Source organism: Pseudoalteromonas sp. P1-30 (assembly GCF_001400005.1).
Taxonomy (GTDB): Bacteria; Pseudomonadota; Gammaproteobacteria; order Enterobacterales; family Alteromonadaceae; genus Pseudoalteromonas; species Pseudoalteromonas atlantica.
Map to the genome: position 1 here is coordinate 749,730 of NZ_LKBC01000002.1, position 115,343 is coordinate 865,072.

Consider the following 115,343-nt stretch of genomic DNA (forward strand, 5'->3'; position numbering starts at 1 on the left):
TAAAAAGTTAGCTAAAAACCGCACGCTGTTTACAGTATTTCATAACTTTGCATTATTTGTGGTTTTGCTTGTTACGCTACCTATTTTATTAAACCTAACTACGAGCCAAAGCTTAGCAATTGCGCTTGTAACCTCAGTGCTTATTACTTTACCTAGCTTAACAAACTTAATGCCTGATGCGCGCTGGTGGCGTTTTCCTATTTTAGTTTTAATCTTATGTGTAATAAGCGCTGGGGTTTGGCAGCTTCGCAGTTATGTTCCGCCAGCAGCCCTGCGTTTAACCGATATTACCTTGGCACACAAAGTAGATGTTGAGCATAAAAAACCGCTAGGTAGCATTGATACTCTTGATTTATATACACTTCATCATGAAGGGTTATACACATGGACCGCAGTAAAAGCGCCAAGAGGCCTAAACGAAAAAATATTTCATGTATGGATACACAATAAAAAAGAGGTCGACAGAATTACGCTCAATATTAATGGCGGGCGAAAACAAGGCTACAGAGCATGGACTCATAAAGTAAATTTTCCGCATGATGCTAAAGGTAAGTGGCAAGTAAAAGTGGTAACTGAGTCTGGGCAATTAATAGGGCTTACGAAATTTATTGTTACACCTTAACGCTATAAATTCGCTGATAATCAACTATAGATTTGATACGCTGTTTTTACATTACTTAATGGATGAGTGTTATGAGCATTGCTTTAGATATTGTTATGTGGCTAATGATAGAAACCATTTTAGGGTTTATTTTGTACTCTACCGGCTGTGCAATTTTAAACGTATTCACCTTTGGTAAGTTTAAAGCTGACATTAAAGATTATATGAGCTTTAAGGCAAATAAAGCTAAAAACGTTTACCTAATATGTTTAGTTGGTTTTAGCTTTTACGCAGCGTTAATTGGTTTTGTTGCTTACCTAAGCCAATAACTTAGGTTTATAACTATATGAAGTTTAATAATCTATTGGTTATAGCGGGGGTTTTAAGTTTTATAGCGTCACTTTTACATATTACCTGTATTTTTGGCGGCCCTGATTGGTATCGCTTTTTTGGTGCTGGTGAGCACATGGCGCAGTTGGCTAAGCAGGGAAGTACGTATCCTACCTTTGTTACTTTAATTATATCAGCCATACTTGCTATATGGGGCATGTATGCGCTCTCTGGCGCGGGTGTTATTTTAAAGCTGCCTTTTTTAAAAACGGCTTTGGTATTAATAACAGGTGTTTATTTACTAAGGGGGATAGCAGGGTTAATCGCTCCTTTTGTAACAACCAGTCAGTTAATTCATCACAACTCCATTGTATTTTGGATTGTAAGCTCAATTGTATGCAGTATTTATGGGCTGTTTTATTTATTAGGTACACTTAAACTTTTCCGAACACATACCTCATTAACCTTATAAATTAAACACAGCGAGCGCTAAAAATAGATTTTTCACAGCTCAGGTTAATCAAGTTATTTACTATGTAAGGAGCAACATGAGTCACGATCACAGCCATCATATTAGTCACTATAATCGCGCGTTTGCTATAGGCGTTTTACTCAATCTTATATTTGTCGTGATAGAAGCCGGGTACGGTTTTTTTGCCAACTCCCTCGCGCTTTTAGCCGACGCAGGACATAACCTAAGCGACGTGGTTAGTTTATTACTTGCGTGGGGGGCAAATGTTTTGGCAAGTAAAGCAGCTACCGACAAGCGCACCTTTGGCTATAAAAAATCAACGGTGTTAGCGTCTTTAATGAGCTCTGTTTTACTTATGGCTGCCCTTGCTAGCATAGCTTGGCATGCCATAGAGCGTTTTGAAAATCCCCAGCCGGTTACAGGCATGACGGTTATAGTGGTTTCGCTTATAGGTGTGGTAATTAACACATTAACTGCGTTGTTGTTTGTGCAGGGGCAAAAGCACGATTTAAATATTAGAGGTGCTTTTTTACATATGGCGGCCGATGCTGCGGTGTCTTTAGGTGTGGTAATTGCCGGCATTGTTATTTTATTTAAAAACTGGCAGTGGGTAGACCCTGTTGTAAGTTTGAGTATTGTCGTGATTGTGTTTATTGGCACATGGGGATTATTTAAAGACTCGCTCAATTACGCCACAGACGCCGTACCCAAAAATATTAGTATAGAAAAACTAAAGCAGTATTTTTTAAGTATTGAGCATGTAACAGGTGTGCATGGGCTACGTGTATGGCCACTAAGTACCACAGAGTCTGCGCTTATTGTTCACTTAGTAACTGACAACAACGCATTAAATAACGACTTTTTAATTGAAGTACAGCACCATTTACATGACCACTTTGACATTGAACACGCCACCATTCAAGTTGAAAGCAGCCAAGGCAGCGCAGGTTGTATGTTTAACCATGGGCATGCTCATGGTTAAACGTTAATTGGTTTTAAAAAATTAACCCTGATAGCTTGTAACAACTTAACGAAAAAATGAGTAGTAGCACGGGTAATATAACCACATTTAAAAGTGTTGAGTTGGTGTATTTTCCCATGACTGATTTTTGATTCACTAACCACACCAAGTACGCGGTAATGATGGGCAGTAGTAATCCATTTGCAGCTTGTGCAAATATAATTACTGCAACAGGGTCAAGCCCCAGTGAGGCCACAAATGCACCAAAAGCTAAAATAGTAATGGCGACTGTTTTAAAACGGGTGTTACTCATTTCGCTTGACCAACCAAGCATGCCACATACCGCATACGCGCCTGCTAATGGGGCGGTTATTGCGCTGGTTAATCCTGCGGCAAATAAGCCAATAGCAAAAAAGTAATGCGCTGCTTCGCCAAGTAATGGCTCAAGTTGCACGGCCATATTTGCTGCACTAATTTTACCGGCATCGGTGCCATAAAAGGCAACAGACGCGGTTGATAAAATGGCAAGGGTGATCACCCCACCGAGCGTAATTGATAAACCTGTATCTAAGTTAGTTTGTTTAATAACAGTGTCTTTATCACTTTTAGAATGATCTTGCGCTGCCAAAACACCAGAGTGCAAAAATAAGTTATACGGTACAATGGTTGTGCCAATGAGGGCCAATACCGTTGTAATTGAGCCACTTGGCATTGTAGGTATAAACCCAGCGAGGACTTTAGCCATTGGTGGCGCAGCCATAATTAGGGTAGATATAAATACCAGGCTCATAAGGATCACCAGCAGTATTAATGCATTTTCTACCACTTTGTGCTTACCACTGTATAAAAGAATAGCGCTACATACAGCAATTAACGGCGTCCATATTTGTGCACTTACCCCTGGGAAAATACCAACTAGCCCCATACTTGCACCACTGAGGTTTCCGGCTTCATATGCAGCGCTACCTACACCAATAGCACTTATTACTAAAAAACTAGCAAGCGCTTTAAGATAAGGGGTTTTAATGTGTGCACGTAACGCTTGTGCTAAATCTTGCCCTGTTGCTACTCCTAATCGAGCAGCCATAGACTGCAACAAAATAGTGGCAATAACCGAAAAAAGTAATGTCCAAATTAATGCAAACCCAAAGTTTGCACCGGCAACACTTGCCGTTGTGATTGTTCCGGGGCCAATAAATGCGGCTGTTACAAGTAATCCTGGGCCAAATCGCATACTGTTACCTTAATATTTGCTTTTAAATTTAGAACAACGTTTTATTATGTTGAACCTAGATTGCTGCCACTTTACGTGCCATGCAGCGAGAGCCCCACCTTGGCTAATTAACCTTACACTCTGGGTAATTATTTTAATATGATTATCAAAAAGCCGCGTAGGATACCAACTTATATATAGATTTAAAGAGCCAAACGCTTACCTGCTTGTTAATTGCACAATATGCGCGAGTTATATTTATAAATCAGCCATGTGCGTTGCTGGTTTCTCATTTTTATCCTACCTTGTAGATTGTAAAATGAGCAAGTTACTTAGTTTTTTAATGATGTGAGCCATTTTTTAAATAAATTGTTTAAAAAGGCATCTTTTTATTGCTGAGCTTCGTTAAATAGCACTACTATGCGCAACTTTTTGGTTTTGGACCTTTTAATGAATACTAATTTAAAAATCTTTCACTTGATCTGTATTATGTCGCTGGCTTTAGGTCCGAGTAAAAGCGCTGCGAATGAATTGCTACACGAGCTTGAGGTAGGTGTAGGCGGGAATATAAAAAGCGTTGCACACCCTGACCACGCAAATGAAAAATTAAATATTCATATTCATCCTTTATGGGAAAGCCATTATGTGACAGAAGGGCGCGATAACTTGCCCGGTAGCGCTTTAGTCTCTATTGCGGGCGAAATAAATTACAATGACTTTACGTTTATCCCTTGGTTAGCAACAGACACTGATAATGACTACGATGAGCTAAATTTAAATGCGATTTATTCGACTGAGCTTGCAGAGCACCTAACTTTGTATGCAGGTTACAACCATATAAAAGCACGCGAGGAAGGAGTAAATTCCCATGATAATGAGCTTAGCCTAGATATAAGCTATGCATATGATTGGGATATACATGCAATGGCGAGTATTTACCACTCGTTATCGCTCAGCGGCTCTTTTATAGAGCTGGCAATTACAAAAGAGTATGCATTTAGTGATTTAATGCGATTGGAGCTGCAAACTGCGGCGGGTTTTAATAGTGGTTATGTAAGTGATGGCCACAATGGCCTTAATAACGTAAAACTTGCTGCTAATTTATCTTATCAACTATTAAATAATGTCATGCTATCTGGCTATGCCAGTTACAGCGTTGCAATAAACAAAGATGCTGCACACTATAGCGGTGATGAGCATTTACGCTCCTTATTTTGGGCAGGACTTGGTGTTAGTTATCAATTTAATTAAGTGGAGATTAGGCGTTAGCATTAAAGCGTAAGTGATGGGTGCCACCCTTATTAATTTTTGTTTAGAGTGCTAAAAATTGTGCAAACAAATAAAAGTCTCGCATTTTTAATATGTTTTAGGTTTAAGGTATAGTGGGTACAACACTCAATTAAGGAGGCTTTTATGAAATTTTTAGTTTTTTTAGGCACCGTTCGAGATAGCACACCCCCTAAGCCAGCACGATTAGGAGAGCGAGTAGCTGAGTCATGCCTCAAATGTTTAAACCAGCGCTACAGCGAGCACGAGTTTGAGCTTATAGACGCGCTCGACTTTCCTTCAGAGGATGTATTTAAACCTCATTTTGCCTATGCAAAAAGCCAAGCTCCAGCACATTTAACAGCCTTAGCAGATAAAATTACCCAAGCCGATGGCTATATAATGGTAAGCCCAGAGTACAATCATAGTATGAGCCCGGCATTAGCTGATTTGCTAAACCATTTTGGCAGTTCTTTGTTCTCGTATAAGCCAAGCGCTATTGTCACCTATTCGGCAGGGCAATGGGGAGGGTTACGTGCCGCAATTAGTTTACGTACCTTTTTATCAGAACTTGGGTGTTTGCCAGTCTCTGCAATGGTTCATGTACCAAAGGCACAAGAGGTGCTAAATAGCGACGGTTCAATGCAAGAGGGCGAAGAAGAAAAATCGTGGTTTAATTATTATTCGCGTACTTTTAGCCAACTGATGTGGTGGGCACAGGCGAGCAGCCAACATAGTAAAAACGTAGATCCCCACGCTATGTTAAAAAGTTTTAAAACAGCGCCATCTCAGCGAAATGCACCTTAAAAAATGTATTAAGGTGCGCTTTTATATGCGCACTGTTTTTATATACAGTGTTTTGCTCGGTTAAAACAATAAGCTAATTGATAAGCGGGCTGTGCGAGGCTCAATAGGATGAAAGTGATTGTCTTCTACACCTTGTGCAGGCTCGCCCGGTAAGCGCGAAGCGTAGTAGTAATCTATATCGTGATCGGTACTATCAAATAAATTGAGTAGTTCAAAATCGACTTTCCAGTGAGTTTGTTTATAGCTAATAGCACTATTTACAACCGTTAATGGTTCAGAGCGAATATCACCCGAGTCAGAAAGCATCCGTTTACCAATATGGCGCACTCTAAACGATGATTGCCACAATTGCGTTATATGCCAATTTAAACCTGCACTTGCTACAACAGGTACTGCACCTTCTATGTAGTTGTTGTTAGAGTTTATATCTAATCGTGAATGAGTAAACGAGGCTTCCATGTCTAGGCTAAAGCGTTCATTAATCCAATAATACGCACTTAGCTCTAGACCATAACGTTTTGATGCATCACTGGGCTCTGTATTACCCGCATCACCTACAAATAAAAGCTCTGAGTCGAGTGTAAGCCACCATAAAGCGGCGGATAAATTAACGTTTTGATCATCGGCAAAACGCAGGCCTAGTTCAGCACCTTCACTTTTTACCAGTAAATCTACTTTTTCGGCATTTTGTTGGCTAACAGGGTCAATATTAATGGTAGTGCCGCGGGCATCGTTTGAATGAAACGACTGCCCCCAGTTTGCATAAGCGACTAACAAATCAGTAAGTTTATAATTTAAACTGCCTTTAAAGCTTACTAAGTCATCGTTTGCTTTGCCCGAATTTACCCGTGTAATACTGCTAACATCGGTATCAAAATAGTCGTACCGCACGCCTGCAGTGGCCTCTAATTTAGGTGTGAAAAGTATTTTTGTTTGCCAATAACTCGAATAGCTTGTTTGTTTTATGGCATCTTGTCTTATTGTATTGAGTCTCTCTCGCGCTTTAGTGTTATAAAGTCCTACCTTGTCTATATCGTCATGGCGAACCTCAAGCCCAGCAGTGTGCTGCATATTTAAACCAGCAGTAAGGGAGTCAAATTGATAACTTAGCTCACCACCATAAATAGTGCGGCTATCTTGTTGGTTAAACTGATCGCCATTTATAGGGTCGTTTAAAAAATAGCTAAAGTTAGAAAAGAGCGTTAAATCGTAATTTATGGCATAAAGACTGGTTTGTATATGCTTGCCTTGCCAAGCACTTGATAGGCTATAGCGACTCGAACTCCCCCCAAGGGTGGTATCAAGCGACCCTAATGGTGACGTTATATTTTGTGACACTGCGCGCTGTGGAATTTGATCGGCTGATTGCCATGTGTTGTCGTAGGCCATTGCTGTAATAGATAAATCTCCATTTAAAGCTTTGCCAACATAACGAAGTAGGGCATTTTTTTTATTTACGTTTTCGTTTATATCATCCCATGGGCCATCGTAGCCTTGCCACTCAGCTGCTGCTATTAACTTGGCATTAGATACATCAACCGCACTAAGCACAACTGCACGTTTATAGTTATCTTCACCAATGCTTAGCTCTATTTGCTTGTGCTTTAAGTTATTAGCTAAATTAAATTGCGCACTCCCCGCACTTGAAAAGTCGCCTTGTGTAGCGCTGTATGATCCTTTTTGGTAATTTATAGTTGAAATAGCTTCTGGAATAATAAAATTAAGATCGGTATAACCTTGCCCGTGTCCATGGCTTCGCATATTTATGGGCATGCCCTCAATGCTGGTGGCAAAGTCGGTGCCATGATCTAAATTAAAGCCTCTAATAAAGTATTGATTAGCCTTACCCGAGCCACTGTGTTGTGTAACCGCCATACCTGGAATAAGCTCTAACATTTCGGCGCCTCTGAGCATTGGGCGCTGCTGTATTTCTCCTTGACCAATGATACCGCTTGAGGCACTGATAGACTCGCCAATTAAACCATCTCTATGCCCATAAACAGTAAGGGTCTCTATATTAGCGAAGCTGCTAATGCTATATAACGTGCTCAGTGTAAGTAAGGCTAATCTATTCATCGCTAAAATCCCTATGTATTTACTATCTAAAATAAGCAGATAGTATAAATACGGCTTAGCTAATCGATTGGATGCAACATTTGTTAGCAAGGTGTAATACTGCATGTTTAGCACTAAGCTAGTTAGCTTTTTAGGTATGAGTAAAAACTAACTGGTGAGTATTGTAATCTGGCTATATAACACTAATAATCATGTGGCTAACTCACTATTTAACCTATAAAACAAAGAGCCTGTATTGAAAGCCAAAGAAATTCGCAATTTTTATATTAACGAAGAGCAATCTGTTTATTTGCTGTCACATAGAGATGCCAAAAAACACCGTCAATGGCTTAATATTTGTATTAAACAACTGAGTGCGCTTGGGTATAAAAATGTAGAGATGATTGGGTCAGGCGCGTTTGGGTTTGTGTTTGCTGGCAATGACGAAAACGCCTTACCTTGGGTGTTTAAGTTCTCGCGTATAACGCTTGCCCAAAGCGTGCGCGACCGCCTAGAAGACGAAGCGTATATGCTCTCGCAAATTAATAACCCGCTAGTGCCCACTTTTTATGCTTTTGAGCGTATAAAAAAGCAAGGTATTTTAATGATGGCCCGCGCCATTGGAGAAGACCTTGAAAAAGTATCGCTAAAAAAAGGGCGTTTTAGTGCCGCCCATATTATGCAATTAGCGGTGCGGCTGCGTAATGTATTAACAGACCTGCGTAATCATAAAAATGGTTTAACCCCTCAACCTATAGTGCATGGCGATATTAAACCTTCTAACTTAGTATGGGATGAGCAAAGCGATGCGCTGTCTTTAGTTGATTGGGGAAGCTCTGTTTACGCACAGGTTGATAGTAAGGGTGAGCCTATAGCCAGTAATTTTATGGATTTAATGTCGGGAGATTTAAGCACTACTAATGCCAGAATGGGCGATGTGTATTTTATAGGTGATGCGCAAATGTCGGGTGAGCAGTCATCGCCACGATTTGATGAACAAGGCGTGGCTTCTACTTTATATGCACTTGCCTCCGCTCAGTCGTGTCGTTTTGGCGCGCAAGCCATTCCTGCAAGCTCGCTTGGCTTACCCAAAGAACTTGCCAATGTAATTGATGGCATGCTGTCTAAAAATAAAACCATACGCGATGGCGCAGGCGATTACTTTATGCGTAACATTACCAAAATGGCTCAGGCGTATTTACCTGAGCTTAAAAAAGCGGAGCCTCGTCCTGCTATCCCGTATTGGTTTGGCAAAGGTGATAAGCCAGACACCGTAGTATATAGCTCGCGCAAACAGTTTTTACGACAAGCCGATCATAATCAGCAACTGCTTGATGTTAACGATGCTCAATTAGACCGCTACTATAAAGAGTTTTTGTTTGATACCGGCGATACCGAAAAAGCCTTTTTGGCCTCTATTAGCCGCCTAGCTAAATACCCAGTAGTGGGTGGATTGAGTTTTCATTGGAAAGATGAGTCGTTGTTTGTTGAGTCATCGCTTATTATGCATGATGAAAGTTTAAAAACAGCCTTTACCGATGCCATTAATAATACCGTAATGCTTGCTCAAGCGATAAGTCAAAAAGGTTTATTTAAGTGTTGTTTATTTGATGCGCGTAAAACTATTCAATTAGAGCGAGATGGAACCGGGGCGTTTAAGTTTGATAACCTCCCTGAGCTGGATTATGAAGTTGTCAGTATGAAGGCAAACGAAATTGCACGTCCACATTCTTACTTTGAAGATGGTAAAGATCCTGATGAGCAGCTGCAACTTCCTAAAAAAGTGATTAGATGCGTGTTTGAGCTAAATCAAATTCATCATACTGGCTGTATTATATTTGAAGCCCTGCCAGATAGAATGAAAATACACCATTACTATCGCTTACTCGATGAAAGCAAAGAAGTAGAGTTTAAACGGTTACTTAATAAATTAATGCAGTATGCAGTTAACATTACTGATGTGGGGGTTGCAGGATTTATGAAGCTTCCTTATAAAAACACCCGCGAATTTTCGCTTTGCGAAAAACAACCAGAGAATTTTTTTCCTAAAAATCCAAAATTATTAGCGCAGTAAAAATAAAAAAGGGCAGCTTAATATTAAGTCTGCCCTTGGCTACTTAATTGTTAGTTTAAAACACTGTGCTAAAAGGCGTACGCGGTGTTAAAGCAAACTGATGTGTCATTTTTTGCTGTTTGTTAGTAGCGGTAATGTGGTACTTATTTAAATCAGTATTTTGACTAAATAACCTAACGTTTAATTTTAGCTGTGCGCTTATATCAGGCACTGTATATCGGCCCGTAATCGTTATGTACTCAATGTTATTAGTATCAGTATGCGACACTTCAGGGTTTAGTAATAAGCCCTCTAAAGAAAACTTATAATGATGATCGTTTAAATAAACCCCTCGCATTATGGTTTTGCTGATTTGCTTTTTATGGGCGTTAAATTCATCCATAGATACTTTTTTATTTAAATCATCATCAAGGTTATTAAATGCAGAAATAGGCAGCGAGAGCACAATAAAGGCATGGTTATCAATCACGTTTAATGTTCCGTGTTGAGCCACCATTAAATGTGCATAAACAACCGGTGCTATAACAATGTTGGCCACTAAAATAAGCGCAACCAGTGCTTTTTTATGTAATTTCATCATGCTCACTTTGCCTATAAGTAAATTTATAGCTCGCCTTTAACACAGCGTTGAAAAAACGGATAAGTATCGGTTGCATAGTAATGGTATATGCCTTGTGGAAATTCAGGGGTCACCCCAAAGCGCCCGTTACACTCATCTAAATCGCCAGAGCCAGCTACATACTCCCAATCTTGTGCAAAAGTTCCCAGTGGATAAATATCGGTAGAAGGGCGGTTATCGCTCACAGTACTAATATGTTGGTAGCTACCTGTCATCACTTTAAGTGACGAACTTGCATCATCCGCGGTGCTATAGCCATAGCGCGCATAAATAGGAAACCCATCAGCCGCCCATGCAATTAGAGTCATTGTTGAGCTGTTGCCGCCTCTAAGGGAGATAAATCCCTCAGGCATGCCATGATAATGATATGTGCCATCGGGCTGTACGTGAGCGTTGTTATCGTCAGTACCAAAACTAAAGGTATCTTGGCTTAGTGCTTCAATACTCCAGTTGCCGCTATTATCGCCAAGCGAGCAATTATTGCCAGAGTCATCACAACTGCCGCCGGTACCGGCATCAATTTTAACGCCATTTAATACTATGCCTAACACGCCTCGAGGGCCGCCCATTAAGGTTGCGGTATCGCTTTGTATAGGCGTTAACGTAAAGCTCTCACTCACTGTTTGCTCAGAAATGGTGTTTGGATTATCGGGGTTAGGAAACGTGCCCACATCATGATCGGGAATGCCATTAGCAACTACATCGCGTGTTGTACCTGTGCATGCCCAATCAGCAGAGCTGGTGGTTTGCACTGATGTTGAGTCGTTGTATTCATTGTAACTGTATTCACATAGCACTTGCTCGGTTGAGCTGGTGCCACTTGTTGCTGTTGTACTGTCACTGCTTGAACTTGTACTTTCATCAGTGGCAGTTGTTAGGTTTTGCTCATCACTGCCACATGCAACAAGAGAAGAAATTGCTGCGCTTAATAACGAAATTTTTAATAGTTTAACTTTATTACAGAGAGTGTGATTCATCATACACAGCCAATTAAGTACTAATTGACGCTATTTTTGATCTTAAATGTGCAAGCAATGTGCAAAAATAAATCAACATTGAGTATGTTTGTTAATCAGGTGATTTTACTTAAGCTGCATGTATTATAAAATCAGTGCATTAACAGCCTAAAGTAAAGAATGGTGTAATGGCAAAATCAAAACCTGAGGTGTCGATTCAAAGTTGTGGGATTTATTCTACATGGGATAGCAAAAGTAAAGCATTGCCACAAATTGAGCAGTTTACAACCAATGTAATTGCCAAGCTTGATGTTGAATTTGGTTTAATAATTAATATTAAAAAAGCAAAAGGCGAAAAACTTCACTTTTGCATTTATCACCCCGATATACCAGACAGTAATGGCGAAATAATGCCGCCCTTTGAAGGCGTTGAATACATTAAAGAGAACGACTGGCAGTTTTATTTAGGTGATACGCTTTGGGAGCCTATTGAAAATAAATTAGGTGATTGGCGAATGACACTCACCCTAAATAATAAAATTATTGCCGATAAAACATTTAACGTAGCACTTGAAGAGCAAGGCTCTGTTAATGATTTTTGGCGTAAACGAGGTTACTAAGCCCTAAAATTGCAGAGCTAAAAAAAGCCAATATACATTGGCTTTAAAAATATAACTTAACCTGAACTCTGGTTAAGAGATAGACCAACATAATTTATCATGATGATCTTTAAGCTTAATTCTCTAGCCAGCGGTTTTCGGTGAAAACAAGGCGAATTTACGCGTCAATAGCTAGCCTATTGCAAGTAAATTCAACGCTGTTAGCGCTGAAAATAGCTGCTAGAGATAGATTTATTATCCAGAGTTGAGGTTAACTTAGTTACCCCACGGGTTAGTTGCATTTGAGCGTTGTTTTCGTGCCCTAGCGCGTTGTTTAGTGGCCTTTTTTTCCATAATTCGCTTTGCATCACTAAAGCTTAATTCGCACGGCTCCCCCGGTTTATGATCAGCAGGAATGACTCTATCTCGTGGCGGTAATTCGTATTGCACATCGTCGGGTTTAGGTAAGTTTTTAAGACGGTATAAGTAAAAGTTATCTACCTTTTCTTGTGCCCATTGTGTTTTACGTAAAAACTTAACCGCCGATTTTACATCTGGGTTGTTTTTAAAACAGTTTAATTGCAAATAAGCGTGTAGTAGCTCCCACCCATATTGCTCAACCAGTTCTTCAACCACTTGCTCTAATTTTACGCCTTGCAGTGGGTTATTACTGTAAAGATCTTGGTTGCTCATAGGTGTTGCCTCATTAATAAAAATACAAATGCCATTATAAATTTAATAACGAGGCTTTAATAGATAAAATTGCTTAACTTTGGCAATTAACAACTACGCGGCCGCGAATTTTACCTTCCATAAGTTGCTCGGCATTTTCGATAACTTGTTCAAGTGTAATTTCGGTTGAAATTTTATCAAGGTAATCGGCTTTAACTAAGCTTGCTAGTCTGTCCCATGCTTCTACTCTGTCTTTTTTAGGGCGCATAACGCTGTCTATACCAATTAAAGATACACCACGTAAAATAAAGGGCGCTACAGAGGCGGGTAAATCCATGCCTTGGGCTAAACCACACGCAGTAACCACACCACCGTATTTAAGCGAAGCGCAAATATTAGCAAGTGTGTGGCTGCCTACCGAATCTATAGCACCCGCAAAGCGCTCTTTTTGAAGTGGCTTACCTGGGTTTGAAAGCTCATCGCGGCTAATAATTTGTGACGCACCTAGCTCTTTTAAGTAATCGCTTTGCTCCATTCTTCCTGTTGCAGCGGTTACGTTATAGCCCAGCTGATTTAATAAATAAATGGCAAAGCTGCCAACACCGCCGTTTGCACCGGTCACTAATATTTCGCCATCACTTGGAGTGATGCCTTGTTTTTCAAGGGCAATAACACTCAGCATTGCTGTGTAGCCCGCGGTGCCAATTTGCATTGCTTGTTTTGGCGAAAGCGTTGCAGGGAGGGGGATTAACCAATCACTATTAAGCGATGCCTTTTGTGCAAGACCACCCCAGTGTTTTTCGCCCACACCAAAGCCATTTAGAATTACATTATCGCCAACAGTAAATTCATCCGTACTTGTTTCACTTACTGTGCCCACTAAATCGATGCCTGGCACCATAGGAAAACTACGCACAACAGGGCCTTTACCAGTTATGGCTAGCCCATCTTTGTAATTGAGCGTGCTGTAAAGTACATCAAGTTGCACGTTTTGCTCTGGTAGGTCACTTTGTTGCACTTCACTAAGCGCCGCAGCGTAGTTTTCGTCTTTTGTAATTACAATAGCTTTAACTGAGTTACTCATAACATATCCTTTTAGACCGATCGGTTTTTAATGGCTAAATAAAATGCGCATTAGGTAAGTAATGCGCGTAAAAACATTTCTGTATACAACGTAAGGGGTTTACTTGATTGGGTAAGTTTAGCTCGCATAACGGCGCCTTCCCAGCCAATCCAAAAATATTCACTCATAAGCTGCGTATCAACAGTTTTAGCAATCGTGCCTTGTTGCTGTGCTTCATTTAAACACAGCTCAACTTGCTGCTGCCATGCTACGTAGCTTTGTAGTAGGCGGATTTTAAATTCATCACTTAAATGATTTAGCTCTTGATTTAAATTGCCGACCAAACAACCGCGTTTGTACTGGTATTTTTGCATGCCCATAATGGCGCTTTGCGTAAAGTGAATTAAGCGCTCCAGGGGCGGTGTATTGCTATCGGTTAAATATTTTTTGAGCTTAGTGATAAAGTAGTCATCGTAGGCATTTACTAACGCAATACCAAACGCTTCTTTACTTTTAAAGTAATGATAAAACGAGCCTTTAGGCACGCCGGCTTTTTTTAAAATGGTATCAAGGCCAGTTGCGCTAAAACCAAATTCAGTTAAGGTTTCTAGGCCAACCCTAATAAGGTGCGCTTTGGTATCGGCGTTTTCACGAGGTATTTTAGGGGGTCTTCCGCGCCGTGCAGGTGCTTGAGCAGTATTCATTATAAGTAACCCCTAATAGCCTTTTTAAAGTTAACCCATATTAGACCGATCGACTTTAATTAATCAAGCATAAATACCAATTGTTTAAAAATAAATCGTTAAAGCTGTTTTTTAAACTAAAGGGCAAATTGCAATAAAATCGTCATGATTACATTTTTGTTTGGAACTTAGCCAAAAAAGGTGTGTCGGATAAATAGGTCGTGTTGATTTTTGCTGGTTAAATTTGCAGTGGTGTTTGGCATTTAGACAAGGCGGTAAAGCACCATAAATACCAACTATATGCTTCCCATTAGCTGCTTTCATTAAGCAGTTATTTAATCGCTTTAATGGAGATATTTAAATCAGCAAAGTAGAACACGCCTTAGCACATAAGTGCATTTAAGCGGTTAGATAGCCGTATTGTAAATTAAAGAAGCAGTAAGAAATTAAGTGGTACGACCACTGTGTTTTTATTAATGTTAAATTTTTTTGCATCAGCATGTTAGTTAATGTCAAACAAATTAATTAATTTTGCTATTTGAATTTAACATTTTTATTAACTATTCATTAAATGTAGATTTCACTAATGCTACAAAATTTATAATTAAAAAAGGTGAGGATATTACCGATGAAGAGACAAAAAAGAGATCGTTTAGAAAGAGCTCATTCTCAAGGTTTTAAAGCAGGTTTAGCTGGGCGCTCAAAAGAGCTATGCCCTTATCAGCAAATCGATCCTAAGTCTGAATGGTTAGGCGGTTGGCGTGAAGCAATTGAAAACCGAAACATGTATAAAACCTAATTCATCAAATAAGAATTAACGTAAAAAGGCCTCCAACTGGAGGCCTTTTTGCATACATTCATTACTAATTTTAGAATGCGCTTGTGTCTTGAAATAAGCCCACTTTTAAATCTTTTGCTTCGTAAATTACGCGGCCATCTACTTCAACTGTGCCATCAGCCATACCCATAAATAATTTACGTTTAATTACACGTTTCATATCAAGGCGGTATGTTACTTTTTTAGCGGTAGGTAAAATTTGACCGGTAAATTTTACTTCACCCACACCTAAAGCACGGCCTAAACCAGGGCCACCAGACCAGCCTAAGAAAAAGCCAACGAGTTGCCACATAGCATCTAGCCCTAAACAACCTGGCATAACTGGGTCGCCTTTAAAATGGCAATCGAAAAACCATAGGCTTGGGTCAATATCAAGCTCAGCTACAATTTGGCCTTTACCGTGCTCGCCGCCATCAGCAGTGATTGAAGTAATACGGTCCATCATTAACATGTTGTCGCTTGGTAAACGGCAGTTACCTTCACCAAACATTTCACCTTGACCACATAGGATCAAATCTTCTTTTGTATAGCTATTTTTAGGTTCCATAACACTTATCTTCGCTTAGAAATTGCCAAGTACTTTAGCGTACACTTGTACGCTAAACAACTCGGAGCAGTTGAAAAAAACACTTTTTTGCGTGATTTATCGCCAATCAGTAGTGGCGATTGCTTTTTGCATTATAAAACCGCGCAATTACAATCAGAAATCATTATAATTACCCCTGACTTATAACCAGTTTAAAGGAAGTTTATGATCCTTTTTGTTAACTCACTAACAGTGATTGATTTTTCTTACTTATGTAACAAACGCGGCGCCGTTGGCGAGAGCTGGATTGTTGACTTAACGTTGCATGGCAAGCTAAATGAAGAGTCTATGGTGTTAGACTTTGGCTTAGTTAAAAAGCAAATTAAAGGCATAATTGACGACTGTTTAGACCACAAACTAGCAATTGCTAAAGGTTTAAATGGCACAGTACAAGAATTTGATTCGCACAAAACGCTCGATTGCACATTTGGTGATAACCACCATTTAGCAATGAGCGCACCACATCAAGCTTATTGCATGATAGATGCACCAGAAATTAGCGTTGAATCAGTGACTGAATTTTTAATCGACACTATTTTACCAAAACTGCCAGGAAACATTGAAAAAATTGAGTTGTCGCTTAAACCAGAGCACAGCCAAAGTTTTTATTACCATTACAGCCATGGCCTTAAAAAGCACGATGGTAACTGTCAGCGTATTATTCATGGCCATCGCTCGCAAATTGGTATTAGTTTGGATGGTATGTCTATGCCACGCTTACAAAAGCAATGGGCAGAAAAATGGCAAGATATTTACTTAGCCACGCGTGAAGACCAAATCGCTGCAAGCGAATTAAAACACATAAGCGCTAAAAACGATGATGTGTGTTTTGCTTACACCGCTGCACAAGGTTACTTTGAAATGGCGATAAGCGAGTCACGCTGTGACATTTTACCTGTTGATACAACGGTAGAATGTATTGCTCAACACCTTGCTGAGCAGGTTAAGGCAGAATACCCAGACAAAGACGTAAAAATTACCGCTTATGAAGGCGTAGGAAAGGGATCGATTAGTTATGCTTAAAACTCTTTTAGCAACAGCGCTTGTAACCACAACTAGCTTTAGTGCATTAGCGCTTGAGCTAAAAGGGCACCTAACGCAGGGCGGCTTAGTGACAGGCAAGCTTGAAAATGTAAAGTCTGTATCGCTAGATGGTAAAACATTAAAGTTATCAGACTCTGGCAATTTTGTGTTTGGCTTTGGTCGCGACGCGAAAGCAAAACACGCCCTTACGTGGGTAGATAATAACGGTAAAACACACACGCAAGATTTAATGATCACTAAACGCGATTATAAAATTGATAAAATTACCGGTGTGGCTAAAAAGTATGTGTCGCCCCCTAAAGAAGTAAGCGCACGTATTAGCCGTGAGGCGCAAGCAATACGTAAAGCGCGCGCAGTTAACTCTGATTTACAGTACTTTTTAGACCCGGTATTAAAGCCTGCACAAGGACGTATATCGGGTGTTTATGGTAGCCAACGTTATTTTAACGGCGAACCGCGACGCCCACATTTTGGTTTAGATATTGCCAATAAAACCGGCTCGCCTGTTTATGCTCCGATTAGTGGCACCGTGGTGTTTGCCGACCCCGATTTATACTACTCGGGCGGTACGCTTATTATTGACCACGGCCATGGCGTTACCTCTACATATATTCATTTAAGCAAATTAGATGTAAAAGTAGGCGATACAATAAGCCAAGGCGACAAAGTTGCCGAAATAGGTGCGACTGGGCGTGTAACAGGCCCACACCTTGATTGGCGTTTTAACTGGGAAGGCGAGCGCCTAGACCCAGCATTATTGATGCAAGATAAGCTTGCTAATAAAAAGTAGATACTATGACAGACATTAACCGCGATGCAATTATTGCAAAGCGTATTGAAGACTCAACGACCTCGGTTACTAAAACGGTGTTTCCTGGGCGCACTAATCATCACAACACATTATTTGGTGGCGATGCGTTAGCATGGATGGACGAGGTTGCTTTTATTGCCGCCACTCGTTTTTGCCGAAAGCCGTTAGTGACTATTTCATCTGATAGAGTTGATTTTAAAGAGGCTATTCCAGCGGGGACTTTTGCTGAGCTAATTGCTAAAGTTGTGCATGTGGGCAATACATCACTTAAAGTGGATGTGGATATTTGTTTAGAAACCATGCATAAAGATGATAAGCACTCGGCGATTTCAGGCAGCTTTACCTTTGTAGCCGTAGATGATGACCACAGACCGACACCGGTTGTGTGCGATAAAATGATTTACGGTTTTGAATAAATAAATATTAAGGCAAGCAGCCTTTAAATAAGCATCTTTATTAGGTGCTTATTTAATTACAGGAAAAGAACACATCATACTAGTTAATTGTAAAAGCAATCTTAGCAGCTATAAAAATATATAGATTAAGTCAGCAAATAGGGAGGTATAAAAAAGGCATGAAATACATGCCTTAAAAATAATGAATTATACACACTATAAGTGCAGAGGTGCTAAAGCACCATAGCCGCAATCCAACCAAATATAAGTAATGGAATATTAAAATGTATAAAGGTGGGGATCACCGAATCTCGTATATGGTCATGTTGACCATCGGCATTTAAACCCGAGGTTGGTCCAAGTGTAGAGTCAGAGGCTGGAGAGCCCGCATCACCTAATGCACCCGCAGTACCCACTAAAGCCGCAGTTGCCATAACCGAGAAACCTAAATCTAAACATAAAGGCACAAATAAGGTAGCTATAATTGGCACTGTAGAAAACGAACTACCAATACCCATTGTTATCAATAATCCCACCAATAAAATAGAGGCCGCAGCGAGAGGCTTATTGCCATCAAATAACGCCGCGCCACTGTGAACTAAACTTGCTACATCACCGGTTGCTTTCATTACTGAGGCAAATCCTTGAGCCGAAATCATAATAAAGCCAATCATCGCCATCATGGCGACGCCTTTACTAAATACGTCGCCGTTTTCTTCCCACTTAACAACACCAAATACACTAAATATCATTACGCCAACAAGGCCGCCTAATATCATAGAGCCACTTAGGTTTTGTGCAACCAATGATGAAAGCACAGCAAACAAACCCACGATCATCACTTTTTTTGGCTTCTCAATGTCGCTAGCTTTGCTTTGTGTTGTTAACGGTTGCGCTTGGTAGTCACGGCGCTTTGCGTAACTTATAAACACCGCGATAATTAACCCAACCAACATACCGCAGGCAGGAATAATCATTGCCATAGGCACTTGTGTGTTAACTATGTCTAGGCCGTTATCAACTAAGTTTTTATGCAAAATAGAGTATAAGTAAATGCCACCAAATCCATAAGGCAATACCATGTAAGAGGTAGCTAAACCAAACGTTAATATACAGGCAATGGCGCGGCGGTCTAAACGTAGTTGATTAAACACAACCAGCAAAGGGGGGATTAAAATAGGTATAAAGGCTATGTGCACAGGCACTAAATTTTGAGAAGAAATAGCGCAGCCTAATATAATTAATAAAATAAAATAGCTTAAAAAGGTTTCGCTGCCTGCACCTTGTGCATTCACTTTGTTTAATAGCTTTTCGGCGAGGATACGGGTTAATCCCGATTTTGAAATAGCCACTGCAAAGGCACCTAACATTGCGTAACTTAGTGCAATTTCAGCGCCGGCCGACAAACCAGAATTAAATGCATCAACACTTTCTTTTATTCCTAAACCCGCTGTTAAACCAGCTACAAGTGCACTAATTATCATAGCTACAATGACATTTACACGTGCTAAGGAGAGCCCAAGCATTAAAATAACGCCTATAACAACCGCATTCATAGTTTTCTCTATTTTGAAGATTTAATTAATTTTATCAGATCTTTAGCCTGATTTTTACGTTCTTTAGTAAAAGGTTTTTTAGCGTAGCGCACTTGATTAAATAAATAGCTAAATTCGCTTAAAGGTTCCGCAGTATCAGGGCTTTGCTCAGCAAAGTATATTAACTGCTGATTAGGTGAATAGTGACTAGGCGCCGCTATGTCGTTTTTATCTGCCCAGTGCTTAATTGCCTCAAATTCTGAAACTAACGGCGGGCGTTTACTTTTATTGCGTGGCCAATTTAAATAAATAAAGTAAGCAGCAAAGCTAAAAGCAAGTCCTAAAATAACCGCTAAAGGTACCAGCCAAAGATGTTTACTACCAAAAAGTGATTTTAAAAAGTTGCTTTGCTTTTCTTCGTCAAAGCCAAGTACCCAGCTGGTCCATTGGTAATCAAGGGTTTCTAGTTTGAGCCTTAACCAATTAACGGCTGCAAAGTTACTTAAACTCACTAAGCCAAAATCGAGATTACTTTTAAATTCATCATTGAGTTCTTCGTTTTGTGAAAGTGAACCATTTAAACGCTCGGGGGCGACCACTGCAGTGGCATCAAAAATTTGCCACTGATTATTAATATACACTTCAACCCAAGCGTGGGCATCGTATTGGCGAACCGATAAATAATTATTTGTTTGGTTTTTTTCGCCACCTAAATAACCGCTGGCCAAGCGCGCGGGAATACCGGCGCTTCTAAAAATATACGCTGCTGCACTGGCGTAATGGCCGCAAAAGCCGCGTTTTTTATCAAATAAAAATTGATCAATAGTGCTGTCACCGGTCATAGGCTCGGGGGTTAACGTGTAACTAAATTCTTGTTTAGCAAAGTAGCTAAGCAATGCATTATAAAAGTCACTTTGCGAGGTTGTTGATTGTTTAAGTTCGGCAGCAAGCTTGGCTGCTTGTTGGTTTGTTTGGTTATTTAAACGTGTGTAATAAGCGGTTTGCCAATCTGAAAGTTGCTCTGTACTCAGTGCTGCACTTGATACCTGATACTGCAAGCTTTTAGCTTGATATTGTTTTTTTCGAAGTAAACCTAGCGCATTACTTTCAACATTTTTATTGTTACTGGTTGCGTAACCAAGCCCATATAACCATTTTTGATTCGCAGGCTCGGCAATAATAGTGTAGGTATTTTGTACTGCAATTTGTTTATTGGGATCAGCACTTTGATTATTATATTTTAATAAATCAGATGTTTTCCACGCTTTACCATCAAAGGTATCGTGTACAAGTGCTCGCCAATAATAAGGTGAGGCGGGCGTGTCGTTATCAAAACGCGCTCTAAAAACCAGTTCATCAGAATTAGACAGCTTTGCAATATCAAACGGATCTACCTGTTCAGAGAGCCCTGTTTTAGCAAGCTTTGGCCCAGGTAACTGCCAAAAAGCGGGCATTTTAGGTAAAAACAACAGCAAAAATATTGCTAAAGGCAAAGCAATAAATAACAGCTTAGCACTTTGTTTAGAGGCTAATTTTAAACTATGAGAAGATTCAATTAAGCTCAATACAGCAAAGTTGAGTAAAAATAGGGCGCTCATGGTTAAGGTGGTTATTATGCTTTGGTTAAACAAATACGCCGATGAAATAGAAAAAAACGTGAGTGTGACAATAATATGGTAATGTTTTTTTGTTTTAGCCTGCAGTAATTTAAAAATACTAGAGAGCAATAACATAGCAACAAACAATATGACTGTATCGCCTATACCTATGGTGTAAATCATTAATATTAAAGCTAATCCAGCCAAAATATTTGCAAGCCACGCGTTAGGTTTAGGGTTGTTAGTCAGTGTTAAGTACACGTTCCAAAGACATAAAAGCGATAAAACCCCAATAAACAGTATGGGCATATGCGATAAATAAAACGCAAATAAGCAGGCGTATATAAAGCTCATTGCTAAATTAATTGCCCGGTAATTTAATAGCTCAGCCATTAGCTGCTCCGCCGTATTCGCTCAGAAGTGCTAAACACTGTGATTTATCGTGCGTGTCGTTAGTTGTTTTGTAACTTGCTGAGGGCAAAATTAGTGTAAACGGTGTGTTGTTTTCGCATGCATTACACACTAAAAAGCAAAGCTGACTCAAGCGATGCTCGGTGTTACCCGTTAGCAGGTTAAAATCAAAAACAATATCGGACTTTTTATAATCTATAAATTCTTTTACTAGCAACTGCTGCGATTTAGCATAATGTTTCCATGAAATTCGCTGCAATCCCATTTCTGGTAAATGCGTTATTAGCTCATCAAACTCTTCGCTGCCGGGCTCTTTAATACTGCCTGTTTGCGTTGTGTGTTCAAATGTACTGTTGTAAGTGTCGTTTAATACATGCTCTGGCGCAGGGTAAACGTAAACAGAGTCATTAGGTTGTATATAACTCCACACGCTTACCAGCCCAAATGGGTAATTACTGTGTATTTTAAATCGTTCAAGTGTATATTTACCGCGGGCATTATAGGGTAGGTTAATAATTAAAGCGCTGTCTTTGGGCGTAACTTGCGTTAAGTGCTTTGCATATTCTGGGTCACTCGAGTAGCTAAGCGATACTGATTGCGTAAGTGTAGGGGCTTTTAAAATAAATTTAACCGAGCCTTTATTTGGTGAGAAGCTGGCAAAACTTTTTATATATTCAACTTTTAGCCCTTTCGCGTTTGTATAACCAAGCAGTACGGCAATAATCATCACCACAAACATTAAATAAGCCATCACCAAAATTAAGTTATTTTGATAATTAATGCCCATAACAAAATTTAAAATAGCCACAATAATAAAGTAAAAGCCGAGCTGCGAGGGCACTACATAAATATTATTATGAGCCAGCGTAATGGATTGCTTTGAATGCTTGTTTTTAAGTAGTTTATTAAGTAAACGCTTTTTTAATGCGCCAAATATACCGACCTTTTCGGCTTTTTTTTTAAATAACACGTTAAACTGGCACTGCAACGGTTTTTAAAATTTCATTTACTTGTGCTTCTCCCGACTCGTTATGCAGTCCTAAGCGGTGTTGGCACACACTTGCAAATACTGCTTGTACATCGTCAGGGGTTACAAACTCGCGCCCTTCAATAAATGCCCACGACTTAGCCGCTTTGGCAAGCGCCATACTTGCCCGAGGAGAGAGCGAGCCTGCAAATGCTGCGCTTTGACGGGTATGCGTTACTAATTCAATAATGTAATCGATTACAGGGCTACTTATCACAATTTGGTTAATTAAGATTTGAATTTGTTGTAGCTGCTTAGCGTCTATTCTTTGAGGTAATTGGCTGTAGTCTCGCGGTTTAATGTTTAAAATAAGTTGTTTTTCAGCCTCTTTAGGAGGAAAGCCTAAACTTATACGCATTAAAAATCGATCTAACTGCGATTCTGGAAGTGGGTAAGTACCCGACTGATAAAGCGGGTTTTGCGTGGCAATTACAAAAAAAGGATTTGGTAATGTGTACTTAGTACCATCTACTGTAACTTGCTGCTCTTCCATTGCCTCAAGCAATGCACTTTGCGTTTTAGGGCCCGCGCGGTTTATTTCATCTGCTAATACAACTTGGCTAAAAATCGGCCCTTTATGAAATGTAAACGTGTGCTCATTAGCGTTAAATACATTGGTTCCTAAAATATCGGCAGGTAAAAGATCGCTTGTAAATTGTATACGCTGATACGACAGCCCAAGCACAGCAGCAAGTGCATGTGAGAGTGTAGTTTTGCCCATACCGGGTAAATCTTCTATCAGTAAATGTCCTTCACTGAATAAGCAGGTGAGTGCTAGTTTTATTTGTTGTTTTTTTCCAAAAATAACACTCGATAAATCGTCGATAATTGCCGTAACAGTGCTTTGCATACTGACCTTATTTTATTCGCTTAGTTCGAGGCGCTTCATAACAGAATTAACTTTTTTAGCGTTAAAAGGTTTTTCTATAAAGCCTTTAGCCCCTAATTCCCATGTGTTTTGCACGTTTTCAAGGGTGTTATGACCCGAGCACATAACAACGTGAGCGTGAGGGTAGCTATCATTAATATGTTCTAGAATATCAGAGCTTTCAGAATCAGGTAAGTCCACATCCAAAAATATGACATTGGGTGATTTTTTATCAAGAAGGGGTTTTGCAGAAAGGTAATCGTTGCTTTCTAAAATATCTTCAAAGCCTAGCTCCGTTAATATTTGGTTTAGGTAGTCACGTATTTCCTTAACGTCATCAATAATAAGTATAGGCTCAAGCGGGCGCACAAATTCCATATGTTAATTACTTCTATTTTTTATACATCTAAAGTAATTTAATTTTATGCTAAGCACTGTATAAGCTCAAGAAAGTAAATCAAAAAACAACCAATTAGCGCTTTTACGCGCCTAAACCTGCCGTATTAATTAAACGCCCATACCATTTAATTGGTTAATAAATGTTAAATAAAGCACTTCAATAGCCCTCTACAGAACATTTTAAATAAGACTTTAGTCATAACTTGCAATTTTATTTTGGAATTCAAAACTATTAAACCCTTGTTTATAAATGTGAATTTTTATAAACACGATTTCATGTAAATGTTTTGTAATAAAAGATGTTGACGTTACATTATTCATTTGTGATTATGCTCATTAGCTGAGCCGATGCCCATTACGAAGTTTAAAAACACATTTAAATAAAATGCCCATTTGCTTTAGCTGCACACTGAAAATACACAACACACTAAATAGAGAGTTCATTATGTTAAATAATAAGAAAGCTAAATTTGCGCTAACTTTAGTAGCAGCAGCGTTGGCGGCGCCTGCACAAGCAGAAATGTCAGATTACTTTGACCGCCTTGACGTTAACTTTCTAGCAATGCAAAACTTTCAGTCTATACAAGCTAAAGACGGTGCATTTCGTCCTGGAGATGAAGAGCAGTCATCTGGTTTTGGGCGTATTAGAGCTAACTTAATGCTTAAGTTTCATATAAATGAATACATTACTGCCGACATTGATATAGCCGAAGAGCCAAACGATTTTGGCGGCGGCGACCGTGATTTTTCGTTCCATAACGACTTTGCAGGTATTGAATTTGATTTACTTGGCTTATACGGGACACCAAACGAAAACGAAAATTTAACGCTTCGTTTAGGTAATATTGGCGCGTCTCCATTTCAGTTCAAAGGTTTTCAAGACGGCGCAGATAACCAAGGTAATGCCTTAATTGGTAACGGCATTAACGACTACGCAACCGCAGAAAACGGTGCACAATTAAGCTACACAGAAACTTTTGACAGTGGTGTGCTTCGATCTTATAACGTAGCGGGACACATTACTACATCAAGCTTTGGCGAAGCATTTCAAGAAGATAGAGGCTTTAACTACCGCTTACAAGGTACATTAGAGTTTGAAGGTGGCTTTAAAGTTGGCTTAAATTACTTACAAGCTAACCAAGGCGACCAACTTCGTTTTGAAAATGGCGTAGCGAGCTTAGATGGAATCACAACAACAAATTACCGTTTTGGTGATGGCGAAAACTATAACTTTTCAGCTTCTCCTTCAAGCGAACGTGATACTCACGTAGGTGTTATGCCAGGGCTTGATCAGTCTATCATTCAATTAAATTTAGCGTATCAGCCATCAGATCAAACCAGCATCATTTTAATGTTGGGTAAATCGTCTGACGATTACACCTTTGCAGACTCTGCAGGTAACGCAGTGGCAGGTATTACCTACTTTGGTACAGATGGCGTGGCAGACGAAAACGGTACCACGTTTGATTCTAACAGTGTAATTAAAGGCGAAAGCTCAGTAGAATATTACGCCGTTGAAGCACAGCAATATATCATTCCTGAAAAACTTTACGTAGCCGCGCGCTATGCAGAGTCAGAAAACACTTCCGATTTAATCAGCCAAAACGATAACACCGTTGAGCGCTTACAAGTAGCCGCAGGTTACTGGTTTACAGATTCAACACTTTTAAAAGTTGAGTATGTAAACCAAGAAGAAGGCGCAAACTCAGGCGGCCAAATTGGTCGTGGTTTTGACGGTTTCACCTCAGAAATCTCAGTTAAATTTTAAATAGCTTACTAACTTACTGTTTGGTTTAAAGGTAATTTCAGCGCTGTAAATACGTTGAAATTACTCACCGCTTTATTTACTAAGGCGCTTTACAGTTATTTTTTAAGCGTCATTTAACATATTTATGAGGGTTAACCCGATGAAAACTAAATTATTAATGCTCGCGTGTTCAGTTATGGCTATTAACGTAGCCGCTAAAGAAACCATAACCATTGCCACTGTTAATAATGGTGACATGATCACCATGAAAGAGCTTAGCAATCATTTTGAAGAACAAAACCCAGATATTTCATTAAAATGGGTAACACTAGAAGAAAATATTTTACGTCAACGTGTAACAACCGATGTTGCCACAAAAGGCGGCCAATACGATGTAATGACAATTGGCACATATGAAGTGCCAATTTGGGGTAAACAAAACTGGCTAACTGAGCTTGATAACCTAGGTGAAAATTATGACGTTGATGACTTACTACCGGCTATTCGCAGTGGTTTAACCATAGATAACAAATTATACGCGGCCCCATTTTATGGCGAAAGCTCTATGGTTATGTACCGTACAGACCTAATGGAAAAAGCCGGCCTAGAAATGCCAAACGCGCCTACGTGGAGCTTTATTCAAAAAGCTGCAAAAGCGATGACCAATAAAGATGAAGGTGTTTATGGCCTTTGCTTACGCGGTAAAGCGGGTTGGGGCGAAAATGTTGCTTTAATTACTTCAATGGCAAATTCGTTTGGCGCTCGCTGGTTTGATGAAAATTGGAAACCACAATTTAACACCCCTGAGTGGAAAGCCACACTCCAGTACTATGTAGATGTTATGAAAGAGTCTGGACCTGCGGGTTCGTCAGCGAATGGGTTTAACGAAAACCTAGCGTTATTTCAAACGGGTAAATGTGGTATTTGGATTGATGCAACGGTTGCTGGCGCATTTGTAACCAATAAAAAAGATTCTGAAGTCGCTGATAAAGTAGGCTTTGCACTTGCACCAGATAATGGCCTAGGTAAACGTGGTAACTGGCTATGGTCATGGACACTTGCAATTCCTTCTAGCAGTAAAAAATCTGATGCTGCAATGAAATTTATTAGCTGGGCTACATCAAAAGAGTACAGCCAATTAGTTGCCGATAACAAAGGCTGGGCAAAAGTACCGCCGGGTACTCGCGCATCACTTTATGAAAACGAGCAATACATGAATGCAGCACCGTTTGCACAAATAACGCTTGATTCTATTAATTCGGCCGACCCGAAAAACCCTACTGTTAAACCCGTGCCTTATGTTGGCATTCAGTTTGTTGCTATCCCTGAATTTCAAGGAATTGGCACTGCTGTTGGGCAGCAGTTTTCCGCTGCACTTACTGGGCAAATGACTGTTGAGCAAGCGCTTAACACATCACAACGCCTAGTTGAGCGCACAATGCGTAAAGCACGCTACCCAAAATAAATAAGTAGGCGGGTAAGTTTAACGCTTACCTCGTATTTTTCGTCAGCATTAGCATGTTATCTAGTAGCCGTTTGTCGTTGTTGCTAAGGTTAATGCTGACTTTTTGAAGGTCACTGATATGGCAACTACACAGTCTCGTACGCTTGCACGCATAATGCTATTTCCTAGTGTAATTTTATTACTAGGATGGATGATAGTGCCGCTGTGCATGACACTCTATTTCTCGTTTGTAGATTACAACTTACTTATTCCTGGTGAACGCGAATTTGTAGGCTTTTTAAACTACGAGTTTTTTTTAACAGATCCCGCATTTGTTGAATCCTTTTTTAATACCCTTTATTTAGTAACGGGTGTATTAGCTATCACAATTTGTGGTGGTATCGGTTTAGCTGTTCTCCTCGACCAAGCAATATGGGGGCGAAACTATGTTCGTATTATGGTTCTCGCCCCATTTTTTGTTATGCCAACCGTATCGGCTTTGGTGTGGAAAAACATGTTTATGAACCCTGTAAACGGATTATTTGCACACTTTGCAATTTGGCTCGGGTTTGAACCTCTCGACTTTTTTGCGCAAATGCCTTTGTTTTCAATCATTATTATTGTTTCTTGGCAGTGGTTACCGTTTGCTGCGTTGATATTACTCACGGCGATTCAATCACTTGACCGAGAACAACTCGAAGCTGCCGATTTAGATGGTGCAGGGCCTTTTAGTAAGTTTTTTTACATCGTGCTGCCGCATTTATCACGCGCTGTTACCGCTGTTATTTTAATTGAAACTATATTTTTACTTTCTATTTTTGCAGAAATTTTAGTGACAACCAGTGGCGGGCCTGGGTATGCATCAACCAATATTACTTACTTAATTTACACCCAATCGTTATTACAATTTGATGTAGGCGGGGGCTCAGCAGGGGGCATAGTTGCAGTAATTATTGCCAATATTGTAGCCATATTTTTAATGCGCCTTATTGGTAAAAACTTAGAGGGTTAATCATGGCTAGTGCAGCAAATAAAAAATCAAAACTAATTTATACCCTGGCAGCATGGACCATCAGTGGGATGATATTTTTCCCAATTTTATGGACATTAATCACCAGTTTTAAAACCGAAGCAGAAGCAATATCAGCCACACCAGCGTTATTTGCTTTTGATTGGACACTGGAAAACTATCAAGATGTGTTAGCCCGCTCGCCGTATTTTGATCACTTTTGGAACTCGGTGGTTATATCACTAGGCTCAAGTTTATTGGGCTTATTAATAGCCGTACCAGCCGCGTGGTCAATGGCGTTTGTGCAAACGAAAAAAACTAAAAACCTACTTATGTGGATTCTTTCTACAAAAATGCTCCCGCCGGTAGGGGTGTTAATTCCTATTTATTTACTCTTTAGAGACTTTGCTTTATTAGATACAAAACTTGGCTTAGTTATTGTTATGACCTTAATAAACTTACCGATTATGGTATGGATGTTATACACCTACTTTAGAGAAATTCCGGGTGAAATTTTAGAGGCGTCACGAATGGATGGTGCAACTATTGGCGAAGAGATATTTCATGTATTACTGCCAATCGCATTACCCGGCATAGCCTCAACATTACTGTTAAACGTAATTTTGGCATGGAACGAAGCATTTTGGACACTCATTTTAACCGCTGCGAATGCCGCACCACTAACGGCATTTATTGCCAGTTACTCAAGCCCAGAAGGGTTATTTTACGCCAAGTTGTCGGCAGCATCTGCCATGGCCATTGTGCCAATATTAATTCTTGGTTGGTTTAGTCAAAAACAATTAGTGCGCGGCTTAAGCTTTGGCGCAGTAAAGTAGGAGAACACACATGGGCAGCATCACACTAAAAAAAGTAACTAAAAGTTTTGATGAAGTTAACGTAATCAAACCGCTTGATTTAGAGATAAAAGACGGTGAATTTATTGTATTTGTAGGGCCATCGGGCTGTGGTAAATCAACATTACTACGTATGATTGCCGGATTGGAAGACACAACCAGCGGCACAATTGAGATTGATGGCCAAGATGCAACACAGACGCCACCGGCAAAACGTGGTTTAGCTATGGTATTTCAGTCGTACGCTTTGTACCCGCACATGAGTGTACGCAATAACATTGCGTTTCCACTAAAACGTGCAAAAGTAAGCCCTGCTGAGATAGAAAGTAAAATAGCAAATGCCGCTAAAATACTTAATTTAACTGATTACCTAGACCGTAAACCAGGGCAATTATCTGGCGGGCAACGCCAACGTGTAGCAATAGGGCGCGCAATTGTTAGGCAACCGTCGGCTTTTTTGTTTGACGAACCGCTTTCAAATTTAGATGCATCACTGCGTGTAAATATGCGCTTAGAAATTTCTGAACTACACAAAAGCTTAGCTACAACAATGATTTATGTAACACATGACCAAGTTGAAGCGATGACTATGGCAGACAGAATTGCGGTATTTAATGGGGGGATTATTGAGCAAGTCGGTACGCCACTTGAGCTTTATCAGCACCCGGTAAATAAATTTGTAGCAGGCTTTATTGGTTCACCAAAAATGAACTTTATTGAAGTAGATAACGATAGCCATGCACAAACGCATAGTTTAGGTGTGCGTCCTGAGCACTTTGAAATTTCAACTGAGTCAGGAACTTGGCAAGGTACTGTGGGCGTAATCGAGCATTTAGGTTCTGAAAGCTTTTTACATGTAACTATTAACGATGGCAGTACGGTTACGGTAAAAGCAGATGGTGATTGCCCACTACAATATGGCGACACAATTTATTTAAGTGCACCTGAGCACAAGGTACATAGATTTGATAAAAATGGTTTAACGATTAAAAACCCAACAGTTTAATCCGCCGTTTTAAGCCAATACTTTAGGAATAGCAAATTTACCTAAAGTATTGGTTATTAAATTAATGTGACACTTCGGCATTTTATAAATGAATGATATATTTGCAAATATTATAAAATGATTATCGCTAAAACTAAGCGGCTTATCAAAATAAGAGGTTTATGTGGCAAAGCTATCAAATACAGAAATACGTAAGCTCGATGATGCAGCTAGAGCAGGGTGGCTCTATTATGTTGCGGGTAAAACACAAGACGAAATTGCCAAAAAGCTCAATGTATCTCGTCAATCGGCTCAACGTATGGTGGCATTATCTGTAAGCCAAGGGCTTATTAAAGTAAGGCTCGATCATCCTATTGCTAAATGTATGGATTTAGCAGAAAAAATTAAAAGCCGTTTTGGCTTAGACTCTTGTGAAGTAGTGCCTAGCGATGGATCAGATCCAAACTCTACAGTGGGTTTAGCGCAAGCCGGTGCTGCTGAAATACAACGCCATTTAAAATCAGAAACACCGAAAATTTTAGCTATGGGTACTGGGCGCGTATTACGTGCATGTGTTGATGAACTGCCAACGTTAGATTGTAGCCAACACAAAGTAGTGGCGATGCTAGGTAACATGGCACTTGATGGGTCGGCTTCACCTTATGATGTAGTCGTTAGAATGGCCGAGCATATAAATGCAAAGCATTACCCAATGCCGCTTCCTGTATTACCAAGAAGTGTTGAAGAGAAACAGCAATTGCATTCACAACATAATATTACCAGTAACTTAAAATTGGCCACCCAAGCCGACGTAACATTTGTGGGTGTAGGTAGCCTAGGCGAAAAATCGCCATTGCATATTGATGGCTTTGTTGATGAGCAAGAGCTAAAAGAGCTACAAAATTTAGGGGCTGTGGGCGAAATGATCAGCTGGGTTTACGACAAACGCGGCCAATTAATTGACTGCACTGTAAACCAACGTGTTGCCAGTACGCCATTAAAAATTGAAGGTAATAAACAAATTTACGCTATAGCCGCCGGTGAAGATAAAGTACTTGCGATACTTGGTGCAGTTAGATCAAATATGATCAGTGGTTTAATTACTAACGAATACACAGCAGAACGTATTTTAAGTATGGATTAGCTAAGGTTGTTTTAGGTAGCTTTTTAAAATCTACGGATAATAACTGACTGAATGAGCCTTTATTTTTCAAAAAGGAAAACTAACAGGCTCACTTAAAATACTAATAAAGTTTTAATAAATGTAGGCTTTTTATAAAACGTTTTAAATAGCACTGTGATAAAAGAACGTTGATGGAAATAGCAAAGCAAAAATTGCTATGGTTAAAATTTTAAAGTAGCCAATGCTTAAAGTTCTTTGTAAGTAATATAGTTAGTAAAGTTTTGAGTGTAATGAATAATAAAAGCGTAATGACCTGGAATAAACTAAAAGTACATAGCAAAGTAAGACTAGGTATAGCTTGGTAAAAACAACCTTAATGTCCGATACCGTCTAGTATTGGACATAGCAGGAGTGTAATACGCACTCATTATTATAATATACATAACTACCTATAATTTATATTATGTTAAATACGGTAAATTAATACATAATCAAAGTAACTATGCTTCTATTATTTAGGTATAAACCCCTATTTTTAGTGTTTTGAGTAATAGTCGTTTTAAAGTTGGTCTTTCAGTTAACCGTTTAAATTGTTATGCACAGTAACTTTTAACAACAACTTACGCACTACTTTTTACACTGATATTTTCGCAAATATTTATGTAGCCTTTCAATCTTATAAAACCAAGCAATTACAAATTCCATATAGCAGCCTCTATATTCCCTTTATAAAAATTAATTACCTTTTTAAACAGGCTCAAATTTTGTAATTTTCGTTTCTATCATTTTATTTAAAGCTAACTTATAGCTACAAAATTTTTTGCGACTCATATCAGGTTTAATTTAAAGCCTTAGATTTAAGTTCTTCAAAACCTAAGGCTTTACTTAAAATAATATGAATTAGTTACAACCTAGTTCAGACCTTAAATCATACACTGATGATTCAATTGTTTGTGCACTGTTATACGATAAGTTTGGCATTACATTTATACCTGAGCGCGATTCAACTTCATCAATACTTACTTCGGTATTACAAAAGTTATCACTGCGACTTGCTGTTTGCTCCATAATAAATGCCGATGCTTTAATTGTGCTACCAGTTTGCTGCATAACAATTTTAAAATAGCCACTTGGAATGGTATGCGCTTCGTTAGCTTGTGGTAACTCTGCAAAATAATATTCGTATAATGGACCTGTTACTACATATAAATCATTTCCATTTCCTACGTGATTTCGCACTGCAGATTCAAGCCTAACCCATGGGCCTTGATTTAATGCGGATGATTGCGGCGTAATATTAGAAAGTAAGTTTGTTAGTTTCCAATCATCCGTATTGCTAAAAGATGCTAATGGAACTTGATGGCCTCTATCGGTATTTATTGTTGCGTATGCATCGGTGTAATCACTAGGCTCTAACGTGTAATGTGAGTATAGATCAGGATCGGCTTTCCAACTTCTACTTCTCGATGGTCCACTCATAGTGCTAGTCGTAACATGGTAAGCCACCCAATCTGCAAACTTTGTATAACGATTATTTTTTAAAGTATAAATACTTCGCTCAATTGTATTGCCATTATCTAAACCTGTTGGGCAACCGTGTAAACAATTGTCTGCACTTGCACTGTGTGCAAAACATAAACCTGTAAGTACTATTGATGCCTTTATTATTGTCTTCATTGTTTTATCCTCAATTAAATGAGGGTAAAAATTAGCAGTGCATTATTACAGCAATATGTATCTAACTAATTGTTTATAAATACAATAATATCGTCTTAGGCTTTTGGTCTTACTAATAAAAGTCGCGAGTATACATTACCCTCGCCTTATATTTAACGCAGTAACGTCACTTGTAGATCTAGCGAATAAAGGTGTTTTTATATACCTATATGCATTATGTTAAATTAGCTTGTTTATAGTTTCCCATGCGTAATCACCCTAATATAAAGCGTATGCGCACACTTTTAATGTATGAATATTGAGCTATTAATAGCGGTTTATACTTAAATGGTTTTATACTAAAAAATAGATGAAAACAAAAAGCCGTTTGAGTAACTAATTATATAAAAATTAATACAGCTCAAACGGCATGGTTTTATATACATGTTAGCCAAAGTGGCTCACTAGGCCTTTAAAACTAAGGTGTTTTAAAACTTTTTATCAGCCAAAAATTCACCCATTAACGAAGTTACTCGTTCTGGTTTTTCATCTATAACCCAGTGCCCTGCTTTTTCTATCCAAGTTAGTGTTGCATTTGGTAAGGTTTGAGCTAACTTAGGTGCATATTTAGGTTTTTGAAAGTTATCTTCATCACCCCATAAAATGAGGGTTTCATGCTTTAAGCTTTTAAGCTCACCGGCAATTGCTTGTGTGTACTCTTTATTAAGTCGGCGCATATTATTAAATAACGCTGCTTTACCTTGCTCATTACTCCATTGCTTTAAATACTGTTTTTTCAGCTCATCGGTCATTATGCTTTTATCGTATACACCTTTTGGCATAAAATCATTTAGCGTATCAACAAACTCATCAACTGATGTTTCTTGCTCTACACCAGGCTCAAGCAAAGGTTCAAACTCGGGTATTGGCCAAGAATCAAAGCAAACACTATCAATTAATATTAAGCTGTTTACTTTTTCTGGGTAATTTACCGCCATGAGTTGTGCAATTCCGCCACCTATATCATGAGAGGCAATGTTTGCTTTAGCAATACCTAGCTCATCCATAAATTGACTGATTATTTTGCACTGAGCATTAATTGATACATCGGTATTTGTTGGCATATCAGATTCGCCGTAATTGAGTAAATCAGGTGCAATAACACGATGTTGCTCACTCAGTGTTGGCATAACATTTCGCCATAACGATTTGTTAGTCGGAATACCATGTAATAATAGTAGCGGTGTGCCCTCGCCCATTTCTTGATACGCAATTTTGTGGCCTTCTACGGTAATGGTTTGTGTTTTACTCATACTTAATATCCTCATCAATATTTAAAATTTAGCCTAAACCTGTGTATGTATAGTGATGAGCAATTATCATCCCAGCTTGTTTTTTAAATAATTTTTTTGAGGTTTAAATAATTACAAAAACCTGAGAGCGCTTTAAAACGCGGTCTGTGGCTATTAATAGTAAGTAGGATTTATTTTGAGTTAAGCGAAAAGAATAAATAAAAAGAGTTATAAAATAATCTTCATTTTTAAAATTATGAAATAAAGTAGCAGCTACATGAAATAATTACTGCCAGTTTGGGCCTATTAAAAATAATAGGCCCTGTGTATTTTACAGTTTTATATTGTTTAATTTGGACTAGCTTAGCAAATGCTTAATTTTATTAATTAATACTTGCTGCTTTACTGGTTTTTCAAGCATGTCGTCAAACCCAAGTTCAACATACTTAGCATTACTATTTGTGTCAGAATCTGAAGTGTGGGCAATAATTTTGGTTTGCTTGTCTGCATTATGTTTTTTTATTTTAAGCATCGCGTCAGTGCCCGAGAGTTCTGGCATAACAATATCCATTAAAATAATATCGTAATTATTTTGCGACACCATCAACATAGCTTCTATTGCATTGCTTGCATAATCTATTGCTACGTTTTCATCTTTCAGCATGGCTTTAATAACCATTTCTACGAGCGGCTCATCATCAACTAACAACAACGATTTGGTGTTGTTAAATTCTGTATGCGTTGTAGTTACAGTAATGGGTTCTTGCTTGTTTGCACTTACGGGTAACAATTCTACGGTGTTAACTAATAACGATAAATTAATAGATGTTGTTTTACCGCGCTCGTGCACAGTAATATTTTTACCGCCGAGCATTTTAAAAATTGATATAAAAAACCGCAGCTCTAATGTAGCATCAAAATTAATATCACTTTCAAAAGAGCGTTGTTTGCATACCATTTGTAACTGACTATAAAAACTCCCCTGATTTGCTAAGTTATTTATAGAAAAACCCAGCGACAAATAATGTTTACCTTGCTCGTTAATTAGCTCAGAATTTAACGACAATTTACCTTGATGTGTGCTTTCTATAAGCTCACTAGTCAGCTGAATAATTAATTGCATAATAAGTTTTTCATCACTGCTTATGCCTTTATCTATGGGCACATTGTTATTAATAATTATATTTTTATCATCAGAGTCTTTATTAAGAATATCGGCCGTATTTTTAAGTAAGTCAGCTAAATTAATAGCGCTCATTTTAAGCTTTAATTTACCGGTATCGGTTTTATTTATATTAACCAACTGCTGCACAACACAACTTAACTGTGTGCATGCATTTTCTAACTCATTGCTAAAATTGGCTTTACTGTTTTTATAATTAAGCTCTACTATAGATTGCAGTGAACTAAGTGGCGCTTTTAATTGCATTGCTAAGCGTGCTACAAATTTATCTTTTAGCTGGTTAGCTTGCTTAGATTTTTCTACTACTTTGGCAAGTAATAACTCTTTTTGATGCGCTTGTGTTTCATCTCTAAAGTAACAAACAAAGCCACCAAAGTCGGTATGCCTTTGCACAACGGTGATCCAGCGGCCATCGCTAAATCCTATATCTATTAATTGGCTATGTTCATTAGCTAATTTATTATGTTCTTGATAATGGGTAATAATATTATTTTGTTGAGAAATACTCATTATTTGGCTGTAACTTAATTGCTTATTGTTTTGAATAACATGAGAAAACAATTCGTTAAATGCCTGATTAGTTATTACCGGAAATTCGTTACTATTAAAAATGGCAAAGCCATGCGGCAGCGCATCAAGCGAGCTTGAAAACAGCGATTCTCTATTAAGTATAAGGGTATTTTTTTGTTTAATTTCGTCATGTAAGCGCCTTGGTAAACGTAAAAAATAATAAACAAATGCAAATATAGCTAAGCTAATTAATGCCAGTTTAAATAAGTCGAACCTAGATACATTAGCAGGCGTTATCGGTTTAATGGGTTGCACATGCAAGCGCCACGTAGCAGGAAAACGGCTACTTGCTGCGCTTATGCTGTTAGGGATAGTTTTAACATTTAGCTCCCCCCTACTTCCTAATATAAACTGAGGGGTTGATATAAATAAATTATAATTTTGCGTATTTAGCTTACCTATTATGGCATTCAAAAACTTACTTAAATCAAAGGCTGTGAGTGTATAAATAGCGCTATTACCCATGTTTATTTCTGAAATTAAAAACGCGGTATCGGCTACAGTAAATACCTCTACTGATTGTTTATTTGCTCGCATTGAAAATGCGTTTAGCCAATTAGTAAAGCCGTAAGCTGCTAAATCAAAGTTGTTTTTAGACCATATGGCAAGTTGTTTATAGTCATTATCAAATACAACAAAACCTTTATACGTTAAACTGCTTGATACCTGCGTTTTTACTAAATCACTTAATTGTTGCTGAGTATAACTTTGTTGGCTTTTTAAAAAGCCTGCGACAATTTTATCTTTTTGAGTAATGTAAAGTGCTTGGTTGTCAAAGCGCTCTAATGCATCAAACAGCGTTTGCCTTAACTGCTGAGTTTGTATGGCATAGGCACTTTTTTTGTCTTTTTTATCTAACGTATATAAAAGCAAAGCCGAGAACGAGCAAATAACCAGCGCAATTAAAAAGGCCACCGGCGCTAAGCTAAATAAGTGAACAAATCGATTCAGTGATTTTGTCTCACTCGGTTTAATTGCCTTAGTTGGGGTAAAATGCTTATTAAGCTGGGTTTGCAGTAATTGCGCAAAAGATACAAATTGTTCTTTTTGAGAGCCAATAAGTGTTTTAGGTGAAATATCGGCAATGATCAGTACGCCAATTAAGCTGTTATCTAAATTATAAATGGGATATTGAGAGTAAAAGCGTACCTGTTGGCAGCGCCCTTTTGTTAGTGGGTCAAATAGGGTGTCTTCAATTATGTAGAGTTTTTCTTGTGTGCACGTTTGTGCCAAGCTATTTAATTCACTGTCGGCTTTGTATGGGTCATCGCAGCTAATAATTTGTTGCGTATACAAGGCATTATAATCAACGAATTTAACAATAGAAACATCATAAAACTGCTTCATTAGGGTCAGCGTTTCGGTTATTTCTTGTTTTATTTCATCTATTTGTGTGTTGTTAAATTCATTTATATTATTTGCATATGAGCTGTTCATGGGCGCACTCCTTCACCTTTCGGCGGTGTAGAAATCCAACGCGTGCTGTTAGCACTTGTATGTGATGGAAGTTTTACTCTAAATGGCGGAAGTAAGTTATTTAAAGCGGGTTCGCCTTGTGCATTTAACACCGGCTCTGCCGAAGTTAAATTGAGCGAAGCCTCGCAGTAAGTCACGCCAGGCTCTATGCCAATAAGGGCCAGCGTTTGAATAATTATGTCGTTATTTATTAAATCGATACCTAGCAGCTCAAAGGTTGTTTCTAAAATTGTAAATACCAGTGTTTCTACTATATTTTCATCTTCTTCTAGTTGCGTACCTTGGGGGCAGCAAATACTGCCTAGCTCTACATCTACACTGCTTGCTACACCTATGAGCGAAAGTGCATCTAGCGCGGTTCCTAATAACACTTCAACTTGTGGCAAATATAAATCAAGAATATCGCCTTGCGGCTCATACCCTGTTTGGCAACTATTGCACGACTGCGATAATTGCTGACTGTCTATGCCTAGTAACGGATTACCAAGTGCAGTTACACCAACCAAACAACTACTATCGGCTTGCTGTTTGGCAATTGAAAAGCTTTCGCACGGGTTACCAGTAACCACCTTTTGAGACATATAGCGCGATACAATTTCGTCACCTGTTGCGGGGCACGCTAATGCTGTACTTTTTAGTAATTGCCCCATTACGGAGTTACTTAATTGCCCAATGGCATAATTAGGGCCTTGCTGTAGCGCATTGATATAACTTACATTGCCACTATTAGCGGTGTTACTAACTCCTAAACTATCTGAAAACTCATCACTTAAACTTTTTATACACGGGTTGCCTTGGCAATTAGGCGCGTCGTAATAAATGGCTTCTCGTGAGGTGAACCTGTCATCGCGTATCCCAATTAAAGCGCGGTATGTTGCATTGACTTGGCGGTCTGTGTAAAAAATTAAAGGGGCCTGGTGCTCATCAAACCCAATGGCGATTCCTAAAGGGGTGTTATTAGCATCAACCACTGTTATTTGGTTATCTACTTTTGTGTGATAGCGCTTAATAAGTGCATCGCGCACTAAAATAACACCACCAATAGAGCCAATAATTAAAATGGTAATAATTAAAATCAGCTCAATAGTGAGTATGTAGCCCTGTTGGTATTGTTTATTCATAGAGCGCTCCTATAGCACTTCAACCAGCATTTTTAGTACATTCATTACCTGCAGCGCCGCAGGAAAAAACACCAGTACTAAAAACATAGGAAAACAAATTAAGATAATGGGAAAGGTGGTATGCAGTGCTTTTTTATTTACTTTTTTAGCTAATAAAATATTTTTTTTAAGCGCAAAGCTTTCTAATTGTGACTCAACCGCCTGTATTAACGGGGTGCCAAGCTTAGAGCCAATAAGCATTAAATTAGCTAATTTTTTTAAACCCGAGACCCCTGTTCTGTCATATAACGAATTAAAGGCTGTTTCGCGGTCTTTACCGGCACTGAGCTCAAACAAAAATAGTTTAAGCTCTTTATATAAAGGGTGTTTTTTACTTAACCCATGATCAACTGCTAAAGCAAATGCGCGTTCTAGCGAAAAGCCAGCGCGCATATACACTAACAGCACACTTAAAAAAAACTCTAAGCTATTGTTTATTTGTACTTTACGCTGGCCTTTTTTAAATAAAAACCACATATCAGGCGCAAAAAAGCTAATAAAACAGATAATGGCTACAAGCGGTGTACTTAATACATAACCAGTGATCTCTATGGCAGTATAAGCACAAAATGTGGCGGCCATTTTAAAGCAGTACATGCTCAATAAAATTTTATTTAACTGATACCCTGCTTGTCTAAATTGGTTTTTTGAAATAACAATTAATGGATACCAATTTATATTGGTTTTGATAGGTTGCTGAACCTCAGCCTTTAATGACTGCTTTTGAATATGGATAAATGCACCCATACTCACCAATAAGCCAACAAATAAAAATAGGTCTATCATAGCGTTACCCTCAAGCTTAGGCGAAGCCATAAAAAGCCAAATAACTGGCAAAGCACCGCAACGGTAATAAAGGCCATGCCATTGGGGTTATTTAACAGCGGATCGAACCAGGTTGGATCGGTGTAATTAAATAAAGGCACTAAAGCGTAGGGTAAAACGCCACTAAACAGCGCAGCGTATTTAGTACCAGAAAGCTTAGCTTTGAGCTGCTGGCGATCTAGCGTTCTTAACGACATCATTTTGCATACACTTTTAAGCATGTCAGTTAAATCGCACTGGCTTTGTGTATGAGTAATTATGCTATGTGCAAATAACCGCACGGTTTCGCAGTTGTAGCGTTTAATCAAAGGGGCAAACGAGCTTTGTATATCACTGCCCATATTTAAGCGCTGCAGTAATAAATGACTTTGCTGCTTAATGTATTTATCGGCGTGTTCGTCGGCAAATTGCAGAGCCTGAACAAGTGAAAGCCCAGTACTTAAACACGATTGTACGGTTTCTATGTACTCTAAAAATAAGTGCTCAAACTTGGCTAATTTATAGTGTGCTAAATCAATAATCACTATAAAGCAGGTTATAAATACAACCAAAGAAACAATTAATGCACTCGTAGTTGCTTGAGGATAAAAGTACTGCGCAACATACCAAGTACTGGTGGCAAGCGAGCAAGCAACGCTTATAAATAAAGCATTACTGATGTTAATCCCAAGTACCCGCAGTGACACTGTGATGATGTCTTTTTCTTCAAGTACATCGACCTCGTGCTTAGTACTTGCAGCGTGTGTTTTTACTTTAAGTGTTATAAAAACACTCAGTGCTAAGGTAAATGACATAACACTTGCTATGGCCAGTAAGTAATCAAGTTTATTCATAATTACGCTCCCTGGCCGGTTGCAGTAATGCACTTATTTCGTTTGCATTGGCACCTTGGCTTTGCATAAAGCTCACCACGCTTGAGGTACTAATTGCCTTATCATTTACTTGCTCGGTATCGCTTACGCTATACAGCGCAGAGTATTGCGCACGTGCGTCTACTCGCTTTATTTCGCCAATACTTTTTAGGGTTCTTACACCGTTTGTATTTCGAGAAACATGCACAATTAACTGAATGCTTGATGCGATTAATGCGCTGGTGTGGGTGTCGCTTAGCTGCGCGTTATGTAATTGCACAAGCGTTGATAATCGGGTAACCGCATCGCTTGCACTATTAGCATGTACGGTGGTCATTGAGCCTTGGTGCCCGCAGTTCATGGCTTGGAGCATGTCTATTACTTCCCCTGCGCGTACTTCGCCTACGAGTATTCTATCGGCGCGCATTCTTAGTGCCGCTTTTACTAAATCACGCAGGGTAACGGCGCCTTTGCCATCGCTGTTGGTGTCGTGCGCCTCTAATTGCACCACATGATTATGGTGCAAATTTAGCTCTGCACTTTCTTCTATAGTTACTACCCGCTCGTTAGTATTTATTGAATTAGCCAGTACATTTAACAAAGTAGTTTTACCTGCGCCGGCATTACCACACACTAAAATATTAACCCCTAAGGCCACCGCGGTTTTTAAAAAAGTGAGGCAGTTTTTGCTTAAAAACTTATTGTCGATTAAAAAATCATCGTTAATTTTTTTGTGGTTAAATTTTCTAATCGAAACAATAGCAGCACTGGTGCATGCCGGTGGCACTACAATATGTACCCTGCTGCCATCTTTTAGTTTGCCATCTACAATGGGAGTCAGTGCGTTAACTTGTCGAGCGCAACTATCAAGTAATCTATCAACAAAACGACGTAAGTGACGTTCATCGTCAAACTTACTGGCTGTACATAGCAATTTACCTTGCTTATCTATCCAAATATTTTGCGTATCGTTAATTAAAATATCGCTTACTTGGTCATCCAGCATAAATTGCGCTATTGGTCCTAAACCTTGTATTTCGTCGTAAACGGCTTGTACTACTTGAGCTTGTTGATGGCTGTTAAATGATGATTGTGCAAATTCGTCAATATCACTGCAAAGGGCAGATATTTTTTCAAGCAGCGCATCATTCAGTAAAGCACTTGGGTCTTGCTCGTATTCTTCAATTACTGCATCGTGGAGAATTTTTTTAAGTGATTCAAAGGTATTTAAATTGGTTTCTACAAACTCTGGTTTACTTGATAAATTAAACATAGCGCCTCACTTAGCCACATAAACAGCTTGGTTTTTAACGCCTTTAACCACTTGAATTGTTCGGCTAGTTTGTAATTGGGAGAAATTTTGTAAGCGCCCTTGTTCAATGTCATAAGCGCTGTGCACAATTATCGATACCTTATCTTGGGTATCAATTGCGGCTAACGAATACACATCTTTAGGAAGTACAGCCAACACTAATGACACACCCGCGCTGGTTGCCGGCTCTTTTTTTGCTAGGCTGTCCATCACGCCATTTTTTTGCGCTTTACTGCCAGGACCTTTTGAAATGCCAATAAGCTGCACATCGCGCGCAACGGTTCTTACAAGCCGGTTTGTTTTGGCAACAATATCTAAGCGGTCGCCTTTGTGCACCCGCGATAATGGAATATCTAAAGTGGTTAATTTTAATGTATAAAGTACTCTGCCTGCGGGGATCGCCTCTGATAAATTTTGGCTTTTAACCTGCATAAAATCTGTTTCAAATAGTGGTTGTTCACCCATTTTATTAGTGGCTAATTGCTTACCAATAAAGGCGCGGGGATTTTGTATACTTAGCGCCATATTTGCATAGTTACTGGGGTTTACATCTTTTTGGGCAATGTCGTGCACACTCACTACTTGCCCCGCCGACATATTTTTATTTACCACCCAGGCAGTAACTAAGTCTTGTTCGTTTACTTGTCTGATACCAAGCGCTGAGGCCAACATGCCAGAGGTGATAAGTAAGGTGAGTGCAGCGGTAGTCGCCCCTTTATTATTTTTACTTTTCATAATTTCCTCCTGACAAATTTCACTGCCACACGGTTGTGGCAGTGTGATTTAGGTAGTTATAAATTTAATTACCTTGTGAACCACCTGCTGCTGTACGTGTTGCAGCATCGCCGCTTGGCGTTGCATTAATAAGTGCAGCACTTTCACTAAAGTCAGAGGCAACAAAAGTAAACGAGCTACCATCACCTGCGTAAACATCTACTGCATCCACATAGCCAGAGCCTGAAATTTCTGCAGTGCCTTCGGCGTTGATCATGCCGTCAAATACATAGCTTTGATCTAACGAGCCAATTGCTTCTGCTACATCTTCAAGCTCGCTGGTTACAGAGTCTCGTAAGGTTGATAAACCAATTACCAGCGCTGCCACCATAGAAGTTGAAAGAATAATTAGCTCAGAAGTAAGTACAAAGCCTTGTTGTTTTTTACCGTTTAAGTTGCTTTTCATAGTTTTCATAATGATCACCTTAAATGTGTTAGAGCTTATGCCCACTTTATATATAGCGAGGACCGTGCCATTTATTAAGTACATAAAAATCAGTTGGTTACTTTTGTTTTTTAAAATATGCTTTGCTTATCCTTGTTATGATTCGCATTTTGCAAATCATTATTAAAGTGCGTTACAACGCAAGCAGAGATTAATTAAATGGCAAGCTGTTAATTCATTTATACAAAGCTTTTAAAAGTAAGAGTGGTGAGCAATTAGTTGGGATTTTTCACAAAGCGAGATAGGTTTAAACAACGCCGAGTAAGGCTATTTTAATTGTTTAGGTAGGTACGTTGTTTTTACTTTTTATGAGCGGGTTTAACTAAGGAGTGCGCAGTTTAATAAAATAAAAAGGCCTTGCGGCCTTAACTTTCACAATTACCAAGTACCGAAAGTTTCGCGTAGCGCGCTGTGGCTTGGCTGTTCTGCGCATCAAAACCTATTGCCTCATTATAATAATGGCACGCCAATGCATTATCAGGTGTCGCCTCAGCTATTAGCCCTTTATGATAGTAATAATGGCTTTTATGCGTGCCAAATTTATAGGCAAGCTCTAAATAATTAGCTGCGATAACATAATGCCCTTGCGCATAATAAATAGACGCCATTTGTAAATACGGTGAAGCCTCAGTACCAAATTCATCAATAGCGTATTGGGCAATTTGTTTTGCTTTGGCTAAATTGCCTTGCTCAATAGCCAAGTTAATACCTAAAGATAGCGCGTTTAAAGGCGGATTAGGTAAATTAAGAAGCTTGTTTATTACCGATTGCGCCTGATTAGCTCGTCCGCTTTTATACAGCGCATAAGCTGATACAGATAAAATAACCTTATTGTTTGGGTGCTCAAGCATTAACTGATTAAGCTCATGCACTAAGGCTAAACAATTAACTGCGCTTACCCCTTCACAAGTTAAAGCACTGCTGTTTAATGCATACTTAGTAACAATATCACTTAGTGCAGTATGTGGGTTTACACTGGGCGCATAATCTATATGTGCGCAGCCCGATATACTCAGTAAAATAACGATATATATTATTTTCATAATCCTTGCTCCTGTATAAAACTGGCCATTTGGCTATCTAAATCAACAGTTTGCCACACACGTAAACTATTAACTGGCTCGCGGACTAAATTAGGGGTAACCACAATAATCAACTCGCGGTTGTTTTCGCTTTTACTGGTTGTTTCGCTTAATTTACCTAACAGGCTCTCGCCGTTTGCATCGGGTACAAAGTCGTGACTGGCGTTGTTATCTGTACTAATTAAGCCACCAATAATTAAAGGTTGCCCATCTTGTAAACGGGTAGATGTTTGCATGCTGCGCGTATTAAATGCACTGCTGTTTAAACTGCTGCCGGTGCTTTGTGCTATTTCTGCTGTGAGTGTGGTGTCTGGCAATGAAATAACAGGATTTAAATCAAGGGTTATGCGGTCTTTGTCATCCACTAAAGCACGAACATTGAGCTCAACGCCGAACGATTTAAACTCAGTACCACTAAACACTGAACCGCTGTTACCTTGTTGCCCGCTGGTAACGCCAGATGGGCTGTAGCTTGTAGGTACTGGCACTTCGCCGCCTACTTTAAATACCGCGCTTTCGCCTGCAAGTACGGTAAGTGTAGGTCGCGAAAGCGTTCTTGAAATTCCCTCTTGCTCTAGCAAAGAAAACAACATATCAATGGCAAATTGCGAGGTTGATAACTGCAAGTTATTTGTTAATTGTCCGCCAATTAATTGCAGTGCGTTTTCTATTGATGCTGAGCCAGACTCACGGGCATTCATGCCTTCTAGGCCAAATAAACCTTGCTCGTTGTTATACCCATTAGAAAGCACACTAATATCTGGACGCCATTGCTTTAAGCGGCGCTGATTAACTTCATAAAGCTGCACCGACACCCTCACTTGAGGTAAGTCTTCTACTTCAATGCTTGATAGCACTTTACCTTTAGCCACCGAAAGCAAAGTAGCCCGCGCTACGTTTGAATTTACATTGCTTAAAGTCAGGCCAGAATCGCCATTTAGTAAGCCGCCAGACTCATTTGCGAGTACTTCAATAGCGCTTGTTTCGTTTTGCGTTGCACTACTGATAAGCCCGTTTGGATCTAGTGCCGAAGTGGGTGCTTTGCTTGCTTGCTCTGGTTCAAATAATTTATTGATGGTATTTAACAAACGCACCAGTTCAATTTGATTTTTAACTGTGCCGCTGAGCATAAACACATCGTTATCATCGTTTGATAACTCATCAACCGAAATACGTTTTACAGTTACTTTGTCAGCCCCCATCGATTTTAACACCTGCGTTATGCGCGCTTCCTTAGGCTTTGGCGCTTGCGTAACTTTAATAAGGTTAATAATCGCTACTTTACTTGAGCTTTGTGCTAAGCCATTGTTTAAATTACCCATGCCCTGTAAGCGCTGCGCTAAAGAATTAAACATTCCTTGGTTAGGCGCAGAGGTAATAACAGGTTGCGCCGATTGCGAGCTACTTGCATATAAATAGTTTTTTGCCGCTTCGTGGGCTGCATGGCGATAATTAAGCGTAGGTACTTCGCCGCGTAGAACTACTGCGTGTCTATCAGGTGCGATGGTGAGCGCTAAGTTAGGGTGAATATCGTTAAGGGCATTTTCAAGTACACTGTAGTCTTCGGTCACGCCTAGTAAAAATGTTTCTGATGTGTTGTCGTCATACCACACCATCATAGAGGTGCGGCCCAACTTTTTAGCTAAAATTAACAGCTCGCGTCCGTTTACTACGTTTACATCGAGTGTGGTTTCGTGGCCTAGCGCAACACGTGCGATATCGCGGTTAAATACAAAGCGAGTATGGGTCCACTTAACTAAGTGGGATACTTTTTTTACTCTATCGCCATTGGCGTTTTCTATGTAATTTAAATTGCTTTGCTTGGCGTATACACAGCACGGTAATAAAAGTATTACAAAAATAATGGCTTTAAACATATGCGCGTCCTCAAGTATGCGTTGAATTAACAGAGCAAGTTTAAGACCAGCAAATATTTAGCTTTAAATTCAATAAATTAAAATGGTTGGAGATATAAGCACAGACGGCTTTAGTATTTTGATTTGCAAAATGCAAATGAAGTTAGGAGAGAAGGCACAAAGCAGTGCTTTGTGCCAAAAGTATTAATGCAGTGCAGCAGTAAAAGGAATGTTTTTACAAATTTCAGCTTCAGCGACTAGTAGCTCTTCTAAACGAACATCAACTTCTTCTTTATCAAAGTATTCGTACGCTAACTCTACAAATAAATTTTTATGTTTTTCTTCTGATTTAGCAATCGCCACATAAAAGTCTTTTTCTTTACCTTCTGGTAATGCTTGGGCAACCAATGAAAAGCGTTCGTGGCCGCGGGCTTCAATAACGCCGCCAACCAGTAATCTATCCATTAAAAATCCATCACGGCCATGTCTAAATAAAGCGCGTATTTGTTTTATGTATGGATCTTTTTTGTCATCGCCTAAATTAGTATCGCGTTCAATAAGCAGTTTAAGCACTTGTTTAAAGTGGATTAACTCCTCAAGCGCTAAATCGGTCATGGCTTTTACCAGTTTACGTTTGTCTGGGTAATGAGACAGCATAGAAATAGCCATGCCCGATGCCTTTTTTTCAGCGGCAGCGTGGTCTTGTAAAAACGTATTAAAGTCGGCTAAAACCGCTTCGGTCCATTCAAAGGGGGTGTTGTATTTTAATTCAAACATTTTTTGTACTACTTAAAAAATAATGCGGGGATTTTAGCGTATTTAATAGTAAAAATCTTGCAGCGAAGAGCAAAATTAACGCATATAAGGTAAATGCTTATCTATGCGCCCTTTTGCTGTTGAGTCAATTTTTAACGGGTGTTTAATATCGTTCCATGCGGTCACTTTGCCGCCTATGTTCATTTTTTCAAAGTCGGTACGCTCGCTTTTAATGCCCAAAAAAGCAGTAAGCTGGGCAAAACTTTGTGGCTTTGCTATATCAATTTCTAAGTAGTCGTTACTGCGGTGCTTAAAATACTCACGCGCGTTGGCTAAATGTGTGTTGTAGCACTTTGTTAAATAATCATCTTGGTTAATATTATCAATAGATAAGTCAGTAAAGGTCGTTAAGTAACACCGTTTTATATGAATATTAAAACCACCGTCTGGGCGCGTTAAATTAGTATGCATTCGCAGCAGCAATTGCCTAATTGAGGCAATCCAGGGTGTTTTTTCGCGCGCTAAATATATAAATTTAGCGCCGGGGTAATGGCTATCTAATGCTCGGTAGTCATTAAATACAGGGGTATCGGCTATGGCTGTGGCGTTTTCAAAACAATACGAGGTGTACGCAGTGTGCGCCGTGGCAATGCCAAACTCTAAAAATGCGTGGCATACACTGGTGGTGCCAGTACGCGGAAGCCCTATTATAAATATTTTACTCATAACATCTATTACTAACTATTGCGTGTTACAAGCAACAAAAAGGCACTAATAACCATCACTAAAAAGGTGGCAATGGTACCAATTTGGCGATACTTAAGGTTGTTTTCAACAATGCCTAAATTGTGAAAAACGCGCCCTATTAATAATGCGCCACCTAAAATATTACAATAATGGCTGGCAAGGCCTTGGTATTCGGCTAAAAAAAGCAAAATAATCGCAAAGGGTACGTATTCCATAAAATTAGCATGGGCACGCACAGCACGTTGTAATTTAGGGTTGCCGTTATCGCCAAGCGACACTTGCTCACTGCGGCGCACTTTGATCACATTAAAACTTAAGTAAATATAATAAAACGCTAAAAGCGCAGCATACGTAGAAACTATCAAGGTGTTGTCCTGTTTTATTTTTGGCAATAATAACATAGTTTTGCACAATCATAAGTTTACTTAGTAACTATGCTACAGTGTGTATTAGTTGAATTTTATAACGCAATGAAAGGAATTTATGTTTGTCCCTCGCAAAGTAGCCGACCGCTATCGTGAAATGATCAACAGCATTGGCTTTTACCCTTCTGTACTTTCGGTTGGTTTTTTACTTTTTGCTGTAATTACCATGTCGCTTGAATACATAGCACCTGTAGAGCAGCTCAAGGCGTTTATATCTGTTGTGCTCGTAGATAGCGCCGAAAATGCCCGCACCATTTTAAGCACCCTAGCAGGCAGTATTATATCGCTTACGGTGTTTAGTTTTTCTATGGTGATGGTAGTTTTAAATTCGGCCAGCGCCAGTTTATCTCCGCGGGTTGTACCTGGGCTTATTACCCGTAAGTCGCATCAAATGGTATTGGGCTTTTATTTAGGCAGCATAATTTACTCAATTATTATGCTCATTAATATTAATAAGCTTGAAGGTGGCGATACCGCTATTCCATCGCTTGGGGTGCTGCTGTCATTGGTGTTTGGCTTAGTATCGCTTGGCTTGTTTGTATTTTTTATTCATTCAATATCTAAAGCCATTCAAGTAGATAATGTACTTAACGGTTTATTTAGCCAAACTAAACGCGAAATTAAAGCCATTGTCGACAGGCAATCAGAAAAACCATTCACTGACTTTCCTGATTTTACACAGTGGCACTCAGTTAATAGCACTACCGAGGGTTATTACAAAGGGGTGCATACAGATAAGTTATGCGCCATATTAGCCGAGGAAAATATTCGGGTGTATATCTCGGTAAACCAAGGTTACTTTACCGTAAAAGGCTATCCGTTTTTAAAATGCGATAAAGACATTTCTAACAACGAAGAACTTATCGCTAAAATTTTAGACTGCTTTATTTTTTATATAGAAGAGTACATTAGCGATCATTACCGTTATGGATTAACGCAAATTTCAGAAATTGCCGTTAAAGCAATGAGCCCAGGTATTAATGACCCTGGTACAGCGGTTAAATCGATAGATATGCTGAGTATTTTATTAATTGAGCGCCTGTCGCTTAACGATACAAATTATTCGTTTAAACACAGCGACAACGCCCCGTTACTCTTTATACATGAAACCAGTTTTGATGAGTTACTGCACGATAACTTTACGCCACTGCGTAATTACGCAAAAGGCGATGCGTATGTAATGACGAACGTTTTAGAGGCATTTAAAAATATATTGTTTGTAGCGCATGGCAATGATGCAGCCCGAAACAGCCTATTTAATTACTTAAATGCCATTGTAGATGACATAAACGAGCATGTAAGTAACGAATACGACAGACAAGAAATTACCAACATGCTTAACGCGATTGCACGTATTAGCAAGCCACAAGGTGATAAACTAGTGGCTCGTTTTACCTGCCAGCACACTAGTCAATAAAGTAAACCGCATAGCTAGACGCTGTTACTTTAATTTCTCCAGCATGATACGCATCAGGAACAAAATTACCGGGTGCGCTATCTGCCACCATCATGGTTTTTTCTGAGCGAGCATAAGGCTGAGCAGGTACGTTCATTGGGCTTAGCGACGCCGTATATAACCCTTTAAGCTCAACGCCGTAATCGGCACTTAATTCTTTGGCGGCTTTACGGGCATCTTGAATGGCCAGTTTTTGCGCCTGTTTGTGCAGCTCTTCATAGTTGCTCGCTAAAAATTGAGTTTGGTTTATTTGGTTAATGCCGTTATTTACTAGGTTTTGTAACAGCTGAGGGTATTTTTCGATTTGCGAGAGTTTAACGCTTAACGTGCGCGACACTCTAAAGCCTTTAAATTCTTGCTCGCCAGAGCTTCTGTTGTATTGGCTTTCGCGATTTATAGAAATATGCCCTGCATTAATATTACCGTCTTTAATGCCAAGCTCTTTTACTAATTTGATCGCTTTGGCCATGGTTTTATCGGCCTTGTTTTTAGCATCAATTAGGTCTTTATCTATTTCTACAATGCCTACGCTTAATTGTACGTAGTCAGGCATAGTGGTTACGGTTGCTTCACCTTTAACATAAATATGAGGAGCGTTAGGTGTTGAGTTTGCATGCGCATCAAGGCTCAAGGTACTTAAGGCAATTGCGCTACTTAATAAAAGAATGTGTGTTTTCATTGCATTATCCATTGTATTTTTGTTGTCACCATTAAAGAGCCTACGTGGTTAACAATAAATGAACAAGCACAAAAAAAACAGGCAATTGCCTGTTTTTTGTAACTGGCTGTAACGCAATGCACAGCCTTATTTACTTAACGTTACTTAGCGTAATTAAATGCTACAACGTTTGTAGTTACGGTATTTAGGTAACCAGTAATTTCTATCAATAGCAGCCCACAGTGCATCATCGCTAATCTCAAGAGCTACGCCCTCTTCAATTGCTTTTTTAGCCACTGCAAATGCAATACGCTTACTTAATGTTTCAATTTCAGTCAGTGCAGGTAATAAGCTGCCTTTACCGGTGTTTGCACGTGGTGATGACTCAGCAAGCATTTCGCTCGACATACTCAGCATTGCATCGGTAATGCGTGTTGCTTTTGCTGCAATTACACCTAGGCCAATACCTGGGAAAATATAACTGTTGTTACATTGTGGGATTGGGAACACTTCACCATTAAACTCTACTGGCTCAAATGGGCTACCTGTTGCTACAAGTGCTTTACCTTCAGTCCATTTAATAACATCTGCTGGGTGTGCTTCAACCTGCTTAGATGGATTACTTAATGGGAAAATAATCGGTTGTTCACAGCCTGAGTGCATCGCGCGGATAACTTGCTCGGTAAATAAGCCCGGTTGACCCGATACACCAATTAAAATATCAGGTGCTGCACAGTGCATTACATCTAATAATGAAGCGTATTCACCGCTGTAAGTCCACTCGCTTAATGCAGCTTGTGGTTGCGCTAGTGCTTGTTGGAAATCGCGTAAGCCTCCCATGCCTTCAGTGAGTAGGCCAAAACGGTCAACCATAAATACTTGGCTGCGCGCTTGTGCTTCGCTAATGCCTTCAAACACCATTTGGCTAATAATTTGCTCTGCAATACCACAACCGGCTGAGCCTGCGCCAACAAATACCACTTTTTGCTCGCTAAGGGTTGAGCCTTTAACACGACACGCAGCTAATAAAGAGCCCACAGTTACCGCTGCAGTACCTTGAATGTCATCGTTAAAGCTACAAATTTCGTTACGGTAGCGTTTAAGTAATGGCATAGCGTTTGGCTGTGCAAAATCTTCAAACTGCAGTAATACATTTGGCCAGCGACGTTTAACCGCTTTAATGAATAAGTCTAAAAACTCATCGTATTCATCTTGCGCAATACGCTTATGACGCGCGCCCATGTACATAGGATCATTAAGAAGTTTTTCGTTGTTAGTACCTACATCAAGCATTACAGGTAATGTGTACGCTGGGCTAATACCACCACACGCTGTGTAAAGTGATAACTTACCAATAGGAATACCCATGCCACCAATACCCTGATCGCCTAGGCCTAAAATACGTTCGCCATCGGTAACCACAATTACTTTTACTTTGCCTTTGGTGGCGTTACGTAGAATGTCGTCAATTTGATAGCGATCTTCGTAAGAAATAAATAAGCCACGTGCACTGCGGTAAATATCTGAGAATTTTTCACAGGCATCACCAACCGTTGGTGTGTAAATAATTGGCATCATTTCTTCAAGATGATCACGCACTAAACGGTAGTAAAGTGTTTCGTTGTTATCTTGAATGGCACGCAAGTAAATATGCTTGTTTAAGTTATCGTTAAAGCTTGAATACTGCTGATAACAACGCTCAACCTGCTCTTCAATTGTTTCAAAACGTGGAGGAAGCAAACCCGCAAGGTTAAAGTTTTCGCGTTCTTTTTTACTAAACGCGCTGCCTTTGTTTAAAAGCGGAGTTTCAATTAGGCCAGGGCCAGAGTAAGGAATATAAAGGTAGTTAGGATCAGTATTAGTTGTCATATTTCCAGGCTTTAACGGAGTCTTAAGTTATGATCTGCCATTATCATTGTAAAAGGTTAAATTGCAATGACAATTAAGCTTGTCAGACCATTGAGAGAAAACACATGCAGGCTTCACTGCCTGCATGGCTATTATACATAAATTAAAATTTGATAGTGGCGTTTTTGTCAGTTAAATCCGACAAAGCAACCCCTTCACGGCGCGGATCGGCACCGCCATACAATTTATTGTTTTTAACCTCTACGGCATGTAAGCCAGAGTTTAAATCAAGTACACGTACAGCATGGCCGCGTTTAGTTAATTGCGGGGCTATGGCTTCAAGCGCAGTGCCTTTTTCAAGGCTCGTGTAATCGTTACGATTGGTGGTTCTTGGCAGGTTAATCGCCTCCTGTGCCGATAAGTTCCAATCCAGCACACCAATAACCACTTGCGCTACGTAATCAATGATACGGCTGCCACCTGGCGAGCCAACCACTAAGCGTAAGCTGCCGTCGTTGTTAAACACCATTACTGGCGACATAGAGCTGCGTGGGCGTTTGCCCGCCTCAACGCGGTTAGCTACTAACTTGCCGTCAATGCGTGGCGAAAGCGCAAAATCGGTTAATTGGTTATTTAAAATAAAGCCATTAACCATCACAGTTGAGCCAAACGCCATTTCAATTGAACTGGTCATTGATACGGCATTACCAAAGCTATCTACAATGGATACATGCGATGTTGATGGCAACTCAAAAGAATCATCTTTTGCGTAGCTTAAATAGCCTACCGGATTACCTGCAACTGCTTTTGTGTCTTGCTCAGTAATAAGCTTGGCGCGCGATGCAATGTACTTTTTATTTAACAGCTCTTTGGTAGGCACTTGTGTAAAATCAGGGTCGCCCATGTACATATTACGATCAGCAAATGCTATGCGTGAGGCTTGGCTAAAGTAATGAATTGCCTCTTCGCTATTAGGTTTAAGCGCGCTCATGTCTTTGTGTTCAAGCAAGCCCAAAATTTGTAATACCGCTACACCACCACTGCTCGGTGGGGCCATAGAGCACACATTATAAGCACGGTATTTAATACATACTGCATCGCGTTGCTTGCTTTTGTAATTAGCCAGGTCTGATTCGCTTAATGTACCCGGTGCAATTTTTGAATTTTGCACTGCGTTTACTATTTGCTTAGCGTTATCGCCTTTATAAAATGCATCAATGCCTTGTTTAGCAATGTCTTTGTATAAATTAGCTAAGGGCTGATTTTTTTTAATCGTACCGGCTTTAATTAATTCGCCATTAGGGTAAAAGTACTCGTTAATCACCGGCATACTCATTACACCTGGGTTTAATTGGCGTGCCAATAAACCGTGTAAACGAGGCGACACTTCAAAGCCCTGCTCGGCAAGTTTAATAGCGGGTTTAAATAACTCGCTCCACGCAAGTTTACCGTATTGTTGATGTGCACTTGCAAAGGCATGCAAAATACCTGGCACACCCACAGAGCGACCGCCAACAACTGCTTCAATCCACTTAACGGCTTTACCGTGTTTATCTAAAAACAGATTTTCGTCAGCATTTTGTGGCGCGGTTTCTCGGCCATCAAAGCTTGTAAGTAGGTTATCGGCTTTGTTGTAATACATCATAAATGTACCACCACCAATGCCCGATGATTGTGGTTCAACTAAGGTAAGCACTAATTGCGTTGCAATTGCCGCATCTACCGCGCTTCCGCCTTTAGCTAAAATCTGTTGTCCAGCTTGTGAGGCATACGGGTTGGCCGCGGCCACCATGTATTGATCACCAGTTACTAATTGTTTTTGTACAATTGAGGTGGTGGCTTCTGGCTCACGAATTTCTAATTTTGCAGGTTCTTTTGCTATTGTTGGCAGCGTTACTGCAAACAAACCAATAGTAAATAATGACTTAAGTTTAAAATGCATAAAAATACTAAAAACACTTAATTACGTAGTTGTATTTGGCATCTTAAAGTTAAACGGGCACAATATGCAAAAATTTTGACTAAAAAAACATAATAAAATGCTTAATTTACCGCTACAACCTCGTTATTTACTTCCGCCATTATTTTTGATGCTTTTTAGTATTGTTTTTGCTGCATTTGATTTAAATAATTTACTTGAATTTAACCGAGCGCTCATAGAAAACGGCGAAGTTTGGCGAGTGTTTACCAGTCAATTCGTACACGCTAACTGGGCGCATTTAGGATTAAATGCATTAGGCATATTTTTAATTTGGTTGCTGCATGGCGAATACACGTCGCCTGCGCGTTATGCCTTTAATGTGTGTTTTTTAGCACTGTGGTGTGGGCTCGGCGTATTATGGTTTTGCCCTGCTATATCTATATACACGGGGTTAAGCGCCCTATTACATGGTGTTATTATTTGGGGAGCGGTAAAAGACATTACCCTATCGCTTAAATCGGGTTATTTATTATTTATAGGCGTGTGGATAAAAATAATAATGGAGCAAGTAAACGGCCCCGATGCCAGTATTGGCCAATTAATTGATTCAACCGTTGCCATTGATGCGCACTTAATTGGCGCGGTGGGCGGCACATTGCTTAGCATACCTTTAGCTATTAAATACTTAAAAAATAGCGATTAAGCTTTCCAATATTAATAAAAACGCCGCGTTAGTTAACGCGGCGTTTTTGTTTTTACACTTTAATTTTTAAATTTAAGATTAAAGTGTTTCTTTAAATAATTTATGAATACGGCGGTATTCATCTAACCAGCTTGACGGCTGTACAAAGCCATGTGGCTCTACCGGGAAGATAGCCGTTTCAAAGTTTTGTTTTTCAAGTTCAATTAATCGCTGTACTAAACGTACTGAGTCTTGAAAAAACACGTTATCGTCAACCATAGGTGCGTTAATTAATAAGCGCTTGTTTAAGCCCTCTGCGTAATAAATTGGCGAGCTGCGCTCATACGCAATGGGATCTACATCTGGGTGATTTAAAATATTAGCCGTGTAAGCGGTGTTGTAATGCGCCCAATCGGTTACTGGACGAAGTGCTGCCCCAGATTGAAATAGCTCAGGGGCAGTAAATAGCGCCATAAAGGTCATAAACCCGCCGTATGAGCCACCGTATGTGCCTACTGCGTTAGTATCAACATTTGCGTTTTGCGCCATCCATTTAACGCCATCTGCTAAATCTTGCGTTTCAGGTGTACCCATTTGGCGATAAATCGCAGTACGCCAATCGCGGCCATAACCTTTAGAAGCACGGTAATCCATGTCCATCACTATGTAACCTTCATCGGCAAGTAATGAATGAAACATAAACTCACGAAAATACACAGACCAACCCATGTGTGAGTTTTGTAAGTACCCTGCTCCGTGGTTAAAAATAACCGCTTTACGGGTTTTGCCTGTTTCACCTTCTACATAGTCACTTGGGTAATACACCTTGGCATAAATAGGTTGCTCTGTGTGGCTAGATGGCACGGCAACAATTTTAGGTGCAGTGAGCTTTTTAGCTAAAAATTCATCCGACACCGTATGGGTGAGCTGTGTAGCCGTGGTGTTTGCTTTAGCATCGGCAACAAAAAGCTCTGTTGGCATTGTTATTTTAGAGTGCTTAAGCAGTAATTTGCTTTCGTCTGGGCTTAACGTGTAGTCGGTCATACCGTTCAGGTCTGTCACTTGCTCATTTTTACCTGTTTTTGGATTAACACGGTAAATTTCGTAAAGGCCTGGGTGCTCTACGTTTGCCTTGTAATAAATAGCGCTATTATCATGAGTTAACGTAATGTCCGATACTTCAAACTGGCCACTAGTTAAAGCGGTTGCTTTGCCGTTAAGCGGTTTTTTGTAAAGCTGACTATAGCCCGACTCTTCTGATAAGTAATACAGGGTGTTTGAATTATGTAACCAGCCAAAATTGTTAAACGCGTAGGCTATCCAAGCATCATCATGCAGGCGGTGCTGCGACACAAGCTCGTTTATATCAAAGTCGATTGTGGCTATCCAGCGGTCTTTGTTATCCCACGCCTCTAGCATAATGGCAACTTGCGTGCCGTCATCGTTCCACACTATGGGGGCTTGGTTTAAACCCCAATTAGTAATTAAGTTAATACCGCGTGGCGCTTTTTTAGATTTATACGTTTTACCATCACGCGCGTAGTTTTCTTTTTTAACCTCGGCTAAAACATCTTCATCAAAGCCCGGTAGCGTATCAAAGCTCAGTGGCGTTTGTGTTTTATCTACAAGGTTAATGTGTATCACCGATGATGTTTGCTCTTTTGCATCAGCCACACGACGACGCACTTTTTTAGGCTCAATAGTGGCATCATCGGTGATGTAATTAGGCATAATATCGCTTTTATCACGCCACGATTGCTGCTTTTGCAGCACAACAATTAAAGCATCACCGTTTGGCGATAGTTGCGCTTCTTTAATTACATTGCCATCACCTAAATAAAAAGCGGTGTTAGCAATAGAGCTATTTTGCGCGTTTATTTGATCATTGCGTGTTTGTGTATCCTGTTTGTTTTTATGCTGCAGCGCCACAAACTCAATCAGTTTATGCTGCTCTTTTGCTATGTAACTAGTTGGCTCTTGTAAGCCTTTTGGCTCATCGGCCAATTTTAAGTTAGCAAGCTCTGTACTTAGCCCTGTTTTTAAATCAACTTTAAAAAACACATTACCTTGGCGGTAAACTAAATCGCCATTATTTAAAAACTGTGGTTTAGACTCATTTGCTGAGGTGGCTGTTATTTGTTTAAGTTCACCCGTTGTTAGGTTTTTAACAAATACATTGCCTTTAAACGTATAAGCTTGAAGTGTTCTATCTGATGAATAAACCGCTTTAGAAGCACCTACAGTATGCAGTTTATCAAGTGATACTTGCATCGCTTTTTTGCTGTTAATTGGCTGGCTATAAATATCGTTTAGGTTACTGCCTTGCTGCTTTTGAGCATAAATAATGGTGGCTGAATCACTTGCCCAGTACGCATTTTTAGGCTGGTTGCCTATCCAATCAGGATTTGCCATGGCTTGTTCTAGGGTAATATTTTGCGAGCCAGCATCAGCAGGTGTGTTTACAACCGCAGCAACAGGAGTTGCTGGTAAAGCGCTTTGCTGTGATGAAGAGGTATTAGCGGTAGCACTACAACCTGCAAGCATAATGCTAGAGGTTACAGCAAGCGCTACTAATGTTTTTGATGACGATAGGTTAAAAATCATAGTGCTTCTATACGGTTATTATAATTGAGCCGTATTTAAGCAGAAGCACTTGAGTTATTGCAATTTTTTAAGATAAATAACACATTTTCAAGGTAAAGCTGAGTTTACTCTATTAGCAAATCGAGCCACACCAATCGGTGATCGCTCGATGCGTTTCTATCTTTTATTAATCTATATTGCTCGCTGTTTTTAGTGGGCCAAAACACCCCGCCACCGTGTATTTTAAACCCATAGGTAGAGGGTAAAACATAATCTACACGCGCTTGCCAGTTAGCGGTAAAGTGCTTTGCGTATGACTGCGGGTACTGCTCTTTAGCACCGGCGCTTTGCGGTATAAATTGCGAATTTATAAGTGGATTATTTAAAATTTGATTGGTGGTTTCAACCCGAGCTTTATCCCCTTCAGGCGCGGCGTTTAAGTCACCTAAAATAACAAACCGTGAGTTTGCTTTTAATCCGCCTTTTTGGCCGTTATCGTCGTAAATATAGGCTTTATTAGCAACATAATCGGCAATTAACCTAACTTCGTCATGATTACGTTTGCCGTTTCTGTCTTCGTCGCCATCAAACACCGGCGGTGTTGGGTGCGAGGCAAGTACATGCACTGTTTTATTATTTACTACAACAGGTACATCCCAAAACGATTTAGAGCTAAGCCTAAGCGCTTGCCATTCTTGCGTGTTATACCAATTCTCTTTTGTTTTAGGGTCTATTGGCATTTGCGCATTAGGCATATCTTTATATTTAAACGTTTGAAGCGTGCGCAGTTTCTCAAGGTTAATGGGGTATTTAGATAAAATAGCCATTGCGTAATGCCCTTCAAAAAAACCAAAACCATGCGCATCGCCCATTACAGCGGTTTTTTTACCGTTGTTATCAAGGTCAAAATCAGTAGCAAGGCCTGTATTAACTGGGGCAATAAAGCTGTATGGGTAATCAATGGGAGCTTGTTTATTTTGACTTACATTCAAAAACTGGCGTTTAAAATAATCTATACCTTGCGCTTTGGGTACGTAGTCAAACTCGTTTAATAAAATAATGTCAGGGCGAACACGCTGAATTATTTCGGCTATATTTTTTATTTGCTGGTGGTTTGATTTTAGAGCATTAACTAGCGCATCGGGGTTAACTTGCTCGCCTTTTGGCGTGTGATTAGTTGCATCCATACTCACATTAAAGGTGGCAATACGAAGGCTTTGGCTGGCTATAGCATTTAAACTAAATGAAGCGGCAATGGCTAATGCGCCATAAAGTATGTTTAGTTTCATTTTTTTACTTCAAAAAATTAAAAAATAGACTTTACCAGTATTACACAATTAATACCTATTTTTATGACAAAAAAATACCGGCTTAAGCCGGTATTTAATTAGTTAATTGCAGCCTTTACTCACTTAGCATAAGTGCAGTAGCAGCTTTTAAAATGCCGGGGTACGCTTGCTCAGGTAGGTAATCGGTAAGTTGCCCAAGCTTATCGGCAAGGTTATTAATGTTATCTGCAGATACATTAATATGCCCCATTTTACGTCCAGGTTTTGCCGTTTTTCCGTACCAGTGGCTGGTTACATCACTGACTGTTAAAACCTCGGTAGGAATACATCCTTGGCCCAACACATTAATCATGGCGGTAATATGCTTAAGCTCTGTACTACCTAGTGGTAAACCCGCTACAGCTCGCATGTGGTTTTCGAACTGCGAACAATGGCAGCCTTGCTGTGTCCAGTGTCCTGAGTTATGAACTCGCGGCGCAATTTCGTTAACCAGTAAAGTGCCGTTTACATCAAAAAACTCAATGGCAAGTACGCCAACATAATTAAGCTCGTTGGCAATTTTTGTAAATGCACTATGGGCCTGCTGCTCAACCAGCGTGTTATTTTTACCCGCAATCGACAAAGTAAGCACGCCGTTGGTGTGCTCGTTTTCAGTAATTGGGTAAATAGCCACATTACCTTGCTTATCGCGTGCACCAATAATAGAGACTTCACGGTCAAACGGGATCATTTTTTCAGCAATAATGCTGTGGGGCGCATCTTGTGTGCCAGAGGCAATAAAATCAGCCATTTCTGACCAAATTTGCTCTATTTGGTCATCTGATTTTAAACGCCACTGCCCTTTACCATCGTACCCTGCTTGGCACGTTTTAATAACCAGCGGTTTGCCTAGGGTTTTAACCGCTAATTCTAAATGCGTTTTTTCTGTGATTAGTTGATAGGGTGCACACGCTACGTTTGTTTTATCTAGTAGCGCTTTTTCTAATGCGCGGTCGCCACCGGTTTTAATGGCAGCTTTTCCTGGGTAAAATTTATTACTGTTGCAGCACAGTGTAAGTACATCATCGGGGATATGCTCAAACTCTGCGGTAATCGCATCAGCGTCACTAATTGCCTGCTCAAGTGTGGTTGTGTAAATTTCACCGGTTAGCGGATGCATAATTTTTTGGCTGCCTACATCGTAAGCAACCACATTTAAATTAAGGGGGGCGCCTGCTAGGCTCATCATTCGCGCAAGTTGGCCGGCGCCTAAAATTAAAATTTTCATTTTTACTCTGCAGGATTAGGGTTAGCTAAAATAGTCTCGGTTTGTTCTTTACGAAATGCTTCAATTTTTGCAAAAATTTCTGGGTTTTGGCACCCTAAAATTTGTGCAGCAAGTAAACCTGCGTTAGCAGCGCCTGGCTCACCAATAGCCAGTGTACCCACGGCTACGCCTTTTGGCATTTGGCAAATAGATAACAATGAATCTACACCGTTTAAGGCTTTAGATTTAACCGGAACACCAAGCACAGGAAGCGATGTAAATGCCGCTGCCATACCCGGTAAATGCGCAGCACCACCGGCGCCAGCAATAATCACTTTTATACCACGATCTGCGGCTGAATTTGCATAATCTGCAAGAAGTTGAGGAGTGCGGTGCGCAGAGACCACTTTTGTTTCGTACTCAATACCAAATTTTTCGAGCATGAGCGCTGCGTGTTCCATGGTTGGCCAATCTGATTTAGAACCCATAATAATGCCAACAGTCATAAATACTCCTCAGTAATGTATTTTAAAAATAGCGGACTTATGTCCGGTTTTAGGCGGGTATTATACCCAAACCAAGTTTAATTGCGACTCACAAAAACAAAAAAAGCCACGTTTAAACATGGCTTTTAAAGGGTTGCAGTTACAAAGTGCTTATACTTCTTTGCTTGCTAGGTATTCGCTGTAGTTGCCTCTAAAGTCAATCACCTGGCCGTCTTTTATCTCCCAAATGCGGGTAGCAACCGATGATACAAACTGGCGATCGTGCGATACAAACAATAATGTGCCTTCGTACGCTTCTAATGCAAGGTTTAACGCCTCGATAGACTCCATATCCATGTGGTTTGTTGGCTCATCCATTAACAATATATTTGGTTTATGCATCATAATTTTACCAAATAACATACGGCCTTGTTCACCACCTGAAATAACCTTTACAGACTTTTTAATATCGTTTTGCGAAAACAACATGCGTCCTAAAAAGCCACGAACCACTTGCTCGTCGTCGCCTTCTTGTTGCCATTGCTCCATCCACTCAAACAAGTTCATGTCTTTTTCAAACTCGTCAGCATGATCTTGCGCGTAGTAACCAATATTGGCATTTTCAGACCACTTAAACTCGCCCGACTTAGGTGCTAAACGCCCAGCAAGCGTATTAAGTAATGTTGTTTTACCTACACCGTTTTCACCGATAATAGCAATGCGCTCGCCTACTTCTACTAAACCTTCTAAATTTGAAAACAACGTATTGTCTTCAAAACCTTGGCTTAGGTTGGTCATTTCTAATGCATTACGAAATAGCTGCTTTTCTTGCTCAAAGCGAATAAACGGCGATTGGCGAGAAGAGGCTTTTACTTCTTCTAGCTGAATTTTATCAATACGTTTTGCGCGTGACGTTGCTTGTTTAGCCTTTGACGCGTTTGCAGAAAAGCGCGATACAAACTGTTGTAGTTCGGCAATTTGACTTTTCTTTTTCGCGTTTTCACTTAATAGGCGCTCACGTGCTTGTGTTGCTGCAAACATGTACTCATCGTAGTTACCTGGGTAAATACGAAGCTCGCCGTAATCAATATCGGCCATGTGCGTACATACTGAGTTTAAAAAGTGACGGTCATGCGAGATGATGATCATGGTGCAGTCGCGTTGATTAAGCACATCTTCTAACCATTTAATGGTGTAAATGTCCAAGTTATTGGTTGGCTCATCAAGTAGCATAATATCAGGGTCAGAAAACAGTACTTGGGCAAGTAACACACGTAGTTTAAAACCGGGTGCTATTTCAGACATTGGGCCGTAATGCTGCTCTGTCGAAATACCTACCCCTAATAAAAGCTCACCGGCTTTAGACTCAGCTGAATAGCCGTCCATTTCGGCAAACTCAGTTTCTAAATCGGCTACTTTCATGCCGTCTTCTTCACTCATCTCTGGTAATGAGTAAATGCGATCGCGCTCTTGTTTAATATCCCATAATTCTTTATGGCCCATGATCACAGTATCAATTACAGAGTATTCTTCGTAAGCAAACTGGTCTTGGTTTAGTTTAGCCACACGTTCATTTGGATCTGTACTTACGTTACCTGCAGAGGGCTCTAGTTCGCCACTTAGGATTTTCATAAATGTAGATTTACCACAGCCGTTTGCACCAATTAAACCGTAACGGTTTCCTTCGCCAAACTTTGCAGATATGTTTTCAAATAACGGTTTAGCACCAAATTGCATGGTGATGTTAGCTGTACTAATAATAGCGCTACCCTCCAAGGGGACATGATGTATTTAAATTGCGCGCAGTTTAAACTAAATACAGCTTTTTTTCTATGAAAGTTTAAGGTTGAAAGCGTATGAACTATGCCCTATTCCACTCATTAAAGGCGTAAATTAATGCCTAACAAATAGTGCCTAAAAACGCGATTAAGCCAGTGAATGCTTATTCAACTAAAAAAATGCGCTTAGCTAAAAATAATAGTCGATTTGTGCGCCATATCAGGGTTTAAATTTTAATTAATAAACCCGTTTAACTTAATAAGTCGATTGTTTATCGCAAAGCATTTTAAAAAACAGATAACTGGGTATATATTTATGATATAAAATGCTTTTTAGAGTTTTTGCACTAGCGTTTTATTTTTATCCAACATGAAAAAAACTCATTTTAAAACCCACTTACTTGCGCTGTTTTTAGCACTATTTACGTAGTTTTTAATCAAAAAAAACCTATCCCTTAACAGATAAAAAACACCATTAACCTCCAGTGAATATTTATTCATTTTTAGCGCTAATTTCATTGATTATTTTTCACTTTTGAGCCCATTAGGGCTTTGCTAGTCTTCATGCCTTCTAAATTTAATGTCACTTTTTAAAGTTAATACACACAAGGCATCACAAATGATTAAAAACTTTGTAACCCTACTATTAGGAACAAGCATAGTAGTTGCGCCAGCTGCTTCAGCAGTAGAGCTCTATAAGGATGAAAAGAACACTATTAAAGTAGGTGGTTACCTTGATGTGCGCGTTATTAATACGCAAAACCAAACCGAAGTGGTAAATGGTACATCGCGTATAAACTTTGGCTTTACTCGCCAACTTAAAAAAGACTGGTCGGCACTAGCGCTAGTTGAATGGGGTGTAAACCCTGTTGGTAGTAGCGACATTATTTACAATAACCGCTTTGAATCTATTCAAGATGAGTTTTTATATAACCGTTTAGGTTATGCTGGCCTTTCGCACGAAAAGTACGGGCAAATTACCATTGGTAAACAATGGGGTGCGTGGTACGACGTAGTTTATGGCACCAATAACAGCTTTGTATGGGATGGTAATGCTGCGGGTGTTTACACATACAATAAAGACGACGGTGCAGTAAATGGTACTGGCCGTGGTGATAAACTAATTCAATACCGTAATAGCTACAACGACTTTAGCTTTGCAGTTCAAGCGCAACTTAAAAACAGCGAATTTTATACCTGTGATGTTGATGACATTTCTGAAGAAGCGTGTGAAGCCCTGTGGAATAATGGCGACAGCGCAGCTCAAGAAGTAGAGTTTAACTACACCTTTGGTGGTTCTGTAACTTATAACGCAACCGACATGCTAACGTTAACAGCAGGCGTAAACCGTGGTGAATTTGATGTAACGTATGGCGATGGCACAACACAAACTGTTGAAGACTTAATTTTTGGTGCGGGTGTGATGTGGGGCAGCATTGAAAAACCAGGTTTATACGTTGCCGCTAACATAAATAAAAGCGAAAACCACGATACCGATAATCTAGGGCGCTTAATTAAAGACTCTATTGGTGTAGAAACCTTTATGTCGTACCGTTTTGATAACGATGTGCGCCCTTTTGTGGCTTATAACATTTTAGATGCCGGTGACGATTACGTTATTCAACCTAACTTTAATACCGATCCTAATGATGTATTCAAACGTCAGTTTGCTGTGATTGGTGTTCATTACTTAATTGACGAAAACACCATTGCCTACGCTGAAGCCCGGAAAGACTTTAGCGACTTTGAAAGTGATGACAAAGACCAGCAATCACAAATGGAAGCGTCAGAAGACGACGGGATTGCATTTGGTTTTAGATACAAATTTTAACTTCCCACCATAACAACACACAAAGCCCAGCTATATGCTGGGCTTTTTTATTTTAAACATTAAATGATGAAAAAAATTAAATGTTTGAATGCGTTAACAATCGCTATTATTTGTTATAACACTTTATAAAAGCTGTGTGCGCTGCGTATTATTAATTCCTTGTAAGCATGCTTACAAATTCACCCGAAAATTAATGGAGAGAAAATGAGTTCACTCAAAACCGCCGGTAATTTTACTCTACTATGTATTGCCAGCTTAACCATAATGGTTGGCACCCTGTTAGCGCCGGGTTTAGTTACCATTGCTGATGGCCTAGGCATACAAAGCAACAGCGTATTATTAATTACTTTACCTTCTTTAGGTGCGGTGGTGTTTGCCCCCCTAGCCGGAAGATTAATAGACAAGTACGGCGCATACCCTTTACTTATAATAGGTTTATTTTTATACGGATTATTGGGTGCATGTGCTTACTTTTTACATGGCCCAACCTTAGTATTTATTAATCGTTTTGCATTAGGTGGGATTACAGCAATAGTGATGGCAAGTTGCACCGTATTAATTTCAACGTGGTACAGCGGCGAAGCCCGACTGAATATGATTGCCAAACAAGGTATGGCGATAGAGCTAGGTGGCGTTATATTTTTATTTTTTGGCGGTGTTTTAGCGTCAATGTATTGGGGATTACCCCTTGCTTTATATTTAATTGCTTGGGTATTTTTAGCTATGTTGCTCATGTTTGTCCCCCGTAAGCAGCAATTAAACGCCCAAAATACAGAGCAAACTCAACAAATAAAAAAGAGCCATTCAAACGCATTAACGCTTAAAGGGGTTTATATAGTATCAACCCTAGCTATGACCATATTTTTTACCTCTACCGTGCTTTTACCTATTACCTTGCACGCACTAAATTTTAACGAGTCTGAAATAGGCCAACTATTGGCTTTTATATCGTTAATTGCGGTATTTACAGCGGGATTTATGCCTAAAGCAACTAAACGCCTTAGTGAGAAAAATGTATTAGCAATCGCATTTTTTGCCTTTGGTTTATCATACCTTTGCTTTATACAATTAAGTACATTGATATTAGTATTAGGCGCGCTATTAATTGGTATTGGCTTTGGTTTTAGCATTCCTCTTTTAAACCACATGACCGTAGAGCTAAGCCCAGAAAATGTTCGCGGACGTAACTTATCATATTTTACAATGGCTGTGTTTTCTGGCCAGTTTTTTACCTCGTTTATGGAGTACATACCTGGGGGTGAACATAACGTATTTATAATATGCAGTATTTTAAGCGCCGTTGTAGCTATCGCCCTTCTTGTAAAACCTAAAGCGCACTAAGCAGCAATCAATAACCGGTAAAATTATTAAATTAAGTAGCCAATTACCCCCTTTTTATTGGCTACTTTTATTCTCCTTCACTCTTTAGCTAAGTTTAATACTTAACGATAATTTAGTATGATGTTTTCTTTTACTATGAAGCCACCAGCAATGGTTGTTGCTTTAGTTAATTGCGTTGTAAAGTCAGTTTTTTAGCCTTAGCAAACAAGTATTAATTAAAGCGATTATAAGCAAAAAGGCATACACTGTGTATAAATACAGTGTATGCCTTTTTTATAAAAATCTTAAGATTGATCAGGGCCCTAGCGTTACCCACTGCTTAACTTCAAGTGCAGTCATAATCAGCTCTACAGAAAAAGCAGCCAGTATCATCCCCATCACACGGGTTAAAATAGACGCCCCGCCAATACCAATAAGCTTTATAATTTTGCCCGACAGCAACAATAAAATTAAGGTTACACCCAACACTGCCAGTGTAATTAACGCTGTGCCTATTTGGGTTGTAATTGGGTGAATGTGATTATCGGTAAGTAATATAACGGCTAAAATAGCCCCTGGTGTGGCAGTAGCAGGTATAGCAAGCGGAAACACTGCAATATCGTGCCCTGGGTCTTGTTTAGCTTTGTTAGAATCATTGCCAAATATCATTTGTAACCCAAACAAAAATAAAATTATCCCGCCCCCTAACTGAAACGATACCAGCCGTATACCCATCGCATTTAAAATAAGCTGCCCTATTAAAATAGAGCCAAGTAACACAGCGCCTGCATATAGCACAGTTTTAAACGCAGTTTTACGACGTTGTTGATCAGTTAAATGAGAAGTGAGCGCAGCAAAAAGCGCCATAGTCCCTATTGGGTCAATAGTGGCCCAAATAACGAGGGCATCTTGAGATAGTTTTTCTAGCATATAAAATCCTTGTTAAGCGAACACGTTTTAAAAACTCGGGTAACAAATTCATTTGCTTACGCTTAACTATAAGCCAAATTGGCTATTTTTTATATTGCATTTGTTCCTCTTATGATGAAATTTACTAACGTGTATTATGTAAATGCAGCACTAATACATTACTAATGCAGTACTAAACGTGTTTATACCAGATAGAATGCTCACCCAAGCTAAAGCCTAATTTAACTAATAAGTTATGCGAACGCGCATTATGTGCACTTACCTGCGCCGCTAAGTAGTTAAGCGGTATAGCCTCTTTAAGTGTTTTAACAAAGCCGGTAATTACCTCAAACATAATGCCCTTATCCCAATACATAGGATCAAGCTCAAATCCAATAAACGCCCTACTTTTACAAGGCGATAAATTATAAAGCCCGCAGGTGCCCATAAGTTTGCCATTTATATTATGTTCAATAGCCACTCTTATCACTTCGCCTTCGTAATAGGCGGTAATATCGTCTTGTATTAATTGCTTAATTTGGCATTTACTTAAGGGGGTTTGATAGTCGTTAAATTCGCTCACTTGCGGGTGATTCAAAATAGAAAATAACTGTGGGGCATGCTTATGGGTAATTAAACGCAATGTAACGCGTTCAAGCTGAGTTGTTTTAAACATTTTATACAGGAGTTAAAATAGCGCTTTATGGTTAAGCATTATTAACTTACCATAGCGTATTCACAAGCATTATCTTTATAGCCAATATTGAGAGCAATAATGAGCGACGATTTTAAAGTAATTCAACCTACCACAACCGTATACTGCCCTAAACGTGGTGAGGGCTGGACCCTAACAGGCATTACTAATATAAACGAGTTTACCTCGGTAATGTTTGACGGCACACGTTATACACTCCCCGCACGCGAAATAGTAGAAGAGCTGTTACCAAACCAACTAGCCCGAGAGCAAAATAATAGCTAGCACCCGTGTATAAACGGAAGTGGCTGCCACTGTGCAGCCACCTATATAAAGAGCAACGAAGGATTAAAATGTATCGTCTTCACTGTATACATTTACTTTTAACTCGTCTTCATCTTCAAAAACAACAAACGAAATAGGCTTACAACATACTTGGCAGTCTTCTATGTATTGCTCACCAATATCTGCAGCGTCTAATAATACTTCTATGCTTTCGCCACAATACGGGCAACTTATCGATTTTTCGGTTAACTGGTTCATTTAACACCTGCTACTTTTATCTCAATGCTTTCACTTTAATAAACACACTCTGATAATACAACATTGTGCTATTGAGGCTAGCTAATGTACGTATGGCCATAATTAAAAACCATTACGTATATTACTTTTTCCGCTATTCACGTTAGCCTACTAAAAACAATGAAATAGTAATAACACTTAGCAGGTCTAGTTATAAAGAATATGTATTTAAACTCATACTAGAGGTAGATTATTATATGAAAAAATCACTTACGCTTGCATTAACATCTGCCGCAATTTTGTTTAGCACTTTTTCACATGCAGCCAAAACCGAAAAAGCAGTTTTAGCCGGTGGATGTTTTTGGTGTATGGAAAGCGACTTTGAAAAGCTCAAAGGCGTAAAAGATGTTATATCGGGTTTTACCGGCGGTAAAATTAAAAACCCGACCTACAATGGTAACCATCAAGGCCATTATGAAGCAGTACAAATTACTTACGACCCTGATGTAGTAAGCTACAAAGGCATACTTGATCATTTTTGGGTAAATATTGATCCCTTTGATGCCAAAGGCCAATTTTGCGATAAAGGCCCTAGTTATTTAAGCGCCATATTTGTAGCTAACGAGCAAGAACGCAAAATAGCAGAGCAAACCAAACAAGCCGTAATAGCAGAGTTCCCAAATCAAACAGTGGTAACGCCTATACTTAATGCCAGCACTTTTTACCCAATTAAAGGTAAAGAAAGCTACCATCAGGATTATTATAAAAATAACCCCATACGCTACAATACCTACCGCTGGCGCTGCGGACGCGATAACCGCCTAGAAGAAATTTGGGGCGATAGAGTCACACATTAAAAACTTTTGTTAGAACAATTGATGGGTTTATACAAACCCATCTCCACTACAGCTAACTGCTAATTCTATTCATTCCGCCCCTAATTATAAACATTATTTTGATACTGTTTCCTAAAACAGCTTATTTATCTAACTTTATAAATATAATAAATTGCACTCCTAGATTGATAAAACCTAATTCAACAACTGGAGTTACACATTATGTCTGCCACCCAATTACAACTTGCTCGTGCTCTAGCGTTACCTTCAAGAGAGGCCATGTTAAATCGTGAGCACTCAGTACAGCATTTTTGGTACAACAATGACCAACTACTTACACAAGCCTGGAATGAGTGGGAAGAAACCGAAGTAGATACAACCACCTTTACCTTAGACGATTCATTACTAGATAAAAACTTACGTGAAGCCGTTAATGCTGCATGGCAAGATCCATCAAAAGAGCATTTAGTAAAATCACTACTAGAAGAAGTAGCGACTGATGTGTATCAGTTTCAATTTTTTGATCCTGAGCGCCTAGCTGTTTTACGTGGTTACCTTGAAAAAGTATGGAATGCTAACATTCCTATGCGTCCACCGTACGGTATTGTATTAAACCGCCGCGGCGCCATGCTCGACAAACGCTCAGAGGGCTATTTAGCTGCTCCTAGTTTTCAGGCATTTTATAACCAAGTATTAAATACATACATGCGCCCTATTTCACGTTTATTGTTTCCTGAGATCATAGGTTACGATACGCAAACGTTTGGTTTTTCTATTTATTACGACCCAAGTACAGATGCGTCTATTCGTCCGCATACCGATGCATCATCAGTAACATTAAATATTAATTTAAACTTACCTGGGGAAGAATTTAGCGGATCAGAGCTTGATTTTTACGACCAAGTAAACGCAAAAGTTGTACAACTTAGCTTTAAACCAGGCACCGCCATGATCCACAAAGGCAATGTACCTCACGCGGCAAAACCTATAACCAGTGGCGACAGAACAAACCTAGTGTTATGGCTTTTTGGCGATAATGGCCGTATACCAGCACCGGGTTCAAAACGTACAGATATTGATGCAAAAGAGCGTTGGACTACGCCAAAAACAACGCCAGACGGCTACGCACCTTTTTAAACGGTGCCAAGTTTAACCTTTTGTGCCTAATACTTGCCCATTAAAGATATTTAATAATACTTTAATGGGCTATTTACTTGTTACATAACCACTTAGTTACTATCTTTTTAGTATGCCAAGTTAATTTAAACAGCCTAATGAAGTTAAACTTTTTTATAATAACTACACTGCTTGTATCCTCTTTTGCCTGTGCATCGCCTACTAAACAAAAATTAGTTGTAGGTTTAGGCGAAACCCTACCGCCTTTTGTAATGTCACATACCAACAGCGGGCTAACCCTCGATATTATTAAAGCCGCATTAACGCCTTTAGGTTATCAAATAGAGCCTCGCTATTACCCCTATACGCGCCGCGCTAAAGGGTATGCAAAAGGCAGAATAGATATTTTAGCCGACATAAACTTAAACACCGCTAACGGAAACCAACTCAAAGGGTATATTTCTGATGAGGCCTATGTATACGAAAACGTAGCGATAACCCTAAAAAGCAAACAGTTTAACTTTACTAAAATTGCAGATTTAACATATTACAGCTTAATTTCGTGGCCCAGCGCCGCCATACACTTAGGCGAAGAATATGCAAAAATGGCAAAAGCCAATACGCAATATTACGAAGTTCACGACCAATCTCTTCAAGTTAAAATGCTTTTTTCAAACAAGGTAGATGTAATTCAAATGGATAAACAAAGTTTTGATTACTATCGCTCAACCCTTAAAGATATTGATACAACACAATCTGTAGATCGCTTTGCGCTGTTTGGCAAAAGCCCAAATGGCTATTTATTTAAATCAAAAAGACTACGTGATGACTTTAATATTCAGCTACAAAAACTTAAAAATTCAGGTCAGTACCACAAAATTTTTGAAAAATACAAACACGCCAAATAAAAAAGGTCGCTTTAACTAAGCGACCTTTTTACGTTTACAGCGCAAAATACCAATTAAAACTTATAAGAGGCAGAAAATTTAACGTTACGCGGTGTACCAGGTTGTACCCATGCATCGGCAAACGAGTTTGTGTAATACGTTTCATCAAACAGGTTATTTACCTCAGCCGTAACACCAATCGCGTCTGTTACATCGTAATTTACAAATACACGCGCGGTTGTATAACTGTGTAGTTTAAAGTCGGTACCAAAATAGCCATTGCGTTCGTCTACAAATAATAGCCCGCCACCAAATTTAATTGCATTGCCATATAACTCGCCCGATTTAACAAGCTGCAAGCTAAGTTGATGCTCTGGTACATTTAAAAGTGACTCGCCGGCCTCTACTGTGTAGCCAAAGTTAGCATCAAAAAATGAGTTTTCTATTTGGGCATCTACATACGCATACGACGCCCAAATTTCTAAACTATCGCTAAGCTCACCTGTTAGGTCTATTTCTATTCCCTTACTTTGCGCTTCGCCAATGGCTGCGTAGGTAAACGCTGTTGGGTCATCTACTACTAGCATGTTGTCTTGATCTACTTTAAATACGGCAACGGTACCAAATAACGCGCCATCGTTAAGGGTAAATTTTACACCTAGCTCTGCAGAGGTAGATTGGTTTGGCTCAAAACCATCGCCATTGGCATCAGCACCCGAAAGCGGGCGAAAGTTTTCGCCGTAGGCTGCATAAACAGATACATAATCACCGGCTTCATACACCACACCAAACTGCGGGCTCACGCGTGACTGCGTTTGTTTTGTATTAGTGCCTGCTAAACGGTTATTTAAGCGCTGCTCGTAATCATCAAAACGGGCACCAATACGAATATCTAACTTATCGGTTACGCTTATTTGGTCTTGAATAAATACCCCTAGTGACTCTTGAATCTCTACGCGGTCGGTATTAGATGTAGGCGTTGGTAATTCATACGCGCCGTATACAGGGTTAAATACATTAATGTATTGATCGCCCCGTACACGTAAAATAAATTGATCGTTTTCAAATTTATCAGCGTCAACACCCATAATTAAACGGTGCTCAAAACCGCCAAGCTCAAGGCTGCCGCTTAGCTCTGCACGCAATACATGGTATTGAGCATCAAAATCGCGGTAGCGCCTAAAGCGATTTACTTCGCCATCAACTACGCCGCCAAAACCGGTTTCGGTTGCAAAGCCTTCCATAGAGGTATCACGGTAGTTTGCACCAAATAAAATGCTCCAGTTATCATCAAAGTCATGAATGTACTCTAACTGATGCCCTAGTACATCGGCTTCAATTGGGCCATCGCCCGGTTCACCTAAAAAGCGGCTTTGTGGTATAAGCCCAAGTTCGCCATCTATGGCTAATACGCCCCTATCAAACGGCACTTCTTGGTCGCTATATTCAAGCTCGTAAACAAGTTGGCTGCTGTCGTTAATATTCCACACTATTGACGGGCTAAAGCCGTGTTTAGTGGTTTCTATGGTGTCTCTAAAGCTCTCGGCGTCTTCATAAAAACCAACCAGTCTAATTGCAACGTCATCGTTAAGCGCTGTGGTGTAATCAACATCGGCGCGGTAAGTATCAAAACTTGCTACCGAGAGCTTAATTTCACCTTTTGTATCAAACGTTGGGCGTTTAGTAACTAAGTTTACTGTACCACCTGGCTCACCACGGCCAAATAAAGCCGCACGCGGGCCTTTTAAAACCTCAACCGACTCAATACCCGACAAATCACGCGAGCCACCAAAACCGCGCCCAGCATTAAAACCATTTACTAAGTAGTTACTGGGTAGATTTTCATCGCCTACAAAGCCACGTAACGAAAAACTATTCCAAAGCCCACCAAAGTTATTTTGCCGTGCAACCGAGGCCGATAAATCAAGCGCTTGGTCAAGGCTTACTGCACCTGCATTTTCAAGCGCTTCTAAATCAATTTTAAGCTCTGATTGTGGAGTTTCTAGTTGGCTAAAGTTACCTTGGTAAGCTTGGCGCGTAGCAACCACAGACAGCCTTTCAATATTTGTGTTAGCACTGTGTGTTTGCTGGTTTTGCTCAGCAGCCAAAGCCTGGCTGCTAAATAAGCTTACTAGGCACGCACTTAAATAGGTGAGCTTAAGCCCTGTTGTGTTGGTTTTCATTGTGAACCTTGTTAGTAATATAAGTATTTTATAATTATGGTGTTGTTACTAGGTGCGCTAAACAACGGCGTTTAGCGCACCTAGTAAGGATTACTTTGCTATAGCCTCAAAGCGTGGCATGTTATTGAGAACTGATTTAGGCGGGTTACCCTTATAAAATAACCAAGGGTAATAAAACTCACGTAATTGCTGATGATAATCACGAATTTGCTGCTCGTATGCATACGCCGCTACTGAGTCGGTTTGGGCGGCTCGCGTTAAGCTGCGCTGCAATAACAGCGGTGGCGAAAACCACGACACAACGCCTGCTAAATCATATTTTTTAGCGGCTGCGTCTCGGTATGCTTTAGAGAGCGGCGCTGCTTTTAAATCGCCCATTTGCTGAAATGCGTAATACCATTTCCACTCAAACTCACTGCTCATAGCAATGTATGGCGCAAGTGCTGGGTACTCTTTAATAAAAGGCTGCATAGTGGCAGATTTTGGTAAATCCCAGGCATCATTTACCGCCTCACGCTGAGTAAGCATAATGTCGCCACCCTTAGGCGAATGCACCGACTTGTTTATAGAAAGGTCGCCTAAAATAGGAATAATAAAAGCAAATAATACCCATAAACCAATTAGGCCAGAGGCAACGCGCGGCGCACTAGTCGCGTTTTTGCCCCACCACACACTCAGCGCAGTCCAAAATGCAAGGTACGCAATACAAAGCAGCGATACATACGCAATTTCAAACGCGCTTGCACCAGCTATAGCTGCACCTATAAAAAATGGCAGCATTAAACACACTATTACTGCTAAAAACCTTACCGTTATACGTGCGCCCCATAAAGCAAAGTACGATTTAGCTGTAGTAACCAGTAAGTCGTGCCTGCCGCTGGTGCGCTCGTTTGCAAATAAGTCATGAAACAGCAAAATAATAACCAGTGGTGCTAAGGCGCTAATTACAAATACAAAATCAATTTTACCGGCCTGTGCCAGCTCGGCATTTTGCGCATCGCTTTCGTAAATTTGCCCCTCTATTGCCAATAAATTAATACGGTGTTTCCACGGGAATATATCGCGCTCACCTAATGCAGCAAATGCAAGATTAGATGGCTGACAATACGTTAAATGAAAACTGTAATAAGCCAACATGCCCGGATCGTCTTGCTTTTGCTTCACTTTAGCGCGATCGCTTTGATCTGCAGCTTTTAAACGCTCTATTGTTTGCTGCTGCGCGCTTACTTCGCTAAGCCCGCTATATATTGCAAAGCCCGATAAAACAAAGCTACATAACAGCAATACCACAAGGTACTTTTGACGCAGTAAAAAGCCCCATTCTCGTGTAAGTTGTGTAATTAAATAACTCATATCAAACGTTTTCCTACCAATTTAATACCGCCTACAAGTACTACAATCCACAGTATTAACTGTAAAAAAGCAGGTACACTTCTTTGCGCGCGAACATCAGCGCTATCTACATCAAAGGTAAAATTTTGCAGTATTTGCCAGTTCTCTGATCCTACGCGCGCTTTTTTAGTAGCCTCGGTATTGGCGTTACGGTTCATATCAACTTGGTAATCAAGCTTTTCAATGTGTACTTTGTTAAGCCCTTGCACAAAATCAAAGCGCAGCTGTTCGGTTTCGCGTAAAAAGCGATGATGGGTTTCTATGCTTGTGCCCACTACAATCATCGACAGCGAGCGAATAGCCACCATAGGCGATACCCAACCAAAGTAACGCGATACCTGCGTTTGTTTAAGTTCACTTTGCATGCGCTGCTCGGCAAACTGGTTTAACACCTTAGTTTGTTTGGCCTCTGATTCACTGGCCACTAACCCTCTAAAGTTTACTGGCAGCTCATCAATGCTGTTTACGTTGTATTTTTTAAGTAGAGATTGTTTAAATTGCTTAAAGGCGGGATCGTTGGTGTTATGGCCATCACCTAGTTTTCTAAGCTCAGCTTTTACTGCAAAGTCGGTTTCTATTTTACCGGCCGATGGCACAGCCGTAGAGGCACTGGTACTTGCTACTCGCGGCATAACAATGCACAGTAAAATCCACACAAACGCAAGCGCTGTAAAGCTACCACTATTTTTACTAAACACGCTCGATGCTAATAAAACAACTAACACCCACACGCTTAAATACAATGCATAACCCACAATAAAACTAACAACTGCTAAAAGGCTCTCACCCGCGCTAAGCGTAAATAACGCCGACACCGCTAATGGCGCAATAATTAACCCAACAACACACAAAAGCGCCAGCCCTTTACCCGCAATCAACGTGCTGCCTTTGGTGCCTTGCGCTAATAAATACGACAACGTTTGCGATTCGCGCTCACGGCTAATAGAGCTGTAACCAATTAAAATAAGCAGTAACGGCGCTAATGTTTGCACTATAAAAGCTGGCGTTAAGCTGCCAAGTTTTGTTAAAGCTGTGCCTTGGCGCTGCTCGGCAAACATTGCACTATTTTGCCTATGCCCTTCTAAAAATATTGAGTTACCTGTGTAGGCATCAATCCCCGGATCTAGGGTGCTAAGTGGGGTTGGCGTTCTAAAAGCGTAATGCCCGTAATGCACCATTCTGTGTGGGTGGCGATCGGGTTGCTCAGCAAAGCTTTGCTCTGCATTGCTTTGTAATTCATTACGAGTGTGGCTAAGTTCGTGCATTGTAATGGCAGTCACCACCACCGATGAAAGCGTAAGTAATAAACCTATGGCTAAAACGGTCATCGCCAGTTTTGAGCGAAGCCAATAGCGCCACTCATCTTTGGCAACTATAACCACCTTTGAAAAATTATTTTTGCTCATTACGCGCCTCTTTGTGCAAACGCGGCATGAACTTGCTCGGTATCAATACGGCCGTTTTCTGGCGCGTCAAATTCGCCCACCAGCTCGCCCGCTCTTAATAAACCAATTCGGTTTGCAACTTGGCATGCGCCGTATACATCGTGCGTTACCATTAAAATAGTGGCGCCGGTTAATGCCAGCTCACGTACTAACTGGTTAAACTCATCAATAGCAACAGGGTCAAGGCCCGATGTAGGCTCATCGAGTAAAAATATGGGGGCTTGGCGTAAAATAGCCAGTGCAATCGCGGTTTTTTGCCTCATGCCTTTAGAATACGTTTGCATAGGACGCTCCCATGCAGCTTGCTGTAGCGCTACACGGTTAAACGCAGCATTAATTTGTTCATCGGTTTTTTTAATATCAGCAAGCGATAAAAAATACGCCACGTTTTCGCGGGCAGTTAAATGCGGATACAACGTGGCCGACTCTGGCAAATACGCCGTTTTACCGCGTACAAAATCAAGTGCGTGTGTTACCTCTTTGCCCGCTACTTTTACAGAGCCTTGAGTGGGTTTATTAAACCCAAGCAAAGTTTTTAACGTGGTTGATTTACCCGCCCCGTTTCCGCCAAGTAACGCGTAAATTTCGCCCGAGCCTACGCCAAAGTTTAAGTTTTTTAAAATGGCGTTGTTTTTAATGCTAAAACTTAACGAGTCCACTTCAATAATGGCTTCGCTTTTAACTGTTTGAGTAGCGGCTTGAGTTGTATTTAGGGCTTCATTACGTGTTTGTTCCACACGTGGAGATTCTTTCGGTGATGTTTGATTAACAGCTGTAGGTGTACTCACATTCAAACTCTATTAAGGGAAATTAGAATGCGGTGAATGTTATACTATATCAAACACCTATTGCAACACTATAACATATTAATAATTAACAAATGATGCAAAGGTTTTAATAGTGTTACCCATGTTGATTTATTCAACGGGTTTTGCCTATTACAAAATCCATAGCCATTTAGGTTAAAATCATTCATAACGCAGCGTTTAATATTAAGTACTTAAGTTATTTACGCCTTACCTTTAAAGTAAATTGAACAATGAACTTTTCAATTGCTAAAATGCCCACCTATTTTTCTATCAAGAGATACAATGGCAAATTTCAATACTCATCTTAATACTGCAGTCATCATCACAGGTTTAGGCTCGGCCACTTTATTAACTGCAGGCCATATTGATTTAAACGGCGCACTTTGGTTATGGTTTTTAGGCTCAATTGGCGGCTTATTACCCGACATAGACTCAGATAACTCAACCTCGCTCAATACTATTTTTAACTTATTTGCACTGAGCGCTGTATTACTGGTGCTGCATTACATAACCACCGAGCTAATAATCGAAATTAGTTTTATAGAGCTAATCGTAGTGCCGTTATTGGTGTACGGGTTTATGAAATACATTATTAGGCCCATTTTTGAATGGATCACAGTACATAGAGGCAGCTGCCACTCGTTATTATTTTTAGTGCTATGCGCGCTGTTAACAACGCAAGTAACGTGGCAACTAAACGAGCAAACAACCACACAAGCAGCCACCTTTGCCTGGTTAACAGGAGGATTTATTTTAATCGGCGGGTTAATTCATTTATTACTCGATGAAATTTACAGTGTAGATTTAAGCAATGTAACCATTAAACGCTCCTTTGGCACCGCGTTAAAAATAGCCGACTTCGACAATAAATTAATTACCTTGGCATCAATAATTGCCATTGCAGGTTTAATCTATGTAGCCCCGCCTACAGAGCAAACTATTATCGCATTAAGTGATTGGTCTCATTTTAGGCTTTTATCTTAATAAATAACATTTATAAAAATACCCATAAACATTGTTTGTGGGTATATATGCTTTATTAAGCGATTGTTTTAATTTCCTCTCGAATAAACAGCCGCTTTAGTTAGTCGAAGTAACTCCAACATTTAATTTAAAAGTTGATTCACAAAGAGGGTAAGAGGCACTGAATTTTTAAAGGTTTAATAGCTTAACTCAATGCGGCTTTGCAATTTAAGTTTCATTAAAAGCGCAAGTTTTAGCTTATTTAATATTAATTATTATTTTTATTGGTTTTAGTGAAATAATTACTCCGCTTTACCTGTCTTATAGCAGCAATACTTTCATCTGTTTGATGTATGCAAAGCGACTGCAACTTTTAAAGCGTCAAATATAAAATTATAAGAGGACCATAATGGAATTTACACATAAACGCACCACCCTAATTACAGCATCGTTATTGTTGGCGTTGGCGATAACCCAGGCTATTTTTACTGCCCTTTACAGTGCTGAAATTAGCTTTTCAAGGCAGTATGCATGGGGACTAGAAGCTGTGCTGTTTACTGTGCTTGTAGCCTTTGCAAGTACCACTATGGTGCAAGCTAAAAACGCTCAATTAGGTTGGTCGGCTATCACATTTAGCGCAATATTAAACATAGTACAGGTAAGCATTGGCCTAACGTTGTTTTCAACATTTGGTAAAGTAGCGGGCGCAGTAGAAGGCGCACAACCTTTAATTGGCGGCGTGGTGTCTTTATCATTCATGATTTACTACGCAGCTAAATTATTATTAGGCTTAGCAGCCCTTGTATTTGGCCTATCTTTTATAGCTAAAGGTGGCAAAGCCATTGGCGGCCTTACAGCCCTAGCAGGCGCAGTTGCAATGCTTGCAAATGCAGTATTAATTATTGCTGGGCGTGATGGATTCCTACCATCAGGCGTTGCTGGTGCATCAGGTATGATTGCAACGTTACTTTTAGCAATCTGCTTATTTAGCCTTAACCGAAAGCAAGACTAAGGCTTAATACCTTATAAGTAATGTGCTTATTTAGATAAGTTATAAACATCGGCGTGTATTAGAGATTCTAATTCGCCGATGTTTTACGTTTAAAGCATTCGCCTAGCGTATCTCAAGCTAATGCGCTCTTTCGTAAACAAAGATTAATTCACAAAGAGGATATGAGGCGCTGCGCTTTTAGAGGGTAAAAATAGCTTATATCAAAAGCTTTTAACCGATTTATGTTTTTATGTATGAAGTCAAGATTTGTCCCCTTAGCTTATACTCATAGCTGACAAGCTGACAGACCAAATGACATTCCTACTAAATGCCCAATATCAAAAAATGGAATTCGATGCTCCATTTGAGAATAATGTGAACATTTTACAATAGTTAAATTTCGGTTGTCTTTCGCATTTACGCTTGTCAGAAGATCAATATATGCAGGATCATCTCCAATAAACACAACATTTCGAAAAGTAAGGTCTGAAGATTCAGAAGAAGACTTGTCTTGAAAAATATCGTGAGTAATCTCGAAAACAGACTCTACTTTTTTCACTTTTTCCTCGAAAGCAAATGCAACAAGCTCAAACAGGCAGTTATTACCCTTAAGTTTTGCGCCATCTAATGATGAAACAGGTATTTTAACTAAGGGAATATCATCAATTGAATTAGAAAAGGCAAATACTTTATAAGTTTTCTTTTCCTCTAACACTCTACAGTTGCGTAAAGCTTGATAAACTAATTCTTCTAATTTTAAATTACTAAAATCACTTTTTGGATGCAGCTTTTTATACATTGGCGAAAATTTTTCAATTGATTCAGCAAGGAAGTTAACATCAATTAAAACGGCTGTATTGGAGTAATTTACGGTTTTATTTTTTACTTTGTTTTTTTTTGCTTCCTCTAATTTTGTATCTCTGATAGCTTCGAGTTCATCCCAACTTTTATTGTAAAAGCAAATTAGATCTCTAATACATTTGGTTATGTATAACTGTAATTTATTGAAAAGGTCTGTTTGTTTACTAAGTTCTGGTATCAATATTTCTATACTCTTACCATTGTGAATTATTTCAGTACGCAATCCATCTTCATTATCACCGCTAGAATAGTATTTAAATTCTTCCTGCAATCTATGAATGTCCGAGCTGTTTTTGGCTATATGAGCCGCAATTTTTGTTCTAACCTTCTGGAACTTTGTAAAACTATTTGGATCGGCGATAAATTCAAACAATCTCATTATTTCGATGAATTTCCCTGTATTATCATTTTCTTCCAATGCATTTGAAAACATTCTCAATGCTTGTTTCGCTATGTTTCCAACCTCTCCAATATCAGCATTTAATAAGTTAAAATTAGTGAAAATTTCGGAGTTAATATCTAAACCTACACCCGCCGTTAAAGTATTACTGTAGATCGTAGTATCAATGATACGAGTAAAAGGACTCCCTTTTCCATTGTACATTAACAGCAACGTCTCACCTGATGCAACTTGCCCTAACCTTGCTGGCATGGTTTTCGGAGCTACTAAGGAGCAAAACTCAAATTTAATATAATCGATAATTATAGAGGCTTTAGATATTGCAGTAGTAATAATTTGCAAATCACTTGATATGCTCCCAGGGTAATCAGCATAAGTTTGATCATTAATTACTATTAAAGGGTTTGATTTAAGCTTCTCAATGTTTGAATCAAATTTGTCTTTATCTTCTTGAGACATGATAATTGTACTACTAAACATATCATCAATATCGATACAGCCTTTTGGAAAGATTCTTATGTTCCCAAATGACTCTTCATTTTTTAAATCAAGTCTCTCCACGGGGAAAATATAAAAATACTTCGTTTCAAGATCGTTTCCGTACAAATCTTCAATTTTATTCATAAAACCTCGGAGAAAATATAACGCCGTGCTTTGCGGCTGGTTGGAGCGAAGCGGAAAATCATTCCGCCAACAGCGCCTTGTTAGTTTTAGTAATTCTGATTACGCTTTAACACCAACTCATGTTCTTTGGCGATAGGTATAAGTTTTTTATATATATTATTGTAGTCTTCCAAAGAGTCCATCTGAGACCATTCAGAGAGAATAACCTCTTCCTCTTGGTCTGTAATATAAGGTGCCACTATCCGAACGTGCTGTTTAAAATCAGATGTAGCATTTAATACGATCGATTCGCCCGCAAGAAATAATAGAGCGAGCAAAAGATAAAACCAGACCAATAATTTGACGAATAGGAACCCGTAAGGAACCCACTTTGGAATTGGTTTTACCTCACTTTCGTTTTTTTCTTCTTTCGGTCCTTTTAAGCTGGTGGATATCTTTGACGATATTCCTCCCCAGCCGACCGCAACAATGACGAAAATTAGACTTAAAATAAAATATGAGTACGTAGTACTCTGTAAAACTGCTGATCTGGCGTATCTACTATCAATATAATCCGTTAAAAACCCTAATACGCCCGTTCCAAGATAAAGCAGAATCGAACCTGAGTGCTCAACAATCAGCCAAACCGCAAATGAGCCTAAAGCCCCCCAAAAGAAAGTAAAAAACCGAGGGTTTTTCTCAAGTTTTGTCCAAAATTCTTCCACAGGTCCTCCTTTAAACTAACGAGACTGTAGAATAACTCCAACAGCCAAATTCAATTAAAAACGAGTTCCTGTAATTAACTCTAAGCGTTTTTAAAGCATAAGTTAATGCATTTGGAACCCATAAAACTGGCTGTTTTTCTTAAAAAAGAGTAATTCAACAGCCTCAACGCCCTAATAACTTACGCGTAGGTTGGCGTTGTCATCGTTTTTTTCTTTTACAAAAAACGATGACAACCGTTATGCGTCCAGTTGATTAGCTTTTTATAAATAGTTAGGAGAACTGCTCTCGAAGTTCGTTTGAAATTGCTTTGACTTGAGCCTCTTTACCCTTTGGAATACTATTTCCTTCAAGAGAAGAATCAAAAAATGCGATTACATTTGTGTCTTCATTTTCTGAATATTCCCCCTTTGTCATTGCTTCTTGTTGTGCTTCAATTAATCGCTTCGCACCTTCAAAAGCTGATTGCCTATCATCACCATCCACAACACGTATAGCAGCTTCAAGTATCACTTCTTCAAACAGTGCTTCATCATATTCTTGCTCTGCAATTTCAACGCCCAAATTTGATCCGATTCCCATATTGACTTCTCCTCATTATATTTCGCCAACATAAGCGGAAAAATATAGTTGGCTTTAATTGTGCGAGGCACGAGCGCAGCCAATTGTATTTTTTCCGTTTGATGTTCTTTTTAGCTGTTTATAAATTCCAACCTTCCCATTTCGGTTGGCTCTTCTCACAAATAGATACCCAATCAGCAAGTTCTTGTAACTTGACCTGTGCTTCTTTTACATCTATTTCTTCATTATTTATCTTACCCCAAAGGTGCTCCAACGAATCACCAAAAGCACTTGGGTAAGTGATAAAATCTTGATCAAAGTTAGAATAAAAAAATGGACTACCATCTGGTTTACAATCTCCATTTATCGCAATATGTGAAACATGCCAACCATTATCAGTTTTATTTACTCGGTAAGTTATTGTTGATTCACGACGAGTGTTATAAACACTAAACTCTAGGTTTTCCATAAATACTCCGTTGAATGCTAATGCTGAAAAACAGCTAACAGTTTATTTGACCCCACTTTGGGTGGTTATAACACCCCAAAACGGCGTATATTACTTTGTTCGATAATTACACCAAACAACCCCTTTATAATCAGACAATAACAATTGCTACTCAGCAGCCTTTGTTATTTAACCCCATAACGCCTTTTAATAATGTTATGGGACAAATTGCGCATCACTGTATTTTTATACAGTGCACGGTAAAACCCATCTTAAATTTAACTTTTAACTAATCGGTTTCTAAAATTACCACTCATCTTGGAACCGTGAATCCCTCTCACACGGGTCGCCATCTCTATCGCCATCCATTTTTGTATTTGGGCAGTTATTTATAAAAAACACCGCCTCTGCACGGGAAGTCATTTGGCTACAGTGCTGCCTGCCATCGCAGGTAAAATTTTGTGTGTTTTGAGGAATTACAATTTTTGGGTATTTTTCATCAAATGTGGCTAAATCGGCGTTGGTAATAACGGGAGTGTGGTTATTAAATTGCTCGTTACTTTTATAATGGGTGTATTTATTTACTGCGATAAAGCCAAGTACGGCGATAATGCTAATTGAAGCGACTTTGCCTAAAAAACTATCGGTAAAATTAGATTTAGCAACACGATGATGGTTTGATTTTTTAGGCGTGACTTTAAGCGCAGCTTCGCCTTCTATGCGGCAGTTAATTGCTTTGGTTTTACCATCGGGCTGTGTAGCGACTTCAAAATAAATGGTGTCGCCCACTTTTGGCTTGCGGCTCATATGTTTGAGCGCTGAGATGTGTATAAAGGTGTCGTGCGCTAGGGTGTCTGATTTAATAAAACCAAAGCCCTTTTCGTCATTCCACGCTTTTAACAGTCCTTTGTTCATGTATTTACCTGTGCTGATTAGGCTGCGATTACGCAAATTCCATTTAAGTTAAGAGTCGTTAGTATACGTTCCTAAATTGCTACCACGCAACCAAATATTCATATTAGGTTAATTTAAATATTCTAATTAGATGGCAAAGCACTTAACCATATAGGAAAAATATCGAGCTTTGAGCTTTAAAAATCAGGAAAAAAAAGCCTGTTTTATTTTATAAATTACGGCCATTTGTCCTTTACTCTACGACTGCTAACTTTTGCCAACCTGTTAGCTTAACAGCTTGTTTACACTCGGTTTTGTTATTAGTTATTTCTATCTAAATTAAGCGTTTATAGTGTGATTTTTCATTCGTTATTTACTTAATTTATCTATACAATCCACACCTTATTTTTACGTGCAATTTTCAAGTGATTATCTCATGCTATTAACCGTTGTTTATATTATTGGTATTACCGCAGAAGCCATGACCGGCGCACTTAGCGCAGGGCGAATGAAAATGGATTGGTTTGGCGTTGTACTGGTTGCCAGTGCAACAGCAATTGGTGGTGGCAGTGTGCGAGATATTTTACTTGGCAATTACCCACTTACCTGGGTTCAGCACCCAGAGTATTTATTAATTACTTGTATAGCGGGCATTGTGACTACGTGGCTTGCTAAGTGGGTGGTTAAATTTAAAGGTATTTTTATGCGCTTAGATGCGCTAGGGCTTGCGGCGTTTAGCATTATTGGCTGCCAAGTTGGGCTAAATATGGGCCTGCACTATGGTATTTGCGTTGTGGCTGCGGTTGTAACCGGTGTTTTTGGTGGCTTACTGCGCGATTTAATATGTCGCCAAGCGCCTTTAGTATTACATAACGAGCTATACGCGAGTGTATCGTTACTTGTTGCCTGCTTATTCTTGGCACTGCACCATTACAATATTGATGACAACATCAGCATTATTGTAAGCCTTGTTGCAGGCTACTTAATACGTATGGCGTCAATTCGCTTTAAGTGGCGTTTACCTACCTTTAGTTTGTTAGAGCACCACGCTAAATAAATTAGGCTTTAATAAAAGATAAGGCAGGTATTAAACCTGCCTTAATTAATATAAGTATAAGTATAAGTACTAGCGCCTTACTTTATTGCTCGCTAACATCACTTAACGCGGTTTTTAACCCACTGTTATTTTGCTTTAGTACGCTAAAACTGCCGTCAGTTTCGAGCACTACAGCGGCTACATCTTCTATGGCTAATATACCCGCACCACGAATGGCAGCACGAATTTCTGATTTAGTTACCCGCTGCGATTTAAGTGCCGCCGTGCAATATTCTCCATTACTCAGCAATAGCGAGGGCTCTGCTTTTATAAGCGAAGCAAATTTAGATGAGCGCACACTTAGCCACGTAATAAAATATTGCAGCCCTATTAACACAACAAACGCGAGCATTCCCTCTAGCAGCGCAACGCTTTTTGTAATGATCACCGAGGCTAAAATAGATCCCAGCGCAATAGTGACAATAAAATCAAACACGTTCCATTTAGAAAGCGTACGCTTACCCGATATACGCAACCAAAACACCAGCGCTACATAACCCAGCACGCCAATAATAAGTACGCGTATTAAGCCCTGCATATCATCAAAAAACATAGTTACTCCTTTATATGCGTTATTTACTTACTGTAAGTAGTTCCTGCAATAGTTAATTAAACCTTAAATGGCACATAGTTAAATAACGATGAATAAAGCGCCCTATTTTATTTTGCTAGTTGTTTTACAAACTTAATTTTACTTAGCATCGTACTTTGTTTATCGACATAGCCACCTATGTGATAGCCGTTTGTGATTAACATAGTGAGCATTTGAGGAAACCGGTTCATCGATTTTACATGTATATGCGTGTAGCCTTGCTCAGCGGCCCATTGCTCCTGATGAATAAGTAGCTTTTTAGCTATACCAAGCCTACGGTATTTAAAATGTACGCCACCAAGCCAGCTATAAAATTGTGTAGTTGATTGCTCATAGCCAATTTTAAAACCGACTAATGTATCTTCAAGGTAGGCCACTAATATAAGTGCTTTTTTATTATTTAAACGTTTGTGTACTGTTTGATTATCAATAGTGGTTAATAATTCAGGGATATGTTTACTCACTGCGGTTACATCGTCAATTGTGCCTGTTTTGATAGTAATAGCCATAAAAGTTCCTTGTTTTAAAACATGAGTTCTAGCCGAACGCATGCTGCCCTTTACTTAGGGTATAAATTTTGGCTACTTAGCTCTTATATTTAATTTATAATGTCTGCGTTTAAATATATAAATACTGAGCGTTATTGCCCTTTTATTTTTGCAGTGTCATATTTACTAGGTAGTTAAATTTAATAAATATTTTGGCTAATGGTTAAGTATTTCAATGTATAATAAATCTAAAGGGAGAAATACATGCACATTGGAATAATTGAAGATCATCAATTAGTACGCGACAGTTTTAAAAAACTATTAGAACTACATGCAGACTGGGAAGTAATAATAGAAGCCTGCAATGTTGACCAAGCAATACTAGCCGTTGCACTTGAGCAACCCGATATATTTATTGTAGATATATCACTTAATGAATCTCAAACTGGCCTTACGTTTTTAACCTACCTTAACGAAAATTTCCCTGAAATAAAAACAATTGTTGCCTCCATGCACGATTACGAACCTTATGTGAGTAATGCACTTCGCCTAGGCGCCCTTGGTTATGTGTCTAAGCGCTCTGCGTCGGAAGAGCTAATTGATGCAGTTAAATCGGTTGCGCTGGGTAAACGCTATATAAGTGAAGACGTAAATTTTGCACTAAATACACAAAGCTCAGTTTTAACTATGTTAACTAACCGAGAGCTTGAAGCTTTACCACTGTTAGCAAAAGGGTTAAATGCGAAACAAATAGCGCAACAATTAGAAATAATGCCTAAAACAGCGCACGTGCATAAGGCAAATATTTACAGCAAGCTTAATGTAACCACTTCGTTTGAACTGTTAAAAATAGCCATTGATGCTGGAGTAATAAAGCTAGATGAACTTACCTAGTACACTACCCGCTTTTAACTTTTCTGCTATTGCATGTATTAAAGAAATTACAAAGCACCTTTTACTAGGTGGAATATATTTTGTTGCCTGCATTGCTGCTTTTTGGGTTGGCACTAATTTAGAAACTGTGCCAGAGAGTAGTGCTATATTTATTCCTGCGGGAATAAAAATTGCTTTTTATTTGCTTTCGCCAACACGCTATTGGGTCACTTTGTGGTTATCGTCTCGTGCTTTGGCAGCGCACTTTGGGTATTTAGGTTCTGGTGTTTGGGAGTTTAATTTACTGCATGGCTTTTGGCAGGAGCTTTGTTTTTATGCGCTTGTGTATGTGTTTAAACACAGTCGTTGGCCGCCAAGCATTAATAATAGCTTAGGTATACTTTCGTTAATTTTGTTATGTGTAGCAAGCACTTCAATAAAGTGGTTTTTGTTCTCAAGCGCATTCGAATTTACAAACATTCAGGTTGCTAAAGAGCTATTGCAGTATCAATTAAATATGTGCCTAGGCGATATAACAGGCTCGTTGCTCATTGCGCCGTTTATTATGTTAGTTCACTCTTTAAAGCTACCATTAAAGCGCCCTGCATTACTTAAAGTGACTAATTTAACCTTAACATTAGCCATAGTAATATTTGTGCTGATATTTGCATACTTACTACGCCCCGATACCTACCCGTTACTTCGCCTTGCATCTTTGTTGCCTATTATTTGGTTTTCGTATCGGTTTGGTATTGTAGGCGCAATTACTAGCGCAACGCTTATTAACGCTTTAATAATTGTTGAAGCAATCATTACTGACGAACCGAGTAATACTTATATAAGCCAACTATTTATTTTAGCCAATGCCATTACCAGCATGGTTCTAGGCGCGGCTATTACTGAGCTTAAACGTAAAAATGTAGAGTTAAAAAAAATTAACCGAGCACTGACTAAGCAGCTTGATCAAAATTCACGCCTTGCAGCTAAAATGGTTACCGTTCAAGAAAATGAACGTAAACACCTTTCACAAGAGTTACACGATGAACTTGGCCAAAACTTAACAGCTTTAAAAACAGATTTAGCTATTTTGTCTCATATTAGTAATGAAAAAACACAAACCTTTGTTACAACATTAAAAAATAATGCAAATGCCATGTACGACTCTGTTTATCAGTTAATGCATTATCTACGCCCACGAGAACTTGATGAGCTAGGGCTTAAAAAAGCAGTGGTTCAGGGACGCTTAAAAAGCTTACTTAATCAGGCTAATATAAGTTACGAAGTAAGTTTTACACTAGAGCAAGCGCTTTCTAAAGAGCATGAAATTGCGGTTTATAGAATTTGCCAAGAAGCAGTAACCAATTGTATTAAACATAGTAATGCAAACTTACTAACTATAAACATTAAATCTAGCGAGCATTTTAGTGAGTTGGAAATTAGAGATAACGGCGATAGTGTAAAGTTAACCGACAACACCGGACACTATGGCTTAGCTTTTATGCAAGAGCGCTCTATGGCATTAGGGGGAAGTTTTGAAATTATTAATGATGGCGGTTTTACTATTAAAGTAAAACTGCCAATAAAAACAGTTGGTTAATTTAGCAAATAGATACTTGCTTGGTATAAAATTTTTGCCTTGGTTGGTCACAGTATGCATCGTCGTTGTTTACTTGTATTTCAACTTGGTTGCCCACCAGCTGAAGTAATAATCCGGTTGCTATGTTGTTATTGCCTAATGTTGATTTTATCAACACCTTTTTGCCAATCGCTTCTTGTAGCCTAGGTTTTGGTAAATTAAGGTTGGTTATTGGCCTTAACCCTTCAGCTTCTGCAAATAAATTTATGCAGTGGTATTTTGCTGCAACAATTCTTTGTTCGTTAATTTTTGCTATATCAACATTATTTAAAAAGTGAATAATTGCCTGGTTAGCATGTGTAAACTCACTTAATACATCGTCAAGCTCGCGCCCTGAAGCCCACTTTCTGGTAACTTGGTACTGCCGTGATGCTTTGCGGGTAAGTATAACTGTTGCGCCGGTCATTTTGCTAAACCACTGTATACAGTAACTTGTTTCACTTTGGATATTAAGCAATACACTCATGTTGCCAAATTCAGTTATATTTTCATCCATACAAATCATACTTGATACCCTCCGTCCTTGTTTAGGTATAGTTTATTAATATTTAGATAATTAAAAATCATCCATATTCCTAACTCATCTAGGAAAATGGCTTAGAAAATAATGTGGTATATTTAGTAACTTCTGCTTTATAGACTTAATCCGTTATAAATAGTGATGTATGCGAGTGAGTTTTTATTTAGCTGAGAGTTGATTATGTTGGTTTAAGCATTATATCTAAGTTTTCGCTTCTTAATTTATACAAAGGATTACCATGTCTAGCTATAACGAATCGCCAGAGCAAATTGAACAGGCCACTAAAGGCTATGTGATGCAGCAAACTATGTTGCGTATTAAAGATCCCAAACCGTCGCTCGAGTTTTATCAAAATGTATTAGGTATGAAGCTGTTAGGTAAGTATGACTTTCCTGAAATGAAGTTTACGCTGTACTTTTTAGGCTACGAGCCAGAGCAGCCGCAAGGTGATGATAAAACCAAAGCTAAATGGGTATTTGGTCGCCCTGCACTAATTGAGCTTACCCATAACTGGGGTACAGAAGACGACGATAGCTTTGAGGGCTACCACAGCGGTAACCAAGAGCCTAAAGGCTTTGGCCATATTGGCATTAGCGTGCCAGATGTATACGCTGCCAGTGAGCGCTTTGCAAAGTACGATGTAGAATTTGTTAAAAAGCCAGATGATGGTTCAATGAAGGGCTTAGCATTTATAAAAGACCCTGACGGCTACTGGATTGAAATACTCTCACCTGAGGGCATTACCGATATTATTTTTGGTAAATAACTTTAACCCTTGATAAACCAGTTACCACATACTAAAAAGCCAGCTAATTAGCTGGCTTTTGTGTTTTTAAATAAGGGTTAGCTTATTTACGCAGGGCGTCTATTCGCGCATCAAGCGGTGGGTGAGATGAAAACAGTTCAGCCATACCTTTACCACTTGCTATACCAAAGGCCATCATTGAGCCTTGTAATTGCGAAGGATGGTTTTGCTTTAATCGCTCAAGAGCTGAGCGCATTTTGTCTGCACCTACCAATTTAGCTGCGCCGCTGTCGGCTGCAAATTCACGCTTACGGCTGTAACTTGCAACCACTATGCTTGCAAGCACACCAAATACAACTTGGAATAACATGTCGAATAAAAAGTAAGACCAGCTACTACCGCCCTCTTCTTCATCGCCATTTAAAAAGTTATCAACTATGCCTGCCAGTACTTTTGCGGCAAATATTACAAAGGTATTTACCACGCCTTGTATTAGCGTAAGCGTTACCATGTCGCCATTAGCAACGTGCGATACTTCGTGGGCAAGTACGGCCTCGGCTTGGTCTTGATTCATGTTATGTAATAAACCAGTGCTGACCGCCACCAGCGAGTTGTTTTTACTTGGGCCGGTTGCAAAGGCGTTCATTTCTGGGCTGTCGTAAATTGCTACTTCAGGCATTTTTATACCTGCTTTTTGAGCTTGTGCTGATACAGTTTGTACAAGCCAGTGCTCGGTTTCGTTGCGTGGTTGAGTAATTACCTGTGCGCCCGTTGATTTTTTAGCAATCCACTTAGACATAAATAACGAAATAAACGAGCCACCAAAGCCAAATACAGAGGCTATAAGTAATATTCCGCCAAGGCTACGATGGCTTAAACCCAGCGCGCTCATTATTATTGAAAGCACTACACCTAATACCAACATAACCGCTAGGTTAGTTAATAAAAACAAAAATATACGTTTCATATTGTCCTCACAAAAATAGGTTTGATCACCGAACATAAAATTAAATTAGGTTAAAGCAATCATTACGTTATGACACACTATGTCATAGCGTTGAGGCTATTCTGTGACAAACTATGTCATAACGCAAGGGTTATTTGCAGGTTTATTAATAAATTTTTTGGGGAGTTTAAAAAGGGAGTAAAGTGTGGCGTAACGCAGTTATTAAACCTCGTTACGCCTATAAAAACAATTAGTTGCTGGTTATGCCGCTAGTTGTAATGCAATTATTAATTGTTGCCATATCTGTAGGAAAGCCGCGCTCTTTTGCAAGTAATTGTGCCACCTTGGTTATATCTGCATGGTTGTGTTGTTGAAGATACGTCCACTGGTGATGTGTACGATGCTCATTTATGTGCGCATCGTCGCTTATTAGGCCAAGTTTAGTAAATTCAGCCACTATTTCATCGGCAGCGATTAAGGTAGATGACGCTTTTACGTTTTCGGCTCGTGCGTAGCTAATATGCGAATATAAGCTAACATCGGCGACGCGCAAGGTGTCGTCTTCTCCTGGGATTTGCTGGCCACCAAACAAGGCATTGTTTTGCGTGTTGGCGTTTTTAAATGCCGGAACAAACTCGGCTACATAATCAATGGCTTTTTGACTACGTGCTTTTAGTACTTGCTGATCCCACCCATTGTTTATGTAATTTAAGTATTTAGCTGGCAATTGCGGCTGTGCACTTTGCTCGTTGGTATCGGCTAGGCCATCGTTAAACAAGGTAATTGAGTTGGTCATACCATGAATTTGATAATAGCCATTAGGATAAGGCGTTAGCTGTGCCATACCTTCTGGCGTGCCACGGTTACCATAAATAATAATTTCCGGAATTTGCCCGCCAGCACCTTGCCAATGCGTAATGTAAGAGGCTTTAAATTCTACCATACGTTTGGCCTCTACGCCTACCATGTCATCTACAATACCGGTTTGAAAGCCGCAGGCATTAATTAGGTAGTCTACCTCTACGGTTTGCGAAGTGTCGCTTTGGTTATTTTGGTATTCAATTTTCCAGGTTGGCGATTGGTTATTGGCACTGGTTTGCTCAACTTGGCTAACTTGCTTTACCTCTGTGCTGGTAAGTACATTAGCGTGTTCGTACTGGGCAAGCGCAAGTTGGGCGCTGGCCGATAACCTAAAAATATTCCACCCGTATTCTTGAGCAACAATTAGCGGGTATTTTACTTTGTTTAAGTTTAGGTGCTTAGCAACGGGGATCATCCACTCATCTAGCGTTTTAGGCTCACTAACCTGCTCTTTTTTACTCAGCGCTATCATTTGCTCATGACTATACAGCTGGTAGTAATTGTCGGGCTCGCCAAGTACTTTGTTGTTAGGGTCTTGCTCAACTAACTCTTTATACGCGTTGGTGATTTTATTTAATCGTGGTAGTAAATCATCGGGTGAGTCGTCATCACGCGTTGGCACTGCAAACACGGTTGGGCGTACGTCTATGGTGTAGGGGTATAGGCGTAAAATATCAATACATTGCTTGAGTAAATCTATGCAGTCTTCGTCTGGTATTTCACGGTATAAATTACCACCAGCGTGTAAATGGCACATAGGTGGGCCATCTATAAGTGACTTTTTTTTCTCAAAAATAGTGGTATGAATCCCTAGCGCTGCCAATCGAATAGCTATTGTTGCCCCTGCTGTGCCGCCACCTAAAATGCCCACACGGGTTTTAGGCTGAGCACTTGGCTTTACCTCGGGTTCACCCGTTACCTGTGTGTTTTGAGCGAAGCGTTTAATATATGGGTGCGTCATGTAGCGGTTTATTTCCTTAGTAACAATAGCTTTAACTTGTAATATGTGTACTAAAGGGGGCAATTTCAAGGCGTAAATACAATTAATAAGCTCATGTATTTAATATAAAAACTGCTTTGCATTTAAAAACGCAAAGCAGCCACAATTAGCTTTGTAAATTGAGGGTATTAAGCAAGGTTTTGTATATTTGCAGTTTAGGGGTTTGCTCGCTGTATGGGCTTATAGCCAAAATAGGAAATGGCAAGCGTGCCTTTAACGAATCAAGGTTAGCTTGGTATTCGTCCATATTTGGGTCTACTTGGTTGGCAACCCAGCCTACACAATTAATGCCTAAACTTTGCATATGGGCAGCGGTAAGTAAAGCATGGTTTAAACAGCCTAGTTTCATGCCTACTACTAAAATTACGGGTAGTTGCTCGGCCTTAACCCAGTCGTATAAATAATCGGTATTATTAATTGGCAGTGCCCAGCCACCAGCGCCTTCGGTTAGGTGGTAATCGGCACCTTGTTGTTTAAGCGTTGAGTACGCTGTACTTAGTTTATCGAGCGTAATGTTTACCCCCACTTGTTCTGCGGCTATGTGCGGCGCAATGGGTGGCGCGAAGGCAAAGGGGTTTATTACATCGTATTTGGCACTTACCGTGGCGCTTTCCATTAGCATTAGTGCATCGGCGTTTACTAGCTGTTCAAACGCCATTTCGCAGCCTGCGGCAAGTGGCTTAAAGCCAATTGCGTTTTTTTTATGTTGGGCAAGTAGCTTTAATAGCAAACTAGTAACGTGGGTTTTTCCGGCGTCGGTGTCGGTACCGGTAATAAAAAATTCTTTCATTTTACTGCCTTGATTAATTTTAATATAAGCTACTCATGGCTTTTTTGTAATGATAACAATACCACATGGTAAGATACACACGCTTGATTGTTTAAAAGCGGATACGCATTGCATACCCGTTGTAGCGCCGACTTCGTTAATAACCCTTGGCGTGAATTAGCATGATTTTGCGTTGTAGCACCAATGGCTTTAATAGATTTAATGGCTTTTAACGGGCTTGAATAACAATCGGTATAAATTACTTTTTGTGAGCTATTAATACTAAACCCTGCCTTTTGTACCGACTGGTTTATATAAGCGTGTGTATTAAAGGTATTTATATGGCTGCGGTTATCAAGCGCTGCAAACGCTGTTTTAATTTCGTTAAGCGAACCCGCCACTACAGTACTTATATAAGCCTGCCCGCCAGGCTTTAAGCTTTTATAAAGCGAATGCATTAATTTTTCAAAATTAGCCGACCACTGCACTGCAAAGTTACTAAATATAGCGTCAATACTGCTTGCTTGTAGCGGCAGGTTATCCATATCAGCGCAAATTTTGGGGTTAGTTAATGCAGCGCTTTTAAGCATGTTTAAGCTTAAATCTATCGCGATTACTTGGCCGTATTGTTTGCTTAGCTGCGAGGTATTAACCAGTGGGCCAGCTCCTAAATCTACACAGCATTTACTTTGGTTGTGCGACTGGGAGTTTATTAATTTAAATAAATCGCTTGCTGCCTGTTTTTGTACATTGGCATGGCTGTTGTATTGCTCAGCTGCTTTAGAAAACTTATCACTCGCTCCCTTTTTAAGCGCTGTATGGGGGCGTACTTGCTCAGCACTTTGTATAAGCGCACGCTTTTGTGAAGCCCCATTTATAGGTAAAAGCGCGGGCTTTTTATTTAAAGCTTGCTTACTGTGGGTATGAGCTAAAGCCTGCGCAATCATGCTATTGCGCCTTTTAAGTGCTCAACAAGTGCTGTTATATCTGCATGGGTATGCGCCGCTGTTAAGGTTACACGTAACCGCGCGGTATTATGCGCAACCGTGGGTGGGCGAATAGCGGTTAGCCAAATACCCTGCTGTTTAAGGTTTTGTGCTGCGTGTAACGTTTGCTCTGCGCAGCCAAGCACAATGGGCTGAATAGCGGTGTTTGACTCCATTACCGCAATAGCGTGTTGTTTACAAAGCTGCTTAAAAAAAGCAATGTTACTACTTAGCTGCTCGCGTTTATTATCTGCACGTTTAATGGCTTGCAAGCGCGTAAGCGTAAGCGCTGCCATAAGCGGCGATATAGCGGTTGAATACGTGTAGTCGCGGTTAAACTGCAGCATGTAATTAATAAATTGGTTATTTGCTAATACACAGGCCCCGCTACTTGCTACTGCTTTTCCAAAGGTAATAACCAGTATATCGGGAAGTGCTAAGCCCTCATCTAATAATGCCTCACAGCTACCTAAACCGGTTTTACCTAGTGCGCCAAAACCATGTGCATCATCAATCATAAGCCAAGCATTGTGCTCTTTAGCTAAAGCAAGCAGCCCTTTTATGGGGGCGGTGTCGCCATCCATCGAAAACACCCCTTCACTAATAATTAGCTTATTGTGTGCTTTTGATTTTTCGAGCCGCGAACGTAAATGCTTTAAATCGTTATGGTTAAAGCGGATCAATGCGGCATTTGAGTGCATTGCGCCGTCAATCAAACTGGCGTGGTTTAGCTTATCTTGAAAAATAGCACTATTTTGCGCCGCGCTTTTATCGTTAAACAACGCTTTAATTACACTGCTATTTGCACTAAACCCCGAATTAAACAACATGCCAGCCTCGTAGCCAAGCGCACTACATAAGTATTGCTCTAGCTGGTGTTGCTGCGCCTGATACCCAGTTACTAAAGGTGAGCTGTGGCTACCGAGTACGTTGTTTTGCTCAAGGTTAATACTGCAATCACCAAAGCCTAGGTAATCATTACTGGCAAAATTAAGGTACGTTGCGTTATTTAACGTAATGGTACGTGCTGTAGCGCACTGCACCACATGGCGTTTACGTAATAACGCATGTTGCTGTTGTTGCTGCAAATGCGTATCTAAAAATTCAAATGGCATAAAAGGTAAGCTTAGGCTTCGTAAAATAAGGCTGACGTTGCTTTATCGGCCACTTGCGATGACAGCGATGCGGCAACGGCTTCGTCTGAATAGTCTTGGTGTTTTTCTGGGTTCATGCCTAATTTTTTAATTAGCTTCATGTCGGCATCGGCCTCTGGGTTTTCGGTTGTGAGTAGTTTATCACCATAAAATATTGAGTTAGCGCCTGCAAAAAAGCACATTGATTGCATTTGCTCGTTCATCGCGCTGCGACCTGCTGATAAACGCACATAGCTGTGTGGCATCATAATACGGGCGGTAGCTATGGTACGTATAAATTCAAAATGATCTAAATCGTCTACGTTTTCAAGCGGTGTGCCTTTTACTTTTACCAACATATTAATAGGTACGCTTTCAGGCTGTTGTGGTAAATTTGCCAGCTGCATTAATAAACCGTAACGGTCGCTTGCTTGCTCTCCCATACCGACAATACCGCCTGAGCATACTTTCATGCCGGCATCACGTACGTGATCTATGGTGTTTAATCTGTCTTCAAAGGTGCGCGTAGATATAATTTGCTCGTAATATTCAGGCGAAGTGTCAAGGTTATGATTGTAGTAATCAAGCCCTGCGCTACTTAGCTCATGTGCTTTTTCGTTGGTAAGTTTACCAAGCGTCATACAGGTTTCTAGGCCAAGTTCTTTTACTTCTTTAACCATTTTAGAAATATACGGCATGTCTCTGTCTTTTGGATCTGACCATGCTGCGCCCATACAAAAACGGGTTGCGCCTTTTTGTTTAGCTAGGCGTGCTTGCTCTACCACTTTTTCTACTTCTAGTAGGCGCTCGCGCTCTAAGTCGGTTTTATAATGCCCCGATTGTGGACAGTATTTACAATCCTCTGGGCAAGCCCCTGTTTTAATAGATAATAAAGTAGATATTTGTACTTCGTTAGGATTAAAATTAGCGCGATGAACCGATGCCGCTTTAAATAATAAATCGTTAAATGGCATTTCAAATAATGCCTTTACTTGGGCGTGGGTCCAATCGTGGCGAACAGGTGCAAGTTCCATAGTAGTCTCTTATTTTTCTCAGTGGTGATGTTGGATTAGTCTACGTCTTGAAGTACCATTGTCAACGAAACCCACCACGTTAAAGTTTACATATGAACAAAAAACAAACGATTGACCTTGATTTTGATCGTGACCATATTTGGCACCCTTACACATCAATGACACAGCCTATCCCGGTTTACCCTGTTACTCATGCAAATCATAATTTAATTTACCTAGAAACCGGCGAGCAACTCATTGATGGCATGGCCTCATGGTGGAGCGCAATTCATGGCTATAATCATCCGGTATTAAATAACGCCATGATTGAACAAATTAATAGTATGAGCCATGTAATGTTTGGCGGCATTACCCATAATAGCGCGGTAGAGCTGTGTAAAAGGCTTATTACAATTACCCCAAAAAGTTTAACTAAGGTGTTTTTAGCCGATAGTGGCTCGGTAAGTGTAGAAGTAGCGATTAAAATGGCGCTGCAATATTGGTTAAGCCAAGGGTTTACACACAAGCAAAAATTAATGACGCCTTATAAGGGTTATCATGGTGATACATTTGCCGCTATGAGCGTGTGCGATCCGGTTAATTCTATGCACAGTTTGTATAAAGGTTTTTTACCAGAGCATGTGTTTGTACCCGCCCCTGTAAGTAAATTTGATGGCGAGTTTAACCAAGCAGAAGCCCAAACGCTTGAACAATACTTTAAAACGCACCATCACGAGGTAGCCGCCTTTATTATTGAGCCCATAGTACAAAACGCCGGCGGCATGAACTTTTACAACCCCGAGTATTTAGCCTGCGTTCGTAAATTATGCACACAATATAATGTTTTACTAATTTGCGATGAAATAGCCACAGGATTTGGCCGCACGGGTAAATTATTTGCTGTAGAGCACGCTAATATAGAGCCTGATATTTTATGTATTGGCAAAGCCCTTACAGGTGGCTCAATGACCCTTTCGGCCACACTAACCAGTGATAAAATAGCCATAGGCATTAGCGAAGGTGAAGCCGGCGTTTTGATGCACGGACCTACATTTATGGGCAACCCGCTTGCCTGTGCGGTTGCGTGCGCCAGTATAGATTTACTTTTGGCGCAGGATTGGCAACAACGCATTAGCGATATAAACACTCAACTACAACAGCTTAAAAAGTGCAATGAATTAGATGCGGTAGCCAATGTGCGTACCTTAGGCGCAATAGGTGTTGTAGAGCTAACTGATGATGCTGGCAATGTAGATGTTGCTAAAATTCAAGCCTTTTTTGTAGAGCAAGGCGTATGGATTAGACCCTTTGGTAAACTTATTTACCTAATGCCCCCGTATATAAGTGACTCAGCCAGTATAAACACCTTATGTGATGCCATTTACACTGCAATTGCAGGTAAGCATTACTGCTAAGCGTTAAATTATACCTAAGAGGCATAGTCATTATTTGCCTGTTAGGTATTAATTTTGCTCAGGTTTTGAGCTTTGCATTGACGTATTTGTTATATTGATTTTAGTAAATATTACGGATATGATAATGTCTATCATTTACAATTACCTTTTCGGACTCTTTACTATGAAACACCTTTCTAAATCTGTAAAAACATTAGGTGCAAGCTTATTGTTAGCTTCTGCTTTTGTAACGCAACCGGCGCTAGCTAACGGCCCAATTGGTGAGCACGTAAACCATTTACAAGAAAACATTAAAGACTATTCAGAAGAAGTTGAATGGATGGTTGGTAAAGTAGACACCATGGTAACTGACTACAGCAAAAGCGGTGCAAAGGCTGTAAACAGCGACGATTTAATTGAATATTGGGAGTCGGTTAAGTTTCACAGCGCTATTGAAACTAACTTTGTGCCTGTATATGCCTCTATTTGGCAAGGCATTTATGGTGTAAAAATGGCCATTGATAACAACAAGCCTGCCCAAGAAGTGCGCAATCAGCAAAAAGCCATGAACATAGCCTTGTGGCAAGGTCTTGGTGCTGTTAAGCTTGCGGCAAAATTCCAGCAAAAAGGCTTACTTGATACAGTTAAAGCCACTGCTACAGAAGGCATGACCCAAAGTGCCACCATTGACGAAATCAAGCACAAGCTTGACCGTGTTGTTGCTAAATTTGCAGAGCGCTTAAACGAAGAAGCCACTGAAATTGTTCACGATACATATTTACACCTTTTTGAAGGCGTAGAAGGTACGCTTATCGAACAAGATGCAAAACTAGTAGAAGTGCTGGAAAAAGATTTTAACGTAACACTACCGCAAACAATTAAAAGCGCTAAAAGCGTTGATGAAGTACGTGACGTGGTAAGTGATATGCACACTAAATTAGACCGCGCTAAAACGCTAATAGAAAAAGCGGAGAAGTCGCGTAAGGATGTTTTTTAAGTGAAGCGTAGGACCTTTATACAAGGCCTAGCTGCGTTAGGGGTTGTTGGCGCTTTGCCACTGCCCCTTTCTCGCGCACTAGCTGCCGATATAGCAAACCCAGTTTCTGTTGATAATTTACCAAAGCTTAAAGGTGATTTAACCTTATACCTAGGCCGTGGTGAAGGTGGTTTGTATGAAAATGTATTACAAGCGATTCAGAAAAAAAATCCTGACTTTAACTTAGCTATTCGCCGCGGCCCGACTGCTGCACTGGCCAATACTATAGTGGCAGAGGCAAAGGCAGGTGTACGCCGCGCCGATTTATTTTGGGCGGTTGACTCAGGCGCTATTGGCCTAGTTACCGATGCAGGCCTTGCAAAGCCCCTACCGAGTGATTTATCTGCACAGTTACAACCGCAATTTAGATACGATCAATGGGCGCCGGTTACCGGTCGGATCAGAACCTTGCCGTATAACACATCACGTTTAACCAAAGATCAAATTCCAACAAGCATAATGGACATTGCAGATAGCGATTTATCTATTGGTTGGGCGCCTGCTTATGCATCGTTTCAATCGTTTGTTACCGCTATGCGTATTTTAGAAGGCGATGATAAAACTGCTAAATGGCTTAAAAAAGTTAAAAAGCGTGCTAAAACATACGCCGGTGAACTCGGTGTTGTAATGGCGGTAGAACGTGGTGAAGTAGATATTGGTTTTGCTAATCACTACTACACGCTGCGTCTTAAATCGGGTAAACCAGATGCTAAATTAGACTTAGCCTTTACCGAGCAAGATGCAGGTTGTTTAGTCAATGCCTCGGGTATTTTAACGCTAAACGATGACCCGCTTGCTACTAATTTTATGCGTTACTTATTAAGCGAAGAAGTACAAGGTTATTTAGCCCGAGAAGCGTATGAAATACCGCTTGTTAATGGCATTACTCAACCGGCAGGCTTACCGTCGCTGAGTGACATATCTCCACCAAAGGTTGATTTAACTCAACTTGCGGATTTACGCCCCACCATCAACTTGATGCGCAACAACGGCGTTTTATAAATGCGAATACCTGCTTCTTACCCAATGGCGCTGCTTGCAGCGCTCATTACGATTACCCCTGTTTATATTTTAATTACCCTTGCTAGCGACTCCAGTACCCTTTTTGACAGTCATAATTTAAAAATACTGGGCAATACGTTATCGCTAATGGGCTTAACCGTATTAGGCTCAATTCTGATTGGGGTACCACTGGCTTTTATAAGTGCTTATGTGCATTTGCCTTTTAAAAAAATATGGCTGGTAATTTTTGCCGCGCCCTTGGCTATTCCAAGTTATATTGGCGCATTTACTTTGTACGCTGCGTTTGGCCCAGGGGGTGAAATAAATAACCTACTTGGCTTTGAAACCCCACCCATGTACGGATTAAGCGGTGCAGCCATTGTAATGACCTTATACACCTTCCCTTTTGTAATGATGACCACACGCTCGTCCCTGCTCAGTTTAGATGCCAGCATGGTAAATGCAGCGCGCACCTTGGGTATGTCGATGACACAAAGTGTGTTTAAAGTAATTTTACCCCGTGTAGTTAACGGTATAGCAGCGGGTTCATTATTAGTGGCGCTGTATACGCTTTCAGACTTTGGTACACCCGCAATGATGCGCCTAGATACCTTTACCCGGGTAATTTACGTAGAATACAATGCGTTTGCATTAGGGCGCGCGGCGATGTTGTCGCTGCAATTAATGGTTATTGTTGGCTTTTTACTTTTAATAGAATCACAAATAAAAACCGCCTCTGAACGACACGGTCGCCCACTGGTTTTATTTCCCACTAAATGGCAAATAACCGCAATGATTGCTGCGTTTGGCCCTATTTTATTGTTAGCTATTGGTTTACCGCTGGCGATATTTTTTGTTTGGCTAGCACGCGATGGTTACAGCAATTTTGACTTTAGCATAGCGTGGAACTCAGCGTATGCCTCAGCCATAGCTGCCATAGTGGCGGTTATTGTGGCTATTCCTGTTGCTCATGCCGCATTAAGTGGAAAAGCCGGCAGAATAATGGAGCGTGTTACCTATTTTGGTTTTGGTATTCCTGGCATTGTGATGGGCACCGCGCTGGTATATGGCGGCTTGCAACTCCCGTTTTTATATCAAACATTAGCGCTTCTGATTATTGCTTACATGCTACGATTTTTACCGCTTGCCGTTGGCTCTATTCGCACCAGTACAGAGCATTTAGATCAAAGCTTAATAAAGTCGGCGCGCGTATTAGGTGCAAGCCCGCGTGAAGCCTTTACTCGCATTACCCTGCCGCTAACAATGCGTGGTATTATTGCAGGTGCTGCATTGGTATTTTTAGAATCAATGCGCGAGCTTGAAGCAACGCTATTGCTAGGCCCGACCGGGTTCGAAACCCTTTCAACCTATTTATGGCGTGTGTACGAAGCCGGTTACTTTGGCCGTGCTGCCATTCCCGGTTTATTGTTAGTGGTGATTTCTGCCTGTGGCTTAGCTATTATGATGTCTGGCGAAAAACGTAACCAACTCGAACATTGAGGATTTAAAAACAAATGCTATCTGTAAGCCAGTTGTCTATAGATTACGGCAGTAACCGTGTAGTAAGCGATTTAAATATATCGTTAGGTGAAAATGAAATTCTCATGCTAGTAGGCCCTACGGGCTGCGGTAAAAGTACAATATTGCAAGCACTTGCAGGGCTTATCCCCATTAGCGAGGGTGAAATAAACGTAGGCAAATGGCGCGCAACACCAAAACGTAATGTGCCCCCTGAAAAACGAAGTGTTGGTATGGTGTTTCAAGATTTTGCATTGTTTCCACATTTAACGGTTGAGCAAAACATTTGTTTTAGATTAAAAGACACCGCCATTGCCGATCATTGGATTAAACTGCTTGGTCTAAATGATTTTAGAGCAAAAAAGCCAGCCACCCTCTCTGGTGGTCAAAAACAGCGCGTAGCACTTGCGCGTACACTTGCTCACCAGCCAGATTTTGTGTTACTTGATGAACCACTTTCTAACCTTGATGCCGCATTAAAAGATATGCTGCGCTGGGATATAAGAAACGCCCTAAAAGAAGCGGGAGTGCCTGCCGTGTGGGTTACTCACGACCAAGAAGAAGCGCTTTCGGTAGGTGACCGTGTAGGTGTATTACAAAACGGTAAAATACAACAACTCGACAGCCCTGAACAATGCTTTAGCATGCCAAACAACCGCTTTGTAGCACGCTTTTTAGGTGAGGCAAGCTTTATTGCTGGGCAGTTTGAAAATGGCCAAGCAACCACTAGCATTGGCGTAGCACCAGGCCAAGGTATAGACTGCGACAGTGGCGATGTAGATGTGTTGCTTCGCCCTGACGATGTACAGCTTATTCAAAACTTAAATCAACCTAACGGTGAAGTTGTTTGGGTACGCTTTGAAGGTGGCAGCCGTTTATGTGCGGTTAAATTAAGCTGTAATACGCTCGTTACTAGCCGTGTAAGCCACGAGGTTGTTGTTAATCCGGGTGACAGCGTTCATGTATCTATTGTTACTACTCACCCGCTGGCTGTGTATAAAAAACAATAATTAAACTATGAGGTAGCTATGTCTAAACAGGGCCCTAATCCAAATAACCCAGCCCCTGTTGAGGGCTTTCCTCAGGTTGGCTTTTTAAAAAACTTTATTACCTCGCCTAATATAGTTGTGGGTGATTATACCTATTACGACGATCCTGACGGCCCTGAAAACTTCGAAAAAAATGTCCTTTACCATTTCGATTTTATTGGGGATCGTCTCATTATTGGGAGCTATTGCGCCATAGCTAAAAATGTGACCTTTATAATGAACGGCGCTAATCATCAAACCGCGGGGTTTTCTACCTATCCATTTTTTATATTTGGCAACGGCTGGGAAAAATCGGCCCCGCAGGCTGGCGAATTACCCTTTAAAGGCAATACGGTTATCGGTCACGATGTATGGATTGGTTATGACGCAACCATAATGCCAGGGGTAAATATTGGCAGTGGCTCTATCATTGCAAGTAAATCGGTGGTTACCTGCGATGTAACCCCTTATAGCGTGGTAGGTGGTAATCCGGCAAAAGTAATTAAGCCCAGGTTTGATAGCAACACAATAAGTACGTTATTAGATATAGCTTGGTGGGATTGGAGCAATGAAAAAATCACTGCTCATCTAGATGCCATTACTCAATGTGATTTAAGCGCTTTAATAAAGCTTAAATAACCCATAAGTAACACTCACCTACCACTCAAACATGTACGCCATTTTACTAATGGTTTTTAAAGGCACGTTATGCGTGTTGCGCTTAGCGTATAAATGCTGCATAGACTTGTCTTTTACTTCACCAACAATAACTTCTTTAACTTGATAACCAAGTGCATGTGCTGCTTGAGAGTACGCAATAAACTCCCATTTTTTTATATTGGTGTTATCAACAATAACAAGCGGAATATTTTGCGCTAAAGCATTTATAAAGCGCGCTAAATTTAAATTATGATATTGCGGTAGTTTAAATTTATCAAAGTGATACTCGCCTTGCTCATTGACAAAGTAGTCATCGGTTGAACAAATTAAATACTGGCTTGTATCTACTCCACCAAGCTCATCGGCTAGGGTTTGTGCATAGTAAGACTTACCACTTCCTGGTAGCCCTCTTAAAATAAAAACTTGTTTCATAGCATCCATTTTTGGGTAATGGTAAATATTAAATAGTAAAAATTATGATGTGCTGATTTACCGGCTTAATTGTTACTTATTATTTCCTCATTGTAAGCCATTAGAATAACGCTGAAGCAGTTAGCGCGCCCACTAGCTTACAAATTTTGCTCGGTGATTAAATAGCCTTAAGGTTGGCTAATTTCAATCCGTAGAGTCAACACGCAGTAATAATGCCACAAAATCACTAAATTTCAGAGCACCAAATAACAATAGTGGTAATTTAAAGCAAAAAACGCTTTAAAAGTAACCCACTTGCATAAAAACTTTTAAAGAGTTGCTCACAATAGTTTTTTTATTTTATTTAACTAGGTAAGATACACGGTTCAAGTTCAACGCAGTAAATTTAACCGCTGCGTTGAGTAGTTAATATTATACAGTTAGGCAACTTATATCATTGGAGTGAAGATGAGCCATTTAGCGATTTCAGAGCTATTAAAAGGCAATGTTGCGGTAGACAGCCAAGTAACAGTAAAAGGCTGGATCCGTACACGCCGCGATTCAAAAGCAGGAATATCATTTTTAGCCGTTCATGACGGTTCGTGTTTTGATCCTATTCAAGCGGTAGTTCCTAATTCACTAAATAATTATGATGAAGTTACTAGCTTAACAGCCGGTTGTTCTGTGTCGGTTACTGGTGTGTTAGTGCAATCTGCAGGTAAAGGTCAGTCATTTGAAATTCAAGCTAATTCTGTCACAGTTTTAGGTTGGGTAGAAAACCCAGATTCATACCCTATGGCCGCTAAGCGCCACAGCATTGAGTATTTACGTGAGCACGCTCACCTTCGCCCACGTACAAACATGATAGGTGCAGTAACACGTGTGCGTAACTGTTTAGCACAAGCAATTCACCGTTTTTACCACGAGCAAGGCTTTTACTGGATCAGCACCCCAATCATCACAGCCAGTGACTGTGAAGGCGCAGGTGAAATGTTCCGCGTATCAACACTTGATATGCAAAACTTGCCACGCACTGATAAAGGCGACGTTGATTACAGCGAAGACTTTTTTGGTAAGGAAGCCTTTTTAACGGTATCTGGCCAGTTAAATGGTGAAACATACGCATCGGCTATGTCAAAAATATACACCTTTGGCCCAACGTTCCGTGCAGAAAACTCAAACACGTCTCGTCACTTGGCTGAGTTTTGGATGGTTGAACCTGAAGTAGCATTTGCTGATTTAGAAGATATTGCAAAACTTGCTGAAAACATGCTTAAGTACGTATTTAAAGCGGTACTTGAAGAGCGCCGTGACGATATGGAATTTTTTGCACAACGTATCGAAAAAACAGCGATTAGCCGTTTAGAAGAGTTTGTAGAAAAAGACTTCGCCCAAGTTGATTACACTGACGCCGTAGAAATACTTAAATCATGTGGTAAAAAGTTTGAGTACGCCGTTGAATGGGGTGTAGATTTACAATCTGAGCACGAGCGCTACTTAGCTGAAGAGCACTTTAAAGCACCGGTTGTTATTAAAAACTACCCGCGCGATATTAAAGCGTTTTACATGCGCCAAAACGAAGACGGTAAAACCGTTGCCGCTATGGACGTTGTAGCACCAGGCATTGGTGAAATTATTGGTGGTTCACAACGTGAAGAGCGCCTTGATGTGCTTGATGCGCGTTTAGATGAAATGGGCTTAAACAAAGAAGATTACAGCTGGTACCGCGATTTACGTAAATACGGTAGCGTGCCACACTCTGGCTTTGGTTTAGGTTTTGAACGCCTAGTTGCTTATGTTACAGGTATGGGCAACGTACGTGATGTAATTGCCTTCCCTCGTACTAAAGGCAGCGCAACGTACTAATCAATTAATTGATTTTAAAAGCCAGCTTTTTTGCTGGCTTTTTAATGCCTGTTGTTTTTAATTATGGCTTTGTTAAATACTGTTTATAAATTAGAGATTTATAAATTTTGAACTATAGTTTTATAACGTATTCGTTATTTGGCTAATAGCATGATAAAAAACCTTATTTTAGCAGCCACCGTTCTGCTTTCTTCCTCTAACATTGCAACTTCAGTTTCTAATATTGCCCCCGATTACAAGCCTTTACTTATTGGCGGCTCTTCTTCGGTCTCGCACCTGTTGCTTTTATTAAAGCCCAACTATGAAGAGCAAACTAATACGGCCATGCAAGTCCGCTCTATGGGCAGTACTAAAGGCATTAAAGCCATAGCACAAAACATTATTGATATTGGTACTTCATCGCGCTATTTAACCAATGCAGAGCAAGAGCAATACCCTCATGTACGTCAAATTGTTATTGCGCAAGATGCGCTGGTATTTTTTACTAACAAAAAAAATAACATTGATTCGCTAAGCGTAGAGCAGCTCAGGGACATTTATGCGGGCAAATATAAAACGTGGCAAGAAGTTAACCCAAATTATAAACCAGAGACACAAAGAGATAATAAAATTCTCCTGTTTAGTAAGGCCTATAACCATGGCACCTTTGATATTTTATTGGAGTTTTTAAACCTATCTTTTATGCGGGTTCCAAATGGTAATACAATTAAACTAAAGCAGGCAGGTAACCACGGGTTATTTCCTAAAATGGAAGTGCAGATGTATGACGAATTTAACCAAGCCCTTGGCATAGTACAACGCATGCCCAATGCCATTGCTTTTGACTCTTACGGTGCAGTCTCGCAGCTGCAGGGCTCTAAAAAAATAAATAAAATAAATTTACTTGGTATCAATGGCGTTAACGTTTCAGATGAAACTATTAAAAATGGTGAATATACGTTTGTTCGCCCCCTAATTTTATTGGTAAATAGCCAATCGAGCCGCTCTGTAGAACAAGCAGAGGTGTTGCTCAATTTATTAAAAGATAAGCGTGTTTTAGATACTTTGTCAGCGCATCATTATTCTATGCTTGAGGTGGAATAAAAAAAGCCGCAGGAACCTAAGTTCACCGCGGCTTTACAACCAGAATATGTTTATAGCGCGTTTTCAAGCTGCGGTAATACCTCAAATAAATCAGCAACTAGGCCGTAATCTGCCACCTGAAATATAGGTGCGTCTGGGTCTTTATTAATCGCTACAATAACTTTTGAGTCTTTCATACCTGCTAAATGTTGAATAGCACCACTTATGCCCACGGCAATATACAGATTAGGCGCCACGATTTTACCCGTTTGCCCTACTTGCATATCGTTCGGTACAAAGCCTGCATCAACGGCAGCACGAGACGCACCAATTGCAGCGCCTAACTTGTCAGCAATACCGTTTAATAAAGCAAAGTTTTCACCATTTTGCATGCCACGACCACCTGATATAACCACCTCAGCTGCAGTTAGCTCAGGACGCTCTGACTCGGTTTGTTCAACACTTACAAAGTCACTTAATTGAGTATCACTTAGTGTATCTAGTGCATTTATGCTGGCAGGTGATTGTTGGCTTTGTAAGTCAAAACTACTCGCTCGTACGGTGATCACTTTTTTACTATCAAGCGATTTAACTGTGGCAATTGCGTTACCGGCGTAAATGGGGCGTTTAAATGTATCACTATCTATTACTTCTATTATTTCTGACACTTGAGCAACATCTAAAAGCGCTGCAACGCGAGGCATAAAGTTTTTACCTGTGGTGGTTGCACTGGCAACAATATGCGTATAATTATCGGCAATAGCTAAAATAAGCTCGGCCATATTTTCAGCTAACTGATGCTGATAAAGTGTATTATCGGCAGTGAGTACAGTTGTTACACCTTCAATACCGGCAACCTGTTCGCTCATTGCACCTATATTTAAACCCGCTATAAGTACATCTATATCAAAGCCTAATTTACTTGCCGCATTGATTGTTTTTGAGGTTTCTGGTTTTAGTGCACCGTTATCGTGCTCTGCAATTACAAGTGTTTTCATTTAAATCACCTTTGCCTCTGTTTTAAGTTTCTCTACCAGCTGGGCTACATCTTCAACAATAATACCGCCACTGCGCTTAGCCGGCTCTTCTACTTTCATTAGCTGTACGCGGGGTGTTAAATCAACACCTAACGAATCTGCTGCTATTACATCAAGTGGTTTACGCTTTGCTTTCATTATATTTGGCAGCGATGCATAGCGAGGCTCGTTTAAGCGTAAATCGGTAGTTACAATAGCGGGCAGTTTAAGTGCAACAGTTTGCAAGCCACCATCTACCTCACGGGTTACATTCACTGTGTTACCGTTTATATCCACCTTAGAGGCAAACGTACCTTGGCCGCGCTTAGTTAAAGCCGCCAGCATTTGGCCTGTTTGGTTGTTGTCTGAGTCAATAGATTGCTTGCCTAAAATAACCAGTTCTGGGGCTTCTTGCTCAACTAATTTTGCTAATAATTTAGCAATGTGCAGCGATTCTAGTTTTTCATCGGTTTCGATGTGAATGGCTTTATCTGCACCTAATGCTAGTGCAGTGCGTAGCTGCTCTTGCGCTGCTTTTGCACCAATTGTTACCGCTATAACCTCTGTTGCTGTGCCCGCTTCTTTTAATCGAATGGCCTCCTCTATCGCAATTTCACAAAATGGGTTCATTGCCATTTTTACATTTGCTAAGTCAACGTCGCTATTATCAGCCTTTACGCGTGCTTTAACGTTGTAATCGATCACTCTTTTTATTGGAACGAGAACTTTCATAGGAACTCCATCTATATTTAAACCTACAAGCTAACGTGTACGTCAACCTATTTATTTTATGAATTCAGACTACTTCCTGTTGACGTAAACGTCAACCTAAAATAACCTTAAAGTATTCACAGCCTGTAACATTTAATGTGCAAGTATTAAAAAGGCTGCATTGCTTATCTAATTTAGCTAAGCCCGTCATTGATTAAGAGGTTATTATGGTCGAACGTGAAACCATGGAATTTGATGTAGTTATTGTAGGTGCGGGCCCAGCCGGCCTTGCCAGTGCAATTAAGCTCGCACAGCTAGCGCAAGAAAAACAACAAGAACAAACTATTTGTGTAGTAGAAAAAGGCTCCGAGGTAGGCGCGCATATTCTTTCAGGTGCTGTATTTGAAACCAAAGCCTTAGATGAGCTTTTGCCTAACTGGCAAGAGCTTGGCGCTCCCGTCACTACACAAGTGACACAGGATGAAATTTATTGGTTTAATAACAGCGAAAAAGCCACTACTCTCCCTCGCTTTGCGACCCCTAAAACATTTCATAATGAAGGTAATTACATTGTTTCTATGGGCAATGTGTGCCGATGGCTTGCCGAGCAAGCTGAAAATTTAGGCGTTGAAATATTCCCAGGCTTTAGCGCTCACTCTTTAATTATTGAGCAAGACACCGTTAAAGGCATTATTACAGGCGATATGGGCGTTGATAAAGACGGCAATGAAAAAGATGGTTATATGCCAGGTATGGAACTTCGCGCTAAATACACTGTATTTGCTGAGGGGTGTCGCGGGCATTTAGGTAAACAGCTTATCAACGAGTTTGCGCTTGATAAAGATGTGTCACCACAGCACTATGGCTTAGGCTTTAAAGAGATTTGGCAAATAGATGCCAGTAAGCACCAGCAAGGTAAAGTAGTGCATGGTACGGGCTGGCCGCTAAGTGGCGATACCAATGGCGGCTCTTTTATGTATCACTGCGATAACAATCAAGTGGTTGTAGGGTTAATTGTTGATTTAAATTATTCTAACCCGCATTTAAGTCCGTTTGATGAGTTTCAACGAATGAAACACCACCCTGTTTTTAAGCAAACCCTTGAAGGGGGTGAACGCATTGCCTATGGCGCCCGTGCAATTGCAAAAGGCGGCCTTCACTCACTGCCTAAAATGCATTTTGCTGGTGGCTTATTAATAGGTTGCGATGCCGGTACGCTCAATTTTGCCAAAATTAAAGGTAACCATACCGCAATGAAATCGGGCATGGTGGCGGCAGAAGTTATTTTTAAAGCGCTCCAAAGTGGCCAAGCTAATACTGATTTAGCTGATTATAAAAACGCGTTTGAAAATTCTTGGGCTTATAAAGAGCTTTACCAATCGCGTAATTTTGGCCCCGCTATGCATACCTTAGGTAAGTTTGCTGGGGGTGCGTATAATACCCTTGATCAAAACATCTTCAACGGTGCACTGCCCTTTACCTTTAAAGACAACACGCCCGATTACGACACGCTAAAAGATACAGCTAACAGCCCTCACATTGACTACCCTAAGCCTGATGGCCTACTTAGCTTTGATAAACTCTCTAGCGTGTTTTTATCTAATACTAATCATGAAGAGTCGCAGCCTTGCCATTTAAAGCTTAAAGATCCCGCCATTCCTATTGCGGTTAATTTAGTAAAGTTTGACGAACCCGCACAGCGCTATTGCCCTGCAGGGGTATACGAAGTGCAACAAATTGAAGGTGAAGATCAGTTTGTGATTAATGCTCAAAACTGTGTGCACTGTAAAACCTGCGACATAAAAGACCCAAGCCAAAACATTAATTGGGTAACACCCGAAGGTGCTGGCGGGCCAAACTACCCTAATATGTAACTATTTTATGCACAAAGGTGCATTAAAAACCTATCTTTTACATATAAATTATAAACCTATCCTAAATTGCAGGGGCTTCGGCCCCTTTTTTACGGTATGCTCATAGGTAAGTTTCATAAAGGGAGTATTTAATATGCCGTCGTCAAATGTTGTATTTCGTTTTTTAGCAGAGCCTACCGATGTAAATTTTGGTGGGAAGGTTCATGGTGGTGTGGTCATGAAATGGATTGACCAAGCGGGTTATGCCTGCGCTGCAGGTTGGAGCGGCCATTATTGCGTTACTGTTTCTGTTGCTGGGGTTAAATTTAGACGCCCTATTTTGGTTGGCCAAATTGTCGAAGTTGAAGCAAAAATTGCGCATACAGGGTCAACAAGTATGCAGATATTTATTCAGGTACGGTGTGGCGATCCTAAAACTCAAAACATGGTAGAAACAAACCACTGTGTTATTAGCTTTGTAGCAATGGACGAAACAGGTTACCCGGTAGAGGTTCCTGCTTTTAAAGCACAAACAGAAGAAGATATTAAATTGGAAAACTACGCTATTAAAATGAAACAAATTGCAATTGAGACAGAAAATTTGCTTCATAAAGTATAAAAGTACAATGTAAAATTCACATAGACCGTGTAAAAGGTACAACCTTTACTTAGAAAACAAAAAACTAAAAAAGTTCACTCTGCTTATAAAAAATACAAAATAGCCGTAAAAATGCCGTATAAGTCGTTTTTACGGCTATTTTGTAACCACAGCCTATTATTGGCATGCTCACTGCAAATAACTAATTGTCGTTTGATAAGTTAAATCAAACATTTATTATTTTTTTAAAGGAGCTATACAATGATTAAAACACTTTCTCTTTCTGCAATTGCTTTAGCAACACTGGGTTTTAACTCTGCAGCACACGCTGACATTACGGATTTTGATTCTCCTCGCATTTATACAGGTGTTGGTTATGGCCAATACTCATTTGAATTTGAAGACAGCGAAAACGACACTGAATTTGATGACGATGCACAAATGCTAAAAGGTTACATTGGTACACAATTTAACGAACACTTTAGCGTTGAGTTAGCTTATCAAAACTTTGATGAAGTGAGCGACATCGACAGCAAAGCAGAAGTTGATGGTGTGTCATTAGCAGCTATTTTAGCGGCTCCGCTTTCTGAAAGCTTTTCAGTATATGCTAAAGGTGGTTGGTTTGAATGGGATGCAGATGTAGAGCAAGAGCTTCCTGTAGGTAGCATTTCAGCATCACAAGACGGCGGCGACGTGTTTTACGGCGCGGGTATTCAATACGCGTTTTCTAGCAATGTTCAAATGCGCTTAGAGTACGAACGCTACGAACTAGATGATGAAATTGACCCAGAAATGGATGTTGCATCAGTATCAATTCAATACATGTTTTAATTAGCATTTAAAACACTTAAGGGTGAGCCATGTGCTCACCTTTTTGTTGCTTATAAATAATACCCATCCGTAATAATAGCTAATCATTTTGCGGGGCTAAACGTGTCGCTCCAGGCTCAAAATAGATAAACTTAATTAAGCAAATTGGTATAAACACTAATTACTACATTTTAAACCGCTTAGTCTAATACTCGATTAAACCAGCCAGTCTAAAATATAACGCATTAACTGTACTGCTATAAATACTAAATAGAGGTAGAATAGCGCCCTATTTTTTAGTTAACTGAGCATTATGAGCGATTATAGCATTTCGGCTGTTGGCCACATTCAATCCCCTTATAAACAAAAGTTTGCAATACCTAGGCAACCACGTTTAGTGCCTCAAGCTAAAGCCAAACTTATTTTTACTGCTGAGTTTAATCGTGAAGAATTTGTCCGAGGCATTGAAGAATTTAGCCATATTTGGCTGTTATTTCGGTTTCATGAAACCGCCGATAAAGGCTATTCAGCTATGGTGCGCCCCCCACGTTTAGGCGGCAATGAGCGCAAAGGTGTTTTTGCAACGCGCGCCACATTTAGACCCAACGCCATTGGGATGAGCGCTGTAAAACTTGAAGGCGTTGAGTATAAAAACGGCCAACTTAGTTTACTGCTTGCTGGTATTGATTTACTCGATGGCACGCCTATTGTCGATATAAAGCCTTACTTACCGTATTCAGATGCAATGCACGACGCCAGTGCCGGTTTCGCCGATACCCGACCAGAAACACAAATGAGCGTCGCGTTTTCACCCGAGGCTATTGAATTTATTGCCAAGCAAACACACTACCCTGAGCTTGAAGATTTTATTACTAATGTACTAAAACAAGACCCACGCCCTGCCTATAAAAAACAAAAACAAGGCGAGCAAAGTTATGGTATGACACTGTATAATTATAATATACGCTGGCAGGTTAACGGCGAGCATAACTTAGTAACAAGTATAGAAAATAACTAAAAAGTGCAGTTAGCGCTTTAGTGTAAAAGCAAGCGCTGGTAAACTTAGCGCCCTATTAAAAAGAACATATTACTTAATTTCGGAAAAATCATGCGTACCAGTCAATATATACTCGCAACACTTAAAGAAACGCCATCAGATGCTGAAATTGTTTCGCATCAATTAATGCTTAGAGCAGGTATGATCCGTCGCGTCGCTTCGGGTTTATATACATGGTTACCCTCTGGTTTACGCGTGCTTCGTAAAGTAGAAAATATTGTTCGTGAAGAAATGGATAAAGCAGGCGCAATAGAAATGTTGATGCCGGTTATTCAGCCTGCTGATTTATGGCAAGAGTCTGGCCGTTGGGAGCAATTTGGTCCTGAACTTGTTCGCTTTAATGACCGCCATAACCGTGAGTTTGCGCTAGGTCCTACGCATGAAGAAGTGATTACAGATTTTGTTCGTAAAGAGATTAGCAGCTATAAACAACTGCCTGTTACTTTGTACCAAGTACAAACTAAAGTGCGCGATGAAAGACGCCCACGCTTTGGTGTAATGCGTGCACGTGAATTTACGATGAAAGACGCGTATTCATTTCATTTAAGTGAAGCGTGTTTAGATGCCACATATAAAGTAATGCACAAAGCGTACTGTAATATATTTGAACGCTTAAACTTAGAATACCGCCCAGTACTTGCTGATACGGGCTCTATTGGTGGTAGCTTATCACATGAGTTTCATGTACTTGCGGAATCAGGTGAAGATGCGATTGCCTTTAGTGATGCAAGCGATTATGCAGCTAACATCGAAAAAGCAGAAGCGTTAGCTCCCACTCAAAGTCGTCCTGAGCCATCTAAAGAGCTTAAAGCGTTTCCTACACCGGATGCTAAAACAATTAGCGAGCTTAAAAAGCACTACGGCGTCAAACCACACCGCGGTGTTAAAACATTAATTGTGTACGGTACGCCAGATGAAAACGAACAACGTGGTTTAGTTGCGCTTGTACTACGTGGCGATCACGAGTTAAACGAATTAAAGGCTGAAAAGCACCCACTTGTAGATTCTCCACTTGAAATGGCCACTGAGGCTGACATTGTTGCGGCTATTGGTGCAAAGCCAGGCTCACTTGGCCCGGTGGGTTTAACAATGCCAATTATTGTAGACAGAACCGCTAATGTAATGGCAGATTTTGTTGCCGGTGCTAATAAAGATGACGAGCACTTTAGCGGAATTAACTGGGATCGCGATGTTAAAGAATATCAAGTTGCTGATATTCGTAACATTGTTGAAGGCGATCCAAGCCCGTGTGGACAAGGTACTTTACAAATTAAACGCGGTATTGAAGTTGGTCATATTTTCCAACTTGGTACTAAGTACTCAGAAGCCATGAAAGCAGGCGTACTGAGCGAGTCGGGTAAAAACCAAGTAATGACTATGGGTTGTTACGGTATTGGTGTTTCGCGCATTGTGGCAGCGGCTATTGAGCAAAATAATGATGATTACGGTATTATTTGGCCACAATCTATTGCCCCATTTGATTTAGCTATTGTGCCAATGAACATGCATAAGTCGCATCGTATTCCTGATATTGCTAATAATCTATACCAAGGTTTAAAAGATGCAGGCTTAGATGTTTTATTTGATGACCGTAAAGAGCGCCCTGGCGTTATGTTTAACGACATGGAATTAATGGGTGTACCTTATACTTTAGTGATTGGTGAGCGTAATCTTGATGAAAATAAGGTTGAGCTTAAAAATCGCCGTACCGGTGAAAAGTTAATGGTTGATTTAGACACCGCAATAGAGACTATAAAAGCGGCTGTTAAAGGTTAATAACACCTACGCTTAAAACAAACTTATAAGGCCGCATTTAAACATACGGCCTTTTTTATGCGCGTTTAATGATAATGTATAAAACCGCTCACCCAATCTCCTTCCCAGCCAATAAACTTTAATTAGCTGGTTTGATATAAATTGTCATCGAGGCTTCGCTAAAGTGTCTCATAAGTGTCATTAGATTTATCTACAGTGTTTAATTATTACACTATGGATGACGGGCATGACAAACAATCAACAGCGTAAAAAACAACATTATCCAGCCGTTTGGATATCGGATGTGCATTTAGGGTATAAAGACTGTAGAGCCGACTATTTATTAGATTTTTTAAATTCAATTGAATGCGATACGCTTTATTTAGTGGGTGATATTGTTGATCTGTGGTCGATGAAACGCAGTTTTTATTGGCACCCATCTCATTACCAAGTGCTTAGTTGTATACAACAAAAAGCCCTTGATGGCACCCGTGTAATATACATACCTGGTAACCACGACGAGACCTTTCGCCACTACATAAATCAAACTTTATTTGGTGTAGAAGTCCACCAGCAGTTTATTCATACCACTAAAGCCAATAAGCGCTTTTTACTGATCCACGGTGATGACTTTGACTCGGCAACCCGCTACAACAAGCTCATAAGTATTGCAGGCGATGCAGGTTACGACTTACTGCTGTTTTTAAATCGTTGGACTAACCGAGTTCGTAAAGTGTTTGGCGGTAACTACTATTCACTTGCTGCATGGATAAAAGCACGCGTACATAAAGCCCGTGAAGCCATTGCCGCTTTTGAAGATGCCGCTATACATGAGGCAAAAAAACAAAAGGTCGATGGCATTATTTGTGGACACATCCATCACCCTAAAATTAAAGTAGTAGATGGCATAGTGTATTGTAATGATGGTGATTGGATTGAAAGCTGTACCGCATTAGTTGAGCAACCAAACGGTAAAATAGAGCTGTTGCATTGGTCTGATACGCAAAAAGTACTTGATACAGCCGATGTAACCAGCTTAGTTAAACCTATTCAAACTGATACCAAACCAAGTAAGTCAGCAGCGTAACTGCTGACTTAGCTCATTTAGTTTAACCAGGTTAGCAGCCTATTTTTAAGCGTTTTAGGCTTTATTGGCTTGGTAATATAATCATTCATGCCGGCGGTAATGCAACGCTCTCTATCGCCTTCCATTGCACTTGCGGTCATGGCAATAATTGGAATGCTAATATACTCAACCCCAGCTTTAGCATTTCTTATCTCGCTGGTGGTATCGTAGCCATCTAGGTTAGGCATTTGGCAATCCATTAAAATTAAGTCAAACGGTTGCTCTTGATTAAATTTAAGGGCAGAGAGTGCTTCTATACCATCACTTGCACAGGTAATTTTTATCCCTGTGCGTTTTAAAATAGCCTTCGCTACCTCAATGTTAATCATGTTGTCGTCAACCAATAATACATGATACTTAGACAACTCAGGCTCTGGCTCTATGTCGTTTGCTTGTTTAGGCGCGGTTAAAACAAACTCATTATTAGCGCCAAAAATACTGCCTAGCTTATAGGTAAATTGATCTTGCGTAAGTGGTTTGTGCAAAATGTGGCTATGCTCAGGAAACACCTTTTTAGATTGCTTATTAACCACCATGTCTCGCAATATAAGCACATATTTTTTATCTGCCTTTTCGCAGTAGCTTATTAGCGCATTAACTTGCGGGTGTTCGTCATCAATAATCAGTAAATCGGCATCAAATTCGCTGTGTTCACTAAAGTAGTCGAGCCTTGTAATATGGCTTGGCTGAATTTTACAGGTTTGAGTTAATAATCCGCATACATTTTTAAATACATTATCGCGGGCAATAAGCGCCGCTACACTGACCTCTTTAGAAAGCTCGATGCCGGTATTAAGTTTTTGCTGTTGCGCCACATGTAACTCTACCGTGGCAACAAAGGTGCTGCCTACGCCTTTTTCACTGCTAACGGTAATATTACCACCCATTAATTGCGCCAGTTTTTTACATATAGATAACCCTAAACCGGTGCCACCAAAATGGCGCGTTGTGCTTGAATCTTCTTGGGTAAACACATCGAACAGTTTATCGATGTTTTCAGGGGCAATACCAATACCGGTGTCTTTAATTATAAAACTCATTAAAATTTTACTGTCAGTAATGTATTTAGAGTTTAAGGTTAAACTTACCTCACCTTTATGCGTAAACTTAAACGCATTATTTATTAAATTAATTAAAATTTGCTTAAGGCGATGGCTATCACCAATAACCATTCTATCAACCACGTTTTGGGTATTTAAAAAGACCTCTAGCCCTTTACGTTGGCCCTGCAGCGCAATTGAATTAATCATATCGCTACAGACAGTGATGACATCAAACGAGTGATTATCAATATCTAGTTTACCCGCTTCAATTTTAGAAAAATCTAAAATATCGTTAATTAAACTCATTAACGAGTGCGCACTGCTATTGGCTAATTTTAAATAGTGTTGCTGTTGCTCAGTGAGGCTGTCTTCTTTTAGCATTTCAAGCATGCCTAAAACACCGTTCATGGGTGTGCGTATTTCGTGGGAAATATTGGCTACAAAGTCACTTTTTGCTTGGCTGGCGGCAAGGGCTTGGTCAATCGCTCGCTCAAGTTCAACAGTACGCTGAGATACCTTTAACTCTAACGTGCTATTTAAACCCTGTAACTGTGATTGAGTATGCTTTAACGAGCTAATATTACGTAAAATAGCAGCAACTTGATATCGATTGCTAAATACATCAAATACGCTGGTCAGCGTGATTGAATAATATTCTTTATTGCCATCATCACCAGTATAAACCGCTTCAAATGGCATTTTAGAGCCATGCTCTATGGTTTCACTAATGCATTTTTTATCTTCATCTGCAAGGGTAAATAAGTTACTAAAGCGGGTGTTGTCATTACCTAGCCTACTTGCAAAAACCTTTTTAGCCGTTTGATTACAGTGAATAATGGTTTCATCACTGTCTATGGTAAAAATAGCGTCGAGTGAATTTTCTATCACTTTATTATTTTGCTCTGTTAAAGAGTGTATAAGCAGCTTGCGATTAATATAGCGCTGATACA

At 39.9% G+C, this 115,343-nt stretch carries 106 protein-coding genes (2 of these 106 cut by a window edge); 46 read left to right on the forward strand and 60 right to left on the reverse strand.

Features of this window, described 5'->3' with window-relative positions:
* The 4 genes from AN395_RS06815 to AN395_RS06830 all read left to right on the forward strand — a co-directional run.
* Window positions 1-622 carry the 3' portion of a DUF5924 family protein gene (locus AN395_RS06815; RefSeq protein ID WP_054982489.1) on the forward strand. The gene continues 392 nt to the left of window position 1, outside the view, so 622 of the gene's 1,014 nt are visible here — the last part of the coding sequence; the start codon falls outside the window, past its left edge; its stop codon occupies window positions 620-622.
* A 71-nt stretch (window positions 623-693) separates the two neighbouring features.
* On the forward strand, window positions 694-930 hold the full coding sequence (locus AN395_RS06820) for a hypothetical protein (protein ID WP_054982490.1): 237 nt from the start codon (window positions 694-696) through the stop codon (window positions 928-930).
* A 17-nt stretch (window positions 931-947) separates the two neighbouring features.
* Window positions 948-1,403: a hypothetical protein gene (locus AN395_RS06825; RefSeq protein WP_054982491.1), complete on the forward strand. Its 456-nt coding sequence runs from the start codon at window positions 948-950 to the stop codon at window positions 1,401-1,403.
* 76 nt (window positions 1,404-1,479) lie between these two features.
* Window positions 1,480-2,385, forward strand: a complete 906-nt coding sequence (locus AN395_RS06830; protein ID WP_004586510.1) for a cation diffusion facilitator family transporter — start codon at window positions 1,480-1,482, stop codon at window positions 2,383-2,385.
* Between the two features lie 13 nt (window positions 2,386-2,398).
* On the opposite strand, the gene AN395_RS06835 is transcribed toward AN395_RS06830, so the two are convergent.
* Window positions 2,399-3,598, reverse strand: coding sequence for an Nramp family divalent metal transporter (locus AN395_RS06835; protein WP_024032231.1), 1,200 nt, complete (start codon window positions 3,596-3,598; stop codon window positions 2,399-2,401).
* A gap of 429 nt (window positions 3,599-4,027) precedes the next feature.
* On the opposite strand from AN395_RS06835, the gene AN395_RS06840 reads away from it, so the two are divergent.
* Together AN395_RS06840 and AN395_RS06845 are read left to right on the forward strand one after the other, a co-directional pair.
* Complete coding sequence (locus AN395_RS06840; protein ID WP_054982675.1) at window positions 4,028-4,828, forward strand: hypothetical protein; 801 nt, start codon at window positions 4,028-4,030, stop codon at window positions 4,826-4,828.
* 162 nt (window positions 4,829-4,990) lie between these two features.
* The gene (locus AN395_RS06845) at window positions 4,991-5,650 is read left to right on the forward strand and encodes an NADPH-dependent FMN reductase (RefSeq protein ID WP_054982492.1); all 660 of its coding nucleotides are present in this window, start codon (window positions 4,991-4,993) and stop codon (window positions 5,648-5,650) included.
* Between the two features lie 60 nt (window positions 5,651-5,710).
* Here the strand turns inward: AN395_RS06845 and AN395_RS06850 are convergent, their stop codons facing one another.
* A complete protein-coding gene (locus AN395_RS06850) occupies window positions 5,711-7,726 on the reverse strand; it encodes a TonB-dependent receptor (protein ID WP_054982493.1) in 2,016 nt (671 codons plus the stop codon).
* Window positions 7,727-7,961: 235 nt separating this feature from the next.
* Between AN395_RS06850 and AN395_RS06855 the strand changes: the two genes are divergently transcribed.
* Entirely contained in the window at window positions 7,962-9,779 is a 1,818-nt protein-coding gene (locus AN395_RS06855; protein WP_054982494.1) for a protein kinase domain-containing protein, read from the forward strand.
* A 55-nt stretch (window positions 9,780-9,834) separates the two neighbouring features.
* Here AN395_RS06855 and AN395_RS06860 read toward each other — a convergent pair whose 3' ends face one another.
* Window positions 9,835-10,359, reverse strand: a complete 525-nt coding sequence (locus tag AN395_RS06860) for a hypothetical protein (protein ID WP_095206626.1) — start codon at window positions 10,357-10,359, stop codon at window positions 9,835-9,837.
* A gap of 23 nt (window positions 10,360-10,382) precedes the next feature.
* Window positions 10,383-11,378 (reverse strand): YHYH protein, encoded by a 996-nt coding sequence (locus AN395_RS06865; RefSeq protein ID WP_054982495.1) that lies wholly within the window; start codon window positions 11,376-11,378, stop codon window positions 10,383-10,385.
* Between the two features lie 164 nt (window positions 11,379-11,542).
* Between AN395_RS06865 and AN395_RS06870 the strand changes: the two genes are divergently transcribed.
* Window positions 11,543-11,974, forward strand: a complete 432-nt coding sequence (locus AN395_RS06870; RefSeq protein ID WP_004586517.1) for a DUF3859 domain-containing protein — start codon at window positions 11,543-11,545, stop codon at window positions 11,972-11,974.
* Window positions 11,975-12,229: 255 nt separating this feature from the next.
* Here the strand turns inward: AN395_RS06870 and AN395_RS06875 are convergent, their stop codons facing one another.
* From AN395_RS06875 to AN395_RS06885, 3 genes are all read right to left on the reverse strand, one after another.
* Window positions 12,230-12,646: a VF530 family DNA-binding protein gene (locus tag AN395_RS06875; RefSeq protein ID WP_004586518.1), complete on the reverse strand. Its 417-nt coding sequence runs from the start codon at window positions 12,644-12,646 to the stop codon at window positions 12,230-12,232.
* A gap of 73 nt (window positions 12,647-12,719) precedes the next feature.
* Window positions 12,720-13,709, reverse strand: a complete 990-nt coding sequence (locus AN395_RS06880; protein ID WP_054982496.1) for an MDR family oxidoreductase — start codon at window positions 13,707-13,709, stop codon at window positions 12,720-12,722.
* 50 nt (window positions 13,710-13,759) lie between these two features.
* Window positions 13,760-14,392, reverse strand: coding sequence for a TetR/AcrR family transcriptional regulator (locus AN395_RS06885; protein ID WP_054982497.1), 633 nt, complete (start codon window positions 14,390-14,392; stop codon window positions 13,760-13,762).
* Between the two features lie 607 nt (window positions 14,393-14,999).
* On the opposite strand from AN395_RS06885, the gene rmf reads away from it, so the two are divergent.
* Window positions 15,000-15,170 (forward strand): ribosome modulation factor, encoded by a 171-nt coding sequence (gene rmf / locus AN395_RS06890; protein WP_004586522.1) that lies wholly within the window; start codon window positions 15,000-15,002, stop codon window positions 15,168-15,170.
* A gap of 70 nt (window positions 15,171-15,240) precedes the next feature.
* On the opposite strand, the gene fabA is transcribed toward rmf, so the two are convergent.
* Window positions 15,241-15,756: a bifunctional 3-hydroxydecanoyl-ACP dehydratase/trans-2-decenoyl-ACP isomerase gene (gene fabA / locus AN395_RS06895; RefSeq protein ID WP_004586523.1), complete on the reverse strand. Its 516-nt coding sequence runs from the start codon at window positions 15,754-15,756 to the stop codon at window positions 15,241-15,243.
* A gap of 204 nt (window positions 15,757-15,960) precedes the next feature.
* Between fabA and AN395_RS06900 the strand changes: the two genes are divergently transcribed.
* The 3 genes from AN395_RS06900 to AN395_RS06910 are packed head-to-tail and all read left to right on the forward strand — an operon-like array spanning window position 15,961 to window position 18,066.
* On the forward strand, window positions 15,961-16,818 hold the full coding sequence (locus tag AN395_RS06900) for a 6-carboxytetrahydropterin synthase (protein ID WP_024033642.1): 858 nt from the start codon (window positions 15,961-15,963) through the stop codon (window positions 16,816-16,818).
* Entirely contained in the window at window positions 16,811-17,629 is an 819-nt protein-coding gene (locus tag AN395_RS06905) for a M23 family metallopeptidase (RefSeq protein ID WP_024033641.1), read from the forward strand. Before AN395_RS06900 ends, AN395_RS06905 begins: the two co-directional genes overlap by 8 nt.
* A gap of 5 nt (window positions 17,630-17,634) precedes the next feature.
* A complete protein-coding gene (locus AN395_RS06910; RefSeq protein WP_029772286.1) occupies window positions 17,635-18,066 on the forward strand; it encodes an acyl-CoA thioesterase in 432 nt (143 codons plus the stop codon).
* Between the two features lie 212 nt (window positions 18,067-18,278).
* Here the strand turns inward: AN395_RS06910 and AN395_RS06915 are convergent, their stop codons facing one another.
* From AN395_RS06915 to AN395_RS06935, 5 genes are read right to left on the reverse strand one after another with little or no spacing between them, the layout of a single operon-like run.
* Window positions 18,279-19,601 carry a Na+/H+ antiporter family protein gene (locus AN395_RS06915; RefSeq protein ID WP_054982498.1) on the reverse strand — a complete coding sequence of 441 codons (1,323 nt, stop codon included), beginning with the start codon at window positions 19,599-19,601 and terminating at the stop codon, window positions 18,279-18,281.
* A gap of 8 nt (window positions 19,602-19,609) precedes the next feature.
* Entirely contained in the window at window positions 19,610-21,571 is a 1,962-nt protein-coding gene (locus tag AN395_RS06920) for a DUF3488 and transglutaminase-like domain-containing protein (protein ID WP_054982499.1), read from the reverse strand.
* Entirely contained in the window at window positions 21,564-22,577 is a 1,014-nt protein-coding gene (locus AN395_RS06925; RefSeq protein WP_054982500.1) for a DUF58 domain-containing protein, read from the reverse strand. Before AN395_RS06925 ends, AN395_RS06920 begins: the two co-directional genes overlap by 8 nt.
* Window positions 22,561-23,466, reverse strand: coding sequence for a MoxR family ATPase (locus tag AN395_RS06930; RefSeq protein ID WP_054982501.1), 906 nt, complete (start codon window positions 23,464-23,466; stop codon window positions 22,561-22,563). Before AN395_RS06930 ends, AN395_RS06925 begins: the two co-directional genes overlap by 17 nt.
* A 12-nt stretch (window positions 23,467-23,478) precedes the next feature.
* Entirely contained in the window at window positions 23,479-23,862 is a 384-nt protein-coding gene (locus AN395_RS06935) for a response regulator (RefSeq protein ID WP_029772290.1), read from the reverse strand.
* Window positions 23,863-24,328: 466 nt separating this feature from the next.
* Here AN395_RS06935 and AN395_RS06940 point away from each other — a divergent pair, with 466 nt between their 5' ends.
* The 6 genes from AN395_RS06940 (at window position 24,329) to AN395_RS06965 (ending at window position 31,066) form a co-directional block, all read left to right on the forward strand.
* Window positions 24,329-25,651 carry a hypothetical protein gene (locus AN395_RS06940; RefSeq protein ID WP_095206628.1) on the forward strand — a complete coding sequence of 441 codons (1,323 nt, stop codon included), beginning with the start codon at window positions 24,329-24,331 and terminating at the stop codon, window positions 25,649-25,651.
* A gap of 139 nt (window positions 25,652-25,790) precedes the next feature.
* Entirely contained in the window at window positions 25,791-27,095 is a 1,305-nt protein-coding gene (locus AN395_RS06945) for a sugar ABC transporter substrate-binding protein (RefSeq protein ID WP_029772292.1), read from the forward strand.
* A 118-nt stretch (window positions 27,096-27,213) separates the two neighbouring features.
* Window positions 27,214-28,086, forward strand: a complete 873-nt coding sequence (locus AN395_RS06950; protein WP_054982502.1) for a carbohydrate ABC transporter permease — start codon at window positions 27,214-27,216, stop codon at window positions 28,084-28,086.
* Between the two features lie 2 nt (window positions 28,087-28,088).
* Window positions 28,089-28,919, forward strand: a complete 831-nt coding sequence (locus tag AN395_RS06955; protein WP_054982503.1) for a carbohydrate ABC transporter permease — start codon at window positions 28,089-28,091, stop codon at window positions 28,917-28,919.
* A 10-nt stretch (window positions 28,920-28,929) separates the two neighbouring features.
* The gene (locus AN395_RS06960; protein ID WP_029772719.1) at window positions 28,930-29,943 is read left to right on the forward strand and encodes an ABC transporter ATP-binding protein; all 1,014 of its coding nucleotides are present in this window, start codon (window positions 28,930-28,932) and stop codon (window positions 29,941-29,943) included.
* 163 nt (window positions 29,944-30,106) lie between these two features.
* On the forward strand, window positions 30,107-31,066 hold the full coding sequence (locus AN395_RS06965; RefSeq protein ID WP_004586535.1) for a sugar-binding transcriptional regulator: 960 nt from the start codon (window positions 30,107-30,109) through the stop codon (window positions 31,064-31,066).
* Window positions 31,067-31,945: 879 nt separating this feature from the next.
* Here AN395_RS06965 and AN395_RS06970 read toward each other — a convergent pair.
* The 14 genes from AN395_RS06970 to AN395_RS07035 all read right to left on the reverse strand — a co-directional run bounded on the left by AN395_RS06970 (window position 31,946) and on the right by AN395_RS07035 (window position 47,395).
* Window positions 31,946-32,722 carry a DNA/RNA non-specific endonuclease gene (locus AN395_RS06970; protein ID WP_095206629.1) on the reverse strand — a complete coding sequence of 259 codons (777 nt, stop codon included), beginning with the start codon at window positions 32,720-32,722 and terminating at the stop codon, window positions 31,946-31,948.
* A gap of 467 nt (window positions 32,723-33,189) precedes the next feature.
* Entirely contained in the window at window positions 33,190-34,014 is an 825-nt protein-coding gene (locus tag AN395_RS06975; protein WP_054982504.1) for an alpha/beta fold hydrolase, read from the reverse strand.
* A 337-nt stretch (window positions 34,015-34,351) separates the two neighbouring features.
* Entirely contained in the window at window positions 34,352-37,183 is a 2,832-nt protein-coding gene (locus AN395_RS19510) for a response regulator (RefSeq protein ID WP_054982505.1), read from the reverse strand.
* The gene (locus tag AN395_RS06985) at window positions 37,180-38,343 is read right to left on the reverse strand and encodes a hypothetical protein (RefSeq protein ID WP_054982506.1); all 1,164 of its coding nucleotides are present in this window, start codon (window positions 38,341-38,343) and stop codon (window positions 37,180-37,182) included. Before AN395_RS06985 ends, AN395_RS19510 begins: the two co-directional genes overlap by 4 nt.
* A 9-nt stretch (window positions 38,344-38,352) precedes the next feature.
* Window positions 38,353-39,168 carry a type II secretion system F family protein gene (locus AN395_RS06990; RefSeq protein ID WP_054982507.1) on the reverse strand — a complete coding sequence of 272 codons (816 nt, stop codon included), beginning with the start codon at window positions 39,166-39,168 and terminating at the stop codon, window positions 38,353-38,355.
* Entirely contained in the window at window positions 39,165-40,040 is an 876-nt protein-coding gene (locus tag AN395_RS06995; protein ID WP_054982508.1) for a type II secretion system F family protein, read from the reverse strand. Before AN395_RS06995 ends, AN395_RS06990 begins: the two co-directional genes overlap by 4 nt.
* On the reverse strand, window positions 40,033-41,331 hold the full coding sequence (locus AN395_RS07000) for a CpaF family protein (protein WP_054982509.1): 1,299 nt from the start codon (window positions 41,329-41,331) through the stop codon (window positions 40,033-40,035). Before AN395_RS07000 ends, AN395_RS06995 begins: the two co-directional genes overlap by 8 nt.
* 6 nt (window positions 41,332-41,337) lie before the next feature.
* Window positions 41,338-42,105 (reverse strand): hypothetical protein, encoded by a 768-nt coding sequence (locus AN395_RS07005; protein ID WP_054982510.1) that lies wholly within the window; start codon window positions 42,103-42,105, stop codon window positions 41,338-41,340.
* Window positions 42,106-42,169: 64 nt separating this feature from the next.
* Window positions 42,170-42,559 (reverse strand): hypothetical protein, encoded by a 390-nt coding sequence (locus AN395_RS07010; protein WP_024033620.1) that lies wholly within the window; start codon window positions 42,557-42,559, stop codon window positions 42,170-42,172.
* Between the two features lie 395 nt (window positions 42,560-42,954).
* Window positions 42,955-43,632: a lipopolysaccharide assembly protein LapB gene (locus AN395_RS07015; RefSeq protein ID WP_054982511.1), complete on the reverse strand. Its 678-nt coding sequence runs from the start codon at window positions 43,630-43,632 to the stop codon at window positions 42,955-42,957.
* Entirely contained in the window at window positions 43,629-45,548 is a 1,920-nt protein-coding gene (locus AN395_RS07020) for a pilus assembly protein N-terminal domain-containing protein (RefSeq protein ID WP_054982512.1), read from the reverse strand. Before AN395_RS07020 ends, AN395_RS07015 begins: the two co-directional genes overlap by 4 nt.
* A gap of 183 nt (window positions 45,549-45,731) precedes the next feature.
* Complete coding sequence (locus tag AN395_RS07025; protein WP_024033616.1) at window positions 45,732-46,304, reverse strand: tRNA-(ms[2]io[6]A)-hydroxylase; 573 nt, start codon at window positions 46,302-46,304, stop codon at window positions 45,732-45,734.
* Between the two features lie 75 nt (window positions 46,305-46,379).
* Entirely contained in the window at window positions 46,380-47,009 is a 630-nt protein-coding gene (locus AN395_RS07030; RefSeq protein ID WP_054982513.1) for a sulfotransferase, read from the reverse strand.
* A gap of 11 nt (window positions 47,010-47,020) precedes the next feature.
* Window positions 47,021-47,395 (reverse strand): MAPEG family protein, encoded by a 375-nt coding sequence (locus AN395_RS07035; protein ID WP_054982679.1) that lies wholly within the window; start codon window positions 47,393-47,395, stop codon window positions 47,021-47,023.
* A gap of 118 nt (window positions 47,396-47,513) precedes the next feature.
* Here AN395_RS07035 and AN395_RS07040 point away from each other — a divergent pair, with 118 nt between their 5' ends.
* A complete protein-coding gene (locus tag AN395_RS07040; protein WP_004586600.1) occupies window positions 47,514-48,872 on the forward strand; it encodes a DUF2254 domain-containing protein in 1,359 nt (452 codons plus the stop codon).
* Here AN395_RS07040 and AN395_RS07045 read toward each other — a convergent pair.
* From AN395_RS07045 to ggt, 3 genes are all read right to left on the reverse strand, one after another.
* On the reverse strand, window positions 48,862-49,590 hold the full coding sequence (locus AN395_RS07045) for an SIMPL domain-containing protein (protein WP_054982514.1): 729 nt from the start codon (window positions 49,588-49,590) through the stop codon (window positions 48,862-48,864). The two genes, AN395_RS07040 and AN395_RS07045, sit on opposite strands and share 11 nt — an antisense overlap.
* Before the next feature lie 153 nt (window positions 49,591-49,743).
* Window positions 49,744-51,438, reverse strand: a complete 1,695-nt coding sequence (locus AN395_RS07050; protein ID WP_054982515.1) for an NAD-dependent malic enzyme — start codon at window positions 51,436-51,438, stop codon at window positions 49,744-49,746.
* A gap of 142 nt (window positions 51,439-51,580) precedes the next feature.
* Window positions 51,581-53,359, reverse strand: coding sequence for a gamma-glutamyltransferase (ggt, locus tag AN395_RS07055; protein WP_054982516.1), 1,779 nt, complete (start codon window positions 53,357-53,359; stop codon window positions 51,581-51,583).
* A gap of 97 nt (window positions 53,360-53,456) precedes the next feature.
* On the opposite strand from ggt, the gene rrtA reads away from it, so the two are divergent.
* Window positions 53,457-54,041 carry a rhombosortase gene (gene rrtA / locus AN395_RS07060; RefSeq protein WP_054982517.1) on the forward strand — a complete coding sequence of 195 codons (585 nt, stop codon included), beginning with the start codon at window positions 53,457-53,459 and terminating at the stop codon, window positions 54,039-54,041.
* Between the two features lie 78 nt (window positions 54,042-54,119).
* Here the strand turns inward: rrtA and AN395_RS07065 are convergent, their stop codons facing one another.
* The 5 genes from AN395_RS07065 to AN395_RS07085 form a co-directional block, all read right to left on the reverse strand.
* On the reverse strand, window positions 54,120-56,624 hold the full coding sequence (locus tag AN395_RS07065; protein WP_054982518.1) for a prolyl oligopeptidase family serine peptidase: 2,505 nt from the start codon (window positions 56,622-56,624) through the stop codon (window positions 54,120-54,122).
* 104 nt (window positions 56,625-56,728) lie between these two features.
* Entirely contained in the window at window positions 56,729-57,892 is a 1,164-nt protein-coding gene (locus tag AN395_RS07070) for an endonuclease/exonuclease/phosphatase family protein (protein WP_054982519.1), read from the reverse strand.
* Between the two features lie 115 nt (window positions 57,893-58,007).
* Window positions 58,008-59,159: a 5-(carboxyamino)imidazole ribonucleotide synthase gene (locus AN395_RS07075; RefSeq protein ID WP_054982520.1), complete on the reverse strand. Its 1,152-nt coding sequence runs from the start codon at window positions 59,157-59,159 to the stop codon at window positions 58,008-58,010.
* A gap of 2 nt (window positions 59,160-59,161) precedes the next feature.
* Window positions 59,162-59,644, reverse strand: a complete 483-nt coding sequence (gene purE, locus AN395_RS07080) for a 5-(carboxyamino)imidazole ribonucleotide mutase (RefSeq protein ID WP_024033606.1) — start codon at window positions 59,642-59,644, stop codon at window positions 59,162-59,164.
* Between the two features lie 150 nt (window positions 59,645-59,794).
* Window positions 59,795-61,384, reverse strand: coding sequence for an ABC-F family ATPase (locus AN395_RS07085; protein ID WP_083901794.1), 1,590 nt, complete (start codon window positions 61,382-61,384; stop codon window positions 59,795-59,797).
* Between the two features lie 636 nt (window positions 61,385-62,020).
* Between AN395_RS07085 and AN395_RS07090 the strand changes: the two genes are divergently transcribed.
* Both AN395_RS07090 and AN395_RS07095 read left to right on the forward strand, forming a co-directional pair.
* Window positions 62,021-63,232 (forward strand): porin, encoded by a 1,212-nt coding sequence (locus AN395_RS07090; RefSeq protein ID WP_054982680.1) that lies wholly within the window; start codon window positions 62,021-62,023, stop codon window positions 63,230-63,232.
* A 204-nt stretch (window positions 63,233-63,436) separates the two neighbouring features.
* Window positions 63,437-64,573, forward strand: a complete 1,137-nt coding sequence (locus AN395_RS07095) for an MFS transporter (RefSeq protein ID WP_054982521.1) — start codon at window positions 63,437-63,439, stop codon at window positions 64,571-64,573.
* A gap of 294 nt (window positions 64,574-64,867) precedes the next feature.
* Here the strand turns inward: AN395_RS07095 and AN395_RS07100 are convergent, their stop codons facing one another.
* Both AN395_RS07100 and AN395_RS07105 read right to left on the reverse strand, forming a co-directional pair.
* A complete protein-coding gene (locus tag AN395_RS07100) occupies window positions 64,868-65,482 on the reverse strand; it encodes a MarC family protein (protein WP_004586612.1) in 615 nt (204 codons plus the stop codon).
* 172 nt (window positions 65,483-65,654) lie between these two features.
* On the reverse strand, window positions 65,655-66,137 hold the full coding sequence (locus AN395_RS07105) for a GNAT family N-acetyltransferase (protein ID WP_054982522.1): 483 nt from the start codon (window positions 66,135-66,137) through the stop codon (window positions 65,655-65,657).
* Window positions 66,138-66,236: 99 nt separating this feature from the next.
* Between AN395_RS07105 and AN395_RS07110 the strand changes: the two genes are divergently transcribed.
* Window positions 66,237-66,440 (forward strand): hypothetical protein, encoded by a 204-nt coding sequence (locus AN395_RS07110; RefSeq protein ID WP_004586614.1) that lies wholly within the window; start codon window positions 66,237-66,239, stop codon window positions 66,438-66,440.
* A gap of 63 nt (window positions 66,441-66,503) precedes the next feature.
* Here the strand turns inward: AN395_RS07110 and AN395_RS07115 are convergent, their stop codons facing one another.
* Window positions 66,504-66,698 carry a CPXCG motif-containing cysteine-rich protein gene (locus tag AN395_RS07115; RefSeq protein ID WP_004586615.1) on the reverse strand — a complete coding sequence of 65 codons (195 nt, stop codon included), beginning with the start codon at window positions 66,696-66,698 and terminating at the stop codon, window positions 66,504-66,506.
* 236 nt (window positions 66,699-66,934) lie between these two features.
* On the opposite strand from AN395_RS07115, the gene msrA reads away from it, so the two are divergent.
* The 3 genes from msrA (at window position 66,935) to AN395_RS07130 (ending at window position 69,537) form a co-directional block, all read left to right on the forward strand.
* Entirely contained in the window at window positions 66,935-67,534 is a 600-nt protein-coding gene (gene msrA / locus AN395_RS07120) for a peptide-methionine (S)-S-oxide reductase MsrA (protein WP_054982523.1), read from the forward strand.
* Between the two features lie 201 nt (window positions 67,535-67,735).
* The gene (locus tag AN395_RS07125; protein ID WP_054982524.1) at window positions 67,736-68,650 is read left to right on the forward strand and encodes a 2OG-Fe(II) oxygenase family protein; all 915 of its coding nucleotides are present in this window, start codon (window positions 67,736-67,738) and stop codon (window positions 68,648-68,650) included.
* 137 nt (window positions 68,651-68,787) lie between these two features.
* On the forward strand, window positions 68,788-69,537 hold the full coding sequence (locus AN395_RS07130; protein ID WP_054982681.1) for an ABC transporter substrate-binding protein: 750 nt from the start codon (window positions 68,788-68,790) through the stop codon (window positions 69,535-69,537).
* 53 nt (window positions 69,538-69,590) lie between these two features.
* Here the strand turns inward: AN395_RS07130 and AN395_RS07135 are convergent, their stop codons facing one another.
* The 4 genes from AN395_RS07135 to AN395_RS07150 all read right to left on the reverse strand — a co-directional run bounded on the left by AN395_RS07135 (window position 69,591) and on the right by AN395_RS07150 (window position 75,324).
* On the reverse strand, window positions 69,591-71,699 hold the full coding sequence (locus tag AN395_RS07135; protein WP_054982525.1) for a TonB-dependent siderophore receptor: 2,109 nt from the start codon (window positions 71,697-71,699) through the stop codon (window positions 69,591-69,593).
* 90 nt (window positions 71,700-71,789) lie between these two features.
* Entirely contained in the window at window positions 71,790-73,052 is a 1,263-nt protein-coding gene (locus AN395_RS07140) for a DUF3526 domain-containing protein (protein ID WP_054982526.1), read from the reverse strand.
* On the reverse strand, window positions 73,049-74,497 hold the full coding sequence (locus tag AN395_RS07145) for a DUF3526 domain-containing protein (RefSeq protein WP_054982527.1): 1,449 nt from the start codon (window positions 74,495-74,497) through the stop codon (window positions 73,049-73,051). Before AN395_RS07145 ends, AN395_RS07140 begins: the two co-directional genes overlap by 4 nt.
* Entirely contained in the window at window positions 74,497-75,324 is an 828-nt protein-coding gene (locus tag AN395_RS07150; RefSeq protein ID WP_200910443.1) for an ABC transporter ATP-binding protein, read from the reverse strand. Before AN395_RS07150 ends, AN395_RS07145 begins: the two co-directional genes overlap by 1 nt.
* 303 nt (window positions 75,325-75,627) lie before the next feature.
* Here AN395_RS07150 and AN395_RS07155 point away from each other — a divergent pair, with 303 nt between their 5' ends.
* Both AN395_RS07155 and AN395_RS07160 read left to right on the forward strand, forming a co-directional pair.
* Window positions 75,628-76,329: a metal-dependent hydrolase gene (locus AN395_RS07155; RefSeq protein ID WP_054982529.1), complete on the forward strand. Its 702-nt coding sequence runs from the start codon at window positions 75,628-75,630 to the stop codon at window positions 76,327-76,329.
* 388 nt (window positions 76,330-76,717) lie between these two features.
* Window positions 76,718-77,320: a hypothetical protein gene (locus tag AN395_RS07160; protein WP_054982530.1), complete on the forward strand. Its 603-nt coding sequence runs from the start codon at window positions 76,718-76,720 to the stop codon at window positions 77,318-77,320.
* Between the two features lie 265 nt (window positions 77,321-77,585).
* Here AN395_RS07160 and AN395_RS07165 read toward each other — a convergent pair whose 3' ends face one another.
* From AN395_RS07165 to AN395_RS07185, 5 genes are all read right to left on the reverse strand, one after another.
* On the reverse strand, window positions 77,586-79,184 hold the full coding sequence (locus tag AN395_RS07165) for a hypothetical protein (protein WP_054982531.1): 1,599 nt from the start codon (window positions 79,182-79,184) through the stop codon (window positions 77,586-77,588).
* 86 nt (window positions 79,185-79,270) lie between these two features.
* Window positions 79,271-79,888, reverse strand: coding sequence for a hypothetical protein (locus AN395_RS07170; protein WP_054982532.1), 618 nt, complete (start codon window positions 79,886-79,888; stop codon window positions 79,271-79,273).
* A gap of 271 nt (window positions 79,889-80,159) precedes the next feature.
* The gene (locus AN395_RS07175; protein ID WP_054982533.1) at window positions 80,160-80,468 is read right to left on the reverse strand and encodes a hypothetical protein; all 309 of its coding nucleotides are present in this window, start codon (window positions 80,466-80,468) and stop codon (window positions 80,160-80,162) included.
* Window positions 80,469-80,586: 118 nt separating this feature from the next.
* Entirely contained in the window at window positions 80,587-80,916 is a 330-nt protein-coding gene (locus tag AN395_RS07180; protein WP_054982534.1) for a hypothetical protein, read from the reverse strand.
* A gap of 285 nt (window positions 80,917-81,201) precedes the next feature.
* Window positions 81,202-81,810 carry a cold shock domain-containing protein gene (locus AN395_RS07185; RefSeq protein ID WP_054982535.1) on the reverse strand — a complete coding sequence of 203 codons (609 nt, stop codon included), beginning with the start codon at window positions 81,808-81,810 and terminating at the stop codon, window positions 81,202-81,204.
* Window positions 81,811-82,225: 415 nt separating this feature from the next.
* Between AN395_RS07185 and AN395_RS07190 the strand changes: the two genes are divergently transcribed.
* Window positions 82,226-82,846 (forward strand): trimeric intracellular cation channel family protein, encoded by a 621-nt coding sequence (locus AN395_RS07190; RefSeq protein WP_004586627.1) that lies wholly within the window; start codon window positions 82,226-82,228, stop codon window positions 82,844-82,846.
* An 82-nt stretch (window positions 82,847-82,928) separates the two neighbouring features.
* On the opposite strand, the gene AN395_RS07195 is transcribed toward AN395_RS07190, so the two are convergent.
* Window positions 82,929-83,438 (reverse strand): DUF421 domain-containing protein, encoded by a 510-nt coding sequence (locus AN395_RS07195; protein ID WP_054982536.1) that lies wholly within the window; start codon window positions 83,436-83,438, stop codon window positions 82,929-82,931.
* A 107-nt stretch (window positions 83,439-83,545) separates the two neighbouring features.
* Window positions 83,546-83,986 carry a GNAT family N-acetyltransferase gene (locus tag AN395_RS07200; protein ID WP_054982537.1) on the reverse strand — a complete coding sequence of 147 codons (441 nt, stop codon included), beginning with the start codon at window positions 83,984-83,986 and terminating at the stop codon, window positions 83,546-83,548.
* Window positions 83,987-84,229: 243 nt separating this feature from the next.
* Between AN395_RS07200 and AN395_RS07205 the strand changes: the two genes are divergently transcribed.
* Entirely contained in the window at window positions 84,230-84,859 is a 630-nt protein-coding gene (locus AN395_RS07205; RefSeq protein WP_024033583.1) for a response regulator transcription factor, read from the forward strand.
* Entirely contained in the window at window positions 84,846-86,435 is a 1,590-nt protein-coding gene (locus AN395_RS07210) for an MASE1 domain-containing protein (RefSeq protein WP_054982538.1), read from the forward strand. The genes AN395_RS07205 and AN395_RS07210 overlap by 14 nt, the downstream gene beginning before the upstream one ends.
* Before the next feature lies 1 nt (window position 86,436).
* On the opposite strand, the gene AN395_RS07215 is transcribed toward AN395_RS07210, so the two are convergent.
* Complete coding sequence (locus tag AN395_RS07215; protein ID WP_235576554.1) at window positions 86,437-86,970, reverse strand: hypothetical protein; 534 nt, start codon at window positions 86,968-86,970, stop codon at window positions 86,437-86,439.
* 262 nt (window positions 86,971-87,232) lie between these two features.
* Here AN395_RS07215 and gloA point away from each other — a divergent pair, with 262 nt between their 5' ends.
* Window positions 87,233-87,760 carry a lactoylglutathione lyase gene (gloA, locus tag AN395_RS07220; RefSeq protein WP_024033580.1) on the forward strand — a complete coding sequence of 176 codons (528 nt, stop codon included), beginning with the start codon at window positions 87,233-87,235 and terminating at the stop codon, window positions 87,758-87,760.
* Window positions 87,761-87,842: 82 nt separating this feature from the next.
* On the opposite strand, the gene htpX is transcribed toward gloA, so the two are convergent.
* From htpX to bioB, 6 genes are all read right to left on the reverse strand, one after another.
* Window positions 87,843-88,706 carry a protease HtpX gene (htpX, locus tag AN395_RS07225; RefSeq protein WP_024033579.1) on the reverse strand — a complete coding sequence of 288 codons (864 nt, stop codon included), beginning with the start codon at window positions 88,704-88,706 and terminating at the stop codon, window positions 87,843-87,845.
* Between the two features lie 229 nt (window positions 88,707-88,935).
* Window positions 88,936-90,507, reverse strand: coding sequence for an FAD-dependent oxidoreductase (locus tag AN395_RS07230; RefSeq protein ID WP_054982540.1), 1,572 nt, complete (start codon window positions 90,505-90,507; stop codon window positions 88,936-88,938).
* Between the two features lie 145 nt (window positions 90,508-90,652).
* The gene (gene bioD, locus AN395_RS07235; RefSeq protein ID WP_054982541.1) at window positions 90,653-91,336 is read right to left on the reverse strand and encodes a dethiobiotin synthase; all 684 of its coding nucleotides are present in this window, start codon (window positions 91,334-91,336) and stop codon (window positions 90,653-90,655) included.
* 29 nt (window positions 91,337-91,365) lie between these two features.
* Window positions 91,366-92,262 carry a methyltransferase domain-containing protein gene (locus AN395_RS07240; RefSeq protein WP_095206631.1) on the reverse strand — a complete coding sequence of 299 codons (897 nt, stop codon included), beginning with the start codon at window positions 92,260-92,262 and terminating at the stop codon, window positions 91,366-91,368.
* Window positions 92,259-93,416 carry an 8-amino-7-oxononanoate synthase gene (locus AN395_RS07245; protein WP_054982542.1) on the reverse strand — a complete coding sequence of 386 codons (1,158 nt, stop codon included), beginning with the start codon at window positions 93,414-93,416 and terminating at the stop codon, window positions 92,259-92,261. Before AN395_RS07245 ends, AN395_RS07240 begins: the two co-directional genes overlap by 4 nt.
* A gap of 11 nt (window positions 93,417-93,427) precedes the next feature.
* Complete coding sequence (gene bioB, locus AN395_RS07250; RefSeq protein WP_004586639.1) at window positions 93,428-94,468, reverse strand: biotin synthase BioB; 1,041 nt, start codon at window positions 94,466-94,468, stop codon at window positions 93,428-93,430.
* A gap of 92 nt (window positions 94,469-94,560) precedes the next feature.
* Here bioB and bioA point away from each other — a divergent pair, with 92 nt between their 5' ends.
* From bioA to AN395_RS07280, 6 genes are all read left to right on the forward strand, one after another.
* Complete coding sequence (bioA, locus tag AN395_RS07255; protein ID WP_054982543.1) at window positions 94,561-95,862, forward strand: adenosylmethionine--8-amino-7-oxononanoate transaminase; 1,302 nt, start codon at window positions 94,561-94,563, stop codon at window positions 95,860-95,862.
* A 163-nt stretch (window positions 95,863-96,025) separates the two neighbouring features.
* Window positions 96,026-96,838: a hypothetical protein gene (locus AN395_RS07260; protein ID WP_004586641.1), complete on the forward strand. Its 813-nt coding sequence runs from the start codon at window positions 96,026-96,028 to the stop codon at window positions 96,836-96,838.
* Window positions 96,839-97,879, forward strand: a complete 1,041-nt coding sequence (locus AN395_RS07265) for an extracellular solute-binding protein (RefSeq protein ID WP_004586642.1) — start codon at window positions 96,839-96,841, stop codon at window positions 97,877-97,879. It abuts the gene before it with no gap.
* Complete coding sequence (locus AN395_RS07270; RefSeq protein ID WP_054982544.1) at window positions 97,880-99,379, forward strand: iron ABC transporter permease; 1,500 nt, start codon at window positions 97,880-97,882, stop codon at window positions 99,377-99,379. It abuts the gene before it with no gap.
* A gap of 14 nt (window positions 99,380-99,393) precedes the next feature.
* The gene (locus tag AN395_RS07275; RefSeq protein WP_004586644.1) at window positions 99,394-100,407 is read left to right on the forward strand and encodes an ABC transporter ATP-binding protein; all 1,014 of its coding nucleotides are present in this window, start codon (window positions 99,394-99,396) and stop codon (window positions 100,405-100,407) included.
* Window positions 100,408-100,425: 18 nt separating this feature from the next.
* Window positions 100,426-101,064, forward strand: a complete 639-nt coding sequence (locus AN395_RS07280) for a Vat family streptogramin A O-acetyltransferase (RefSeq protein ID WP_054982545.1) — start codon at window positions 100,426-100,428, stop codon at window positions 101,062-101,064.
* Window positions 101,065-101,082: 18 nt separating this feature from the next.
* On the opposite strand, the gene AN395_RS07285 is transcribed toward AN395_RS07280, so the two are convergent.
* Window positions 101,083-101,517 carry an ATP-binding protein gene (locus AN395_RS07285; protein WP_004586647.1) on the reverse strand — a complete coding sequence of 145 codons (435 nt, stop codon included), beginning with the start codon at window positions 101,515-101,517 and terminating at the stop codon, window positions 101,083-101,085.
* Between the two features lie 447 nt (window positions 101,518-101,964).
* On the opposite strand from AN395_RS07285, the gene asnS reads away from it, so the two are divergent.
* Both asnS and AN395_RS07295 read left to right on the forward strand, forming a co-directional pair.
* On the forward strand, window positions 101,965-103,362 hold the full coding sequence (asnS, locus tag AN395_RS07290) for an asparagine--tRNA ligase (RefSeq protein WP_024033570.1): 1,398 nt from the start codon (window positions 101,965-101,967) through the stop codon (window positions 103,360-103,362).
* A gap of 150 nt (window positions 103,363-103,512) precedes the next feature.
* Window positions 103,513-104,445 carry a PstS family phosphate ABC transporter substrate-binding protein gene (locus AN395_RS07295; protein WP_054982546.1) on the forward strand — a complete coding sequence of 311 codons (933 nt, stop codon included), beginning with the start codon at window positions 103,513-103,515 and terminating at the stop codon, window positions 104,443-104,445.
* Between the two features lie 50 nt (window positions 104,446-104,495).
* Here the strand turns inward: AN395_RS07295 and AN395_RS07300 are convergent, their stop codons facing one another.
* Window positions 104,496-105,422: an electron transfer flavoprotein subunit alpha/FixB family protein gene (locus AN395_RS07300; RefSeq protein WP_054982547.1), complete on the reverse strand. Its 927-nt coding sequence runs from the start codon at window positions 105,420-105,422 to the stop codon at window positions 104,496-104,498.
* Window positions 105,423-106,172, reverse strand: a complete 750-nt coding sequence (locus AN395_RS07305) for an electron transfer flavoprotein subunit beta/FixA family protein (protein WP_054982548.1) — start codon at window positions 106,170-106,172, stop codon at window positions 105,423-105,425.
* 206 nt (window positions 106,173-106,378) lie between these two features.
* Here AN395_RS07305 and AN395_RS07310 point away from each other — a divergent pair, with 206 nt between their 5' ends.
* From AN395_RS07310 to AN395_RS07335, 6 genes are all read left to right on the forward strand, one after another.
* Window positions 106,379-108,025 carry an electron transfer flavoprotein-ubiquinone oxidoreductase gene (locus tag AN395_RS07310; RefSeq protein WP_054982549.1) on the forward strand — a complete coding sequence of 549 codons (1,647 nt, stop codon included), beginning with the start codon at window positions 106,379-106,381 and terminating at the stop codon, window positions 108,023-108,025.
* A gap of 133 nt (window positions 108,026-108,158) precedes the next feature.
* Entirely contained in the window at window positions 108,159-108,623 is a 465-nt protein-coding gene (locus AN395_RS07315) for an acyl-CoA thioesterase (RefSeq protein ID WP_004586653.1), read from the forward strand.
* A gap of 240 nt (window positions 108,624-108,863) precedes the next feature.
* Window positions 108,864-109,433 carry an outer membrane beta-barrel protein gene (locus AN395_RS07320; RefSeq protein ID WP_024033565.1) on the forward strand — a complete coding sequence of 190 codons (570 nt, stop codon included), beginning with the start codon at window positions 108,864-108,866 and terminating at the stop codon, window positions 109,431-109,433.
* Between the two features lie 292 nt (window positions 109,434-109,725).
* On the forward strand, window positions 109,726-110,430 hold the full coding sequence (gene tsaA / locus AN395_RS07325; protein WP_024033564.1) for a tRNA (N6-threonylcarbamoyladenosine(37)-N6)-methyltransferase TrmO: 705 nt from the start codon (window positions 109,726-109,728) through the stop codon (window positions 110,428-110,430).
* A 90-nt stretch (window positions 110,431-110,520) separates the two neighbouring features.
* Complete coding sequence (locus AN395_RS07330; RefSeq protein WP_054982550.1) at window positions 110,521-112,245, forward strand: proline--tRNA ligase; 1,725 nt, start codon at window positions 110,521-110,523, stop codon at window positions 112,243-112,245.
* Between the two features lie 226 nt (window positions 112,246-112,471).
* On the forward strand, window positions 112,472-113,311 hold the full coding sequence (locus AN395_RS07335; protein WP_029773612.1) for a UDP-2,3-diacylglucosamine diphosphatase: 840 nt from the start codon (window positions 112,472-112,474) through the stop codon (window positions 113,309-113,311).
* A 17-nt stretch (window positions 113,312-113,328) separates the two neighbouring features.
* Here AN395_RS07335 and AN395_RS07340 read toward each other — a convergent pair whose 3' ends face one another.
* On the reverse strand, window positions 113,329-115,343 hold the 3' portion of the coding sequence (locus tag AN395_RS07340) for an ATP-binding protein (RefSeq protein ID WP_054982551.1). It continues 1,042 nt past the right edge of the window; 2,015 of the gene's 3,057 nt are visible here — the last part of the coding sequence; its start codon lies beyond the right edge, outside the window; it ends in the stop codon at window positions 113,329-113,331.

Coding starts and splice junctions, on each gene's coding strand:
- AN395_RS06820 (WP_054982490.1), top strand. CDS start 694: ATGAGCATTGCTTTAGATATTGTTATGTGGCTAATGATAGAAACCATT.
- AN395_RS06825 (WP_054982491.1), top strand. CDS start 948: ATGAAGTTTAATAATCTATTGGTTATAGCGGGGGTTTTAAGTTTTATA.
- AN395_RS06830 (WP_004586510.1), top strand. CDS start 1,480: ATGAGTCACGATCACAGCCATCATATTAGTCACTATAATCGCGCGTTT.
- AN395_RS06835 (WP_024032231.1), bottom strand. CDS start 3,598: ATGCGATTTGGCCCAGGATTACTTGTAACAGCCGCATTTATTGGCCCC.
- AN395_RS06840 (WP_054982675.1), top strand. CDS start 4,028: ATGAATACTAATTTAAAAATCTTTCACTTGATCTGTATTATGTCGCTG.
- AN395_RS06845 (WP_054982492.1), top strand. CDS start 4,991: ATGAAATTTTTAGTTTTTTTAGGCACCGTTCGAGATAGCACACCCCCT.
- AN395_RS06850 (WP_054982493.1), bottom strand. CDS start 7,726: ATGAATAGATTAGCCTTACTTACACTGAGCACGTTATATAGCATTAGC.
- AN395_RS06860 (WP_095206626.1), bottom strand. CDS start 10,359: ATGATGAAATTACATAAAAAAGCACTGGTTGCGCTTATTTTAGTGGCC.
- AN395_RS06865 (WP_054982495.1), bottom strand. CDS start 11,378: ATGATGAATCACACTCTCTGTAATAAAGTTAAACTATTAAAAATTTCG.
- AN395_RS06870 (WP_004586517.1), top strand. CDS start 11,543: ATGGCAAAATCAAAACCTGAGGTGTCGATTCAAAGTTGTGGGATTTAT.
- AN395_RS06875 (WP_004586518.1), bottom strand. CDS start 12,646: ATGAGCAACCAAGATCTTTACAGTAATAACCCACTGCAAGGCGTAAAA.
- AN395_RS06880 (WP_054982496.1), bottom strand. CDS start 13,709: ATGAGTAACTCAGTTAAAGCTATTGTAATTACAAAAGACGAAAACTAC.
- AN395_RS06885 (WP_054982497.1), bottom strand. CDS start 14,392: ATGAATACTGCTCAAGCACCTGCACGGCGCGGAAGACCCCCTAAAATA.
- rmf (WP_004586522.1), top strand. CDS start 15,000: ATGAAGAGACAAAAAAGAGATCGTTTAGAAAGAGCTCATTCTCAAGGT.
- fabA (WP_004586523.1), bottom strand. CDS start 15,756: ATGGAACCTAAAAATAGCTATACAAAAGAAGATTTGATCCTATGTGGT.
- AN395_RS06900 (WP_024033642.1), top strand. CDS start 15,961: ATGATCCTTTTTGTTAACTCACTAACAGTGATTGATTTTTCTTACTTA.
- AN395_RS06905 (WP_024033641.1), top strand. CDS start 16,811: ATGCTTAAAACTCTTTTAGCAACAGCGCTTGTAACCACAACTAGCTTT.
- AN395_RS06910 (WP_029772286.1), top strand. CDS start 17,635: ATGACAGACATTAACCGCGATGCAATTATTGCAAAGCGTATTGAAGAC.
- AN395_RS06915 (WP_054982498.1), bottom strand. CDS start 19,601: ATGAATGCGGTTGTTATAGGCGTTATTTTAATGCTTGGGCTCTCCTTA.
- AN395_RS06920 (WP_054982499.1), bottom strand. CDS start 21,571: ATGGCTGAGCTATTAAATTACCGGGCAATTAATTTAGCAATGAGCTTT.
- AN395_RS06930 (WP_054982501.1), bottom strand. CDS start 23,466: ATGCAAAGCACTGTTACGGCAATTATCGACGATTTATCGAGTGTTATT.
- AN395_RS06935 (WP_029772290.1), bottom strand. CDS start 23,862: ATGGAATTTGTGCGCCCGCTTGAGCCTATACTTATTATTGATGACGTT.
- AN395_RS06940 (WP_095206628.1), top strand. CDS start 24,329: ATGTTAAATAATAAGAAAGCTAAATTTGCGCTAACTTTAGTAGCAGCA.
- AN395_RS06945 (WP_029772292.1), top strand. CDS start 25,791: ATGAAAACTAAATTATTAATGCTCGCGTGTTCAGTTATGGCTATTAAC.
- AN395_RS06950 (WP_054982502.1), top strand. CDS start 27,214: ATGGCAACTACACAGTCTCGTACGCTTGCACGCATAATGCTATTTCCT.
- AN395_RS06955 (WP_054982503.1), top strand. CDS start 28,089: ATGGCTAGTGCAGCAAATAAAAAATCAAAACTAATTTATACCCTGGCA.
- AN395_RS06960 (WP_029772719.1), top strand. CDS start 28,930: ATGGGCAGCATCACACTAAAAAAAGTAACTAAAAGTTTTGATGAAGTT.
- AN395_RS06970 (WP_095206629.1), bottom strand. CDS start 32,722: ATGAAGACAATAATAAAGGCATCAATAGTACTTACAGGTTTATGTTTT.
- AN395_RS06975 (WP_054982504.1), bottom strand. CDS start 34,014: ATGAGTAAAACACAAACCATTACCGTAGAAGGCCACAAAATTGCGTAT.
- AN395_RS19510 (WP_054982505.1), bottom strand. CDS start 37,183: ATGAACAGCTCATATGCAAATAATATAAATGAATTTAACAACACACAA.
- AN395_RS06985 (WP_054982506.1), bottom strand. CDS start 38,343: ATGAATAAACAATACCAACAGGGCTACATACTCACTATTGAGCTGATT.
- AN395_RS06990 (WP_054982507.1), bottom strand. CDS start 39,168: ATGATAGACCTATTTTTATTTGTTGGCTTATTGGTGAGTATGGGTGCA.
- AN395_RS06995 (WP_054982508.1), bottom strand. CDS start 40,040: ATGAATAAACTTGATTACTTACTGGCCATAGCAAGTGTTATGTCATTT.
- AN395_RS07000 (WP_054982509.1), bottom strand. CDS start 41,331: ATGTTTAATTTATCAAGTAAACCAGAGTTTGTAGAAACCAATTTAAAT.
- AN395_RS07005 (WP_054982510.1), bottom strand. CDS start 42,105: ATGAAAAGTAAAAATAATAAAGGGGCGACTACCGCTGCACTCACCTTA.
- AN395_RS07010 (WP_024033620.1), bottom strand. CDS start 42,559: ATGAAAACTATGAAAAGCAACTTAAACGGTAAAAAACAACAAGGCTTT.
- AN395_RS07015 (WP_054982511.1), bottom strand. CDS start 43,632: ATGAAAATAATATATATCGTTATTTTACTGAGTATATCGGGCTGCGCA.
- AN395_RS07020 (WP_054982512.1), bottom strand. CDS start 45,548: ATGTTTAAAGCCATTATTTTTGTAATACTTTTATTACCGTGCTGTGTA.
- AN395_RS07025 (WP_024033616.1), bottom strand. CDS start 46,304: ATGTTTGAATTAAAATACAACACCCCCTTTGAATGGACCGAAGCGGTT.
- AN395_RS07030 (WP_054982513.1), bottom strand. CDS start 47,009: ATGAGTAAAATATTTATAATAGGGCTTCCGCGTACTGGCACCACCAGT.
- AN395_RS07040 (WP_004586600.1), top strand. CDS start 47,514: ATGTTTGTCCCTCGCAAAGTAGCCGACCGCTATCGTGAAATGATCAAC.
- AN395_RS07045 (WP_054982514.1), bottom strand. CDS start 49,590: ATGAAAACACACATTCTTTTATTAAGTAGCGCAATTGCCTTAAGTACC.
- AN395_RS07050 (WP_054982515.1), bottom strand. CDS start 51,438: ATGACAACTAATACTGATCCTAACTACCTTTATATTCCTTACTCTGGC.
- ggt (WP_054982516.1), bottom strand. CDS start 53,359: ATGCATTTTAAACTTAAGTCATTATTTACTATTGGTTTGTTTGCAGTA.
- rrtA (WP_054982517.1), top strand. CDS start 53,457: ATGCTTAATTTACCGCTACAACCTCGTTATTTACTTCCGCCATTATTT.
- AN395_RS07065 (WP_054982518.1), bottom strand. CDS start 56,624: ATGATTTTTAACCTATCGTCATCAAAAACATTAGTAGCGCTTGCTGTA.
- AN395_RS07070 (WP_054982519.1), bottom strand. CDS start 57,892: ATGAAACTAAACATACTTTATGGCGCATTAGCCATTGCCGCTTCATTT.
- AN395_RS07075 (WP_054982520.1), bottom strand. CDS start 59,159: ATGAAAATTTTAATTTTAGGCGCCGGCCAACTTGCGCGAATGATGAGC.
- purE (WP_024033606.1), bottom strand. CDS start 59,644: ATGACTGTTGGCATTATTATGGGTTCTAAATCAGATTGGCCAACCATG.
- AN395_RS07090 (WP_054982680.1), top strand. CDS start 62,021: ATGATTAAAAACTTTGTAACCCTACTATTAGGAACAAGCATAGTAGTT.
- AN395_RS07095 (WP_054982521.1), top strand. CDS start 63,437: ATGAGTTCACTCAAAACCGCCGGTAATTTTACTCTACTATGTATTGCC.
- AN395_RS07100 (WP_004586612.1), bottom strand. CDS start 65,482: ATGCTAGAAAAACTATCTCAAGATGCCCTCGTTATTTGGGCCACTATT.
- AN395_RS07105 (WP_054982522.1), bottom strand. CDS start 66,137: ATGTTTAAAACAACTCAGCTTGAACGCGTTACATTGCGTTTAATTACC.
- AN395_RS07110 (WP_004586614.1), top strand. CDS start 66,237: ATGAGCGACGATTTTAAAGTAATTCAACCTACCACAACCGTATACTGC.
- AN395_RS07115 (WP_004586615.1), bottom strand. CDS start 66,698: ATGAACCAGTTAACCGAAAAATCGATAAGTTGCCCGTATTGTGGCGAA.
- msrA (WP_054982523.1), top strand. CDS start 66,935: ATGAAAAAATCACTTACGCTTGCATTAACATCTGCCGCAATTTTGTTT.
- AN395_RS07125 (WP_054982524.1), top strand. CDS start 67,736: ATGTCTGCCACCCAATTACAACTTGCTCGTGCTCTAGCGTTACCTTCA.
- AN395_RS07130 (WP_054982681.1), top strand. CDS start 68,788: ATGAAGTTAAACTTTTTTATAATAACTACACTGCTTGTATCCTCTTTT.
- AN395_RS07135 (WP_054982525.1), bottom strand. CDS start 71,699: ATGAAAACCAACACAACAGGGCTTAAGCTCACCTATTTAAGTGCGTGC.
- AN395_RS07140 (WP_054982526.1), bottom strand. CDS start 73,052: ATGAGTTATTTAATTACACAACTTACACGAGAATGGGGCTTTTTACTG.
- AN395_RS07145 (WP_054982527.1), bottom strand. CDS start 74,497: ATGAGCAAAAATAATTTTTCAAAGGTGGTTATAGTTGCCAAAGATGAG.
- AN395_RS07155 (WP_054982529.1), top strand. CDS start 75,628: ATGGCAAATTTCAATACTCATCTTAATACTGCAGTCATCATCACAGGT.
- AN395_RS07160 (WP_054982530.1), top strand. CDS start 76,718: ATGGAATTTACACATAAACGCACCACCCTAATTACAGCATCGTTATTG.
- AN395_RS07165 (WP_054982531.1), bottom strand. CDS start 79,184: ATGAATAAAATTGAAGATTTGTACGGAAACGATCTTGAAACGAAGTAT.
- AN395_RS07175 (WP_054982533.1), bottom strand. CDS start 80,468: ATGGGAATCGGATCAAATTTGGGCGTTGAAATTGCAGAGCAAGAATAT.
- AN395_RS07180 (WP_054982534.1), bottom strand. CDS start 80,916: ATGGAAAACCTAGAGTTTAGTGTTTATAACACTCGTCGTGAATCAACA.
- AN395_RS07185 (WP_054982535.1), bottom strand. CDS start 81,810: ATGAACAAAGGACTGTTAAAAGCGTGGAATGACGAAAAGGGCTTTGGT.
- AN395_RS07190 (WP_004586627.1), top strand. CDS start 82,226: ATGCTATTAACCGTTGTTTATATTATTGGTATTACCGCAGAAGCCATG.
- AN395_RS07195 (WP_054982536.1), bottom strand. CDS start 83,438: ATGTTTTTTGATGATATGCAGGGCTTAATACGCGTACTTATTATTGGC.
- AN395_RS07200 (WP_054982537.1), bottom strand. CDS start 83,986: ATGGCTATTACTATCAAAACAGGCACAATTGACGATGTAACCGCAGTG.
- AN395_RS07205 (WP_024033583.1), top strand. CDS start 84,230: ATGCACATTGGAATAATTGAAGATCATCAATTAGTACGCGACAGTTTT.
- AN395_RS07210 (WP_054982538.1), top strand. CDS start 84,846: ATGAACTTACCTAGTACACTACCCGCTTTTAACTTTTCTGCTATTGCA.
- AN395_RS07215 (WP_235576554.1), bottom strand. CDS start 86,970: ATGGATGAAAATATAACTGAATTTGGCAACATGAGTGTATTGCTTAAT.
- gloA (WP_024033580.1), top strand. CDS start 87,233: ATGTCTAGCTATAACGAATCGCCAGAGCAAATTGAACAGGCCACTAAA.
- htpX (WP_024033579.1), bottom strand. CDS start 88,706: ATGAAACGTATATTTTTGTTTTTATTAACTAACCTAGCGGTTATGTTG.
- AN395_RS07230 (WP_054982540.1), bottom strand. CDS start 90,507: ATGACGCACCCATATATTAAACGCTTCGCTCAAAACACACAGGTAACG.
- bioD (WP_054982541.1), bottom strand. CDS start 91,336: ATGAAAGAATTTTTTATTACCGGTACCGACACCGACGCCGGAAAAACC.
- AN395_RS07240 (WP_095206631.1), bottom strand. CDS start 92,262: ATGATTGCGCAGGCTTTAGCTCATACCCACAGTAAGCAAGCTTTAAAT.
- AN395_RS07245 (WP_054982542.1), bottom strand. CDS start 93,416: ATGCCATTTGAATTTTTAGATACGCATTTGCAGCAACAACAGCAACAT.
- bioB (WP_004586639.1), bottom strand. CDS start 94,468: ATGGAACTTGCACCTGTTCGCCACGATTGGACCCACGCCCAAGTAAAG.
- bioA (WP_054982543.1), top strand. CDS start 94,561: ATGAACAAAAAACAAACGATTGACCTTGATTTTGATCGTGACCATATT.
- AN395_RS07260 (WP_004586641.1), top strand. CDS start 96,026: ATGAAACACCTTTCTAAATCTGTAAAAACATTAGGTGCAAGCTTATTG.
- AN395_RS07270 (WP_054982544.1), top strand. CDS start 97,880: ATGCGAATACCTGCTTCTTACCCAATGGCGCTGCTTGCAGCGCTCATT.
- AN395_RS07275 (WP_004586644.1), top strand. CDS start 99,394: ATGCTATCTGTAAGCCAGTTGTCTATAGATTACGGCAGTAACCGTGTA.
- AN395_RS07280 (WP_054982545.1), top strand. CDS start 100,426: ATGTCTAAACAGGGCCCTAATCCAAATAACCCAGCCCCTGTTGAGGGC.
- AN395_RS07285 (WP_004586647.1), bottom strand. CDS start 101,517: ATGAAACAAGTTTTTATTTTAAGAGGGCTACCAGGAAGTGGTAAGTCT.
- asnS (WP_024033570.1), top strand. CDS start 101,965: ATGAGCCATTTAGCGATTTCAGAGCTATTAAAAGGCAATGTTGCGGTA.
- AN395_RS07295 (WP_054982546.1), top strand. CDS start 103,513: ATGATAAAAAACCTTATTTTAGCAGCCACCGTTCTGCTTTCTTCCTCT.
- AN395_RS07300 (WP_054982547.1), bottom strand. CDS start 105,422: ATGAAAACACTTGTAATTGCAGAGCACGATAACGGTGCACTAAAACCA.
- AN395_RS07305 (WP_054982548.1), bottom strand. CDS start 106,172: ATGAAAGTTCTCGTTCCAATAAAAAGAGTGATCGATTACAACGTTAAA.
- AN395_RS07310 (WP_054982549.1), top strand. CDS start 106,379: ATGGTCGAACGTGAAACCATGGAATTTGATGTAGTTATTGTAGGTGCG.
- AN395_RS07315 (WP_004586653.1), top strand. CDS start 108,159: ATGCCGTCGTCAAATGTTGTATTTCGTTTTTTAGCAGAGCCTACCGAT.
- AN395_RS07320 (WP_024033565.1), top strand. CDS start 108,864: ATGATTAAAACACTTTCTCTTTCTGCAATTGCTTTAGCAACACTGGGT.
- tsaA (WP_024033564.1), top strand. CDS start 109,726: ATGAGCGATTATAGCATTTCGGCTGTTGGCCACATTCAATCCCCTTAT.
- AN395_RS07330 (WP_054982550.1), top strand. CDS start 110,521: ATGCGTACCAGTCAATATATACTCGCAACACTTAAAGAAACGCCATCA.
- AN395_RS07335 (WP_029773612.1), top strand. CDS start 112,472: ATGACAAACAATCAACAGCGTAAAAAACAACATTATCCAGCCGTTTGG.